Here is a 115,343-nt window from a genome sequence, read left to right as displayed (position 1 = left end):
CAGGTCACTGATCTGGAAGCTGGAGGGACGGGCCGTCGCCATGAACACCCTCTCGCCGGGAGGGCCGCTGACCGACATGGGCGGCAGGCCCATGAAGGCGGAGCTGCGGGAGCACGAGGACCGCTGGTTCGGCATCACCGGCTCCGGGACCGCCCGCGTCGCGCTGGTCCTCCGGGACGGTACGACGGTGACCGCCGACACCAGGCCGGAACCGTGGCAGGCCGGCGACTTCCGGATGTTCGCCGGAACGCAACGGCGCACCGACGACATCTACGCCGAGGGCTTCGAGCTCGTCGGCTACGACAGGGACGGCGCGGAGCTCTGGCGCGAGGACCACGGCCCCACGCGCTAGAGGCACAGGGCAGCCGTACGGCAGGGCGGTCAACGGGGGCGGTCGTCCTGCCGTACTCGGTGCGAACCCGGCGAGATCCGGCAGGCGGGAAGCCGCGCCGACACCCACCCGAGAGGTCGAGGAACGGCACCAAAAAGAACCATAAGCCACCATGATTTCCGGGTTGCCGTGGAAAACAAGGTAAATTCCATCCTCAATGGACTTCCTGTGTCCAGGGCCCCGAAACGGCGGGAAGAAAAGCGGCGTAAACCTTTCCTGGGAATCCATGTGTCACCGTCGTGACCTGTCCCTACGCTGGGTGCGAGTGCTCTGTTTCGGGGGCGGGACACGGGAAGAGGAGCAAATGGGAGACCGTAAGGAAAGGCGCGATCCTCGCATTCTCGGGGTGATGCCTTCACGGCTGGACGGTGACGCTCATCGGGGCCGGAAGAAATGACGACCTCGCACCAGGACCGGCGGGCACTGCGTGACATGTTGCGGAAGTCGGGCGTGCTGACCCCCGACTGGGGGGCCGCCTTCGAGGTGGTTCCCCGGCATCTCTTCCTGCCCGAGGTGATGTGGCCCTCGACCGAGGAGGGGCACACGGCCGTCTCCAGGATCCACGACCCCGACGGGTGGTGGCACTGGGCCAACGCCGACGTGCCCATCGTCACCCAGTGGGACGACGGCACCCACCTCGGTCTTCGTCACGGCGTGCTGGCCACCAGCTCCAGTTCGATGCCGACCGCGGTGTTCTCCATGTTCGCCGAACTCCTGGTGTTCGAGGGCGCGAAGGTCCTGGAGATCGGCACCGGCACCGGCTGGTGCGCCGCCCTGCTGTCGGCCCGGCTGGGCGAGAGGAACGTGGTGTCGGTCGAGATCGACGAGGAGGTGGCCGACACCGCGCGCAGGTCACTGGCCGCCGCGGGCTGGCACCCCGAGATCGTCGTCGGGGACGGCCTGCTCGGCAGCCCGGAGCACGCGCCGTACGACCGGGTTCTCGTGACGGCGGGGGTGCGTGAGGTTCCACGCGCGTGGATCGAGCAGACCAGGCCGGGCGGGGTGCTGGTGATGCCGTGGGGCACCCACTACACCGGGCAGAACCCGCTGGTGCGGCTGGTCGTCAACGACGACGGCAGCGCGGGAGGGCGTTTCTCCAGCGCCGCGCGGTTCATGCATCTGCGGTCCCAGCGTGACCGCCGGGTCTCCCGGGCCGACTACGTCCCCGGCGACGAGTGGCCGGGGGACACCCGCCGGTCGTTCACCGACCTGCCGGTGGACGAGGTCATGGACGACTCCGGCTACGCGGTCTTCGACTTCGTGGCCGGCCTGCTGGTGCCCGGGTGCGTCCACGCCCACGGCCGCACCCGGTCCGGCAACCGGACCATGTGGCTGTACGGCCTGGACGGCCCGTCCTGGGCCGCGGTGTTCTTCGACGAGGAGTACTCACTGGAGTCGCGGGTCTTCCAGGGCGGGCCGCGCGACCTGTGGGACGAGGTCGAGGCCGCCCACCGGTGGTGGACGGAGCAGGGACGGCCGCGGCACGAGGAGTTCGGGCTGACGGTCACCGCGGACGGCCGCCAGGAGGTGTGGTTCCGGGAGCCCACAGTCCTCCTGCCCCGGTCCGAGGCCGCGCCGGCTGAGGCGGGCGGCTGACGGGACACCGATCCCGGTGTCCCGTCAGGGCGGGGCAGTCAGTAGTGGCTGTTCATGGCGGCGCGTACCTCGCCGAGGGTGGCGTCGGCCACGGCCCTGGTCCGCTCGTTGCCCTCGCGCAGCACCTTGCGGAGGTGGGCGCGGTCCCGGGCGTACTCGGCCCGGCGGGCCCTGATCGGCGCCAGATACTCGTTGACCGCCTCGGTCACGGTCCTCTTCAGCGCGGCGGCCCCCGCGGAACCGATCTCCTCGGCCACCCGCAGCGGAGAGCGGTCCAGGCACAGGGCCGCCAGCAGGACGAGGGAGGACACCTCGGGGCGGGCGACCGGGTCGTAGGTGATGTGCCGTTCGGCGTCGGTCTTGGCCCCCCTGATCAGGCGGGCGGTCGCGTCGGCGTCGGCGGACAGGGCGATGGCGTTGCCCCGGCTCTTGCTCATCTTGGTGCCGTCCGTCCCCAGCAGGAGCGGGGCGTTCGACAGCAGCGCCTCGGGCTGGGGGAACACCGCGGTGCCGTCGCCGTACCGGTCGTTGAAACGGCGGGCGACGGTCCGGGTGAGCTCCAGGTGGGGAAGCTGGTCCTGGCCGACCGGGACCAGGTTGGCCTTGCAGGAGAGGATGTCGGCGGCCTGGTGGACGGGATAGGTGAACATCAGGCCGTTGACGGACGACTGGCGCGAGTGGGCGATCTCGTCCTTGACCGTGGGGTTGCGGTTGAGCTCGGAGACGGAAACGAGGCTCAGGAAGGGCAGCATCAGCTGGTTGAGCGCGGGGACGGCGCTGTGGGTGAAGATCGTGCTGCGCGCCGGGTCGATGCCGATGGCGAGATAGTCCAGCACCAGTTCCTCGACGTACTCGGTCAGGTTGTCCGCCACGTCACGGTCGGTCAGGACCTGGTAGTCGGGGATGATCACGAACATCTCCACCCCGAGGTTCTGCAGCCGCACCCGGTTGTGCAGCGTGCCGAAGTAGTGCCCGAGGTGCAGCCGCCCGGTCGGACGGTCACCCGTCAGCACCCGGAACCGCCCGGGGTCCTTGAGGATCAACTCCTCCAGTACGGCGCTGCGGGCCTGCGCGGCGGACATGCCGAGGGTGTCGGGCGCGTCGGGCGTTCCAGGTGCTTCCGGCGTTTCTGGCGCTTCCGGCGTTGCGGTGGAAGGGGTCGTGGTCTGGATGGTGCTCATGAGGTCTCCTGGTGGGTCGGTCGAGCCGTCGGGACGACACGAGCCCTGGTCCAGGAACACGAAAGGGCCGTTCATCCGAACGGCCCGGTCATGCGCGAGAGGTGCCGCTCCTACGAGGAGCGCCACCAGCTCAGACATGAGGAAGAGTACACACCCCCATGATAACCACCGTCCGGGACCTAACCGTCTGACCGGTGGGGGAGGCGGTGGGCGGTGAGGCGGTGGGGGTTGGGCCAGTGGACGTCGTCGGCCCAGTTGGCCAGTTCGAACCAGCGGATCAGGCGGGCGCTCGGGTCGAGTTGTCCCCTGAGGACCCCGTGCCTGGCACAGGTGGGTTCGGCGTGGTGCCAGTTGTGCCAGCCCTCGCCGAGGGTCAGCATCGCCACCCAGCGGACGTTCGACGAGCGGTCCCTGGTCGCGAACGGACGGTCCCCGAAGGTGTGGGAGACGGAGTTCACCGACCACGTGACGTGGTGCACCACGGCGTAGCGGACCAGGCCGCCCCAGAACAGCGCGCTCAACGCCCCCTGCCATGACATCGACCACAGCCCTCCGACGACCGTGGGCAGCGCGAACGACAGCGCCACGACGGCCGGGTAGGCGGCGTCGAAACGCCGGACGTCGGGGTCGGCCAGCAGGTCGGGCACCCAGTGCGACCGGCTCGACCGGCGGCGCGCGGTGTAGAACCAGCCGACGTGGGCGTGGGCCATGCCGCGCAGCAACGCCAGGCCGCTCTCGCCGTACCGCCACGGGGAGTGCGGGTCGCCCTCGCGGTCGGCGTACTTGTGGTGACGGCGGTGCTCGGCGGCCCACAGCGTGACCGGCCCCTCGACGGCCAGGCCGCCGGCCAGCATCAGCGCGATCCGCAGCGGCCTGCGGCACCGGAAGGAGCGGTGGGTGAACAGCCGGTGGTAGCCGACGGCGATGCCGAAGATGTTGACGAAGTACATCACGACCGCGATGACCAGGTCGCGCGGCCCGACCCCCCACCCCCACGCGGCCGGTACGGCCAGCGCCAGGAGCACCGCGGGAAGCACCACGAGGACGACGAGGTAGGCGGCCCTGCGGCCGGTGGGGACCGTGACCGTCTCCGCCGTCCGCTGGTCGGGGCGTGAGTCGGGCGACGGGGCCACGTTTTCTCCCTGCGGTCGGATGGGGCTTATTGAACGTCCGTATTCCGGCGCCGTGGCAGTCGCCCGAAAGTGACATGATAATCACTTAGAGGCAGCAAAACACTCCATAGAGTAGCCATCGGTGAATCCCTCGCGACCCTCCTAAATTGTTGTGGCCACCCGATGTGACGACCCGTGTTCGCTCCGGCTTTCCAGGGGTCCGGAGAGACTCCGGAAAGCCCCGGGGAAATCCGGGGAGACCGGGGGAGAAGGGGCCAGGACATGGGCGCTGTCGACCAGACGACCACCGGTGACCACCTGAGGAGATACGACGAGACCCTGGCCGACGATCCGGTGTCCGCGCTCGCCCTCGTCCTGCGGTGGTTGCGCGCCGACTGGCGTGACTTCCTCGCGGAGCTGCGCGAGCACAGGCCGGTCCTCGTCACCCCGGCCTTCACGGTGGTGACGAGATACGCCGACGTCGTGGAGGTGCTCTCCAACGAGGAGGTCTTCACGGTGCGCTCCTTCGGGCCGCGCCTTGAGGCCGCGCTCGGCGCGCCCTTCATGCTCTCCAGGGACGCCACCCCGATGAACTGGCGTGACAAGGGGCTGATGCGGGTCATGCTCCCCCAGGCAGACGCGGCCCGGGTGCGCGACACGGCAGGGCGGCTGGCCGACGAGGCGCTGGACGCCGCCTGGCCCCAAGGCCGGGTCGAGGCGGTCCACGAGCTGTTCCGGCACGTCGCCCTCGGGGTCTGCGCCGAGTACTTCGGCCTGCCCGGCCCCGACCCGGCGACCCTGTCACGCTGGACGAGGGCCGTCATCGTGGACGGTTTCGCCAACTTCCAGGGCGACCCGGAGATCCAGGCGGCGGCCGTCGCGGCGGGCTCCGAGCTGACCGCCCACCTGCACGGCAGGCTCGCCGAGCGCAGGGCCGCGCTGCGGGCCGGGCTCGACCTGCCCGACGACGTCTTCACCAGGCTCGTCGGCACCGTGCTGCCCCCGGGCACCGGGTTCGACGACGAGCGGGTCGTGATCAACATGGCCGGGCTGCCCCTGGGGTTCGTCGAGAGCGGCCCCGGCGCCATGGTCGAGGCGGTCGAGCAGCTCATGCTGCGCCCCGAGGTGTACGGCCAGGCGGTCGAGGCGGCGGCGGAGCCGGACCCGGCGCGGTTCGACTCCTACGTCTGGGAGGCACTGCGGTTCAACCCGTTCTTCAAGCTGCTGGCCCGGGTGTGCGTGCGCGACCACGTCCTGGCCGCGGGCACGCCGCGCCGTACGGTGATCCCGGCGGGGACGTTCGTGCTGGCCGCGCCCGCCTCGGCGATGTTCGACGCCGACGTGGTCGAGGCGCCGGAGGAGTTCCGTACCGACCGGCCCGCCCACCACCGGCTGTTCTTCGGTCACGGCCACCATGCCTGCCTCGGCGTGACCCCCGCGAAGGTGATCATCTGCGAGGCCGTACGGCGGCTGCTGCTGCGGCCGGGGGTGCGGCGGCTGCCGGGGCCGGAGGGGGAGGTCGTCCGCGCGCACGGCATCTTCCCGGACAGGTTCGTGCTGGCCTTGGGAGACGCCGGATGAGAGCGCGTGGCATCGCCACCGACGGGGCCTCGAACCGGTTACGCTTCCTCGCCCTGACCAGGGGGCGCGCCCTGTGGGAGGCGGCCCAGGCCGTGCCTCCCGTGCAACGTCGCCTCAACGCCACGCTGATCGACCACGCGATCCGCGAGATGCCGCCCCGGCCAGAGCCGCTCAGCGCCATGGCCGACTACACCTCGTGGACCTCGCTGACCGACCGCACCTACAGCGGCAGGCACCTGCCGCCGGTCACGGCCGACGACAGCCGCAGGCCGTCCCCCGAGCGGGCCGCCGACCTGTTCGCCCGGGGCGGCGCCATGATCCCCTGCCCCCGTTCGACCGTGCTGTTCGCCTACTTCGCCCAGTGGTTCACCGACGGCTTCCTGCGCGGCGACAGCAACGTGCCGCGTGACCCGCGCAGGAACACCTCCAACCACCACATCGACCTCAACCAGCTCTACGGCCTGACCCCGGAGGCGACCGCGGTGTTACGGTCCTTCGAGGGCGGGCGGCTGAAGAGCCAGATCATCGAGGACGGGGAGTTCCCGCCGTACCTGTGCGAGGGCGGCGAGATCAAGCCGGAGTTCGCCCCGCTGAAGGTGGTCCGCCTCGCGGAGGTCGACGCCGCACGGCGTGACACCCTGTTCGCCGTCGGCAGCGACCGGGGCAACATCCAGGTCGGGTTCACGATGCTCACGGTGCTGTTCCTGCGCGAGCACAACAGGGTGGCCGCCCTGCTGGCCGAGCAGAACCCGCGCTGGGACGACGAACGGCTGTTCCAGACGACCAGGAACATCCTCATCGTGCTGCTCATCAAGCTGGTCGTCGAGGAGTACGTCAACCACATCACGCCCTACCACTTCCGCTTCACCCTCGACTCCCGGCTGTCGGCGAGACTGGCCCACGCGCCCTGGCAGCGGGAGAACTGGGCCTCGGTCGAGTTCAACCTCGTCTACCGCTGGCACGGGCTCATCCCCTCCCGGCTCTCGGTCGGTGACGCCGACCTCCCGCTGGCACGGACCCTGTTCGGCGCCGAGCTGATCCCCGGCCCCGGGATCGGCAGGCTCTTTGAGGACGCCTCCCGGCAGCGCGCGGGCCGGATCGGCCTGTTCAACACCGATCCCGGCCTGCGGGAGGTGGACGTGGCCAGCGTCGCCGAGTCACGCGCCCTCGGCCTGGCCCCCTACAACGCCTACCGAGAACACTGCCGGTTCCCCAGGGTGCGGAGGTTCGAGCAGATCACCGGCGACCGGCGGGTCGTCGAGGCGCTGCGCGAGCTGTACGGCGGTGTCGACGACGTCGACCTGTACGTCGGGTTGTTCGCCGAGGAGCACGCCTCCTCGGAGGCCATCCTGCCGCCGTTGCTGACGAAGATCATCGCCATCGACGCCTTCTCCCAGGCGCTCACCAATCCGCTGCTGGCGCCGAGGGTGTTCAACGCCGCGACCTTCTCCCCGCTCGGCCTGCGGATCATCGCGACCACCGGGACGCTGTCCGACGTGCTCAACCGCAACATCCCGGAGGAACCACGCCCCCGCTACGTCAGCATGGGCCGTGAGGTGGGGAGATGAGCGGGCGGAGCCGCGACCACGCCGCACTGCTGCGGGCCGCGGCCTGCGAACTCGTGGACATCGGCGTCACGATCCACGAGGTGTCGACGCACGCCACGACCGCGCTCACCGAGAGCGCCGCGCCGGGCGCCGTGGTCCGCGCACCCGCCGTCGCCTACCGGGCGGAACGCGCGCTGCTGCGCGCCGTCACCAACGTTCAGGGGCTTGGCTACGCCTTCACGGGCGGGCCGCTCGGAAGTCTGGCCGCCAGGCTCGGTGTGCTGGGCGGCGCGGAGAGCCTCACCGTCCGCGTCCTGGCCACCTCACTGCGGCTGCGCATCGCGGCCGCCGCCGTCGAGCATCCCGAACTGCGCGACGACCCCATGCTGACCAGGCTCGTCGAGGCCGCGGCGGCGGACCGCGACCTTGAGGCGGTGCGCGCGCTGCGGGCCCTGTTCAAGGACCGCGGCGCGGTGCGCACGCTCAGCACGCTCGCGCCGATCTTCGGTGAGGTGCTCGCCCTGCGGGCCCTGCTGGACGAGAACCCGTTCAACGACGAGGCCGCCTGGCTGATCGCGACGGGACGGGGCTTCGCGTCCGCCGACCCGATCACCGGCCTCGGCAACAGGGCCGTCGCGGTCCTCGACACCGGCGAGGGAGCCGCCCGCCGCGTCGACCTGGCCACCGTCGAGTCCGTACGGCTGAGCCAGCGGGGCTCGCTGCTCGGCTTCCTGCGCAACATCGGCCTGCTCGGCACGACGGGCCGGGTGCTCATCCAGAGCGTCGAGGACGACGAGGGGACGACGCGTCACGTCGTCCAGGCGCCCGGCATGCGGGTCGGACTGCCGGACGACAACTCGCCGCAGGACCTGCTCGGCGCCTTCAGCAGCGCCGTACTCGACAGCAGTCCCTACAGCCGGGCCCTGATCAGAGCGGTGGAGGACTACGGCGTGCCGCGCGGTGAGGAACTGGCGCTCATCGGGCACAGCGCGGGCGGCGCGGCCGTCATGAACCTCGTCCAGGACGCCGCGTTCTGCGCCCGTCACACCGTCACCCACGTCGTGTCCGTCGGCGCGCCCATCGACTTCAAACGGCCCGCCGACCCACGTGTCCGGGTCGCCAGCGTCACCAACCAGCACGACATCATCCCCACCCTCGACGGGCAGGGCGCGGGCACGTGCTTCGACCTGCACCCCGACTGGTACGTCATCGACTACTTCGACCCGACCCACCTCTTCCCGCGCTGCCACAGCATGGAGCACTACATCGCGAACCTGGCCGACGACCTGCCCGAGGCGCGGGAGCGGATCGACGCCGAACTGGCCCCCTACCGGGGGCGGGTCGTGCGGTCGCAGGCCTACCAGCTGTTCGACCGGGCTCCCCGCCCGGAGGGGTTCCCGTTCCTGACCGTGCCCACCTACCTGGCCGAGACGCGGGACGGGTCGGTCGAACTGCCGGTCAGATGCCAGGACGGCGGCTCCCTGACCGCCTACTTCGCCGCGGACCCGGCCGCCACGGCCGCCCTGCTCGTGAGCACCGGGCTCGGGCCCGCCGTACGGGTCGGGGGGCGTGCCCTGGTCGCGGTGCACGCCTCGTGGAACCGGCGGACCAGCCTGGGTGAGTACCATGAGGCCCATCTGGGGGTCGTGGTGCCCGACCCGTGGCGTTCGCGGTCGATCCGGGTCTGGCCCGACCTGCCGCGTGGCGCCGACCGGCGGCGTTCGGGCAGCTTCCTGGCCGGTTCCGTGGTGGACACCGCCGTCGTCCGCGCGGTCGCGCCCCGGCTGTGGGGCGGCGAGCCGTACGTCATGCCGGTCGAGTTCGACCTGACCGGCGGGGCGGTGCGGGTCACGGTGGGGGAGCTCACCGACCGGGTCCTCACCCTGACCGGCTCCCTCGGCCCGTGGGTGCCCGCGAGCGACCGCGACCTGGTCGCCTACGCGCGCCACGAGGGGGCGACGTTGCGCTCGTGCGTGCGGACCCGGGGCCTCGGCCGGGTGCACCTCGCCCCCCGGGTACGGCTGGTCGTCGGGCGCTCGGCCAACCCGCTGACGGGGCGGCTGCGTGAGCTGGGGCTCGACGGCGCCCGTCCGTTGCTGTGCCTGTCCACGATCACCAGGCGGACGCTCCAGGAGGCGTGCGTCCCGGTGCGGACGGTCTGACCGCCCTGAAACCGGAGAGCCGGAGGCGGCCCGATCGCCCCGGGACCGGAGAACCGGAGGAACGAATGCCTTCTTCCCCCGACAAACCGGATGCGCCGCAGCGGATCGCCGCGCGGGTCGAACTGCTGCGCTCCGACGTCCGAAGACTCGCCGACTGCGCCGAGCGCCTGCGCAGGATCGAGGCGGAGCTTGAGGAGGGCGGTGCGGCACCACCGTGGCTGCGCGAGTCGGTACGGGCCCACCTCGACGCGTGCGCGGTGGCCGCGGCCGACCTGACGGAGGCGGAGGCCAGACTGAGTCGCTACGCCGAACGACTCGGCGGCTGACCGCCCGAGGCGGCGGTGGGGGCCCGGTAGGCGGTGAAGGCCGGGCGCGGGGCGAGGTGTTTGGTACGGCGTGGCGGTGGGGGTTCGGCCTGGCGGGAAACGTCTGGCGCGGTGGGAGGTGTCTGGTACGGCGGTGAAGGCCGGGCGTGGCGTTTGGTACGGCGCCCGGCGCCGGGGGAGAGACGCCGGGCGCCGGGGTCAGGACGCCTCGTGGATGGCCTGGGCCGCCTTGAGCCCGGACTCCAGGGCTCCTTCGATCCAGGCGTGCCACAGCGAGCAGTGCTCACCGGCGAAGTGCACGCGACCCTCGGGGGCGATGATCGCGTCGTGCAGACTCGTCTGCTGGTGCGGCTCGAACAGGGCGAAGGCCCCCGCCGCGTAGGGGTCGTCGTACCAGGCGTGCGTCACGCCGAACTCGATGTGGTCGTGGATCTCGGGGTGGATCTTGGCGACGTCCTCAAGCGCCTGCTCGACCCGCTTCTGCGGCGACATCGCGCCCCACCTCAGGGCGTCCTGCCCCCAGGTGTAGCTGGCCAGCAGGACCGAACGCTCCTCGTCGCGGGCGTTGTGCGAGGGGTAGCAGATGCGGCGGATCGGCAGGTCGGTGACCGTGGTGCCGCCGACGATGCCGTCCGTCCGCTCCCAGAACGGCCGCCGCACCTGGAAGAGGATCTTGGTGGAGGCGTTGTAGTTCAGTTCGCGGATGGCGCGCTGCTTGCGGCGCGAGAAGGCGGGCCTGACCTCCACGTCACGCAGCACCGAGAACGGGATCGTGCAGATGGCGTAGTCGCCGGTGAGCGTCGTCCTGCCGGAGGCCGTCCTGACGTGCAGGGTGACCGAGTGGTCGTCCTGCTCGATGGCGGTGACCTCGTGGCCGAACCGGATGTGGTTCCTCAGCTCCCGGTAGAAGGCCGTCGGCAGCAGGTCCGTGCCGCCCTCGATCTCCTGCATGTCCTCGAACGCCCGGCCGATGATCTCGCGGAACTGCTCGATGATCGCCGCGTTCAGGTTGGACTCCCTGAAGCTCATGACGCCGTACAGCTCGATGGCGCCCTCGGAGAAACCGCGCTCGCGCAGGAACCCGCGGATGGAGTAGCGGTCGTACTCGGCGCAGATGCGGTCGAGCGCGGCCTCGCCCTCCTGGGCGTACAGGTCGTGGATCTCCTGGGTGGCGGTGCGCCACAGGTCCTCGTAGGTGCGGCCACGCTCGTGCTCGGCGAGCTCGAAGTCGATGATGCCGGGGTTCTCGTTCAGCTCCCTGACGGTGGTCCTGACGCCCTGGATGTAGGCGAGGGTGTTCGGATTTCCCATCACGAAGGGCCGTAGGGTGAGCCCGAACCGCTCGCAGTAGGCCAGGGTGAGGTCGTGCACGCGCGGGATGCGCATCGCTCCGGCCTCGGCGTACAGACCGGGGGCGAAGTCCCGCAGGGTGAGGACCCGTCCGCCGACCCGCTGCTGGGCCTCCAGGACGACGGGCTCGTGCCCCTGGCGCATCAGCTCGTAGGCGGCGACGAGGCCGGCCATCCCGCCGCCGATGACCAGCACCCGCTTGCGCGGCGTGCCGCCTGAGGTCAGGCCGTGCTCGGCGGTCGCGACCAGGGCGGCGGGGACTCGCAGCTCGTGACTCGGTCTCGGGGCTCCCGCCTCGATCAGCTCTTCGGGCGTCGCCGTACCCAGGACCGGCGGTTTGTTGGTGTTCAGAGCTTCACACCCCCTATGTTCACGTAAAGCGACAGTAATATCGCTGCCAGTAATCTCACCTGCTGGGGAGAACGTCAAGACCACCCGGAACATCCATCACGCGAAGGAGCAACGGAGTCATCTCCAAATGAGAGCCGTACGGCTTGGCGGGCGGAACGTATCCCTCGGAGGCGTTCGCGGTGAGGCTGGACGGTGTCGTCCGTGGAGCGTGAGGAGTCCTGAACATGAGGGTCTATGTGTCCATCGACATGGAGGGCGTCGCCGGGATCGCGACCATGGACCAGGTGGTCAGGGGCGGACACGGCTACCCCGCCGCGCAGCGCCTGATGACCGCCGAGGCCAACGCCGCCATCGCGGGCGCCTTCGACGCCGGTGCGGAGAGCGTCCTGGTCAACGACAGCCACGGCACCATGGACAACCTCATCCACGAGGATCTCGACCCCAGGGCCAGGCTCATCTTCGGCTCCCCCAAACTCGACTGCATGGCCGAGGGGATCAGCGAGGAACACGACGTGGCGCTCTTCCTCGGCTACCACGCGGCGGCCGGTGAACCGGGCGTGCTCGCGCACACCTACTCCTCGTACTTCACCGAGGTCCGCCTCAACGGTCTCGTCGTCTCCGAGGCCGAGGTCAACGCGCTGCGGGCCGCCGCGGTCGGTGTGCCGGTCGGGCTCGTCACCGGTGACGACGTCATCTGCGCCACCATCAGGGACCGGCTGCCCGGCGCGCGGACCGTCGAGGTGAAGGCCGCGCACGGCTACTTCGCCGCGGACAGCCTCTCGCCGACCGTGGCGCGCGAGCGCATCAGGGCGGCCGCGGCCGAGACGGTCGAGAAGGCCGGGGAACTGCCGACCATCCAGGTGCCCGACGAACTACACCTGGAGATCGACATGCCGAGCGCGGCGGCGGCGGAACAGGGCGCGATGATCCCCGGGATGACCCGCACCGGCGACCGTACGGTCGCCGGCGGCCTGTCCAGCCCCCGGGAGGTGCTGGGGGTCGTCAACGTCTGCTACCAACTCGCCGCGGCCACGGCGAGGGCGCGCTCGATCTTGTTCGATAGGTGACTTTTGCGCTGCCTGGCGGCGTCGCGGGCTTGGGCACCTGCCTTTTTGCGCCGCCTGGCGGCGTCGCGGGCTTGGGCGCTTTCGGGTCGGCGCTTTCCCTCGTCACTCCGTCGCTGCGCTCCTGCGTTCCTCAGTCCAAGCACCGACGCGCCCAAGCCGGACACTCCTCACACACGGCACCGGTACCCCAAACCCAAGCCCCTCCCTCATCGACGAGTCCAGCCAGGTTCTCTTGTGATGTGAGTTTGGCGTTCCGCCGTTTCAGAGTGGGCTGTGCTGATTCCATGTCGAGCCACGCACGCTCTCGGTAGGCTCCCCGCGTCCCAGCGGAGACCAGGGAGGCCGATGTGGCGCAGGAGATTGAGGTCAAGTACCGCGTGCGTGACCTCGTGGCCTTGGAGGAGGCGTTGGCCCGGCGCGGAGTGATTCTCTCTCCTCCGGTACGGCAGGACGACCAGGCGTATGCCGAGAACGGCTGGACCTACGAGCAGAGCAAGATCGGCGTGACGTTCGCCCGGTTGCGCACCCAGCACGGACGACACCTGTTCACGATCAAACGACCACTGGACAACGCGATGGCCTGCCTTGAGCACGAGACCGAGGTGGCCGATCGGGAGCAGATGCACCACGCCATCGTCGCGATGGGTTTCCACCCCACCGTCCGCATCGTGAAGACCCGTAGGAGCGCAACGCTCAACGGGGTGGCGATCTGCGTGGACGAGGTCGAGCACGCCGGAGTGTTCGTCGAGTTCGAACGTACGGCGAACGACCAGGAACCCGGCACCGCCGTACAGGATGAGCTGGACGCCTTCGCTCGTTCCCTCGGCATCGAGTTGGAACGTACGAGGGACACCTACGACTCGTTGGTACGTGCCGCCCTGGCCCTGACTTAGAACAGCTGGTGAGAAGGCCCCGGTTCTCTTCGGAGGCCGGGGCCGTACTCGTTTTATGTGGCTGTCGGTTCGGACCAACCATGTATGCCGATGCCAGTGCCGGTGCGGTAGAGCCTGACCCCGGCGGCGGTGTACGGCACGGTGTTACTCGGCAGGACGTCAGCGGGCACCCATTCGACCTTGGCGCACTTGTTCGGTTCGGCGTTGACCACCTCCCCGTCCCAGGCATCCGTGGCGAAGAAGAACCCGACCCGTGGCCGACCTTCGGGAGACAGGTGGTGGACCACGGTGGCGGGCCGTAGATGGCCAGGGTCGATGGTGACGCCGACCTCCTCGCGGGCTTCACGGATCGCGCAGTCGACGACTGTCTCACCGGGGTCGAGATGGCCGGAGGGTAGGCAGTACAGCCCGTCGGCGTACCCAGTGCCCTGCCGAAGGGACAGCAGAACATGACCGTCGCGTTCGAGGATCACATGAACATCCACGGTGACCTGCTGGCGCTGCGTCGTCATGGCGGCAGGAGCCTTTCCCGAGGCGGGTCTGACGCCCGTGACAATAGCTCAAGGATGTGGCCGGTGAGAGTCGCAGCGGCGTCTTGCGATGATTGGTGCCCTGTGTCGATTCGGTGGAAAACGTATCCATCGACAGCCAAGGTGTCGGCAAGGTCCTCGTACAGGGCGACTTCGGCGGTGCTGGAGCCTTCGTGCTCGAATCGTGAGTGCGCTCCTCTCACGCTGAGTCGCTCCTCCAGAACGGCGGAAGCGGCTGTGACCAGAACTGCCAGACCAGGCCGGTCGGCCAGGGCGTTGAGGTGGCGGATGTAATCCAGCGGGACGCCGTCGCGACTCTGGAGAACATAGGAGGAGGGCACGTATCGGTCGCACACCACCACCTCGCCTCTGGCCAGTGCCGGCCGAATCTCGGTCTCAAGGTGGTGGTAGCGGTCGGCGGCCACCAGGCAGGCCAGCGCAGGGCCGGAAAATGTCGCTGTCTGCCGACGGGCGATCTCGCCGAGAGGCCCGCCGGACGGCTCGCGGGTGGCCAGCGCGGAGACGCCCACAGCCGCGAGTTGCTCAGCGACCAACTGGGTCAAGGTGGACTTTCCGGCCCCGCCGGGGCCGTCGAGGGTGACGAACAAGCTCATGCAACCCTCCGAGAGTGCTGGGCGCGTGCGAGATCGGCCAGATGACGGTGAATCTCCTCCTCGGTGGCCTCCCCGAACTGGAGCCGCGAGGAGAAGTTGAACTCGTCCCGGCCGCGCAGAGCCGCGTCTTCGGCGCCGAGGTCCACGGGCGCGTAGTCGAGGAGTTGCTCGGTGGCGTAGCGGCCGGTGGCCATCAACCGCTCCCACTCAGGGGTGCCAGGGTAGGGGCGAAACTGAAACACCGACGCACGGAACGCTCCGGCCTGACCGTCGGTGAGATCCCACAGTCTGTGGATCAGGCCGACGGTCTCGGCCAGCTCGACACGGGTCTCGGTGGGGAAACCGAGAATGAAGTAGCCCTTCACCTTGATGCCGCGGATGGTGAGACGGCGGACAACGTTGAGGACCATCTCCTGAGTAATGCGCTTGTCGATGTGGGCCAGCATCCGTTCCGAGCCGGATTCGATGCCAAGGGCGACCTCGCGCAGCCCACACGCGGCGAGCAGATCGAGTGTCTTGTCCGGTGCACGGTGGAGCACGTTGATACGGCCAGTGGCGTCCCAGACCGCCCATTCGCTCACCTTCTCGGCGGCGAACGCGGCCGTCATCTGGTCGATCACACGGCGGGCGCCGAGGAACAGGTCGTCAACGAACCGGAACGCCGTCACGCCCTGACCATCACGGAGCTGGTGCATCTCGCCGAGGATTCCGTACGGCTCGCGTACTCGGATCGTCACATCCGGGTTAGCGCTGACCGCCGCGCCGCAGAACGAGCAGTCGTAGGGGCAGCCACGCGCCCCGACCATGTTCGCCTCGATTCGGCCGTCCTCGGCCCGGTAGGGGTCCTGGGCAAGATAAGCACGGTCGATGAACGGCAGCGTGTTGATGTCCGGTGCCAGGTGACGGCTGGTACCAGGGCGGCCGCCAGTGACCGGAGTGCCCAGGACCGGATCACACCACATGACTCCGGGTAGGCCGGTCCGGTTACGGTGGTCGGCCAGCAGCTCCACAACGCGAGTCTCGGCCTCGCCGATGACCAGGGCGTCGCAACGGGCCATCCGGGGATCGGCGAGGATTCGCTGCGGCATGGCTTTGGCATGGTGACCCCCCACCATGATGCGGATGTGCGGGTCGAGGGCGGCGGCGATGGTCGCGCTGATCTCGTAGGTGGGGGCTAACAGGTTGAATCCGACCCAGCGAGGCGCAGCCTGGTTGATCAGGCTGACGGTGTCAGCGATCGGCAGGCCCGCTGCCTCGGCGTCCAGAACGCCGACCGTGAAGCCTTGAGAGGCGGCGTAGGTGGCGATGTAGGCCATGCCCAGCACGGGCAAGGTGTAGTCGTTGACGCGGGGCCGGAGGGAGTAGTCCCGCAGCGGAGCGTTGACGAGCAGCAGGTCAAGTTGCGCAGGTGTGGTTCCTAAGTCAGTGGTGCGTGCTCCCTTGATCAACTTGTGCATGGTGATCTCCCCAGGCGAGTGTGAGGACAGTGAGTACGGACAGGTGCGGTCCGGCCAGACGCCGCCAGGTAGCAGCGAAGCCGGGCTCGTCGGTCGGCCACGCGGTGGCTGGATCAGCCAGCGCCGCCCAGGTGCGGACGGCCAGGTCGGCGTACGGGTACAGGGAGAAGTCGCCGGTCGCATCGGCGACAGCAGCCCCGGCGGTCCACGGCCCGATGCGCGGCACCGACTGCAAGGCTTTAACCAGGGCATCAGGGGCAAGCTGCGCCCATTCTGCGTGGTGGGTCAGGTAGGCGGAGGCTGCGGCCTGAAGTGGTCGGTGCTTGAAGGCCATGCCGAGTTCGGCGAAGTCCTCGGCACTGAGAGCGAGCGTCTGTTCCGGAGTCGGGATCAGCCAGGTACTTCCAGCAGCTTCACCTGCGGCGGCCCGAAACGCACGATGCATTTTGCGTGCCTGCCCAGCCCGGATGACCTGTCGGACGATGGCGGTTGCCAATGCCTCCCACAGATCGGGGTTGCGCACCCGCTCGACGCGACCGAGTCGGTGCAGGGAGGTGGCGAGTCCGACCGGTACCCGTCTGTCCAGCAGAGATACCGGGTCGTAGGAGTCGATGACGGGCGCGGAACCGTCTCCGCAGATCAGAGTGGCAATACGCTCGGATGAGCCGGTGAACGTCCACGTCCCTGTTGAGGTACGCAGCGCCCTGATCGGTGTACCGGTGTCAAGGTCCCAGGCGGGGTGGTCCAGCATGAGCCAGGTCATGACGTGGCCTTTCGGCTCGACGATCAACGATGTTCGCGCCACCGTACGCAGCCTCCGGTGCCGACGCGGGAAAACAGAAGAGTTGCTTCGGACATTCACGGCGGATCGCGCCCTTGATATGAGCATCACGTGTTCGTTCTCATGCGCCAACGGCTCCTGACCCGTGTAGCAGTGCGCGGACTTCGGACTCCAGGTAGCGGCGTTGTCTGCTGGGTGTGCGGACGGACGGGACCTTTCCGGTCAACGCCCAGCGGTTGACGGTCTTGGGGTCCACCCCGAAGATGCGGGCGACCTCGCCGGGGGTGAGGAGGCGGTCGGTGGCTCCGGTTTCGGTGCTGAAGGTGCCGTCGGGGCTGATGATGCTGGTCATGGGGATCCTTATGGCGTCAGGTGCGGATGATGTGGGTGATCCCGTCCTGGAGGCCCAGGGCTTGGGCCAGGCGGTGGACGGTGGTGCGGGCGAGGACGTCACGTGCTCCGGCGGCGTGCTGGGCCGGGGTGACCGGCTGGTAGCGGTAGGCCCACCACCGGGGCAGGCCCGGCATGTCCCGGGCCTCGTACCTCCAGCCGCGATGGATGGTGCCGAGCAGTTCGATCAGCCGCCGCTCATTCTCGGGATCGTGGCCGGTCGCGAACGGTCCCTTCGTAGCCGGGCGGCGATCACCGGCCATGCGGGAACAGCCCGCATCGCGATCCACGGGACCGGCTCGACCCCGACCGGGACGGCCATGTCAGGAACCCTCCCGGCTCTCCGGAGGCGCCACGGGCGGTTTCAAGGACTCTCTCGGGGGTCGAGGTTCGATCTCGGTGCCCGGGAGGCCGGGGAGAGCTGTGGAAAGCAGGTCGAGCAATACGCTCAGCGGGTTCTTCACGGGACTCCTGTCCGTGACGGATGGCGACGGATGGCTTGGAGGGCGCCCGGCCGGCGAGGTTGCCTGGCCGGGCGCCCGAAGGGGCCGGTCACTCCGTTGTGACCGGCGCCGACGACCCCGCTTCCCCGATGCGTTCCGGAGCCGCCGAGGGGGTGCGGCCCAGGCCCCTCATGCCTGGGCCGCACGTTCACGAGGTACGGCGGGCAGGGGCGGGATGAGGGCCCCGCCCGTCGTACCGGCTTGTCAGGCCGCGTTCCGGCGATGGCGCCGGGGGCGGTACGGCGCGACGGCGGGCACCTGGGAGTGGTTACCGCCGCGCCGGGTCGAGTGAAGGGGAAGCGCCCGCCAGGCGAGGGCCGTCTCCGCCTCGCGCATCCGCTCCTGAAGCCCTTCGGGGCTGACGTCGGAGATGATCAGCGGTTCGGGCGTCGGCCAGATCGCGATGGCGTAGAAGCGGCGCTGTCCAAGGCTGTAGAGCACGCTCCACCACTGGCAGGAACGGTCCAGTCGTTCCGCTTCGGAACGGGCCGGGCCGTCCCACAGGCGCCGGTACACCCTCGTGAACGGCTGCCCGTCGCGGTGCCGTCCGCAGCGGCGAGACCGCCTGATCACAACGCCACCTGCCCGGCGGCCTGACGGGCGATCTCCTCATGGCGGGTGATGACGGCCTGGATGTCGTCGAAGGTGTCAGCGTCCAGGTCCGGTTCGGCACCGGCCCGCCGCGCCTCGACGGGGAAGGGCTTCTGCCGGAAGGCCCAGAACCGGCCCGCGTCACTGATGAGCAGGCGCCAGCCCGGGATGGTCGGTGAAGGCCCAGCGGCCTTACCATCGTTCACGATCGCACCTCTTTTGCGATCAGGGACCCCGTACGGCCTGCCAGCCTGCGGGGTTCCGCTTTACACGGCCCTTGCTGGTGCCATAGTTGAAGTCGCTGGGAGTGTGGGGCAAGACACACTGCGTTGCATCGGCGCAGGTGCAACGCGTGCAACGGATCGCGAGGGCGAACGTGACCGGACAATCGACTCCGAACACCTCGACGGGCTGGCAGGAGTTCGGCCGTGCCCTGCGGATCCGGCGAGAACATCACGGACTGAGCCTGCGTGACCTCGCTGAGCAGATCCGGTGGAACTACTCCCTGATCAGCAAATGGGAGCAGGGAAAGAACCGCCCGCCCGTCGAGGCCGTCAAGGCCCTCGACGCCGAACTCGGCGCCGGAGGTGAACTCATGGCGCAAGCGCTTCACGCGGCGATGACTGACGCCGATCAGGCGCGGAAGGGTACCGTCGAGGCAAAGGCCTCAACGCGGGATGAGGATGAAGACATGGAGCGCAGACGACTTATGCGGGACGCCGCTGTCGTCGCCGTCGGCGGCGCGGTGGCGCCCGCGCTGGCCGCGCTGACGGACGCCTGGAAGGTATCCCAACCCTCCATCTCCGGGGCGAGCGTGTCACAGGCGATGATCGACGACTGGGAAGACGCCGCCGACGTACACGCCAAAGCCGCCCGCGTCGAATCGCCCGCCGTCGTCCTTGCCGCCCTCGCTGCCGACTTCGCCGAGATGGCTCCCCATCTCGCTCGCAATCAGCCCGATGCGGTACGGCGAGACCTCGCCCACGCCGCTGCCCGGCACACCGCCTTGATCGCCGGTAAGTGGACCGACATGGGCAATCGCAGGCAGGCCCATCGGTGGTGGAGCACAACCCGGACGCTTATCGACGAATCCGGTGATCGGTTGCTTGCCTCCTGGTTGCGAAGCCGCGAGGCGATCCACAGGCGCAGCGATCCGGCCGAGGATCTCGCCGAGGTCCTCAAGCTCTCTCAGGAGGCTCGTCGGCTGGCCGGTTCGCAGCCAAGCGCTCCGCTTGTGGCGGCCTTAACCACTGAGGCGAAGACGCTGGCGGCAATGGGTTCTCACGCGGACGCGATCAACACGCTGCAAGAAGCTGAGAGGGCGTTTGACCAGCTCCCGGCAGCGTCTGGCGCTTTTCGCAGCCTCAGCGAGCGTGGGCTGTGGTTCGATCGAAGCCTGATCTACACCCTCGCAAGTGATGTGAGGAACGCTACCCAGGCGCAGGATGCCGCCGAAGCCCTGTATCCGGTGAACGATCAAACCTCGCCTCGAATTCGATTGCACCGTGTCGCGCTGCACGCCCGAACTGATCCAGAGAACGCCGCGCAGGAAGCTCTCCGGATCGTTGACGGCCTTCCTTCCGGACGCTGGATGACCCGCTATACGACGGACACGCATCTCGTTCTCGGCGCCCTGCCGGAGCATGCTCGAACTCTGCCCGTTGCCCGCGAACTGCGCGCGCTGACAGTCAACCGGTCGGCCTGAGCTGCAATCAGACGACGGTCCTGCCTCTTTGCTCCGCCTGGCGGCGTCGCGGGCTGCGCCTTTTGCTCCGCCTGCGGCGGCGCGGGCTTGGGCGCCCTGAGTCGGTGTCTTCCCTCGTCGTTCGTCCGCTTCGCTCCCTCACTCCTCAGTCCAGACACCGACGCGCCCAAGCCGACACTCCTCACACCTGGCGTCGGTAAAGCACAAGCCGACACCCCTCACGCACGGCACCGGGAAAGCTCCGGCGCCGGGCGTCTGAGATTTAGGACAGGCGGCCCACGTGGGCCAGGGCCTGCTTGAGGAGGGTGCCGTGGCCGCCCTGCATCTCCTGTTGGACCAGGGGGGAGGCCGCCTCCTCCGGGGTGAACCAGACCAGGTCCAGGGCGTCCTGCCTTGGGCGGCAGTCCCCGGCCACCGGGACGACGTAGGCGAGGGAGACCGCGTGCTGCCGGGGGTCGTGGTAGGGCGTGACACCCGGCGTCGGGAAGTACTCGGCGATCGTGAAGGGCTGCGGTGAGGCGGGTACGCGCGGCAGCGCCACCGGGCCGAGGTCCTTCTCCAGGTGGCGCATGAGCGCGTCGCGGACCCGTTCGTGCAGGAGCACACGACCGGAGACGAGGGCACGGCTGACCGTGCCGTCGGCGCCGATGCGCAGCAGCAGGCCGACGTGCGTGACCACCCCCGTGTCGTCCACCCGGACGGGGACGGCGTCGACGTAGAGGATTGGCATCCGGGCGCGAGCGGCCTCAAGCTCGTCGGGAGAGAGCCATCCGGGCGCGGTATCGGTCATTTCGGTCATTGGTCGATCGTACTTCGCGGTCAGCGCGTGGACACGCAGGCACCCTGGGGCGTGGCGAACCGGATATGCCCAGGTCATGTGGGATATGTCCGAGACTGGTAGGGCGTACGGGATGTGTCCAAGGGGGTACGGCTGATGCGCAGGAGGCGTTCGGAGGGGGTTCAGGGGTGTCCCTGGGCTTCGGTAAGCCCGGCCAGCCATCGTCTCGCCTCGGGGCCGCTGGCGAGGAGGTCGGAGGCCTGTGCTCCGTGTCCGGTCACCAGCAGGCAGAAGTCCTCGGCGGCGCCGACGATCTTCTGCGGGGACTCGGCGGGGCCGTAGTCCCACAGGGCTCCCGAGGGGGCGGTGAGGAACACGTGCAGGTCGGGGCCGGGCGGGGTCCAGCCGGTGGGGCGGTAGCGGGCGCTTTCGGGCAGCAGCCCGAACTCGATCGCGTGCCTGACCCGGTCCGTCCGCTTCCTGCTCAGCCCGAGCGCGTCCGCGATGTCCTGGTCGTGGCGGAACAGCTCGGTCATCGCGGCGCCCGCGAGCGCGGCGGCCTCCAGCGGGCCGCCCAGCCATGGCACCGCACGGTCCGGCGGGAGGGCGGCCAGGATGGCGGCGGTGTTCTCGCGTTCGGTGTGCCAGCGGGGGAACAGCGCCCCCGGCGGTTCGAGCAGGTAGCCGGACAGCGACGCGCGCAGCCTCGCCTCCAGGTCGAACCTGGGCTGCGTGGTCAGCGCGGTGAACGCCACCGGGTCCGAGGCCGCCAGGCCGATCAGCCGGTAGAGGGCGGCGAGGTGGGCGATCTGGTGCCCGACCGTCCAGCCGGGTACGGCGGTCGGCGTCGCCCACCCGTCGGCGTCGAGATCGACGACCGTCCGGTCGAGCTCCTCGGCCTCGGCGTGCAGGTCATCGGTCACGTCCCTCAGGTCGCTCATGACGGGGTCCTCATCGGTTCTGGGGGTCGGGGAAGGTTGTCGCGGTGATCCAGAACCCTCATCGGTTCCGGGAGCGGGCATCCGGCAGGCTCCTGGTGGCGGCCGCCGACGGCCTTCGGCATGGCTTTCGGTGGGGTTTTCAGCGGAGCTTACGACATGGCTTTCGGCGGGGAACGGGGTCAGGGGACGATCTCCATCTGCGCCATCATTCCGCCGACCGAGTGTTCGAGCATGTGGCAGTGGTAGAGGTATCGGCCGAGGAAGTCGCCGAAGGTGACCTGGATTCTGACCGAGGCGCCCGCGGGCACCAGGACGGTGTCCTTCAGCCCCGACTCGCCGGGCAGCGGCGGGGCGCCGTCGCGGTCCAGGATCCTGAACTGCACCAGGTGCAGGTGAAGGTTGTGGTCGAGGGACACGTCGGTGTCGAGGTTGGTGATGCGCCAGATCTCCGTGCTTCCTCGTTTGACGCGGGCGTCCACCCGGTTGGGGTCGAAGACCTGGTCATTGATGTAGGCGGCACCGCGGACCATGTCCACCTTGAGGGTGATCTCCCGGTCCGTCCGTCCGCTGCCGAGGGCGGGCAGCGGCGGCAGGGGGCGCAGCACGTCGGGTACCCGGCTGTCGTCCGCCACCCTGGTGACCACGTCGAAGCGCAGGACCGGGCCGCTGACGTCGTTCAGCACGACCTGTTCGCCGACCCTGCGGGGGCCGAAGTCGATGACCACCTCGGCCCGTTCGCCGGGGGAGAGCACCACGACCTCCCGCCGCACCGGCGCGGGTAACAGGCCACCGTCCGAGCCGATCTGCGTCATCGTCATGTCACGGTCGAGGCTCAGGTGGAAGGTCCGGAAGTTGGACACGTTGAGCAGCCGGAACCGGTACCTGCGCGCCGCCACCGGGAAGTACGGCCGCGGCCGTCCGTTGGCCAGCAGCGTCGTGCGGTTCGGCGTGTCCTCGGGGGCGTAGATCAGGGAGCCGTCGGGGGCGAAGTGGGCGTCGGTGAGCATGATCGGCACGTCGTGGTCCCTGGAGGGCAGCCGCAGGCGCCTCTCGTCCCGGCCCTCGACCAGGTAGAAGCCGTGCATGCCCCGGTAGACGTGTTCGGCCTCCATGTGGTGGGTGTGGTCGTGGTACCAGAGCGTCGCCCCCGGCTGGGCGTTCGGGTACTCGTAGAACCGTGACCGGCCGGGTTCGATGAGGTCCATCGGATAACCGTCGCTGTCGGCCGCGACGTGCCCGCCGTGCAGGTGGGTGTTGACGGCCCGGTCGAGGCCGTTGCGGTAACGCACGACGACCCGCCGCCCCTGCCTGACGCGCAGGGTCGGGCCGACGAAGGCGCCGCCGTACCCGAGGACCTCGGTGCGCACGCCGGGCAGCATCTCCACCCGGGAGGCGCGGATGTCCTGGTGGTAGACGTCCACGTCGCGGTAGGAGGCGACCGGGGTGAGCACGCGGGGCACGGGCATCCGCACCCGGAACGGGGCCGGGTCCGAGCCCCGGGTGGGCGTCGCGCCGTGGGTCATGTGCGTCCGCCGGTGGGTGCCGAGGCCCGCGTCGGCCATGGCGGGGGAGGCCTCCTGCCTGGGCAGCAGCAGTGTCCCGCCGACCATGCCGCCGAGCGTGAGGCCTCCGGCCGTCAGCAGGCGTCGTCTGTTCAGCATCTTCTCCCCAATCGGGTCATACCGGTTCCACCCGGGCGTCTCACGGATTGCTGTGGGCCGTCGCACCGGGGGCGATGTCGTCGCGGAACAGCCCGGTGGGATCGACCCTGGCCCTGACCCGGTCGACGGCCTCGACCCGCTCGGGGCTCAGGTGGCGCTGGGGCTGGGAGAGGCTCTCCACGAACGAGGGCGCGGTCAGGCCGGTGTCCCACGGCCGTAGTACGGCCCGCGTCCGCGCGCAGTGGCCGACGAGGGCCTCCGGGGTGAGGTCGCCGAAGGGCACACCCCCGCCCATGTAGGCGAAGCTCGCGTCGAGGCGGTCGAGCGCCCCGCCCTCCCGTTCCGGTACGGCCAGCGCTCCGCCGAGCTGGCGCAGTTCGGCGTTGGTCAGCGGCGACCCCGGCCCGGCGACCCGCAGGAACTCCCCGGCCGCCTCCTCGGGCAGGTCGTCCAGCAGCATGTGGTCGCCGAAGATGGGGAACGGCTCGGTGGGGTCCATGTGGGTCAGCGTCACCTGGCGGGGCGGGGCCGTACCCCAGGTGTCGAGGATCGGCGGGGCGAGCGCGCGCAGCGGGCCGAGGAGGTCCTCGGCGACCGCCTCGTCCCCGGGTCCGCCGAGCACGACGCCGTCGACGCAGAGCACGCTCCGCCCGCGCAACGGCTCCGGGACCTCGGGCAGCGGCGGCAGGTTCATCAGCCGCAGCGTCGTGGTCGCCTCACGCGGCGCCTTGCGCGTCCAGTCCAGCCACAGCGGCAGCAGCCGTTCGGCGTGTACGGCGGGCCAGTACGCGGCGCCGGTGACCACCCGTTCCAGGGGGAACAGGTCGAACTCGACGGCGGTGACGACGCCGAACCCGCCCCCGCCGCCGCGCAGCGCCCACAGCAGCTCGGGATCGGAGGAGGCGTCGGCCCTGCGCGGTTCGCCGTCCGCGGTGACCAGTTCGACCGCCCTGACGGAGTTGGCGGCCAGCCCGGTGTGCCGTCCGTAGAGGCTCACCCCGCCGCGCAGCAGGTAGCCGACGACGCCGACGAGCGGGGAGGAGCCGTGCGGGGCGGCCAGGCCGTACGGCTCGGCGGCCTCGACGACCTGACCCCAGCGCGTCCCCGCGGGCACCCGGGCGACGCGGGCCGCGGAGTCGATCTCGACGCCGCCGGACAGTTCGGTCCTGAGCAGCAGCGCCTCGCCCATCGGGCGGGCGGTGGCCGAGCCGTGGCCGGTCGAGTGCACCCGGACCCGCAGGTTCTCCGCAACGGCGTGGGCGAGCGCGGCCCTGATCCCCGCGACGTCGCGCACCGTCGCCGCGACGGCGGGTTCGGCGGGCGCGGCCAGGTTGAAGACCCGCGTCGCCTCCGCGTAGCCCGCCTCGCCCCGGCGAGCGAGGCGGGCCTCAGGAGCGGTCATGGCGCGGTGAAGTGGACGCGGGTGAACTCGCGGTTCGCCACGGTCGGCAGGAAGACCGCGAACCCGGCGTGGCTGTGCAGCATGGACATGTCCCGCCACACCCGTTCGAGGCGTTCGCCCTGGCGGACCGAGCTGGACCCGGCCGTCGGGAACAGGTAGCTCTCCACCGCCGTCCAGCACAGCCGGATCGTGTGGCGGCAGATCGTGGTGATCCGCAGGTCCTGTTCCCTGGTGAACGCCTCGGGGCCGAGCGCGCACAGTTCCTGCCACTGCCTGATCGCGCCCTGCACCCCGGCCTCGGCCGCGGCGATCATGCCGGCGGCCTCGGCGTACCAGAACTGGTAGTCGGGGTCCTCGGCGCGGCCGACGACGGGCGGCAGCAGCGTTTTCCTCGACCGCATCAGCTCGCCGTAGACGTCGAGGGCGCCCTGGGCGATGCCGACGGCCAGCGACGCGATCTCCAGGACCATGTAGCTGAGCGGGCCGCCGCCGTACTGGGGGTTGCCGTGCAGCTCACGGCCCGGGGTCCCGCCGGCGACGGTCGCCTCGCTCAGGTGTGTGCCGGGCAGCGCGAAGGAGGCCGGGATGCGGCCGTTCTCCATGGTGACGCTGTGCGACCCGCTGCCCTTGAGGCCGAGCTGCCGCCCCCAGTCGTCGACGAGGCGCCACTGGTCACGCGGGGCGATGAACAGCATGGGCGCGGGTGGCCCGTCGCCGGTCTGGGCCAGGGCGTGGCCGATGAAGTGCGTCGCGTACGGCGCGCCCGAGCAGTAGTTCCAGGTGCCGTTGAGCACCCACCCCCCGTCGGCGGCCGGTACGGCGGAGCCGCTGGGCACGATCGTCGCCGGGCAGACGAAGTCGCCGTCCCGGAAGATCTCGGCCTGCGCCTCCTCGCCGAAGAGCGTGGCGGCGGCGATGGCGTGGGTGGCGCCCAGGCAGTACATCCAGGCCGTCGAGGGGCAGCCACGGGCGAGCGTCGTCACCACCCGCATGAAGGTGTCGATCCCGAACTCGTAGCCGCCGTAGCGGCGGGGCACCAGGATGCGGTGGAAACCGGCCCTGGCGAACTCCTCGTGCGTCCGCCGGGAGTAGTGGGTGCGCTGCTCGGTCTCCGCCTGGAGGCCGACCAGCGTGGGCGCGATCGCCTCGGCCCTGGCCAGCACCTCGTTCGGGGTGAGGCCGGGCTCGGGCGGAGCCGGGAAGCCCTGTCCCGGGGCGTTCGTGACGGCCGTCATCGCTGATCGGCTCCTTCCGTTCTGGGGTCTCGGTCCGGGGGCGGCGGGTCCTGGGGTCTCGGCCCTGGGGCGGTGAGTTCCGGGGTAGCGGGTTCTGGGGCGGTGGGCTCTGGCGGTGTCCCGGTCCTGGGGCTTCGGGTTCCGGGGCGTCGGTTCCTTCCGGGTCAGTCCCGGGGGAGCGGGGCGTCCGGGGCGGCGACGGCCTCGGTGAGCAGGCGGCCGTACTCGGCGACCAGGCCCGCGATCGTGTCGTGGTCGTACAGGGCGTTCTTGTACTGGACGCTGCCCACGATCTCGCCGGTCGGGTGGAGGTTCAGGGTCCACAGCGCGCCGTCGGGCACGTCGGAGCCGACGGACTGGTCGAGCAGGCGCAGCCGTACCTCCGTGTACTCCAGGTCGCCGATCACCTCGCCGTCGAGCACGAACGGGAACGGGAAGACCTGGAAGACCCAGGGCGCCCGGTCGGCCTCCATTGCGGGCCGCATCAGTTCGGGCGCCTGCCCGAAGATCCGCAGGGTCGGGATGTCGTGCGAGTACCCCTCAAGGCAGGTCGTCCTGGTCCGTTCGACGACCTGGCGGAAGGTACGGCAGGCCGCCAGGTCGGTCCGCAGCGGCAGGAAGTTGAAGCAGGAGCCGACCATGTCCCCGAACCCGTCCCGTTCCCGGCCCCGGCCGGGGGTGAAGGTGGGCACGGTGATGTCCGTACGGCCGGTCTCCCGGTGTTCGAGCAGGTAGAAGGCGGACAGCAGCACCATGAAGAGCGTGCCGCGCACCGCCCTGGCCAGGGCCGTCGCCCGGGAGATCGTCTCGGCGCCGATCAGGAAACGATGCACCGACGTCTCCTGCCCGGCCTCGGCCGACCGGGGCCGGTCGGTGCGCACCGTGAAGATCTCCGCTCCGCGCAGGTTCTCCCGCCAGTAGGCGTGGTCGGCCTCCGCGCCCCCCTCCTGCGCGGAGGCCAGCTGCCAGCGCGCGTACTCCCGGTAGGGGCGCGTCTCGGGCAGCGCGGCGGGGACGCCCTCGCGCCGCGCCGCGTAGTACCGGGCGACGTCCCTGATGATCAGCCGCATGGACCACCCGTCGGTCGCCGTGTGGTGCGTGATGATCACCAGGATCGCGTCCTGGTCGTCGAACCGGCCCAGTACGGCCCGCAGGTGCGGCAGCGTCCCCGACTCGATCGTGGACGCCTCGACCTCGTCGAGCAGGTCGTCGACCACCGCGTCCCGCCGTTCGGGGGCGGTTCCCGACAGGTCCCTGACCTCCAGCTCGACCGGGCAGGGCGGCAGGATCTCCTGGTGGCGGGAGCCGTCCTTCCTGACGATGAGGGTGCGCAGCGCCTCGTGCCTGACGACGACGTCGGCGAGGGCGCCCCGCAGGGTCTCCTCGTCCACGCCGCCGCGTACCCGCCAGCCGTGGACGAGGTGGTAGCGCGGGCCGAACGGGCCGCAGTCGTCCCCCTGGTCGAAGACGCAGACGAACTCCTGGTTGAGGGAGAGCGGCGCGATGGTTCCGGTGACGGTGTCCGAAGTGGTCATGGCGTCCTCACCGCAGCGGGCGGGCGAAGGCCCGCACGTCCTCGACGAACAGTCCCGGCTGCTCCATGGCCGCGAAGTGCCCGCCCCGGTCGAACTCCGACCAGTGCGACAGCGTCGGCAGCACCCGTTCGGCGAACGAGCGCACCGGAAGCACCACGTCGGAGGGGAAGACCGCGACCCCGACGGGGGCCCGTAACGGCCAGGGGCCGCCCCAGGTCCGCAGGAAGTCGGCGGTCAGGTGGTTGGACTCGTAGTAGAGCTGGGCACTCGACCCGGCGGAGGCGGTCAGCCAGTAGATCGAGGCGATGGTCAGCAGGTGGTCGCGTTCGACGGCGTCCTCGGGCGACTTCGCCGAGTCGGTCCACTCCTTGTACTTCTCCACGATCCAGGCGAGCTGCCCGGCGGGGGAGTCGGTCAGCGCGTACGCCAGCGTCTGCGGCCTGGTGGACTGGATGAACCGCCAGCCCGCCCCGTCCTGCTCGAAACGCGCCGCGAAGTCGAGCCGCGCCAGGTCGGACTCGCTCAGCTCGCCCCACTCGGCCGGGTCCTGCGGCGGGAACGCGGCGAACATGTTGACGTGGACACCCAGCACGTGGTCCGGGTCGGCCAGCCCGACCTCCAGGGAGATCGGCATGCCCCAGTCGCCGCCCTGCGTGAGGTAACGGTCGTAGCCCAGGCGCCGCATCAGCTCCGCCCACGCCCGCGCGACCCTGCGGGTCGACCACCCCGGCTCGCCCGGGTGGCCGGAGAAGCCGTACCCCGGGATGGAGGGGACCACGACGTGGAAGGCGTCGGCCGGGTCGCCGCCGTGGCTCGCCGGGTCGGTCAGCGGCCCGACCACGTCGAGGAACTCGGCGTAGGAACCGGGCCAGCCGTGCGTGATGACCAGCGGTACGGCCGTGCTCCGCGGGGAGCGGGCGTGCAGGAAGTGCACGTCGACGCCGTCGATCTCGGTGACGAACTGGGGGAAGCGGTTCAGGCGATCCTGCGCCGCCCGCCAGTCGAAACCGGTGCGCCAGTACTCGGCCAGCTCCCTGAGGTAGTCCGGGGGAACACCGCGTTCCCACCCGGCGCTCGGCGGTTCACCGGGCCAGCGGGTCCCGGCCAGTCTCCGGTTCAGGTCGTCGATGTCCGCCTGGGGGAACTCGACTCGGAAGGGACGCATCGAAGGGCCTTTCGGTCGGTGCGGAGGGGCTGGAGTCATGGTTTCCGTGCGCGGCCGGGGGCCGCCGTGACCCGCGCAGCACCCGGACGACGTGGCGGGGCAGCATGAGGGAGGCGGGCGGGTCGACGAGCCCGGCGACCCTGATGAAGGCGTTGGCGAGGGTGGGGTCGTTGACGGCGGCGTCCTGGAGCCTGGCCACGTACGCGTTGACGAACCTGACCTTCGCCGAGCGCTTCCCCCGCACCCCGGCGTAGCCCAGGTCCGACCCGGCGGCCAGTTCCCACGGGGAGTCGATCTCCCGGGAGAGGTCCCTGAAGAACGCCCTGGCGTCCGGTTCCGTCCCCCGCTCCAGGTGGCGCCGCAGGACGAGGGACCCCAGCGCGGAGACCGTCATGCCCTGGGCGTAGACCGGGTTGAACGTGCACACCGCGTCGCCCATGACGAGCAGGCCGGAGGGGAAGTCGGCCAGCCGTTCGTAGTGCCGCCGCACGCTGGCCGGATACTTGAACGTCACCGGGTCGTCGAGCGGTTCGGCGTCCTTGATCGACTCGTGGATGTCCGGGATGGGCAGGGACCTGGCGAAGTCGAGGAAGCCGTCGGGGTCGGTCGGCGGGTGGTCGCCGAGGATGCCGGTGAGCGAGAGCTCGACCAGGCCCTCGCCTCCGGAGATGGGGAAGAAGAACGCCCCGCGCGGGGTCCGCGGGGTGGCGGCCGGGATGATCGCCAGGTCGCCGCCGAACGGGTCGGCGCGCAGCCGGTAGTGCCTGGTCGTGTAGGCCAGGTCTATCTTGATGCGCTCCTCCTCGGGGCGTCCGTAGCCCAGCTCCTCAAGCCACAGCGGGGTGCGCGACCCCCGGCCCGTGGTGTCGAGCACCAGGTCGGCGTCGAGGGTCTCCGCCGGGGCGCCGCCGTCGTGCCGCTGCACCCGCGCGCCGGTCACCCGGCTCCGGTCGGCCGTCGTCTCAAGGCCGAGGACGTCGTGGCCCTCGACGAAGCGCACGTTGGGGATGGCCTGGACCCGCAGGCGCACCTGGTTCTCCAGCACCGGCCTGGTCGCGGGGACGCACCCCAGCCCCGAGTGGGACGGGGCGATCCGCCGGCCGTTGAACAGCCAGCGGATGTCGCCGTTGAAGTCGCCGGGCCGTACGCCCGCCGCGACCAGGTTCCCGGTGAGGCCGGGGAAGTGCTCCTCCAGGATCTGGTGACCCCTGGCGACCAGGCCGTGGGCGTGCCGCCCGTGCGGGACGCCCGGCCGGTAGGTGGCCACCCCGGTCAGCCGGTCACGATCGACGAGCAGCACCTCGGTGAACCGTTCGGAGAGCACCCGGGCGGCCAGCAGGCCCGCCATGCTCCCGCCGAGCACCACCGCGCGGGTTCCCGCTCCATCGGCCATCAGGGGTTCACCTCACAAGTTCGACTCCGTGGCCTGGGTACGGCCGGGCACGCGGAAGGGACAACCGAAATGGATTTCCCAGTGGATTCCCGTGCGCCCTCTCCGCCACTGCATGGTCGCACCGGGGACACGGGTGAGACATCTTCTGAATTGCTCCGGGTCATCGCTTTCCAGGTGTCGCCGACGAACATGGCAATACGGGAGATGCGTTTTCCGGGGAGCGGACGTGAAACTCCCATTGGCGCCTTCAGCCGCGATCTTTCTCTCCCCCGGACGACGTTTTCGGCCCTGGGCGGGGCCGCCTAGGAAAAGGTGGAAAAGCAGTGACGAAGAAATCCGAAGGGACCCTGGTCGACGGGCTGGAGGACAGGGAGGGGGGCCTCGCGCGACGTTCCCCGTGGCCGTGGTGGCGCAGCCCGTGGCTGTACGGGCTCGGCGCGCTCGTCGTGTTCAACCTGATCTACGCGCTGCCGCGCTACCTGAGCTTCGACCCGGTCCTGTCGCGCACCCGTATCGACCCGGGCTTCGCCCTGCACTACCCGGTGGTCGTGGCGCACGTCGTCGCGGGCAACGTGGCGCTGGTGACGGTCTTCGTCCAGTTGCTGCCGTGGGTACGGCGTCACCGTCCCGGCCTGCACCGGATCTCCGGGCGGGTCTACGTCTTCGCCGGGGCGCTGCCGGCCTCGCTGCTGTCGCTGGTGCTGCTGCCGTACTCGACCGCGCCGATGGGCAAGCTGGGGCTGGCGACGATGGCGGTGCTGTGGATCGCGACGTCGCTGGCCGGGCTGCGGGCCGCGCGGCAGCGCCGTTACGTGGACCACCGGCGCTGGATGGTCTACAGCTTCGCGCTGGCCATGGGCACCTCGTGGGGCCGGGTGATCAGCCAGTTCGCCATCCCGGGCAACGGCATCGACGTGGCGGTCTTCTTCGACATCTCCTCGTGGATGGGCTGGGTGGTCAGCCTCGTCGCGGCCTACCTGTGGCTTGAGCGGACCACCCCCAGGAGGCGTGTCCCCGCCGGACGGTAGGGCCGTCCGCGTCAGGGGTCCTCACGGGAGATCTCCCGTGAGGACCCCTTCGGCGGTTCAGAGGTAGACCGTGTTGGGCTCAAGGCCGCACAGGACCCGGCCGTACAGTTCGAGGTTGGTGTTGGGGTGCATGATGGCGTGCAGGTTGAGGGTCTGCACGTCACGCTCGATGCGCTGGATCGGGACCGAGGTGTAGACGGAGGAGCCGCCGCTGGCGGTGTTGAGGATGTCCACCGCCTCCTTGGCCCGCCGGCAGACCGCCCCCAGGTCGAGCCGGACACGGGCCCGCTCCTCAAGCGTCCACGGCTCGCCGGTCGGCCCCTTGGTGTCCACCAGGCGGGCCGCGCGGAAGGCGTGGAACTCGGCCTCGTCGATCTTCGTGACGGCCTCGGCGACCTGGAGGTGGGTGAGCGGGGCGTCCTTCTGGCTGTCGTAGTTCGTGTAGCTGATCTTCCGGCCGGGCAGGCGCTCGAAGAAGGCGTCCCTGGCGGCCCTGGCCAGGCCCAGCGCCGTGGCGCCGACGGTGGTGCAGGCGGTCGGCATGAACGGCGCGCGGAAGATCGGGGAGTCGGCGTTCAGCTTCGAGGAGATCCGGCCCTGGAGCACCGGCCCCATGGCCAGCACCCGCTCCTGGGGGATGAACAGGTCATGGGCGACGGTGGTGACGCTGCCCGAGCCGCGCAACCCCGAGGTGTGCCAGTCGTCGATGATCCGCAGGTCGGGCAGCGGGATCGCGACCATGATCGGTTCGTAGCCGCCGTCGGCGGTGGCCAGGACCGCGGCGTTGGTGTTCCAGTGGCTCTGCTGCGAGCCGGTGTTGAACGACCACTTGCCGTTGAGCACCACACCGTCCTCGACGGGTACGGCGACCGCCGTCGGGCTCAGGATGCCGCTGACCCGGACGTCGGGGGTCGAGAAGACCTCGTCCTGCACCTCGTCGGGGAACAGCCCGACCATCCAGGTGCTGATCGCCCAGACCGCGACGGTCCAGGAGTGCGAGCCGTCCCCCCTGGCCAGTTCGGCGAGCACCTCGACCACGGTGCCCATGTCGGACTCGTAGCCGCCGTACCTGGTGGGGACGCGCATCTTCAGGATGCCCGCCTCGGTCAGCGCCTCGATCGACTCCTCGGGCAGACGCCTGTTCTCCTCGGCCCACAGGGCGTTCTTCTGGAGCAGGGGCACCAGTTCGGACGCCCGGCGGACGAGCTCCTCCCTCGACGGCGCCTCGGTGATTTCCATCGGTCCTCCTCGGGAAAAATGCGGCAGGTTTCGGTGCACGTTGACCCTGACAGTCGCATTCACCGTGACGCATCTCCCTGATTGCCCACCTCCCACACCGTTCGCACGAGAGAACAAACGCCGCAACCAGGAAGATGCCTTTTCGGGGAACGGCCCGCATCATTGGCTTCGAGTTTGTTTTCCCCGCGATTCCGGCCATCCCGGGAAAACCTCTGCCACGGGGTCGCGCGCGGAATCATCCGCCAAGGGACCACCCAGAGATGAGGGAGCACGCCGGATGAGGATCGTCATCGACGCGTGGCTGCACTACTACAAGACCCCGCGTTTCCTGGACAGCACCAGGGACGCGATCAGAGGCTTCAACGAGGCGCACCCCGGCTACGAGGTCAGGCTGCACGAGCACGACTACGTGCGGATGCCCCTGGAGATCGCCCGCGCGGTCGAACGGGGCGTCATCCCCACTCTTGGCCAGTACTACTCGACGTCGAGCCAGGTCGCCTTCGACATGGTGCGCAACGACGGCTCACCGCTGTACACCTCGGTCGCCGACGCCATCGGAGGCCGTACGGAGATCCTCGGGGAGCCGGTCGTCGACCACGACGTGCTCTCCCACGCCCGCCACTACTTCACCGCCCCCGACGGGCGCACCGGCCTGTCCCCGCTGTCCTCGACGACCCTGCTGTACGCCAACATGACGCTCCTTGAGGCGGCGGGCATCACCGAGGTGCCGCGGACCTGGGCGGGGATCGACGCCGCCTGCCGGGCCCTGGCCAAGCTGCCCGACCCGCCCGCGCACGCGATCACCTGGTGCAACCACGGCTGGATGTTCATGCAGGCCGTCGCCGCGCAGGGCGGCCACCTCGTCAACCGGGACAACGGCAGGGCGGGCGTCGCCGACACCGCCCACCTCGACTCCGAGGAGATGATGGCCTTCGTCGACTGGTGGCGGCGCCTGCACCGGGACGGCCACTACCACTACACCGGCACCCGGATGGACTGGGTCGGCAGCTTCGGGGTGTTCGCCGAACAGCAGGTGGCCTTCATGTTCACCTCCTCGGTCGACGCGCCCCGGCTGGTGCAGGTCGGAAAGGACCGGGGGTTCGTCGTCAGGGCGAGCCGCCTGCCGTACAACGACGACGTGCCCTACGTGGGCAACGTGCTCGGCGGGGACGGGATCTTCCTGGCCGACGGCCTCGACGAGGAGGTCAGGGACGGCGCGCTGGCCTTCCTGCAGTACCTCAACAACCCGGCCAACGCGATCGACAGGCACCGGCGCACCAACTACATGCCGATCACCTACTCCGCGGTCGAACTCCTCCAGGAGCAGGGCTGGTTCGAGGAGAACCCGCACCGGAAGGTGGCCGTCGACCAGCTCGAAGGCTCGGACGACTCGCCCGCGGCACTGGGCGCCCTGGTGGGGGAGCTGCCCAGGCTCCAGGACGTGATGACCTACGCCATGCACGACGTACTGCTGTCCGGCGCCGACCCGGTCGCCCGTTTCGCCCAGGCCAACGCCGAGGGGCAGCGGCTCATCGACGACTACAACGCGCACCGGGGACCGGGCAGGGACCCCGGCAGCTACCGCGTGCACTGACTTCTGACGACCGGAGGGAACACCGTGAGGTTCGGCTTGGGACTGCCGCAGAGCAGCGGCTTCGACCTGCGCTTCGACGTCGCGAGGATCGCGAGGGGAGCGGAGAGCGCCGGTTACTCCAGCCTCTGGGTCTACGAGCGGGTGCTCTTCCCGCTCGAACCGGCCGAGGGCATGAACGGCGTGCCGGGGCTGCCGTGGATCGACCACTACCGGGAGTGCGCGGACGCGCTGACCGTCCTCACCCTCGCCGCCGCGGTGACCGACACCGTACGGCTCGGCACCGGCGTCCTGGTGGCACCGCTGTACCGTTCGCTGCACCTGGCGCGGGCGCTGGCGACGCTGGACCGGGCCAGCGGGGGGCGGGTGGTCGCCGGGTTCGGCAGCGGCTGGTCCTCCGACGAGTACCGGGGGATGGAGGCCGACTTCGCGGCGCGGGGCCGTACCCTCGACGAGACCCTCGACGCCTGCCGCGCCTTCTGGGGGCGCGACCCGGTCTCGCACCGGGACTCACGGCTCAGCGTCGAGGGCGCCCTGGTCGCCCCGAAACCGGCCGGGCGGATCCCGGTGCTGCTGGGCGGCCGTTCCGTCAGGGCCGTGGAGCGGGCCGCCCGCAAGGCCGACGGGTGGCTTCCCTCGGGGCTGCCCGCGCCCGTGGTCGCCGAGCTGTGGGACAGGATCAGGCAGCGGGCCGTGGAACACGGCAGGGACGCCGCCGCGCTGGAGCTCGTCCCCAGGGCCGCCGTCGTGCTGTCCGAGACGCCCGCCCCCGCCGGGCGCAGGCCGTTCCAGGGGTCGATCGGGCAGGTGGTCGAGGACGTGGCGGCGTTGGCGGAGGCCGGGGCGACCGAGATCCTGCTCGACCTGGTGCCCTCGGCGAAGGGCGGGGAGGAACTGCTCGACCGGGCCCTTGAGGTGTTCGAGGCGGTGACGGACGCCGGGTTCTGAGCCTTTTTCGGGCCGGGTTTCGGGGTTTTCGCCCTGGGGCCCGGCTTTTTTGTGATTCATGCGGCGCCGGATGTCAAGGATCGGTCCACGGCTCCGACCCAGGGGTAGAGGGGCCCACAGGGGGCCGCACTGAGGAGGAGACATGTCCGCACAGAGCTTCGCCGGCATTCTGCTGGGTACGGCTGACGCCGAGCGGCTTCGCGAGTGGTACGTCCAGGCGTTCAACCCCAGGACCGAGGGACCCGCCCTGTTCTTCGGCGACGTCGCCCTGTTCTGCGACCAGCGTGAAGACGTCGCGGAGAAGAACTCAGAACCCGGCAGGCACATTCTCAACTTCAACGTCGAGAACGCCGTGGAGACCGCCGAGCGGCTCAACGGGCTGGGGGTGACGTGGCTGTCCGAGCTGAGCGAGAACGACCACGGGTGGATCGGCACGCTGGTCGACCCCGACGGCAACTACGTCCAGATCATGCAGCAGAAGTAACGCGGCGGACGTGGACCTCGGGCGGGCGGGCCATGCGCGCCCGGCCCGAGGTCCCGCCGGCGGAGGCCCACCTCCGTGACGGCGGTTTTACGGCGGCTCAGCTCTGTGACGGTACGGCGCGCCTGGGCCTGCGACGGCCTCCCCACGGCAGCCCGGAGGTCCGGTCGAGCCACCACTGGGCGATGCCGAGGTGCACGATGAAGGGCAGCCAGCCGATCAGCTCGAAGCACAGGTTCATGTTGGCGCCGGGGATGCTCGACACGTAGATCGCGATGGGCCTGCTGTAGATGTTCGTCAGCGACAGCGCGAAGCTGTAGGTCATCCAGCGGCGGTGTTCGGCCCACCGGTGCTTGCGTCCCATCCGGTAGCCGACGAGCGTGATGACCAGCCACAGGGCGGCCGTGATGTACAGGCCCGAGCTGCCGGGTTGTACGCCGCCGTCGCGGTCGTTGCGGATGCGCATCAGGACGATGGCGACGATCGAGGTGGGGACGGCGCCCGCGAAGACGAACAGCCGCCCGCTGATCCGGTGCACGGCCGGGTACCGTCTGCGGACCAACGGCCACACCTGCAGGCAGGCCGTGGCCATCGCGACGCTGGCGGTCACGATGTGGGTGACGACCAGCACGTAGTGCAGGGGGATGCTCTGGACCAGGTGCACGGTCGCGGTGCGCGGGTCCAGCCTGATGTAGGGGCCCCAGATGTAGGTCAGGAACACCCCGACCAGGATGACCAGCGGGATCATCCACGGCCTTCGCCACCACCGGGGCCTGGGCGAGATCCGCCTCGCCCGTTCGGTCAGCCTCCGGTCGAGCTCGGCCATCTCGTCCGGCGCGTCGCGGACGTCGAATGCCTTCTCCGGTGATTGCGTCACAGTCGACTCCCTCTCTGGAAGATCTCGGCGGGGGACGCGGACGGCGTTTTTCGGCCGGGGCGTGAATCCCTCCGAGGCCGTTCACGAATGCGCGCCGAAAAACGCCTCATAGGCGTTCGAACACGGCGTGGGAATGTCGCGCCTCGATGGTCCCACCGGGATCGGGACGGCGTTTCTCTGAAAATGCGGAGTTGTGTTCTCAGGAAACAGGTCGATTTCCGGGTCAGGGGCGGCGCAGGGTGGCCGCCGTCAGGGCCGCCAGGCAGACGAAGACGACGACGCCGATGACACCGACGGTGTTGAGCCCGGCGGTGAAGGCCTCCCGCGCGACGGCCAGCAGCCGGGCCGCGGGTTCCGCGGGCAGCCCCGAGGCCACCGAGACGGCCCCGGCGAGGGTCTCCCCGGCCTGTCCCGCCTGGTCACCGAGCCCGGCGGGCAGTGCGCCCGCGATGTGCGAGCGGTAGACGGCGGCGCCGACCGTGCCCATGAGGGCCATGCCGAGCGTCCCGCCGAAGTGCAGGCTGGTCTCGGAGATCGAGGCGGCCGAACCCGCCCGCCCTGGCGGCACGGAGCCGACGACCAGGCCCGTCCCCAGCGAGACCAGCGGGCCGTCGCCGAGCGCGATGACCGCGATGCCGAGTACGGCCAGGGCCAGCCCGCCGGGGCCACCGGAGCCGCCGGTCAGGGCGACGAGCGCGAACCCGGCGGCGGACAGCGCCAGGCCGCCCGCGATGGCCGTCCCCGGCCGCATCCTGCGGACCAGGGCGGGTGAGAGCACGGCTCCCGCGGCCAGCGCCAGGCCCATGGGCGCGTACCACAGGGCCGCCGTCGCCGGGGACAGGCCGAGCACCGACTGGAGGTACTGGCTGACCAGCAGCCCCGTCCCGGCGATCATCGCGCCGCCGAGCAGCATCGTCACCAGGACGACGCCGAAGGAGCGTTCGGCGAACAGCCGCAGGTCGAGCAGGGGACGCTCAAGGCTGAGCTGGCGCCGTACGAAGACGAACCCGAGGAGCAGGCCGGCGGCGAGCGCGGCGAGGGGTACGGCGGGCGCGGTGCCGTCGCCGACGGCCAGCTCCTTGACCCCGTAGACCAGGGGCAGCACGGTCGCCAGCGACAGGGCGACGCTGACGAGGTCGAGGCGCCCGGCGTCCGGGTTGCGGTACTCGGGCAGCAGGAGCGGCGCCAGCACCAGCAGCAGCGCCATGACGGGGACGCCGAGCAGGAAGACCGAACCCCACCAGAAGTGTTCGAGCAGGACGCCGCCGATGACGGGGCCGAGCGCGGCGCCGCCGAACTGGCAGGCGGCCCACAGCGAGATGGCCAGGCCACGCTGCCCGGCGTCGGCGAACATGTTGCTGATCAGAGCCAGGGTCGAGGGCATGAGGGTCGCGCCCGCGACGCCGAGCAGGGCTCGGGCGGCGATGAGCATGCCGGGGCTGCCGGAGTAGGCGGCCAGTACGGAGGCCAGGCCGAAGGCGGCACCGCCGATGAGCAGCAGTCTCCTGCGGCCGACGCGGTCGCCGAGGGTGCCCATGGTGATGAGGAACCCGGCCAGGAGGAAGCCGTACACGTCGGCGATCCACAGCTGTTCGACACTGCTGGTCCCCAGGTCGGCGCTGAGGTGGGGCACCGCGAGGAACAGGACACCGATGTCCAGCGCGACCAGCAGGGTGGGCAGGGCCAGCACCGCGAGCCCGGTCCACTCCCTGCGTCCGGCCCTGGGCGGCGCCTCCTTCGTCGTCTCGTCATGCATGGGGGCTTGTCACTCCTCGTCCGGTCGGATGGCGGTTGGTGAGGACGGTGCCGAAGGCACCCCTCATGGACAGATCGGAGCCGGTTCGAGGATCTCGACGCCCTCCTTCGAGAGATTTGCCGGGTTTCGCGGCTGGATGACAAGAACGGGACGTCCGCTCCGACATGTCTACGGAACCGGCGCGAACGCTAGGAGCGAAGACGTGAAGTACCTGCTGGCGGTCTACGAGAACCCCGGCGTCTGGAACGACCTGCCGGAACGGGTCCGTGCCGACGTGCACGAGGGCCGTCACCGGTTCGTCGAGGAGATCGGCGCCAGCGGGGAACTCCTCGGCAGGATCACGCTCGGGGACCTCTCGCACGGCGCCGTCGTCCAGGTCCGTGACGGACTGACCTGGGTCACCGGCGGCCTGCACGCCGAACGCGCCGACCACCTCGTCGGCTGCTACGTCGTGGAGTGCGAGAGCAGGGAACGCGCGCACGCCATCGCCGCGATGATCCCGGACACGGGAATCGAGGGACTGGGCATAGAGGTCCGGCCGATCGCCTTCTCGGTGGGCGCGGGTGTCTGAGAAACGCCTTTCCGCACCGCGCCAGAGCATCGGGAAAGGCGTGTTTCCGCTTCGGCGGGAGGTCTTTTCACGGGGGTCGGAAATCTTGGACGCGAGGCCGGGAGAACCCGGTCCCGTGGCCGGGAAAGGAATCGCGAACATCGAGGAAGGGCCCGTTTCCCGGGTCCTCGACCGGAGGTGGAACCGTGAACGTCCCTGAACTGCTGACGGGAAAGGTGGTCCTGGTCGCCGGAGTCGGCCCCGGCCTCGGGCGGGAGCTGGCCGTACGGTGCGCCCGCGCGGGAGCGGACCTGGTGCTGGCCGCGCGCACCGCGTCCCGCCTTGAGGTGGTGGCCGACGAGGTCAAGCAACTCGGCCGCCGGGCGCTGGTCGTACCGGCCGACCTGACCGACGAGGCGGAGACCGAGAGCCTGGTGCTGGCGGCGCTTGAGACCTACGGGCGGGTGGACACGCTCATCCACAACGCCTTCGCCGCGCCGCGGCACCTGACGATGGTCGAGGTCGGCCTCGACGAGGTCCGCGAGGGGTTCGAGATCAACGTCTACGCGGCGTTGCGGCTGGTCAGGCTGCTCGCGCCGACGCTGGTCGAGAACCGGGGCTCCGTCGTGATGGTCAACTCCTCGGTCCTGCGGCACTCCATCGAGCGCTGCGGCTCCTACAAGATGGCCAAGGCCGGGCTGCTCGCGCTCGCCCAGATGCTCTCCACCGAACTCGGCCCGCAGGGGGTGCGCGTCAACAGCGTCGCCCCGGGGCCGATCCTGATCGACACGGTGAAGGCGTTCGTCGAGGAGATCGCCACCGCCCGCGGTGTCCCCCCGACGACGGTCTACGACGAGATGACGAGCTCGATCGACCGCCGCAGGCTCCAGGAGCCCGAGGAGGTGGCCGACGCGGTGATCTTCCTGGCCTCCGACATGGCCCGTGCGATCACCGGGCACTGCCTCGACGTCAACGGTGGCGAGTACCACAGCTGACCCTCCCGAACTCGTCGGCGCCGGGATGTCAAAACCCCGCTCCCGGCTCCGACCTCTCCATGGAAGACATCGAAAGCCCAATCGGAGGAGCGATTCATATGTCGAAGTTCATGCTGATCATGCACACCAGCCCCGCGGTCATGGAGAAGCTGTCCGAGGCCGAACTCAACGAGATCATGAGCGGTCACGGCACCTTCCAGGAGACGATCAAGGAGACCGGGGAGTTCGTCTCGACGCACGCGCTCGGTGACACGTCCAACAGCGCGGTGGTCAGCGTCGCCGACGGCACCACCGTCGTCAAGGAAGGCCCGGCCGTGGTGAGTGAGCTGGGCATCGGCGGTTACTACATCGTCGAGTGCGAGAGCAAGGACCGCGCCTACGAGGTCGCCGCGCTGATCCCGGACGCGAAGATCGACGGCCTGGCCGTCGAGGTCCGCCCGATCCTGTTCTCCGCAGGCGCCAACCTCTGAGCACCTGTCCGTGACCCGTTCCCACCCGGCTCGGGGCGGGTGGGAACGGGCTCACCTTCTGTCGGTGAAGCCGGTGCGGTAGGCCCATACGACCGCCTGGGTGCGGTCGCGCGCGCGTAGTTTGTGCAGGATGTGTTTGATGTGGGTCTTCACGGTCTCCAGGGAGACGTGCATCGACCGGGCGATCTCGATGTTCGACAGGCCCTCGGCGAGGGCGCGCAGTACGTCGGCCTCGCGTTCGGTCAGCTGAGCCGCGAGGGCGGCGTCCCGGCCGCCGGTGCCGCGCCGGGCGGCGAGCGTCTCAAGCAGCCTGCGGGTCACCGAGGGCGCGACGAGCGCGTCCCCGCCCGCGACCGTGCGGATGCCCTCGACCACCTGCTCCGGGGTCGCCCGTTTGAGCAGGAAGCCGTCGGCCCCCGCCGCGATGGCGTCGTCCACGATCTCGTCGAGGTCGAAGGTGGTGAGCACCAGCACCCGGGGCCTCGGCCGGGGCCAGGAGGTGATCTCCCGGGTGGCGCGGACACCGTCGTGGCCGGGCATCCGCACGTCCATCAGCACGACGTCCGGCCTGCTCGCCCTGACCCCGTGTACGGCCTGCGTCCCGTTGGCCGCCTCTCCCACGACGACGATGTCCTTCTCGGCGCCGAGCAGGGCTCGCAGACCACCCCTGACCAGCGCGTCGTCGTCGGCGAGGAACACCTTGATCATGGCCGCGCCACCGGCAGGACCACCCGGACGCCGAAGCCGCCCGCGACGGGGCCCGCCTCCAGGTCGCCGCCCTCAAGCCGGGCCCGTTCCCGCATGCTGACCAGGCCGCGTCCCGGCACCGGCTCGGGGAAGCCGTCCCCCTCGTTGGTCACCTCAAGCAGCACCCGGTCCCCGGTCTGCGTCAGGTCGATCCGGATACGCCCACGGGAGGTGTGCCGCAGCGCGTTGGTCACCGCCTCCTGGGTGATCCGGTAGACCGCCCGCGCCCCGCTGGCCGGGAGCTCGACCTCGCCGGTGTTGAGTTCGACCTCCCGCCCGGCGGCGCGCACCCGCCCGGCGAGGTCGGCGAGGTCGGCCGTCGTGGGGTCGACGTTCGTGTGCCCCGAGCCGTCGGCGGCCGGGTCGAGGACGCGTAACAGACGGTCGAGTTCGTCGAGCGCGCCCCGGCCGAGGGTCTCGATGTGCCCGAGCGCCTCGTGGCCGAAGTCCGGGTTCTCCGCGAAGACCCGCCTGCCGACCCCGGCCTGCATGACCATCACGTTGACGGCGTGGCCGAGGGCGTCGTGCAGTTCCCCGGCCAGCCGGGCGCGTTCCTGGAGCAGGACCCGTTCGGCGAGCGCCACCCGCTCCCGCGCCTCACTCATGGCCCGCGCCTCGGCCGCCGCGGCGTACGCGCGGCGGCTCAGCGCGGCGTCACCCCCGATGGTCGAGATCAGGAAGCACATGGTGATCCCCGACAGTTCGAGCGGGCTCACCTGGCCACGGTCGAACACCACGTACCCGAGGACCGCCAGCCCGCCGGACAGGGCGGCCACCAGCCTGTGCGGCCAGTCGCGGTACAGGGAGAAGCAGGTGAACAGCGCGATCCAGGCGGGCCACTGCACGACGGTCACCGCGTATCCCGCCGCCTCGTTGACGATCAGCAGCGCCGAGACGACGGCGACCACCGGCAGCGGGAAGACCTGGCGCCACAGCAGGGCCAGCGAGGCGGCCGTGATCAGGGCGAGCCCGGGAAGGTCGGCCTCCCGGTAGGGCGGCCCCGCGGCGGCCAGCAGGCTCGCGACGGCGGACCCGGCGGCCAGTGCTCCCGCCAGCCAGCGGTCGGCCCCGGCGGGCCGGGTACGGCGGAAGCCGCCGGTCAAACGCATGGCCCCATCTTTCCCCGAACACGGGCAAACGGGTCAACCGGTCTCCCTCTGATGAGGGAGACGCACTTCCCTCGGCAGGGGGGCGACCGCCGTACCGGGGCGAACCTACGTTGTGGACGGCCGTTATGGACGGTCGATCGACGATGGGGGCGTTCATGAGAAGAACAGTCGGACTGTGGTGGGTCGTCCTCACCGCGGTGGGAATCGCGGTGTACGCGCCGCTGCCGTACCTGACGGACACGCTGCGGCACCTCGCGCGGAGCGACGTCGGGATCGCGGCCACCTACGTCGATCAGCCGGGCTGGGCGCAGGCGGCCCTGTACGTGCACATCTGCTTCGGCGGCCTGGCGCTGCTGGTCTCACCCACCCAGTTCGTCGTACGGCTGCGCACCCGCTTTCCCGGGTTCCACCGGCTCTGCGGGCGGGTCGTGATCGTCGCCATGATCGTGGCCGGGGTGGCGGGACTGGTGATGGCTCCGGCCAACATGGCCGGTCCGGTGGGAACGGCGGGCTTCGGGACGCTGGCCGTACTGTGGACGACCTTCGCCGTGGCTGCCTACCGGGCGATCAGGCGCGGTGACGTCGCCGCGCACCGCCGCTGGGCGACACGGGCGTTCGCGCTGACGTACGCCGCGGTGATGCTCAGGGCGTGGCCGCTTGTCCTCGTTCCGCTCCAGACCGCGTTCGGCGTGGACGAGGTCACCGCCTTCGACCGCTCCTACCTGGCCGACTCCTTCCTGAGCTGGGTGCCGAACCTGCTGTTCGCCGAGGTCCTGCTGCGGCGGAGCCGCGGACGCCGGGCCGTTCCTCAGGGGGCCGGTTCCTCGCGGGCCAGCCTGCGGATGACGGCCTCGGCCAGTTCGGCGGCGGAGACCACGCTGTCCAGGTCGACGTTGTCGGGGACGTCGGAGTCGAGGTGGTAGTGGGTGATGAGCTTGTCGTGGTCGAGCGAGACGATCGTGGCGACGGGGTACCCGTGCCGCCGGGGGACCTCGCTGTCGGTGCTGTTGCGCGAACGCAGTCCCCGCAGGAGCGGCACCCCGATGTCGCGCGCGCACTCCGCGACGAACCGGCGGAACGGCTCGGGGTAGTCGCGCATCAGCACGGGCCCCTCACCTTCGAGCAGGGCGAGCCTTCCCGAGCCGACGCTTTCGAGGTTGACGAAGCAGGTGCCGGGGCCGAGGTCGGGGAAGTGCCTGCGGGCGAACCCGCGGATGCCCTCCTGCAGGGCCTCCTCGGCACCGGCGGACAGCAGGACGACCCGCAGCCCGGAGACCGGCTCCCGCTGGAGCGCCCGCGCGACGCAGACCAGCGCGGCCACCCCGGAGAGGTTGTCGTTGGCCCCCGGTACGGCGGGCCTGCGGCCGATGTCGGCAAGGAACGCCAGGTTGGCCGCCGTGATCGCCGTTCCCAGGCCGCCGAGCCTGCGGTCGCCGCTCGCGGCGCCAACGGCGACCAGGGCCGGTCCCAGGATGACCGGCCACCAGGTCGGCGGGTTCTCCTTGGCGGCGGCGATGACGGCGGGGAAGTGGCGGGCGACCCAGCGGAGCACCCGCTGGTCGAAGATCACTCCCGACGGGGCGGCGTCGTGGTGGGCGAGGACGACCACCGTCCGGGTCGCCGTCGGGTCGCCGCCGTACGCCACGACGTTGTGGGCGCGCCGGTGGGGGAGCGCGACCCGGCGGAACCAGCGGGAGCCTCCCGCGACGTCGTCGGCGATGGCCGCCGACGCCGCCGCCGCGACCACCGCGGCGCCCCAGCGGGCCGCCGCCCTCCGCGCGCCGCCGTACGAGCCACCGCTGTACGAGCCACCGCCGTGTGAAGGGACGCCGTACCGGGAGAGGAGTCCCGCGGCGAGTCCGGCGGCGCTGAGCAGGCCGATCGGCAGCGCGTAGGAGCTCGTCGCGCGCACCGGCTCGACACCGGCCCGATAGCCGAGGCCGCGCAGCCGTTCCGCGAGCGCGGCGGCCACCCGCCTCTCCCCGGGCGAGGTGGGAAGCCGGGCGATTCCGGCGTAGGCGCGGATCACCTCGTCGCAGGTCCGCCGTCGCCACCCGTCCGGTAACCGGTCAGCCGTCATGGCCCGTCTCACCCGTCTCTAGTTGTGCCACGTCAGGAGGTACTCCTGGAACCTCACATGGCGGAACTGGTAGACGGCGCCCACCCGGCGCAGGAGACCGCGCCGGTGGGTGTCGTCCAGGAAGTCCATGAACCGCCACGGCACCCTGCCCAGCAGGGCGAGCCACGCCTTCGCCACCGCGTAGCGGCCCCACACCGACGTCGTCAGCCCCATGAGGTGGTCGGCGAGCGCGTATCCGAGCCCGAAGACGGTCGCCGGGAGCACGGCAGCCCGGACGCCGTAGGCGAACGTGTAGGCGATGCCCGTGGTGACGCCGATCGTGGTGAACAGCGTGAGGCTGCGGGCGAGGGCCGCGAGCCGTTCGGCGCGCCGGGTCGAGCGCGGGCTCAGCGCGAGGGTGACGTCGGTCGACACGTCCAGCCAGATGTTCAGCCCGTCGATCACCCCGAACGCGAGGCCGACCAGGATGCCGACGAGCACGCCGAACCACGACGCCGAGATCGCCCAGGCCGTCACCCCGACCCCGACGCCGGTGACACACCCGATGGCGACGTGGCGGACGAACGCCACGGCTCCCCGGCGGGAGGCGAACCTGACCTCGCTCGGCTCGGACCGGGTCGAGATGGTCAGGTATCCGTCGGCGAGGCCGACCGCGAGGCCGAGGCCGACCCCCTCGGCGACCGCCCGGTACAGGCCGCCCGTCTGGTAGACCACGAACCCCTGGACCAGCCCCGTCACCATGCCCAGGACGCGGCCCGCGCCCAGCGCCAGCCTCCGTTCGAGGGGCGTCTTCTCGTTCAGGCCGATGAGGGGGGTGAGGAGGCCGCCCCGCGTCCCGGACTCCCGCAGCCCGCGCAGCCAGGCGTTCATCGGCCCCTTCAGGATCCCCTCAAGGCTCCACCGTTCGGTACGGCGGTCGCCCGCCAGGAGGAGCACGGCGACGGCGAAGACGACGGCGGCGACGGGGCCGAAGACGAAGCCCACGACACACGCCCCGACGACGGCGGCCGGGGCGTGCACGACGGCCGCGGGGGCCGCGGTCTCCAGGTGCCACCACGCGATGTCCGGCCGGTCCCTGCCGCTCAGGTTGCGGGCCAGGAAGGTCAGCCAGACCTGGACGTCGCCGGCCTGCGGGCCACGCCGTTCGTCGGGGTAGGCGGCCCGGACGAGCTCGCCGAGCAGGTGCTCCTCGACCAGGCCGGCCGTGGCGAGACGCGGCTGGAGCAGGACCGCCGCGTCCCCCGGCCGGTCACCGTAGATCGCGCGCGCCAGCGTCACCATGAGCGGCGTGCGCAGCGCCGTGGCGACCGGCCCGTCGGGGTTGTCCCGCATCTCGGCGAACACCGGGTCCCAGCGGCGCACGCGGGGCCTGGCCGTCGCCCCCCTGAGGTACTCCTCGACCCTCGCGCAGCCGAGGGGCTGCAGCACGACGGCCGCCCCACGGGTGACGGCGTCGCCGGCCAGTACGGCGGCGCGGTACTCGTTCGTCCTGCTCGTCAGGACGATCTGGCGGTCCCGTCCCAGCCAGCCGTTGACGTCGGTGATCGCCTGGGGCCGGGTGGGCTCGGCGAGTTCGTCCAGGCCGTCCAGGATCGGCAGGACCAGGTTGTCGTGCAACAGGCGCCTGGCGAGCTCCCGCGCGTCCCGGTGCCGGGGTGAGCCGAGCTGGTAGTTCGTCGCCAGCTGGTCGGCCAGCCACTCCTCCAGCGGGATCTCGGCCGGGTTCCACCTGTTCAGCGGGATCAGGACCGGGACGGGCCGCCCGGGCACGCGGCGTTCCAGCAGTTCGAGCAGGAGGGTCAGGGCCAGGACCGACTTGCCGGAGCCGAGCGGCCCGAGGATCACCAGCCGTCCGCCGGGCAGGCTCTCGAAGAAGTCGGCGACCTGGGCGAGGTCGCCGTCCAGGGGCACGTCGGCGCGGGCGGCCCGCGCGTCCCCGGCCCTGGCGGCGGGCAGCGCGTAGATGGGGTCGGTGAGCTCCTCCTCCTTGGTCCAGCTGACGTTCAGCGGCCAGGGGTCGTTGAGCCTGCGCAGGGCCGCCTCCGCCTCCCACTGCTCACGCACCGCCACGGCCAGCTGGTCGGCGACCTTGAGCAGCGCGTCCGCCTCGGACTTCGGCGAGGAGCCACCGGCCCGAGGCCCGAAGAAGCGTTCGAGCTGCGACAGGAGCAGGCCGGCCGCCGCCGTGAGCACTCCCAGGACGGCGCCCCACCCGGCCGCCTGGTCCTGCCTGACGAAGAAGATCAACACTGAGATGAGGACGGCGGACCCGCACACCAGGGAGAAGACCGCTATGAAGATCCTTCTGGCCCACGATCGCCTTTTGGGGACCATTCCCACTCCTTGGCCGGCCCCGTACGGAATCTGCCGACAATGGAATCAGGTGGCCAACCCTGATTCAAGGAGTTTTTCCCGTTCTGTCCTGGCCGGTCGTGGATTTGTGGCGGCCTTCCCGGGCGTGCTGGGGGTTTCGCCTGGTCGGCGGGCGGGGTGGGTGTCTTTCCGCGGTGTCGCCGGGCCTGTGCGGGTTTCCACGTCCGGGGATTCGAGGCGTCCCCTCCGGTGAGTGTCATTTTTCCCGATAATCCGGAAATATCGGGTTTTGTGGGAATGGTGGGGCTTCTACTTCTCGTGGACCGTCAGAACCCCGGCGAGGTCGATGTCGCTTGAGCGACCGCCGAAACCGGACTCCGAGATCAGCCGGGCCCCGAGGACGGCGCTCCAGAAGGTGCGCGCCTCGACGGCGGCGGGACGGTCGATGACCCAGCCGTGGCGGTCGAGCACCACGGTGAGATAGCGCTCCGCCAGCCGGAACAGCAGGGTGAGGTTGTGCTGCGCCACCGGCCGCAGCTCGGGCCTGAGCCGCGTCGTCGACATCGCCTGCACGGCGACCGGTACGGCGGGCAGCGCCAGCGCGGTGCGGGCCATCGCCTCACGGAACGCCCTGGGCGTGCGCTGCCGGTGCCCGACCGGCTCCAGCCGTTCGGCGTCGCGGAGCAGCATCAGGAACGCCGCGTGGACGAACAGGGCGTCCTTGGACCCGAAGTAGTAGGTGATCTGGTTCGGGTGCGCGCCGGCCGCCGCCGCGATCTCGGCCACGCTCACCGAGCCGAAGGGGTGCTCGGCGAAGAGCGCCACGGCCTGGTCGAGAAGCTGCGCGCGGGTGCGTCGGCCCCGGCTCCGGGGAGGGTCGCTCGTGGGCATGCTGTATTTGTATGCGATACAACTATGCCGGAGCAAGCCGGAACATCGAGGGGATCAGCATGAGCGTTCAGGACGTCGTCGTCACCGGTCTCGGGGCGACCACGCCTCTCGGTGGGGACGTCGACTCACTGTGGGAGGGGCTCCTCGCCGGGCGCTCCGGCATCCGGCGGATCGACGACCTCGTGGCGCCCTTCGCCCACGCCGACGACCTGCCGGTGCGGATCGCCGCCCCGATGGCCGTCTCCCCCGACGAGGTGCTGCCCCGCGTCACGGCCCGGCGGATGGACCGCTGCCAGCAGGCCGTACTCGTCGCCGCGCGGCAGGCCTGGGCCGACGCCGCCATGCCCGAGGTCGATCCCGACCGTCTCGCGGTGGTGGTCGGCACCGGCATCGCGGGCATCGGCACCCTCCTGGAGCAGGACGACCTGATAGAGGAGAAGGGGCCCCAGCGGATCGCCCCGCTCGCCGTCCCCATGCTGATGCCGAACGGCCCGGCCGCCTGGATCAGCCTGGAGTACGGCGCCAGAGCCGGCGTGTACACACCCGTCTCCGCGTGCGCGTCGGGTGCCGAGGCCCTCGCGTTCGCCGCCAGGCTCATCCGGTCCGGCGAGGCCGACGTCGTCATCGCCGGTGGCACGGAGGCCGCCATCACGCCGTTGACCATCGCCGGTTTCGCCCAGGTTCGCACGCTGTCGAAGCGCAACGACGCCCCCGAGCGCGCCTCACGGCCGTTCGACGTCGACCGTGACGGCTTCGTGCTCGGCGAGGGCGCCGGTGTCATGGTCCTGGAGCGGGCGGACTTCGCGGCCGCGCGGGGCGCCCGCCCGATCGGCCGGTTGGCGGGCTTCGGCATCACCTCGGACGCCCATCACATCACCGGCCCCGACCCGACGGGCGCGGGCCAGACCCAGGCGATCCTCAGGGCCGTCTCCTCCGCCGGGCTCCGGCCGGAGGACGTCGACCACGTCAACTGCCACGCGACGTCCACCGTCGTGGGAGACGTGGGCGAGGCGGCCGCGATCCAGCGGGCGCTCGGGAACGACGTCGTCCTCACCGCGCCCAAGTCCAGTCTCGGCCACCTCGTCGGCGCGGCCGGTGCGGTCGAGGCCATCGTCACCCTGCTGTCGGTCGCCAACAGCGTCATCCCACCCACCCTCAACCTCGACAGCAAGGACCCCGAGGTCGAGCTTGAGGTCGTCAGCGGTGAGCCCCGCAAGCAGCACCTCGGCGCGGCGGTGTGCAACTCCTTCGGGTTCGGCGGCCAGAACGTCTCCCTGCTCTTCACCGCTCCCTGACCGGTCAGCGGACCCCGGCGCGCTGGGAGGCGGCGGCGTCGGGGCGCAGGTCGGCCAGGGTCAGCGGGTGCGCCGGGGGATCGGTCAGCAGCGCCGTACGGACGAGGCCCAGATCGGGGCCGTTGTGCAGGAGTTCGCCGGGCTCCATCAGCCGCCAGCCGGGGTTGTCGTCCATCCGCTCGCTGGCCACGACGAGCGCGGGCGCCCGCGACAGGTCGCCGGAGTGCACCCGGATGCGCCCGCCGGTTCCCGTGTGGTCGAGGTGCCGGTCGCCGTGCCTGCCGCCGGGGGCGCGTTCGAGCACGTACAGCTCGTGGGTGTCCGGGTAGCGCAGCGCCCACAGCCCGCCGGGGGTGGCGAGGACGAGGTTGAGCGCGTACAGCGGCAGGTGTCCGGCGATCCACCGCACGGCCCGGCCGAGCCCGGCGGCCACGTCCCCGCCGCTCGCCCTGATCTCCTTGGTGACCAGGGCGAACACCCGTTCCGAGTCGGTCTCCCCCTTGACCAGTGAGCGCGCGTCGCCGAGGTGCTCGTCGAGCAGGTCGAGGCCCTCGACGACCCCGTTGTGCGCGAACAGCCGTCCGTCCTGCTCGAAGGGGTGGGTGTTGCGGACGTCGAGGCCGCCGGTCGAGGCGAACCTGATGTGGGCCACGAAGGTGGCCGAGCGCACGGTCCTGGCCTCCTCGGCGAAGCGCCGGTCGGCGTAGGCGGCGACGGGCTCCTTGCGCACCCGCGGCTCGCCGTTCTCCTCGAAGTAGCCGAGACCGGTGCCGTCGGGGTCGCGGTGCCCCTGGACGCTGAGGCTGTCGGGGGCGTCGAGCAGCCAGAACGTGGCGCGGGCCCGTTGCGGCGCGCTGGTCATCCCGAACAGACGGCACATCCCGCCCCCCTTCTCTCAGGAGACCTTCCCCGGGCGTGGCAGATCTTGCCCGGTCGGCGGTGAAAGTCCAGGTGGGGAAGTGCCCTGGGTGGCGCAATCCGACCGTTATGCCATTTTCCCTACTCATTTAATAGGCTTTTCCTGTGAGACAGTCCGACGGCCGCGTGAGAGCGGCAACGGTGGCGTCCCGGAGCAGGGCCGACCGGGCCAGACAGGTGGCCGACCTGCTGCGGCGGGAGATCGTGCACGGCGGGTACGGCGCCGGGCGGCTCCCGCTCGAAGCCGCGCTCGCCCGCGAGTTCGGGACCTCGCGCAACGCCATCCGCGAGGCCCTGGACCTGCTGCGCGGTGAGGGGCTCGTCGAACGCTGCCCCGGCGTCGGCACCACGGTCGCCGCCGAGAAGTACCCCCACGACCTGCACCGGCTCCTCGGCCTCGCCGAGACCCTCCACGAGCACGGCCGGGTCACCAACGAGGTCCGCACGATGAGCCTCATCGCCCCGCCCGCCGCCGTCGGACGCAGGCTCGGCCTCGCCGCCGGGGAGCAGGTCGTCTACCTCGAACGGCTGCGCAGCCTCAACGGCCTGCCGCTCTCCCTCGACCTGACCTACCTCGTCCGCGACGTCGGCGAACCGCTGTTCGACGCCGACCTCGAAGGCAACGACATCTTCGTGCTGCTCGAACGCGTCACCGGCCAGCCCCTCGGTACGGCGGAGCTGACCATGGAGGCCGTCAACGCCGACGCCCACACCGCCGCCGTGCTCGACGCCCCACGCGGAGCCGCCCTGCTCATGATCGAGCGGCTCACCCACCTGTCGGACGGACGCCCCGTCGACCTGGAGTACGTCCGCTTCCGCGGGGACCGCCTGACCATGCGCGGCCACCTGCACCGCGGCCGGGAGGAGGACACATGCCCCTGATCAACCAGCGCGTCGAGGTCCCGGTGACCATCGACGAATCCCTGTGCATCGACGGCTGCACGCTCTGCGTCGAGGCCTGCCCGCTGGACTCCCTCGCCATCAGCGACGAGACCGGCAAGGCCTACATGTACGTCGACGAGTGCTGGTACTGCGGCCCCTGCGCCGCCCGCTGTCCCGTGGACGCGGTCACCATCAACATCCCCTACCTGCTGCGCTGAAGGACCCGACCGTCAGATGAGACCTCTCCGTACGGCGGCGCTGGCCGCCCTGACGCTCCTGCTCTCCGGCTGCTCGGTCGCCGGTGCCGGCGGCTCCGACGGCTCCTCCGGGGACGGGAAGATCCACCTCGTCGTCGGCTACCAGTCGAAGACGATCAACACCGTGACCGCCGGGACGCTGCTGCGCTCGCTCGGCTACCTGGAGAAGCGGCTCGGCGACCGTTACACCGTCGAGTGGCAGGACCACGACACCGGCGCCCCCATCACCGCCAAGATGGTGGCCGGGAAGATCGACATCGGCTCGATGGGCGACTACCCGCTGCTGATCAACGCCTCCCGCACCCAGCAGACCCCCTCGGCCCGCACCGAACTGGTCTCCATCACCGGCTACAACCTGCGCGGCGCGCTCAACATGGTCGTCGTCGCCAAGGACTCGCCCGCCAGGACGCTGGCCGACCTCAAGGGAAGGAAGATCTCCGCGAGTGTCGGCTCCGCCGGGCACGGCACCCTGGTCCAGGCGCTGGAGAAGGCGGGCATCGACCCGGCGACCGGCGTGGAGACCGTCAACCAGCAACCCCCGGTCGGCGCCTCGGCGCTGGAGTCCGGCGGAGTCCAGGGCTACGCCCAGTTCGTCGCCTGGCCCGGCCTGCTGGTCTTCCAGGACAAGGCGCGCCTGCTCTACGACGGCGCCGCCCTGGACGTGCCGACCTTCCACGGCGTCGTGCTGCGCCAGGCCTACGCCAAGGAGTACCCCGAGGTCGTGGACGCCTTCCTCAAGGCACAGCTCGACGCCACCCGCTACCTGCACGAACACCCGCTCCAGGCCGCGCTGACCGTGGCCGGCCAGACGGGACTTCCCCCCGAGGTCGTCTACCTCTACAACGGCCCCAACGGCGTCTCCACCTTCGACGCCACCCTGAAGCCGCAGCTCAAGGCCGCCCACGAGCACGACGTGCCCTACCTCAGGCGCATCGGCGACGGCTTCTCCGGGGTGGACGTCACGACGTTCGTCAACGACACCTACCTCCGCAGGGCGTACGGCCCGGCCTACGAGACCGACCTCGCCTCGACCGTCAACCCCGCCGCGATCACCGGAACCGACCCCGTCTGCGACGTCCCCGTCAAGGACCCGGCGACCGCCTCCGAGCTGTGGCTGTCCGGCCAGGACACCACCCGGCCCGCCGCGACCCCCACCTGCCTGCTGCGGCAGATCGCCGGGGCGGGCACCGCGAAGGTCCGCGCCGCCTACGTCCCCGACACGGCCACCGGAACCCGCTGGTTCGCCGACCGGGCCGTCTGGGTCAGGGACCCCGACGGTGGAAAGAACGCCGAGTTCCTGCCCTTCACCACCGAGGACGGCGCCAGGGCCTACCGCGACGCCCACCCCGGCACCGAGGCCGTCACCTACGACGACGCCCTCAAGGCCGTCCTCAAGGCGTCCCGGTGACCGGCCCCGCGCGTCAGAGCGTCCAGGACCGCCCGGTGACCCGCCCCGCCGTACGGCGCGGGCGCCCCCAGGGCCACCCGGCCGTGCGGTGGGCGACCAGGATCGGCTGCCTGCTGGTGGCGACCGGGCTCTGGCAGGCGCTCACCGCGACCGACGCCCGACTGTGGCTGAGGTTCGACCGGCTGCCGGGGCCCGGTGAGGTCGCCGCGCGTTTCGCCACCCAGCTCACGACCCGGCTGTACTACCTCGACCTGCTGCAGAGCCTCATCCGCATCCTCACCGGCTTCGCGCTGGCCGCCGTCGCCGGGATCACCGTCGGTGTGCTGATCGCCCGCTCCCGCCGCGCGGGCGACGTGCTGCTGCCGCTCCTTGAGGCCGTACGGCCCATCCCCGCCATCGCCCTGGTGCCCATCGCGATCCTGCTGTTCCCCACCGACGAGCAGGGCATCGTGTTCATCACCTTCACCGCCGCCTTCTTCCCCGTCATGGTCAGCACCCGGCACGCCGTACGGGCGCTGCCCACGCTGTGGGAGGACGCGGTCAGGACGCTCGGCGGGAGCCGTCGCCACGTGCTGTGGAACGTCGTGCTGCCCGGCACCCTGCCCGGCGTCTTCGGCGGCCTCTCGGTCGGCATGGGGGTGGCGTGGATCTGCGTGATCTCCGCGGAGATGATCTCCGGCGAGTTCGGGGTCGGCTACCGGACCTGGCACGCCTACACGATCGTCGACTACCCCGGGGTGATCGTCGGGATGGTCACCATCGGCGCCCTGGGCTGGCTGACCTCCTCCGTCGTCGAACTGGTCGGCAGACGCGTCACCCGCTGGCTGCCGCGTGGGGAAGGGAGCGGGACGTGACACTCACCAGCGGGATCACCGTGGGGGCGGGCCGTACCGGGCTTTCGTTCCGGCTCGACGGGGCCGGGTTCGGCTACGGCGGGACGGCCGTGCTGCGCGACGTCGCCCTCGACGTCGCGCCCGGCGAGGTCATGGTGGTCGTCGGGGCCTCGGGCTCGGGCAAGTCCACGCTGCTGCGGGCCCTCGCGGGGCTGCTGCCCGCCTGGGAGGGACGTGTCCTGGCCGGGGACGAACCGGTCACCGGCCCCGGCGCCGAGCGCGCCATGGTCTTCCAGGACGACGGCCTGCTGCCGTGGCGCACCGTACGGCGCAACGTCGAACTGCCGCTGGCCATCAGGGGAGTCCCCCGGCGGGAACGCGCGCGGGCCGCCACCGAGTGGATCGACCGGGTCGGCCTGGCCGAGGCCGCGCAGCGGCTGCCCAGGGAGCTGTCCGGCGGCATGCGCCAGCGGGTGCAACTGGCCCGCGCCCTGGTCGGCGCGCCGCGCGCGGTGCTGATGGACGAACCCTTCGGCGCCCTGGACGCCCAGACCAGGGCCGACATGCAACGCCTGCTGCTGGACGTGCTGCGCGACACCTCGGCGACGGTCGTCTTCGTCACCCACGACGTGGACGAGGCGCTGCTGCTGGCCGACCGCGTCGCGGTGCTCGGCCGTACCGGGGTCAAGACCGTCCTGGAGACGCGGGGCGGGCCCAGGGCGGCCCTGCGCGAACGCATCCTGAAGGAGCTGTAGTGGAGATTCCCCCGGTCACGGACCGTCTCGAACTGGTGTGCGAGGTGCTCGTCGTCGGCGGCGGCACCGCGGGCACGATGGCCGCGATCACCGCGGCCGAGCGCGGCGCCCGGGTGCTGCTGCTGGAGAAGGCCCACGTACGGCACAGCGGCGCCCTGGCCATGGGCATGGACGGGGTCAACAACGCCGTCATCCCCGGCAAGGCGACCCCCGAGGACTACGTCGCCGAGATCACCAGGGCCAACGACGGCATCGTCAACCAGCGGACCGTCCACCAGACCGCGACCCGTGGCCACGACATGGTCCGCAGGCTCGAAGGCTACGGCGTGAAGTTCGAGAAGGACGAGTACGGCGACTACGCCGTCCGCCGGGTGCACCGTTCGGGCAGCTACGTGCTGCCCATGCCCGAGGGCAAGGACGTCAAGAAGGTCCTCTACCGGGTGCTGCGCCGCCGCGACATCAGGGAGAGGGTCAGGATCGAGAACCGGGTCATGCCCGTGCGCGTCCTGACCGAGGGCGGCAGGGCGGTCGGCGTCGCCGGGTTCGACACCCGCAGCGGGAGGTTCGTCGTCGTACGGGCCGGGGCGGTCATCCTGGCCACCGGCGCCTGCGGGCGGCTCGGCCTGCCCGCCAGCGGCTACCTCTACGGCACCTACGAGAACCCGGCCAACGCCGGGGACGGCTACGCCATGGCCTACCACGCCGGGGCCGAGCTGAGCGGCATCGAGTGCTTCCAGATCAACCCGTTGATCAAGGACTACAACGGCCCCGCCTGCGCGTATGTGGCCAACCCGTTCGGTGGGTACCAGGTGAACGGGAAGGGCGACCGGTTCGTCGACTCCGACTACTGGTCGGGGCAGATGATGGCCGAGGTCGCCTCCGAGATCGACTCCGCCCGCGGCCCCATCTACCTCAAACTCACCCATCTGCCCGAAGAGAGCGTCTCGGCCCTTGAGACCATCCTGCACTCGACGGAACGACCGACCCGGGGCACCTTCCACGCCGGGCGGGGCCACGACTACCGCACCCACGACGTGGAGATGCACATCTCCGAGATCGGCCTGTGCGGCGGCCACTCCGCCTCCGGCGTCTGGGTGGACGAGAACGGCGCCACCACCGTCCCCGGCCTGTACGCCGCCGGAGACCTGGCGTGCGTCCCGCACAACTACATGATCGGCGCCTTCGTCTTCGGCGACCTCGCCGGGGCGCACGCCGCCGCCGGCCAGCGGGTCCCCGCGACGCTCCCCGAGGACCAGGTCGCCGCCGCGCACGAACTCGTCTACCGGCCGCTGCGCAACCCCGAGGGGCCGCCGCAGCCGCAGGTGGAGTACAAACTGCGCCGCTTCGTCAACGACTACGTCGCCCCGCCCAAGACCGGCGCCAAGCTGGAGATCGCGCTTGAGTCCTTCGAGCGGATGCGCCAGGAGATCGCCGCGATGGGCGCGCACACCCCGCACGAGCTGATGCGCTGCGTCGAGGTGGACTTCATCCGCGACTGCGCCGAGATGGCCGCCCGTTCCTCCCTGGTGCGCACCGAGAGCCGCTGGGGCCTCTACCACGACCGCGCCGACCTGCCGGAACGCGACGACGAGGGCTGGCTGTTCCACCTGAACCTGCGCCGCCGGTCCGACGGCGCCATGGAGTTCGTCAAGCGTCCCGTCGAGCCGTACATCGTGCCCGTCGAGGAGTTCCAGCCGGTCCAGGCCGAGCCCGTGCTCATCGGCGCCCACACCAGCGCCCCGGTGCGCACGGCCGTGGAGACCCGCTCGGCCGGGACCGCCGTCGGCCGCTCGCCCCGCATCCTGGAACTGCACCGGCTCGCCGAGGAGCAGCCACCGGTCGAACGGCTCACCCCCTACCTCGCCGACCCCGACCCCAAGGTGCGCCGGGCGGCCATCGCGGTGCTCACCGAGACCGTGCCCGACGGCGCCGGTCAGGCGCTGGTCGCCGCCCTGGCCGACGACCACGGCATGGTACGGCGGGCCGCCGCCAACGGCCTGCGGGAACTCGTCGAGGTGCTGCCCGCCGACGCCGCGCTCGGCGCGGGCCTGACCGCCCGGACGGACAGCCAGGACGCCATGGTCAGGGCGAGCGCGCTGGACGTGCTGCGCGCCCTGCGGCTGGGAGACGCCGAGGTCTTCGCGGCGGGCATCCGGGACGCCGACCACCGGGTGCGCATCGAGGCGATCCGCGGCCTGGTCTCCCTCGACGCGTCCGGCCTGGTGGCCGAGGCGGCCGGAGACGCCTCCCGGGAGGTCCGTGTCCGGGTGGCCACGGGGCTGGGCACGATCGGCAAGCCGTCCGCCGCCCTGGAGACGCTCGCCGACGACCCCGACCCGCTCGTCAGGGCCGCCGCCCTCGAATCGTCCGGCGCCACCGGCTCCCCGCTGACGGCGGCGGCCGTACGGGGGCTGGGGGACGCGGCCTGGCAGGTGCGGGTGGGTGCGGCCCGCTGCCTGGGCGCGTCCGACCCCGAGGTCGCGGTGCCCCTCCTCACCGAGGCCGCGACCGACCCCAACCTCGACGTGCGCAAGGCCGTCGTCCTCGCGCTGACCCCCTGGAGCGCGCGGCCGGAGGTGACCGAGGCGCTGCGGGCCGTACTGTCCGACCCGGACGCCGACGTCCGCGCCTACGCCCGCCGGGCCCTGCCCGCGTGATCTCCCGGGAGGGTCAGGCCTCGTCGCCGAGACGGGCGTAGGCGCGGGACAGCCGGGTGAGGTAGGCGACCTCGTCCTTCATGAGCGTCATGGTCGGCGCGTTCACCCTTCCTGACGCCCGCTCCGGCTTCAGGTGGCCGTCCTCCGCGTCCGCACCGCTTTCCCCGGCGGAGAACGCGCGCAGGGCACGGGAGATCGACCGGGCACGGGCCACGGTGTCGGACAGGGACCCCTGATCAAGGCCCGGGTCCCGGTAGGGCTCCAGGATGAGCAGCCCGTCATGGATCTCGATCACCCTGCGGTACAGCCGGTACCCGGCGGCGTTGCCGAGCGTGTGGGAGGCCTGACTCCGCAGGTACGGCATCGCGTCCGTCAACGCCAGCCACAGGGGGTGCAGGCGGCGCAGCGCCCGCCGCTGGGCCACCGCCCGCAACGGCGCCGTCAACCGGGGCCCCCACACGCTGATCGTCGGTCCGGCGAGGAAGAGGACGACCGTGCCGAAGCCGAGGTACGTCGCCGCGTAGGTGGTCGCCCCGAGCGGGAGCGGCAGGTGCAGGTAGCTCGTCACGACGGTGGCCCCCAGGTAGAGGCAGTACGCCATGCCGAAGACGCCACCCGCGAGGAGAAGCTCCATCCCCACCCGGAGATACCGCCGCCGGGTGTACTTCCTGTACCGCCCGGCCGCGCGCAGCGTGGCGACCAGCACGATGGCGATGTAGCCGATGAAGACCGTGTAGCAGCCGACGACCAGGGGATTTCCCCCGTAGACGGCGAGGAAGCTCGCGCCCACGTCGTCCCGGGTGCCGGAGCCGATGAGCAGCACGCCCATGGTGGAGGTCGCGCAGAGCACCCAGAACGCGCGGACGCGGGGGCGTGGCGAGGGGCCGCCCGGACGGTGTGTGAGGTAGGAGACCACCGTCCAGAACGCCGCGACCGAGTACAGGATGAGGCTGAACGCCATCCAGCGCCCGAGACCGTCGACACCGGTCAGGGCGTCGATCCTGGGACGGAGGGACGGGGACTGCGCCAGAGCTCCCAGGCTGACCGTCACCATGTGCACAAGGGAGGCGATGTCGGTGGCGGAGCGGCGGCGGGAGACCAGGTGGCGGGTCATCGGGATGACGATCGCCCAGATGATGACGATCTCCACCCAGTAGATGAAGAGGAAGTCAATCACGTGGACGTCCCGTCTGGGTGCCCCAGGTGCGTTCGATGTTCCTGATCACGTCGGCGATCTCGGGAGGCGGCTCCGCCGCGGAGACGAGATTGAGGTCGGGGGAGAGCACGCGGGGAGCGAGGACGAGGTCGGCGAACACCTCCGCCTCGTCCTCGGCGGGAGTGCCGTAACCGTTACGGCAGAGCACGCTTCTGATCATCTCGGGATCCAGGTCGGGCATGAGCACGTTGTGGAGGACTTCACCGCGCCACCCGCTGTCCTGGTGGCCGAGCAGGAGGTGCCCGAGCTCGTGCAGGATGATGTGGCACTGGTGCAACGGGGAGCCGCTGCGGGCGTAGCACAGGAAATCGGCCGTCTTCGACTTTATGTAGAGCCCGCACGGCATGCTGCGGGCCGCCGATATGGGGACCAGAAAAATCTGGCGCCCCTGCCGTTCCCCGACACGGCTGACGAACAGATCAAGATCGAAGGGGTCGGGAATGATGTCGCCGTCCTCAAGCTCCTCGATCAGAAGCTCACAGGACGTGCGCTGTGTCCTCTTCAACGATGGCCGTCCGACACGTGGGTTTCCCTGGCTTCTGAGCGTTTCCAGAACACCGTATCGTGTTTTTTCGCCTGGCGATATCGCACCGGGGTCTCCTTGAATGTCACAAAAGAAGAGGACGGTGGATTCGCATTTCTCGCCTCCTACGTGCCTGATTCCTCTTCCGGGGTCCTCTGGGCGGTGGGCGGCGCCGCCGGGGCCGGGCTGATGGCCGCCTCAAGGCCGCGGATCGCCTCGATGATCCGGCTGATCCGCTCCCGTCCCTCGTCCGAGGGGTCCAGCAGGCGTCCGACCAGCCACTGGACCTGGTTGTCCCGCATGGTGCGCAGGAGTTTCAGCTGTTCGTCGATGCGGCGAACCTGGGCGTCGACCCGGGCCTCGTCTCCCGATTCGAGCATGCCGGGTTCGTAGAGATAGATCGGGTCGACACCGAAGAAGTTCGCCAGTGCGACGACCTTGTCGAGACTCAGATTTCCCGGCCTGTGGCCCTCACGGATCATCTGCAGATATTGCCGGGAAACGCGGATACGGCCCCCGGTCTGTTGCCGAATGGCTTCCGCGACCTCTCCGTAGGAGAACTCACGCCGGGCGGGATTCGGATCCGTTGCCCGCTCGGGGTGGAGGCGCAACTGGAACAGGGTGTCCAGTTTCTCCGCCAGGCTGGCTGGTTTTTGGGGCGTAGGCATACTTCTCCGAGGCCGGTGGTGGCGTGTCAACCAATATACAAAGGGATCGCTTCGATCGCGTCCACGGAAGCGGTGCACGGGTTCTCCCCGGTCACGAGTGCTACGACGGAGATATGAGGACGGCCGCCGCGTGCCCCTCCGTGGTCGCGGGGTTACCTCTCACCGGGCTTGTCCACCGTGGTCGCAGAGCGGGCCGGTGTCAACTGTTGTCTCGATATACAGCAATCAAGGCTGCTTCAGTTGACAATCACAGGGTGGGAAAGTCACAGTGACCATGGCTGGTCATGGACATCGTTCGGAAGGGAAAGGGAAAGCGGAGCCACGCGCGGTCGTCGACCGTCCCGCTCCGGTCCGTGAGTCCCGGGCATGGCCTGGACCGGCCGGAACACCGTCGCGGATCTGTTTCCAGCACCACGACCCGGGCGGAGACGGAACACGGCCGGGGCGTTCATGGAGGACTCGTTGACCACCTCAACGCAAGGATGGGGAGAACGCGCCGCCGGGCGTGACCTGGCCGGGGCGGCCGTGCTCGGCGAGGACTACCGGTCCCGGCTATCAGAGGTCGGAGTGGTCTCCGTCACCTTGTTGCTTCCCTCGGACTCACCACGGATCCTCGGGGAGGACCCGCAGCACGTACGGCTGCTCGCGGAGCTGGACACCGTACCGCCCCCGTTGGTCGCGCACCGGTGGAGCATGCGCGTCGTAGACGGGATGCACCGGCTGCGGGCGGCGACGCTGCGGGGGGAGGGAACCGTACAGGTGCGGTTCTTCGACGGCGACGACCACGAGGCCTTCGTGATCGCCGTCAGGGAGAACACCACCCACGGCCTCCCGCTCTCCGCCGACGACCGCGCCAGGGCGGCCGGCCGGATCGTCCGGTCGTATCCTCACTGGTCCGACCGGGCGATCTCCAGGATCGTGGGGCTGTCCGCCCGGGTGGTGCGCGACATCCGCCGTGCCGCGTCTCCCGAAGGCGCCCAACCGGCGGTACGGCTGGGACAGGACGGCCGGGTCCGTCCCCTGGACAGCTCCGCTGGCCGGACCCGCGCGGCTGAGCTGATCATGAAGGAGCCGAGCGCCTCGCTCCGGCGGATCGCACAGCAGGCGGGGATCTCGCCGGGCACGGTACAGGACGTCCGCGACCGTCTACGGCGTGGGGAGGGCCCGCTGCCCAGTTCCGCACGGCCCATGAAAACACGGCCCGAACCGGAGCCACAGTCACAGCGGAAGCCGGAAAGTCCTCCCCTCAGGAGCGTCCCGTCCAAACCGGGGTACGGCTGGCGCCGGGCGTCGCCGCTCGGTGCCCTGATCAACGACCCGTCGTTCCGGTCCGTCGAGCGCGGCCGGATCCTGCTGCGGCTGCTCAGCGCGGGCACCCTGCTCGCGGCGTCGGGGGAGGACCTGCTCGACGCGGTCCCCGAGCACTGCGTCGGCCTGGTCAGCCAGGCCGCCAAGGCGAACGCCGCCGCCTGGATGGCCTTCGCCACCGACCTCGAACGAAGAACGACGCGGTCCAAGGCGAGGGCGAAGGGGTGACGGGTGGCGGCTCCGTACGGTCTGGACGGCGCGGGGGCGCGTCCCGGTTCCGTAGGGTGAGGTCGAGTCGTACGCGATGATCCGCCACCCGTCACCGCCGGGTACGACGCCCGTCCCCCTCGCGACGCGGCCGTGGCTCCCCTTCGAAGTCGGCCAGGACCTCGAAGGGCGAAACGCCGCTAGCGCGAAACCGACATCAACGCCCTCCTCAACGCCTCATCTTGATCGTCGTCTTTCGTCGGTGCGTGCCTGTCGGTGGAGCGGTGGCCGTCGGCCTGGGTACCGTCCGCCGCCCTGGAGACGCTCGCCGACGACCCCGACCTCGACGTGCGCAAGGTCGTGGAGCGCGCGGCCGGAGGTGACCGAGGCGCTGCGGGCCGTACTGTCCGACTCGGACGCCGACGTCCGCTGGGGCCCTGACCGCCTGACCGCTCCCCGGGCCCTCGGCGAAGGGCTCGGACGGGGTGCTCCGGCTGCCTCCCGGACGGAGCGGGGATCTGAGACCCGGGGCCCACGTGGGGAATTCGCCGGGTTTCGACGACGGCCGGGCCCGGGAAATGCGAGGCGTTCTCGGCGCATAGAACTTCTCGGCCTTTCCTGAGGTGGCGGGCACGGTCCCTTCGGGTCGTGCGGCATTGTTCGGGTGTCAACAGGGCGGGGATCGGGCGGTATTTTCCCGGCCGGGCGTCGTGTCGATTCGCGAACGGGACGGAAGTCCCTTTCACGGAGGGGGTGGGAGCATCGTCGCCGCCGTCCGTGTGAATAAGCGGTTGACGGGAGGACCGAAGCGGCAGAGGTCGCGATTACCTGTCTGACAATAGTTGACAGTCACTCTTGAGGGTGACATATTGTTTTGCGATATCAACAGGGTGAATGTTTTACCAGGTCAATCTGTTCCGGTCGGCCCGTGTGGTCTTCATGTCTCGGGGAGTGGGGGGTCGTCTTTCGCAGCCCTGGGGCGCTGAAAGAGGGAACGGTCCGTGTCGGACCGAAACGGGTTCCGGGCGGGGCGTTAACGGTCGTGTCGATATTCGTTCAGAACGTGTTCTTCCTCCGCCCGTCGTGCCGGAGGTTTCCGGGGTGCGCCGCTGACGGGGCCGGGTCGCCGTCTCCGTCGACCGGTCGGCGCCTCTGTGGCGGTATTCCGTGAGAAGAGTGCGGCCGTCGGCGATTTATCGGCCGTGACGCCCGCGGAAACGAGATATCGGTAAAGCGGTGGTGGGGCATTCCTTCTTTCGGGGCGCGCGACACCGGAACGCGTGATCGGCGTGTCGGACGACCTGGTCCAGGAACGGAGAAAGGGCACCCTTCGCCGAGGGAGAAGAGAATTGGCTGTTCAGGCCGGAGAGACGGCGTCGTCAGACGGCGCCCACACGAGAGAGGGCTATCAGCCCGAGCTTTCCGCGGTTGAGACGGTCCCCGTCGGTTCGCTGCTTCCCGCTGACTCCCCACGGCGCCTCGGGGAGAACGCCCAGCACATACGCATGCTCTCCGGTACGGAGGACACGTTGCCTCCGGTGATCGTGCACCGGGAGACCATGCGGATCATCGACGGAATGCACCGGCTACAGGCGGCGGTCGTACGCGGTGAGGAGACCATTCGTGTGCGGTTCTTCGAAGGCGACGAACACGACGCCTTCGTGGTGGCCGTCAAGGAGAACACGGCCCACGGCCTCCCGCTCTCCACGGGGGACCGCGTCGCGGCGGCGGCCCGTATCCTCCGCTCGCACCCGCACTGGTCGGACAGGGCGATAGCCAGGATCTCGGGCCTGTCCGCGCGGAAGGTGGCGGACATCCGCCGCACCGTACTCCCGCAGGACGCGCAGCCGAAGGCCCGGCTGGGGCGTGACGGCCGGACACGCCCGCTGGACGGCTCCGCCGGCCGGATGCGCGCCGCCGAACTGATCGTCAAGGAGCCGCAGGCCTCCCTGCGGAGGATCGCGCAGCAGGTGGGGATCTCACCGGGCACGGTGCGGGACGTCCGCGACCGGCTGCGACGTGGGGAGGACCCCCTGCCGAGGGCACTGCGCCCGCGGGCGCCGGAGAGGACGCCGCCCGGGTCGCGCCGGCCTTCGGCGTCCGAACCCGGGCGCGACCAGCGCCGGAGGTCGCCCCTGAACATCCTGATGAAGGACCCCTCCCTCCGGTCCGCGGAACGCGGCCGGCACCTCCTCCGCCTGCTCAGCGCCAACGCCGCGCTCGCCCAGTCCTCGGAGTGGCTGGTCGGCGTCGTCCCGGAGTACTGCGTCGGCCTGGTCTGCCAGGTGGCCATGGAGAACGCCGCCGTGTGGGAGAGGTTCGCCGAGAACCTTCAGCGGCGGACGGTGCGGCGGCCCGGCCCCCGGGAAAGCTGACCGGGCTCGTGCCGGTCCCGGGGGGCGTGTACGGGCTCCCGTAGGACGGCGCCCTCGATTGTGCCTTCTGCGGTGTCCCCAACGGTGCCCTCGGTGGCGTCCCCGGTGGTGCTCTCGGCGGCGCGGCCCGCGCGGTGCCGGCGAACCGCGTCGCGGTTGGCGCACCGCTGGGAGCAGTAACGCTGCCGCCCGGTACGGGAGGTGTCGGCGAAGACCGTGACGCACTCGGCCACGGCGCACCGCCGGAGCCGGTGCATTCCCCGCCCGACCAGATGCAGTGCGGTGCCCACGGAGATGAGCGCGAACAGCACGGCGCCGAGCGACCGCTGGTCGTCGCGGTAGTGCAGGTGCCAGCCGCTGCCCGCGTGGTCGGTCAGCCGTGGGTAGGCGGCGGACCCGGCCAGCATGCGGTTGACCAGTTCGGCGCGTTCGTGCTCGTCGTCGGCGTCGACGACCTTCTCCCACTCGTCGAGTACGGCATGGACGCGGTCCACGTCCTGCGGGGTGACCGGGTGTTCCAGCACGAGTCCGGCGGCCTCGCAGCGGTCCGCGAGCTCCTCGGCGGTCGCCGGGCGCCGGTTGGCCAGATCCGCGGCGAGGTTCACGGCGTCTCCGCCGTAAGGGTTGAGGTGCATAAGACCATTACATCACCCTTGTCCGTATGACACATCACACCGGCGTGCGCCAGGCGTCCCAGGACGACATCGCCGAACTCGTCCGCCTGCGGGCGCTGCTGTTCGGAGACCTCGGCGGAGACTTCTTCAACCCCTCGTCGGCGGGCGACGAATGGCGGACGGCCCTCGCCACGGTCCTGAAGGAGAAACTGACGCGGGACGACGCGCGCATCCTCGTCGTGGACGGCCACGAAGGCCTCGCCGCCTGCGGCATCGGCACCGTCGAGCAGTGGTTTCCCGGCCCGCACTCGCGCAACGGCCGCATCGGACACGTGATCGGCGTCGTCACCGATCCGGCGTATCGCCGACGTGGCCACAGCCGCGCGATCATGCGGGGCCTGCTCGACTGGTTCAGGGAGAGCGACGCCGTCCGGGTCGACCTGTACGGCTCCCGCGAGGGCGAGCCGCTCTACCGGGAACTCGGCTTCTTCGACCATCCCGACCCCGCGCTGTGCTGGCGCCCGTGAGGGAGCGGTACCGGTGGGTCGTCCTCGGCGTCGCCACCTTCACCCAGGCCGCCTCCGGATTCTTCGTGCAGGGCATCGGGGCGATGGGCGTCCACCTGCAACGCGACCTCGGCCTGAGCACGGCCCAGCTCGGCCTGCTGCTCTCGGCGGCGCAACTGGCCCCCCTGGTCGGGCTGCTGGTCGCCGGGGAGCTGCTGGACCGCCACGACGAGCGCTGGGTCGTCGGGGCGGGCGCCTGCGTCGTCGCCGTGAGCCTGGGGGTGGGTGGCACGACGCGGACGTATGAGTCCCTGCTCCTCGTCCTGCTGGCCGTCGGCGCCGGATACAGCACCGTCCAGCCCGGTGGCAGCAAGTCGGTGGCGTCCTGGTTCGACACGTCCCAGCGGGGGCTGGCGATGGGAATCCGCCAGGCGGGCCTGCCGCTGGGGGGTGCGCTCGCCGCGGCCACGCTGCCCGCCCTCGCCGCCGAACTCGGCCTGCGGGCGGCGCTCACGGCCGGTGCGCTCGTCGCGCTGCTGGGCGCCGTCGCCTTCGTGGCCCTCTACCGCAGGCCGCCCGCGCGGCCTCTCCCCGGCTCTCCGGGCGGCTCGCTCGGATCGCGGTCACGGACGCTCCGCGAACCGGCCATGGTGAGGACCGTTGTTTCCGGGATGAGCCTGGTCTCGGTGCACAGCGGGATCGGCGTCCTGACCGCGCTGTACCTCCACGAGGTGACGGCCCTCGAAGCGGGCCCGGCGGCCCTGGTCCTGGTGGCGGTCCAGGGGGCGGGGGTCGCCGGTCGCGTCTGCCTGGCGGCCTGGAGCGACCGAGGCCGATCCGGACGTCACACTTGTGTCCTGACCTGCGTGGCCGCCGTGACCGTGGGGATGTCGGCGCTGGCCACCCCGGTGGGGCGTTCGCCCGTGGCGGCCTGCCTGGTGTTCGTCTGGCTCGGCTTCTTCGGAATCGGCTGGTACGGCCCATGGGTCGCCCACGTGGCCGAATCGGCGCCCCCGGGCAGGACGGGCTTCGCCCTCGGCGCGGCCATGGCCGCCAACCAGATCGCCGTCGTCCTGGCGCCGCCCGCCCTCGGCCTGGTCAAGGACCTGACCGGCGGCTTCACGGCGCCCTGGCTGCTGCTGTCCGCGCTGACCGCCGTCACCCTGCCGGCCACGGCCTCCGGACGCCACCGGCCCCGACGGTACGGCCCGGCGGAAGCCGTACGAGAGCAGGACACGAACGAGGTCTCGGGTCACTGACGGTCTTTCTGGCGGCCGGAACCGGCGGATCCGGCCGGTGGTGAGCGCATGCCGGAGCGAGGAGGCCCGACGCGTCACCGCACGCGTTCCAGGCGCATGGCCGGGACCGACTCGGCGACGGCGACGCCGGGCGCGACCTCCGTACATCAGCCGGCCCCTTGCCCGGCCTTCTCGGTCTTCCCGGCCTTCTCGGGGGCCAGCAGGTCGCGCAGCCGGGTGCACTCACGGACGAAACGGCTCCTGCCGCCCCGCGCCGCGTGGGACGAGACCTCCGGGATCTCACCCTTGGCCCCGGTCCAGGACGCCACGTCGGCGGTGAGGGCCACCAGCTCGGAGTGGACGACGGTCGGCCGTTCCCCCTTGCCCGGCAACAGCATCGGCGTCATGGTCCTGAGGATCTCCCAGACCTGCCTGTGCGCGCCCTGGTGGACGGCCTCGGTGAGGGCGGCCAGCACCGGACGGGTCTCGAACCAGGCGCGGCGGATCAGATACGCCAGCTGACGGCCGACCGCCGCACCGGGCAGATCCCCCCTGGCCGCCATCCGCAGCAACGCCTGTACGGCCTCCGGGCGTTCGGCGGCCAGGAAGTAGGCCAGGACGAGCGCGGTCGCCTCCCCGGCGGGGCCGTCCGCCTGGGTCAGGGTCACGAGATGCGGCGGGTACACCCCCGGACGGTCCCACTGGTAGAGCAGGTGGGGCAGGTAGTTGACGGCGACGACCTCCCGGTGCGACGGCAGGATCGCGGGCCACCACTCCATGGCCTGGCCGTACCCCTCCCGGTACCACCGCGACGGCTCGCCGAGCAGTTCGTCGACGAGGTCGTGCCCGGTCGGCTCGGCGCGCAGCACCGGTATCAGCCGGATGTTCGGGGAGCGCGTCAGCTCGTCGTCGTCGAAGACGCGCTCACGCGCGTTCCTGACGTATCCCCACTTCACGCCCGTCTCGGGGTCGGACAGGCCGCCCCCGGCCAACCAAGTGGCGACGGCCTCCGCCGCCCGCGACCCGACCCGCGCGGCACGCTCCGCCGCCTCGGCGTGGCGCCCCCTCGGCAGCCGCAGCAACGCCTGCCACAGGTCGGCGGGCAGCGGTTCGACCCCCGCCGCCGCGCAGACCTCCAGCCGTTCGACCAGCACGTCGGGTGCGAGATGCCCGGTCATCGACGTGGGCGTCGCCAGCAGAACGGGCGGCAGCGCGCCCTTCCGCAGCGCGTCGTACAGCTCAGCGAACCGGCGCAGCAGGAACATGTGCGGCCCCGAGACGTTCCGGGGGTCGGGCAACCGGTTCCGCGTGCGGTACTTCGCTGGGAGAAGGCTCAGGCCGAAGCGCGGTTCGGCCCGGTCCGGCGAGGGCATGAGCAGCCTCTGCGCGAAGACCCCGAGCTCCGCGACCCGGCGGAAGATCTCATCCCGCCAGTCCCTGGGCAGGAACTCGTCCTCGTCGGCGGCGGCGTGCGTCACCGAGAAGCCCGTACCGGCCAGGGGATCGACCGGTGCGGCCTCCGGCACCCCGGGGTCGCTCCCGGAGGCGACGACCTCCCTGGCGAGGGCGGTGATCCAGGAGGAGGCGTCGAGCCACGGTCCCGTCCCGTCGTCCAGGCGGGAGAAGGCCGCCAGCCGCTCGCGCAGGGCCGTACGGTCACCCCCGGCCTGCCTGACGAAGGCGGCCAGCCACCGCTCGCACCCCACCCAGCCGCCGTGGGGGTCGTCCAGCGAGGGGGCGGGGAAGGGGCCGGGCTCCTCGACGACGGGCAACGCCGCGGGGGCGAACGCTTCGGGTGTCTCCGCCCCCGCGATCTCGCCACCGAACACCGCCGCCACCTGCGCGCCGAGGTCGGCGGGCAGCGACGGAACGGCGTCGGTGATCGTCGCGGCCCCGGCCCCGAACGCGGCGGCGCGCTTGACGGCGATCCGGGCCGCGCGCCGCTGCACCTGGTAGGAGGTGTGCGCGAACGCCGTGGCCAGCGCCGACGCCGTCTCCCCGGCCAGCTCGGGCGCCCGCCGTACCTCCTCGTCGAGCCAGCGCAGGCCCGCGTCGGCCAGCTTCACCTCGGGCCGGAAGACCAGCGCGTCGATCGCCTCGGCGACGTCGGCCGCGTCGTGCGGGCCGGTACGGCGGACCTGGGCGAGCGCCAGCGTGGCGACCGCGCTGGGAGCGGTGGGCAACAGCCGCAGGTAGTCACGCGCCCGGGCGGCGGCCTCGTGCGGCTCCGGCGCGAGGAGTTCGTGCAACCGTACGAAGAACCGCAGGTCGACGGCGTCGCCACCCCGCAGGAAACGGCTCAGACAGCCGTCGAGGAACTCCTCACGTGAGACCTTCCCGGCCTTGAGGAGCCACTGGATCCGGGCGAGCCACAGGGTGGGGGCGGGGGTCAGCCGCTCCTCTCGCAGGGCGCGGCCCACCCCCTCCGCCTCGAAGATCCGGGGAAGCAGCATGTCCGTCAGCGGGTCGTCCTCAACCGTCCCGGCGGAGAGCCAGGCGAGCACGAGCGGGTCGTGCCTGGGCGGCTCGACGCCACACGTCCGCAGCAGCGCCAGCGCCAGCGGGATGACGTGGTCGTCCGCCGTACGAATCTTCCTGGCGAGCCGGACCGCCACGTCGGCCTGCCAGGCAGCGGGACGGGTGGCCAGCGTGCGGACCAGCTCTGCCGGGGGCGGCGCCGCCGCCCATCGAGGGGCGAACTCGCGGCGGGCCAGCCAGGCGACCGCCGCGGCGGGGCCCGAGATCGTGCCCGCGCCGACGATCCGCAGCGGCGTCCCGAACTCGGCGAGCCCGTCGCGCCCCGCCGAACGGGCGGCCGTCTGCGCGGAGGACCGCAACCAGGAGGGCCAGTCGTCCTCCGCGCCGTAGTCGGCCAGGAGGCGGGCCCGCCAGTCCTCACGGGTCTTCCGCTCGGCGTTCTCCCGCAGCTCCGCCAGGAGCTCCGGCAGCCGACGAGCCACTTCGACCCGCTCGGCCTCGGTCAGTACGGCCACGCGGTCCGTCAGCGCCTTGACCCTGCGCGCGACGACGAGGTCGCGTACCTCCTGCCAGGCGGTCACCGGGCCCCCTCCACGACGATCCTGGTGGTCCGCGCACACCCGGAGAAACCACGTCGGTGAGTCGGCGTGCGGCGCGTTCCCGACGGTTCGGTCTCCCACGCGCTCGACACGACGCAGCCGGAGGCCGGCCGTTCCGGACGACCCTCAACCGGCTTGGGAGGCGCGGCGTAGCCGTACGCCCACGTCGCACTTGTCATGCGCGGGACATTAGGGATCGTCACCGACAAAACACGTGCGCACGTGGAAGCCGTCACCCAAGGGCCCTCCTGCGCGCACGCGGGTGAGGCGTCGTGCGGCCCGGCCTCCTGGGACACCCGCAGGGTCCTCCCGCGCACGCGGGTTACGACGCCGAACGGGACGCCTGAGCCCCGCCCGCGCGGACGCGGGCGGGGCCGTTGTCAGGTCCTATCGGGACGGTTCCCCGGCGGAGGCCACGCCCGGCACCGGGGCGTAGCCCGCGGTCCGGGTGGTGAAGGTCCCCCGGCCCCGGGTCCGGCCGCGCAGCCGGGTCGCGTATCCGAACACCTCGGCCAGCGGAACGGTCGCGGTGATCACCACCGTGTCCGTCCTCGCGCTCGTGTCCAGGATCCGGCCACGCCGTGCCGCCAGGTCGCCGAGCACCCCGCCCGCGGTTTCACCGGGCACGACGACCGTGACCTCGACCACCGGTTCCAGCAGCACCATCCGGCAGGCGCGCAGGGCCTCCCGCAGCGCGAGCCGGCCCGCCGCCCGGAACGCGAGCTCGGAGGAGTCCTTGGGGTGGGTGGCCCCGTCGGTCAGCGTGACCCGCAGACCCGTCACCGGATGACCGCCGAGAGGGCCGTCTGCCAGGGCGTCCCGGCAACCGGCCTCCACCGCCCGGACGTACTCCCGGGGAACCCGTCCACCGGTGACGGTCGAGTGGAACTCGAAACCGGCCTCCAGGGGACCCACGTCGAGGACGACGTGGGCGAACTGACCGGCGCCCCCGTCCTGCTTGACGTGCCGGTACAGCAGCCCGGACACCCCCGAGGCGACCGTCTCCCGGTGGGCGACCTGCGGCCGGCCCACACCGACCTCCAGCCCGTTGGCGCGACGGATCTTCTCGACCGCGACCTCCAGGTGCAGCTCGCCCATCCCGGAGAGCACCGTCTGACCGGTCTCGGCGTCGGTCCTGACGGTCAGCGAGGGATCCTCCTCGACCAGCCGCGCCAGAGCCGTCGCCAACCGGTCGGCGTCGCCGCCCCCGCGCGCCTCGACCGCGACGGAGACCACCGGGTCGGTCGCGGCCGGCGGTTCGAGGAGCAACGGAGCCGAGGGCGCGCACAGGGTGGTCCCGGTGCGGGACGTCTTCAGCCCGACCACCGCGACGATGTCCCCGGCCACCGCCCGGTCCACCTCGGTGTGCCGGTCGGCCCGCACCCGCAGGATCCGGCCGATCCGCTCGGTGCGTCCCGTTCCCGCGTCCAGCACCGTGTCCCCCTTCCGTACCGTTCCCGAGTACACACGCACATACGTCAGCCGCCCGGTGGCGGTCGCGTTCACCTTGAACACCAGAGCGGAGAACGGCGCCGCCGGGTCGGCGGCGCGCTCCTGCGGCGAGCCGTCCTGGACGCCGCGTACCGCGGGCACGTCCAGCGGGGAGGGCAGGTAGGCCACGGCGGCGTCCAGCAGCGGCTCGATCCCCCGGTCGCGGTAGGCCGATCCGCACACCACCACGACGCCCTCACCGGTACGGGTCAGGTCGCGCAGCACGGAGGTGAGGGTCCGCGCGGAGACCGCCGACTCCGCGCAGAACTCCTCCAGCGCCACGGGATGCAGTTCGGCCACCGTCTCCTCCAGCAGCCGGCGACGCCGGAGCGCCTCCTCCAGCAGGGGTTCCGGCACCGGACCCTCCGTGAACGCGCCGTCGTCGTCCCAGAGCAACGCCCGCATCCGCGGCAGGTCCACCACCCCGGTGAAGGTGTCCTCCCGCCCGATCGGCAGCTGGACCACCAGCGGGGTCCCGTGCAGCCGGGCGCGGATCGACTCGACGGCCGTGTCGAGGTCGGCCCCGGCGCGGTCCAGCTTGTTGACGAAGGCGATCCGCGGCACCCCGTGCCGGTCGGCCCGCCGCCACACCGCCTCGCTCTGCGGTTCGACTCCCGCGACGCCGTCGAAGACCGCGATCGCGCCGTCGAGCACCCGCAGCGAGCGCTCCACCTCGTCGGAGAAGTCGACGTGGCCCGGGGTGTCGAGCAGGTTGATCCGGTGACCGTCCCAGACGCAGCTCACCGCCGCGGCGAAGATGGTGATCCCGCGATCGCGCTCCTGGGGGTCGAAGTCGGTGACGGTCGTCCCGTCGTGCACCTCGCCACGTTTGTGGGTGGTGCCAGTGACGTACAGGATCCGTTCGGTGACGGTGGTCTTCCCGGCGTCGACGTGGGCGAGGATGCCCAGGTTGCGGACGTTGTTCAACTGGTCGGTACGCACGGCCTACGGCCCTTCTCGGGGTCCGGACAGGACAGCGCGATCGCCTGACGAAACGGCCCGGGACCGGGCCATGGGGAGTCCTCGTGCGGGGTGACCGCATCGGGAGAGACCCGGCCGGCGACTTCGGCGCCGGACAGGGATCAGATGGTCGTCAGGAGGTCATCCGGTGTCAGCCGCGCAGCGGACACCGGGACGACGAAGACACCAGGATCACCTCGTGTCGTGACGGGGGGACGATCGCAGCGGTGCTGTGTCGCACGACTGGCCCCTCTCTCGTCACAACGCCCGGTGCGCCGTTCGTGGCGAGTGTATTGAAGCCGGTTCAGACGGAAAACCGGTTTTTCCCAGTGGGGCGTAGAGCATCCCGGTCCCGCGTCCGGCGATGAGCTCGGGGAGTGTCCCCGACGGATGCCGTCAAACCCTCCAGCCGGGCCGTACCAGCCCAGCTTCGTAGGCGGTGATGACAAGCTGGATGGACCGTCGATCGCCGACGGAACGTCGGGAACGTCGCGTTGGAGACCCTCGGAGGCCCGTTGCAACCGATGTTCCTGCGACTCGAACAACGGTCCTCTTCTGGGGAAAGGCATCAGACGTCAGACGTTGGGATTTGATTTTCGGATATATGAATATGGGTGCACCGAAAACCGTATTCTTCTATTGTTGATGATCGTTATACATTTCTGGGGTATGCATTGATGTTCTTCCCCCGGAGGTTGTTTCATGTTCTTTCGCCCATCCGGTACGGCCGGTACGGCCGGTGCGGGCGCCTCGGCGCATGCGCAGTACCGGGCGAAGTTCGCTGAGGGGAGGACCCGGCGGCTGGCGCTGCGGGCGGGGCTCGTGCTGGTGAGCGCGATCGCGGTGTGGTGGCTGTGGAACTGGCCGACGGCCCTACTGGTCGCCGTTGTGGTCGGGACCGCGGACACGGTGTACCGCTGGCGTCGGCACGAGGCCGTACGAACCTGGCGCAAAGGGGCGATCGGCGAACGGCGTACCGCCAGGATGCTGCGTCCTCTGGGACGGCACGGATACACCGTGCTCCACGACCGGGCCCTGCCCAGCGGCCGGGCCAACGTCGACCATCTGGTGATCGGGAAGACGGGCGTCTTCGTGGTGGACACCAAGAACTGGCACCGGGGAAAGCGGCTGGTCCGGCGCGGACGGTCGGTCAGGGTCGGCGGCGCCTCCGGCGGGCAGATCGTCAGGCCCGTGCTCTACGAGGCGGGGCGGGTGGCCGACACCCTTACCCGGGAACTTGGGCGTCGCGTCATCGTCGTCCCCGTAGTGGCCGTCCACGGAGCCGACATGCCGTTGCTGCGGGTGGCGAAGGCGTCCGGCGTGCCGCTGCTGCGCGCCTCTCAGGTGCGTGGCTGGATCACCAGGCAACCGGCGACACTGAGCACGGCGGAAATCGCCGAAGTGAGCGCGACCGCCGAACGCCTGCTCCCGCCGTACACCACCTAATGTGAGCTACCGAGTCTGCTGTTCGGGCAGACTCGGTACCTGGCAGTCGCTGGTGAGAGGGCACCTTCCTCACCTGGACCTTGAGCCCTGGGGGTCGGATCGTGCCCACCAGTGGGTCAGGGGTCCCCACGCACGTGCCGACATACGCGTTCAACCTGGTCGGCTACTGGGCCGAGGCTGTGTCGACCGGGTTGGCCGTCTTGCGTCGACCTGCCCGATCCGTAAGTCGTCGCGATTGTCCGGGCGGAGGCGCAGCGCCAATCACGGTTAGGACGCATGTTGACGTCCTGATCGTGAGGGATCACCGTGAGGTGCATTAGGGGTAAAAATCCTGGTCAGGACGAGGCCGACGTCCGTGACGGAGCGGTCGGTGGAAGTGCGAACTTGGCCCTTTCTTTAGTTGATCTTTGCTGATATTTTTCTGTCCGAATTGCCACTTTTGGTAGCCCGTGTACCTTTGCGCGGGCTCCTCGGCATGCCTACAGAAAGAGCAACAGCTAGTGACACCAGACACGGGGCAGCGAGGCTTATCCCTCACACCCACACAAAGGCGACGACGAGGCTTCCTCGGCCGTGCCGCAGCCATCAGCATCACCACAACTTTGCTGATCAGCCTCGCCGCCGTACCCTCATGGGCGCAGGAACCGACACCTACACAGGCACCAGCGAAAACCAAGATTCCGCAACCCTCTGGCACCGGCTCAGGGGACAAGGTCCTCAATGCCGCCAAGAGCAAGGCGGCCAAGTCCGGCAAGCGGGTGGAGATCCCGGAACGCAACACCGAGACCACTACGCTGTATGCCAACCCCGACGGCAGAACGCTCCGGCTGGAGCTCAGTACCCAGCCGGTCCGCGTCAAGAACGCCGACGGCAAGGGCTTCACTCCGATCGACACCACCCTGGTGGAAGAGTCTGGAGCCATCAAGCCCAAGGCGATAGCGGGAAACCTCACTTTGTCCGCCGGCCAGGACAAGACTCTGCTGAAAAGCCGGCAGACCGACGCCACAGCGAAGATCACCACGCCGTCGGTGCTGGCGAAGCCCACCCTGAAGGGCAACACCGCAACCTACGCGGACGCCTATGGCAAGGGTCGTGACCTGCTGGTGGCCGCGAACCCGACCGGCTTCCAGCAGAGAATCGTCATCCGCGAACGGCCCACCGGCCCCCTCTCGTTCCGCGTCCCGGTGGACCTGCCTGCAGGGGTGTCGTTCAAGAAGGACACCGCGGGCCAGCCCACGATCGTCGGAGCAGATGGCAAGACGCTCACCGAGGTGCGGCCCACCCTGATTCAGGACGCCGAGGCCGCCGACGTCAACGCCCCACTCGATGCGGGAAAGACCGGCAAGGCCACCGTCGCGCTCGCCGCCGACGACGACAGGACGCTGGTGTTCACACCGGACGCCGCGTTCCTGGCCGACCCGGCGACGACGTATCCGGTAACGATGACCGCTGCCGCGTCTGACTGGTGGGAGAGCCACACTGGCAAGTGGGCTGACGGCGGCATGGACACCTGGATTAACGACGTTGACGCCCAGGACAGCTGGTATCAGTTGGGTCAGACTCAGATCGTGGTCGGCAAATCCTATGCCAGCGGCGTTGCCAAACGCTGGCGCGGCTACCTCCAGTTCCCGGACATTCCCGCCACGTTCGCGGGCAGCACTGTGGAAAACGCCGACCTGCACCTGTGGAACTACCAGTCCAATGACTGCGGGCAGTACGAAGGCTCAGGTATCACGGCACGGCGGATCACCTCAGACTGGGATGAGGTGGACCTGCAGTGGTACGAGCAGCCTTCGGTCACGAGCTTGGGCGCGGACACCGAGTATGGCGCCTACAGCGAGGACTGCTCCGGCATCGCCGGTAACCTGATCCACTCGCTCGACGACATCGTCCAGGAGTGGATCGACGGCTCCACCAACTACGGCATTCAGCTCACCTCCGGTGACGAGTCAGAAGTGAGGAACTGGCGACGCTACACCTCCGAAGACGCCGGTGGTTGCATGACCGGACCGCTGGAGAACTGTAAGTTCGAACTCCACCCGCCCATCCTCACCGTGGACGTCGAGCTTCCAGAGCCGCCGCTGTTGGACGACGTCTTCATGTTCACCGACACACAGTTGACGACCATGCCCGAGTATGAGGAAGCTCTTGCCATGTCGGGCTATGTGCCTGAGGAGCCTGAGCCGGTCACCATCACCGAGCAACTGGCCGACAAGATCGCCGGGCAGCGTGACGGTCAGGTCAACGCGGTTGGGACGGACGACCTTCCTCTCGCCGAGGTCGATCCCGGAGACGACACCGAAGGCACCACCCCACTGGTATCAGGTGTCGAGCCTGTTGACAGCGCTACGGAAGTACCGCTGGACGCGTCGATCAAGGTGACGTTCTCTGAGGCGGTCGCCGACGCCATCGTGACGATCAAGGACGCTGGCGGTACACAGGTCATGGGGACGTCGGTCTATGACAACACCCGCACAGTGTTGACCTTCACTCCCGCACAGGCATTGAAGCCGGGCACAACATACAGCGCTGAGGTATCAGAAGCCAGTAACTCATGGGAAATCCCCATCAACCCATATTCGTGGTCTTTCACCACACTCATCCAATCGGCGGGCCACTGGACCTTCGATGAAGGAGGCGGCCGAACGGCTGCGGACTCCTCGGGAAATCACCACGACGCGACGCTGAACGACACAGCGGCGTGGATTGCCGGCAAGAACGGGAACGCGATCTCCAACACGCCGGCGCAGGCGCGGATCGCTGCCTCCCGGGCTGCGGCCAAGCAGGGTAAGGCCGTTGAGGTCGCTGATGAGACGACCGCGACCAGCGTCACCTACGCCCAACCCGACGGAAAGACGTTCAAGACCGAGGTCACCGCTGGTCCGGTACGGACCCGGCAGGGCGGCGGATGGGTGCCGATCGACACCACTCTTGCCGAGCAGGGCGGCAAGCTGCGGGCCAAGGCCCTCGCCGAGGGCGCGATCCTGGAGGTCTCCGCCGGGGGCACGGATCCGTTCGTGAAAATGGCCGCCGATGGGAAGTCCTACGCGCTGCGCTGGCCGACCCCGCTGCCCAAACCGACCGTCAAGGGCAGCGTGGCCACCTACACCGACGCCGCAGGAGTGGGCGCCGACCTGGTGGTGACGGCGTTGCCGACCGGGTTCCGGCATGAGGTGGTACTACGGCAGCGGCCCGCCAAACCGCTGCAGTTGCGAATCGGCGTCGACGACGAGGGCCTGACCCTGACCAAGGGCAAGGGCGGCCGACTCCTGCTGAAAAGCAAGAACAAGCTGGTCGCCTCGACGGCACCCTCGGCCATGTGGGACGGCGGCGACAAGGGCCGCCTCGCATCCGCCAAGCGCGGCAAGACCGGCACGGACATGGTCACCAAGAACGGCCGCACGGAACTGGTGGTCAAGCCGGACCAGGCGTTCCTCACGGACACCGGAACCACCTACCCGGTGCGCGTGGCCGCGGCGGTCACCTTGCCGCTCGGCGCCGACGTCGAGGCCACCACCTACGACACGGTCGATTCACCCGCGTTTCCTGACAACCAGTACATGACCGCCGGCACCATGACGGGCGGGTTCAAGGCGCGGACGCACCTGCGGTTCGACACCACGAGCCTGCAGGGCAGCACGGTGACCGCAGCCACGCTGTCGATGAACACCATCGACGCTCACAACTGCGGTTCCGCTCTCACCAACGGCATCCAGGTCGCCCGCCTGACCAGCGCCTGGGACCCGGACAACCTGTACTGGGCCAACAAGCCCGCCCTCACCACCGAGGACGCCTCCACCAACTTCAAGGGCGTCAACCAGGACTGCGAACCCTGGCCCGACAGCATGGACTGGAACGTCACCGGCATCGCCCAGGACTGGGCCGCCGGCGCCGCCAACCACGGCCTGGTGCTCAAGTCGCCCGGCGAGACGAACATCAACAACTACCGGATGTTCACCGCCTCCGAGGACACCGACTTCACCATCCCGCCGACGCTGACGGTCACCACCAGCGGCCCCGCGTCCGCCCCCACCGCCACCAATCCGGCCGTCACCCCGGCCCAGGTGAGCGGCGGCACCACCACGGTCACTTCACTCACCCCGCAGCTGTCGGCCACCGTCACCGACACCGCGACCGGTACCCTGACCGGCCAGTTCGAGGTCGAACACGACCCGGCCGCCCCCGCCGGGCAGGGCAGCGGGCAGATCTGGACCGGCGCCTCGCAGGCGGTCACGTCCGGTGGGCAGGCCACCGTCAGCGTCCCCGCCGGGAAGCTGACCGACGGGTGGAAGATCCGCTGGCGGGTCCGCGCGGCCAACACGACCGCCTCGACCACTTCGGCGTGGTCGACCTGGCAGACGGCCACGGTCGACGTGCCCAACCCGACGGTCGGCGCCTTCCAGGTCACCCCATCCCAGACGGTGAACGGCGCCATCACGGCCACCAGTCTGACCCCTGCCCTGCACACCACGGTCACCGACCCGGCCGCCCAGCCGGTTCGGGCGGAGTTCGAGCTCGAGCACGACCCGGCCGCCACTGGGCAGGGGACCGGCCAGATCTGGACCGGCGCCGTGAACGACGTCGCCTCCGGCGCCCAAGCCTCGGCCACCGTCCCTGACGGGAAGCTGGCCGACGGGTGGAAGGTGCGCTGGCGGGTCCGGGCAGTCAACACCGCCACCACCGTCGGCTCGCCCTGGTCGGACTGGCAGGGATTGGCCGTGGACGTGCCGGACCCGGTCTCCGAACCGACCGTGGGCGCGCTCCAGGTCACCCCGTCCGAACAGGTGGACGGCGCCACCGTCACCCCCACCCGCACCCCGGCGCTGCTGGTCCAGGTGAGCGACCCGGCTGGCAAGCCGCTGCGGGCCGAGGCCGAGATCGAGCACGACCCGACCGCCCCCTCCGGGCAGGGCACCGGCCAGATCTGGACCGGCAGCGCCGACAACGTTCCGGCTGGCACCCAGGCGACCATCGCCGTCCCGACGGACACGCTGACTGACGGATGGAAGATCCGCTGGCGGGCCCGCGCGGTCTCATCTACCGCCGCATCCGCCTGGTCGGACTGGCAGTCCTTCACCGTCGGCCTGCCCAAGCCCACCATCGCGGGCGTGACAATCACTCCGTCGAAGGTGGTGGACGGCGTGACGGTGACCACCAGTCTGACCCCTGCCCTGCACACCACGGTCACCGACCCGGCCGCCCAGCCGGTTCGGGCGGAGTTCGAGCTCGAGCACGACCCGGCCGCCACTGGGCAGGGGACCGGCCAGATCTGGACCGGCGCCGTGAACGACGTCGCCTCCGGCGCCCAAGCCTCGGCCACCGTCCCTGACGGGAAGCTGGCCGACGGGTGGAAGGTGCGCTGGCGGGTCCGGGCAGTCAACACCGCCACCACCGTCGGCTCGCCCTGGTCGGACTGGCAGCAGATCACAGTCAACGTCATCCAGCCGGGTGAGGAACCTCTGGCGCAGACCTCCGGGCCGGTGATCCAGACCGACCAGAGCTTCACCGCCGCCGCCTGGCTGCGCTGGAGCGACAAGGACGGCGACTACACCGTCCTTGAGCAGAAAGGTACTCACCAGGCACCCTTCCGCCTCGGCAACACCTCCGACCACGGTTTGGTGTTCACCTTCACCAGCGCCGACGCCGCCAATGCGACAGTCGAGGGTGCGCTGTCCGACGTCGAACCGCCGGTCAACGAGTGGTTCCACCTGGCTGGCGTATACGACGCATCCGCGAAGACCGCGTCACTGTATCTCAATGGCGCCCTGATCAAGTCCGCGCCGATCAGTTTCTCCGCGTGGAATCCTGATACCGCAATGACACTTGGCACCAGCATGCGGGGCGATCTCGACGACGTCCAGGTCTACCAGCGGACCCTGGCTGCCAATGACGTAGCCGCCCTCATCGCAAGCACGAACGGGCAGACCGCCCAGAGCGTGAACTCTCCGAGCCGGCCCCTGCAGGCCGCCGCTCCCACCGCGAACAGCGCTGCACAATTCGATTACGACCATCTGAATTTGGAGGAGTGCCTCCAGACCCCCAAGCATCCGACCATTGACTATGCCCGCATCCAAGAACGCCCTTTCTCGTCCTGCTGGACAACCTGGGTCAGCATGGGAACGTACGAAGCGACCGAGGATGGCGACGGCCCGGACGGAAAGCGGTGGGTCAAGGCCAGCAATAAAGTCGGCAAGAGTAAGAGTGGCGGCAGGGCCGGCATACTGGCCTCCATTCTGGAGATAGCCGAGGAAGATACTCTGGACCACCCCAGCGAAATATTCTTCCAGTTCCGTGCCACCTGGGTGCTCAACAGCTACGTGGGGAATAAAGCGGGCACGGAGGTAGCCAACGCAGAAGGCAGCGGCCTGACGCCGCAGAACATGAAGCTCTTCGTGCGGCTGACCGATTTTGCTCTGTATTGGAACGGGAAAAGATATCCTCTGGATGAGAGGACCTCTGCGGAAATCCAAGGGCTCCAGCTGACATTCGAAGCGCAGACCGAATCGGATAATTTGACGCCTTGCCGGTCCGTCACCGGAAGCACTACGAAGACGATCAAGCAATGGGAGGAAACCAGTAGTGCCATGTTCCTGCTGGAAAGTAACCCCATCGTAGGAGGAAGTAACGCGATATGTACGATCAAGCCCATGCTCACTCGTTTTCATGACAATCGTTCAGACCTTCCTCTGTGGAGCTATGAAATAGTAGGAACGACAGGGAAGCGGCTCGGAGTAGCCCGGCATGGCTATGCACGGCTGCCGGGGGACCTCAGTACCCTGGCGGCCCCCTACTACCGGTGCGATCGCGATAAGGTGATAAATCACACCGGCGGATGCGTCAATGACAGGGCACACCGGGTCTTCGAAATGTCAGAAAGCAAGAACCCTGAATTTGCCGAAGTCACCAGGCACATCAAATCTGCCCTGTCCCCGAGTATCAACGGGTTGACGTCGCCCCCGCTTCGGCCAGGACACGACTGGTCAAAGCCGCAGTATCCACCCTCGAAGTACTGGAACGGATCCGAGCAGCCGAAGACGATCCCTGGAAACTGGGACGTCGCTTCCAGTCCGCCGCTGAACAAGCGCCCACAAGGCACCTCCGGCGTCAACAGGAAATTCTTCTCCAACATTGAAATGTACATGGACGTCGGAGCGGCCGAGCCAATGCACTGGAGCGAATCACCCAGCACCAATTACTGCAAGTACTACTTCAGAGACCAATATCCAAAAGCGGAGAACAGTGAAGGGATGCCATGGGCCGGCGGCAGGACGCGGGACTCTAGACTAGAGTGTGACGAGTATCCCTTCGCCTCGACCTACCAAGGGGCGGCCGGTAACGGAAAGGGAACTGGCCACTACTCCATCAGGGCTGTTAACGGCGGACACAACGAACGGCACGGCAACGCTCTGAAGAGTTTTTATGACAAATATCATGTCGCCACCCATCACGCCTTCTGGGTGAGCGTCGTGCCGTAGTCACCTTCGTCGGTATATCGAAGTGGGGGTGTTGGTCATGTACGGCCGATACCCCCACTGTCCGCAGACCAACCAACAAGAGGCCAATGATGCAGAAACCCGATCACGCCCTTCCTGAGGAAAGCCAGTGGGATCTACTGGTCGAATACGGAATGGAATCCTGGTTCAGCTGCCAATGGGTGGACACGGGAGACAGCAACGAGATCGCCCGACGGTTGGGCGTCGATCTCCGAGACGGCACTTTGTGTGATTTTCAGACAGCCATGCAGTCATACGAAGCCGACCCGGAAGAACTGATCGTCTGGGTGGGAGAGCACTCAGCCGGCTGGTCCACCATCCTCACCGTCAGCGGCGTGACGGTGCCGCCACGGCTGATAGAGGCGTTGAGCGCCGGAGGGCATCGCGTACTCGAAGCTTATTATGTGGAAGAGGCCGACCCCGGAAAACTGCTGTACACCTATGACAGGGAATACCTTGGAGCGGTATTCCCTCCTTCCTCCCCTGGGGGATGGATGGAGGTCCCTGAGTTCGAGGCGCACGCGAGCGGGCTGGAGCTCAGCGACGAAATCAGCGACGCTGAAACCTTTGACCGCTACATGTGCATGGTAGGACGGATCACCGGCCGGTTCATCGACCGTGCCTGGTTCGCGTCAACTCGAACCCTGTACCACGTTCCATGCGAAGCATGATGTCGATGAACGCGTGAACGAGTTTCTCCAGTACCTCAAGCGGCGCTTCGCTCTCCTGGAGGCGGTACCGGTAGGTCCTTCGTGTGCGGTTCCTTCTGCGGGACCGATCCGATCAGGCGATGAGCTCTGCGCCTGCCGGAAACTCCATCCGTGCGGTTCAAGCCGCACGTGAATATTCGTGAAGGACTCCGCCGACGCGGGCCACCAACTGCTCGTGGCCCGCGTCGGCAGGTTCGACGGTCAGCGCGGTGAGTTCGGCGACGCGCGTAGCCAGAAGGGCTCCAGGAGGCTTGATCCGGCGCACCAGCGGAACGCGGGCGGCGATCTCGGAGTTCATCACGCTGTTTCCTTCTATGGCCAGTCGACGACGAGCCGGCTGTGGGTCTTGTCGATGACGAAGCGTGGGTCGGCGGCCTTCAGCAGGTCGCGGCTGGTGCGACGGCCATGCGGAAGCCGGGGGCGGGCGCCTCGTTGCCGTGGTCGCGGCCCCACTCCTGGACCGCGGTCGCGACCTGCTCGGCGAGGGAAATAGCGGCCGGGCCATGGCCGATGACGCCGATCTCCCAGAACCGTCCCCGGTCGTCCTCGCCCTCACGGACGGTCAGGTACGTCTCGAAGGAGGCGCTCTTCCGTTTGGCGACGCCGAACTTCGGTATCGCCGCGCCGCCTTGGCGATTGCTTGTGCGGCTTGTGGACCGGCACTCGGAGAGAGTCAGTGGTCGACAGGATGGGCCCGTACGGTGGCCTTGTGGCCCTTCCTGCCGAAGATGTGGAGGATCTCGACGGAGTGGTCGCCGTTCGGGCCGAACCAATGCGGCTCGGACGTGTCGAACTCGGCGACCTCACCGGGACGAAGGATCAGCTCTCGCTCCCCGAGAACCAACAACAGTTCTCCCGCCAGGACGAACAGCCACTCGTAGCCGTCATGGGTGACAAGCCTGCGAGGGCAGGGCGCGATCACCTGTTTGAAGACCTTGAGGCGTCCCGGGTACTGGGTCAGCGGAATCAGGACGCTGCCCTCTCGGCGGCGCAGCGGGGTCAGGTGGACCCTCGGATCACCGGTCGCAGGGGCGGCGATGAGCTGGTCAAGCGCGACGCGGTGCGCTCGCGCGATCGGGATGAGCAGTTCGAGCGTCGGGCGCCGCTTGCCGGACTCGATTCTCGACAACCTGCTGACCGAGATACCGGTCGCCGCCGACAGCTCCTCCAGGGTCATGCCGCGATCGCGGCGCAGCGAGCGCAGTCGGGGCCCGATGGCGGCGAGCGTCTGCTCCAGTTCCGCATCCACCTCTCCAGTGTGTCGGGCGGTCGCAGCGATCCGGTTGTTTTTTGCGATTTCCGCAAATTTTCTGGCCGGTCGGCTCCCGGCGCCCGGACAGTGGGTGGCCTGACACCCACCGAAGGAGCGACATGGACGAGGAACCCCGACCTCCCGGACGCTGGAAGGTACTGGCGGTCTGCTGCCTGAGCCTGTTCCTTGTCGGTCTGGACACGACGATCGTCAACATCGGTCTCCCGGCGATCGGCGCGGGTCTGGATACCGGTACCCACGGCCTGGAATGGACAGTCGACGCCTACACACTCGTCCTGGCCAGCCTCTTGATCTCTTCGGGGGCACTGGCCGACCGCATCGGGCGCAGGCGGGTCTTCCGGCTCGGTCTTGTCGTGTTCGGCGCGGCGTCGGTGGCATGCGCGTTCGCCCCGACAATCGGCGTACTGGTCGCGGCACGGGTGGCGCAGGGCGTCGGCGGGTCGATGCTCAGCCCCGTGGCCCTCGCGATCGTCGTCAACGTGATCACTGACCCGAAGGAGCGGGCGCGGGCGATCGGCGTGTGGGCGGCCGTCTTCGGGGTGAGCATGGCGGCGGGTCCCGTCGTGGGCGGAGCGCTGGTGTCGGGTCTCGGCTGGAGGTCGATCTTCTGGATCAACCTGCCCGTGGTCGTCATGGCATTGGTGCTGACGGCCCTCTTCGTCCCCGAGTCGCGGGCGGAACGGCCACGTCGGCTCGACGTTCCGGGACAGGTGCTGCTGACCGTCGTGGTGGGTGGTTCCGTCGCCGTGCTGATCGAAGGCCCGCACATCGGGTGGACCTCACCCACCGTGATCGCCGGTTACCTCGTGGTCGCTGCCGGGACGGCCTCGCTCGGCCTGGTCGAGTCGCGAAGGACCGAGCCGCTGGTCGCCCCGGCCCTGTTCCGCAGGCCATCCTTCCTGGCCGCTGTGGTCGGCGCGGTGGCAGTGTTCGTAGCGCTCAGCGCGACCCTCCTGCTCACCACCCTCTACCTCCAGCACTCCCGCGGCCTGAGCCCCGTGGCCGCGGGCATCGTCACTCTCCCCATGGCCATCGCCGCGACCGTGTTCGCACCGCTGTCCGGGCTACTGGTCGGCCGGTCAGGCCCACGCCTGCCGCTGCTGCTCGCCGGTGGCTTCATCGTCGCGGGCGGCCTGTCCCTCGTGGGCATCGGCGACCACACGAACCTGTGGTCGCTGTCCCTCGCTTACCTGCTCGTCGGTGCCGGGTTCGGCTTCGCCAACGCCCCCATCACCAACACGGCCGTCAGCGGCCTCCCTCCCGCCCGTGCGGGCGTCGCCGGAGGCATCACCTCCACCGCCCGCCAGCTCGGCTCGGCCCTGGGCGTCGCCGCGGCGGGCACCTTCATCGCCCATGTTTCGCCGGCGCACTTGGCGGAAGCCTCACGTCCCGGTTGGGCGCTCGTCACCGCCTGCGGCCTCCTTGTCCTCCTGACGACTCTCGCCACCCCCAAGCCGTTGTCGCCCTGGCTAGGCCTCCGCCCTCCAGATCATCGAGACCGCGGGGAAGGGAAGGCACTCCGAGAGAACGCGCAACGAAAGGGTCGAACAACGCCGCAAGACGCTTGACCTGTCTGCGGGGGACCGAGGTCCGCATGTATGCCTCGGCCTGGAGGCGACCGCCGATCATCTCTGGATGGAAGGAAGGGATTTTGGCGCGTGCCGGGGGCTCGTTTTCCGGACGAGGTCCTGGAAACGATCACGCTGCCGGTGAGCGAGGTCGTCACAAAACGCGATCGTTCACGGTGACCCGGGTCGCGGACGGAGTGATCACGGTTGGTGTCGGGCTCGGGGCCGGCCTGGTTCACATCGAAGTGGTCGACGAAGGTTCGACGGCCGGCGTTCCTGTGATGCGGTCCGCCGTCGAAGACCGCCTCAGCGGGCGGGGCCTCAGCTGGGTGAACTCGATGTCCCGGCGATGGGGAACGGAGCACATCCGGCAGACGGGATGCGCGGTCTGGTTCCAGGTCGCTTCTGGCTGACTTCATGGACCGGTGCGGCGGTGCCCGTTCCCAACGCCGCCGCAGAATGTGTACGGCTCGCGCATGAAAAAGGGGGAGGCAATTCCGCCTCCCCCTTTATTTAGATCACCTTATCGGTGATGGTATAGGGAACTTCTTTGGCGTCTGAGCCGTACCGCATGAAGCCTGTCTCGTCGACAAGGGGAGCTTCTTTGGCGTTCGAGCCGTACCGCATGAAGCCTGTCTTGTAGACAAGGGGAGCTTCTTTGGTGTTCGAGCTGTAGTACATGGAGCTTGCATTGATGACAATGGAAGCTTCTGTGGTGCTCGGGCTGTGGTTCATAGGGCCCATAGCAGTGACAACGATAAACGTTGCCAAGCTTATGATCACTTACCGTCCTTAGATTATGTGAATAGAGTTTTACTCACCTCTTCTCATATCCTACCCCGATGGTCTCGGGGGAATGACAGGATTTGGATCCAAACGATTCGTTGCCATGTATGCCTGGGTGAGACTTGGGCGCCCAGGTGGGGAGGGTATGTTAGGTTCTGCGGTGCATGAATGGTGCCTAGGCTGATTGTAGCTTTTGGGTGTTTCGTGCTTTAGTGAGACTGAACAGAGGTCTCCTGCTGGTTGAGTCGCGCCCGAAGTGGTCCGGCTTCGACGACCCCTAGGCGTTCGTAGAGGCCAAGGGCGTGTCGCCAGTGCTCCTTCGAGCGTTCCTGCTCACCTGTCTGGGCGAACGCGGTGCCCAGCTCGTCGAGGGCGCATGCCTCTTCGTAGACGTCGCCGATCCGCTGCGCCAGTTCGAGTGATTTCTTGTAGAAGAAAATCGCTGTTTCGTTCCTGCTCGCCTTGAGGTGGGTTGTGCCGATTCCGCGAAGGGCTATGCAGTGTTGGTGCTGATTTGCTGTCTCAATTGATATGCTCATGGCCGTCTGATATTGGGCGAGTGCCTTGCTGTTCTTTCCCAGTCGCATGTAATAGCTGCCGATGTTGTTCAGAACTTCTGCCTCGTACCAGCGGTCACCGATTCTTCGGTGCCCCTCCAGGGATTTTTGGTAATACTCAAATGCCTCGGCATAGCGGCCCATGTACTGGTAGACGTAGGCCAGATTGTTGAGTCGGATGGCCGCGTTCCGCGGGTCCAGGTTCGGGTTGAGGGAGGCCGCCTTTTCATAGTGGCGCAGCGCCTCCTCGTAGTGGCCGAATCGCACCTCGACGTAACCGATATTGTTCATTGTGACCTGCTGGCCACGTAAGTCATGGTCTTCCTGGTACATGCCGAATGCTTCCCACATGCGTTCGGCGGCACGAGGGTAGTCGCCTCTATGCCAATGAATGACCGCGATGTTGTTGAGAGTGTTCGCCTGTCCGTTACGATCCCCGACTGTTCTGCGAATCTGGAGCGCCTGCTCGAAGTAGCCGAAGGCGACGTCGTATTCGGAGCGCTGCCAGTGCACCACGCCGCTCTGGTCGAGAAGTTCGCCGATCGCTCGTTGATTTCCGGCGGCTCTCTGGATCTCCATAGCCTCGGCCACGTGGAGAAGCGCCTCGTCGTATTGGCCGGTCTGGCATTGGGCCATACCAAGATCGGCCAGCGCGTAGGCCAGTCCTGAACGGTCGTTCAGCTCTCGGTAGATCGTCGTAGCCCGCTCGTGGAGGGCGGCGCCTTCGGCCCAACGGCTCAACAGGTCCAAATGGCGGCTGAGCACGTGTGCGAGCAGTGCCGCGTGTTTTGCCCATCCGTGGTGGACGATAAGGACCAGGTTGTCCAGCTCGGCTTCCATCCAGGTGGAGGCCTGGTCGGCGCTGTCGAATTCGACCACTTGAGACGGTGGGCAGGGAACCCCGAGCGGGTCGCGGGCGCGGTAGGGGTAGAGGAGACGGTCCGCCGCGTCCGCTGTGAGGAGGTAGTGGTCGAAGGCTCGGCCGAGGACTTCGGTGCGGGACGCCTCCGGTTCGCGGTCCGACAGCAGAAGGGCGTACTCACGGATGAGATCGTGGAATCGGTAACGGCCCTTGCGGGGTTCGTCGATCAGATGGTGATCGACGAATTCGTCGAGGATCTCCTCGGCCTCGGCGAGGCTCGTGTCCAACAGTGCCGACGCGCTCTCGGGGGTGAGGTCTGCGCCGGGGTGCAGGCCGAGCCGCCAGAACGCCTGCTTCAGGCGTTCGTCAAGAGCGTGAAAGGACAGTTCGAAGGCAGCGGTGATCTCGCGGTTCCCAGCCTTGATGGCTGGAAGTCTTCGTCGAGTCCTGCTGAGCAGTTCCGCGATGTCGGCCGCGTCCCAGGCGGCCCTGTTCTTGAGCCGACTGCCGACCAGTTGAATCGCCAGGGGAAGGTGACCGCAGAGCCGTACGACCGAGGCGACTCCTTCTTCCTGGAAGGCACGCCCTGGACCGGCGATGCGACGCAGGAGTACGGCGCCGTCCTCGGGCGGCAGGACGTTCAGCGAGAGGGAGTGGACGTCGTCGAGTCCGGCAAGCCGCCGCCTGCTGGTGATCACGACGAGGCTGCCGGGCGTCCCAGGAAGAAGGTCGCTGATCTGGTCGTGCCGGGCGGCGTTGTCGAGGAGGATGAGCACCTTGCGGCGGGCCAACTCGGCCCGCCACATCGCGGCCCGGCCGTCCAGACCGTTCGGCACGAGCTTGCCGGGAATGCCGAGATCTCGCAGGAGCCGGTCAAGGGCGGTCGCCGGGTCCATCGCGTCGTTCTGGGCGTCGTGGCCGTGCAGGTCGAGGTAGAGCTGCCCGTCCGGATAGTCGCCGGTGAGCCGGTGCGCCAGATGTACGGCCAGTGCCGTCTTACCGACCCCTGCCATGCCGTCGATCGCCAGCACGGTGACCGTGTCCCGCCGGGCCTGGAAACCGACGAGTTGGTCCAGCTCCGCGGTGCGGCCGGTGAAGGTCTGCTTGTCCCGGGGCAGGGTGTTCGGAGCAGCCTCTTTTCTGGGCGCGGGCAATAATGTGGGGTCGTTCTTGAGGACGCGCAGATGCAGTTCCTGTAACGCCGGGTTGGGTTCCGTGCCGAGTTCACGGAGTTCCTGGCGCGCCCGGTTGTAGGCGTTGAGCGCCTCCGTCGGCCTTCCTTCGTGGCAGAGCCTCCGCATGTGAAGCTCCACGAGCTTCTCGCGGAACGGAAATTTGTTGACCAGCTCAACGAGTTCCGCACTGTCTTCGGGTTTTTGGCCGTGCTGAATTTCGAGTTCGATGCGTTCGATCCTGCTGTCGAGCACTTCTCCTTCGATTTTCTCCCGGGTTTGTTCGGCCCATGGTCCCGTCAGGCCCGTCAGTGCCTCTCCCCGGTGCAGCGCGTCCGCCTCGCGGTAGAGGTGCAGGGCCTGTTCGGTCGTCTCGCTCTCCCTGGCCTGTGCGCGGAGTCTCAGGAACCGGTGGTAGTCGATGTTCTCCGGGTCGGTCTCAAGGAGGTAGGCCCCGGCATGTCGCCGCAGGTGAACGGTGCCGTTGAGGGAGCCTCTCAGCCGGGCGACGTGGCTGTACAGGCTGTCCTTGGCCTTGGGGGGCGGGCCGTCACCCCACACCTTGTGGACGAGCGACTCCACGGTTACCGGTCGTCCCGGAGTCATGAGGAGGATGGCCAAAACGAGACGTGTTTTGGCCTGTCCCAGGTCGTGGCGTTGCCCGCTGGACCATAACTCGACTGGACCGAGAATACGGAATTCCATTCGAGCCCCTTTTCCTAGGGCGTCAGCATCTACGTGAGATTTTTTCATCGAAATTGGAGCGGATCCAGGGCCGTGATGTCACTTCTGTATCTCACGTCATTCACAGCGAGGTCCTATGAGACGGCGCAGGGTTCCGACAAGGAGACCGCAAGGGGTTCCGCAAGGTTCGGGGGTGATGCTCCGGTTAGTGGGCTTTGCCCACTGCCGAAGGCCGGACGAATCCAAGAGGTGGGGCAGGAGAATGGTCGAATGGAACAGGGTGGCAGTTGGGCTCGATTCCCGTCGATGGGCGACGCGCAGAGTCCACAAGACGGTCCTGGTGGCCGTCCACACCGTGACCGCGGGGCAGCGGCTGCTGGACACGGCCCGTCTGCTGGAGTCGAACCTGGGGATCCAGGTCGTCTTCACCAAGGCTCCGGACATCTTCAACGCCGGGGTCGATGAGTTCATCAGCGGCCTGGGGGGCGCCTCCCTCCCCTGGGCGCAGGTCCCACACCAGGTGTTCGACCTCGCCCTGGCCGCGAGCCTTGGATCGATCCACGAGATCCACGCGCCGCTGGCCGTCATGCCGCACGGTGCGGGTTTCAACAAGCTGGTGCCCGCCAGGGATGGGGCCAGGGCGGAGGACCGCGCGCCGTACGGACTCGACGCTCAGCGGTTGATGCGCGACGGCGCCGTGCTGCCCGCGGCGATCATCCTGCCGCACGAGATCGAACTCGGGCGGCTGGCCCGCACGTGCCCGCAGGCGCTTCCCGTCGCGGCGGTCGTCGGCGACTCCTCCCACGACCTGCTGGTGGCCAGCCTGCCGCACCGCGACCTCTACCGGCAGGCGCTGAAGGTCGGTCCGGGTCAGAAGCTGGTCGTGGTCACCTCGACCTGGGGGCAGCAGTCGCTGTTCGGCAGGCACTCCGACCTGCTGCCGCGCCTGCTGGCCGAACTGCCGCGCGAGGAGTTCCGCGTCGTGGTGCTCTTCCACCCCAACGTCTGGTTCGGGCACGGCATCTGGCAGGTGCGGGCCTGGCTCGCCGACGAGCTGAGGAACGGGCTGAGCCTGATCCCGCCCGACGTCGACTGGCGCGCGGTCCTCGCCGCCGCCGACTGGATCATCGGCGACCACGGCTCGGTCACCCTGTACGGCGCCGTCACCGGTAAGCCCGTCATGCTGGCCGGGTTCCCGAACGCGGACGTCGACCCGGCCTCCGGTCTCGCCAAGCTGGCGGCCGTCGCCCCCCGGGTCTCCCGGCGTGGTTCGCTGCGTGCCCAGCTCGACCGGGCGGCCAAGGAGATGCGGCCCGACCGCTACCAGGCGGTCACCGAGCTGATCACCTCGGAGCCGGGCCGTTTCGACCAGAACATGCGCCGTCTCATCTACCGCTTACTGGGCTTACGACGGCCCGAGCACGTCCACGTGACCCCGGCGGTGCCGGCTCCCCGGCTCGCCGCGTGAGGAGAACGGCCATGACCAACAGGTTCGTCACAGCCCAGCTGTTCAGGGTGGGGCACCTGCCCACGGTCGAACGGCGCGGCGTTGCCATACCGCGCCAGGGGGCACCGGCACTCATGGTGACGTCGGTCCGTGAGACCCACGTCATGCTTCTCACCCCCGGCCGAGGAACTCCCAGGCACGGCATTCCCCGGGGCGCCCGGATCTTCGACGGCACGCACGTCGTCGCCCGTCTCGACGAGCGGGCGGACCAGGACTGGTACGAGGTGGCCGACGTGCTCGTGACCCCGCAGCCGGGAAGAGAGGTCCTCGGCCGCTACCCGGGCTGCGAGGTCGCGGTCGGCGCGCGTCCGCCCGGCTGCCTGGCCGCGCTGCGCGACGGACGGCTCGTCACGATCGCGGGAAGCACGAGTCCCGCGCTCTGCGGCTCCTTCCTGTACGGCTGGCGCGCCGCCGGGATGCCGCTCGACGCCCTGACCACGGACTCGGTGCTCTTCGGCCGGTACGTGGGACGGATCGAAGCACTTGAGACGACCGGACGGGCGTGTGTCCGTACGGGAGAGGAGGCGGCGTGACACGCCGGATCGTGGTCGCGGGCGCGGTCAGTCTCTACATGTCGGTGGGGGTGACGGAGTTCCCGGTACGGTACGCCTCCACCTCGTCTCCCCGGTGGATCGCCACCGGGGTCTCCGGGGCGGCCGGGCACATCGCGCAGATCCTCAGAACCCTGGGGGACGACGTCCGCTTGTGCACCGTCCTTGGCCGTGACCTGCCCGGCCTCGGCATAGCGGCCGAACTCGGCAGGAACGGCCTGCTCGGCCCCGGGATCGTCGAGGGGGCCGAGTCGTCGGTGGGGGTGGCGCTCGTCGGTCCGGACGGCCGCCGGATGGGGCTTCCCCATCTGACGCCGGTGAACACCGTCCCCTATCCCGTGAACCTGCTTGCGGCGAATGCCCACGGCGCCGACCTGCTGGTCCTGACGAACACGAAATTCGTCCGTGAGCTGGTCGAACCCGCCTCCCGGCTCGGCGTCCCCATCGCTGTGGATCTCCACCTCGTCTCCGACCTCGACGGGGAGTACAACCGGCCGTGGCTCGACGCGGCGACGGTCGTCTTCTGCAGTGACGAACGGCTGCCCGACCCGCCCGAGGTGTGGGTGCGGCGGCTGTTCGCCCGCTACCCGCGCTGCCGGTTGGCGGGGGTCGGTCTGGGCGCCCGGGGGGCGCTGCTGGCCACCAGGGAGGGAACGCTCGTCCGGGTGGAGGCGGTCGCGCCTCGTGGAGTCGTCAACACCACCGGGGCGGGCGACGCACTGTTCGCCACGTTCCTGCACTTCTGGTGTGAGGCGGAGGATCCGGTTCGGGCATTACGGCTGGCGGTGGTGCACGCGGGCTGGAAGGTCGGTGCTCCAGCGTCGGTCACCGCGTCACTGACCCTCGACGAACTGTCAGCCCTTGACGCCGCCCACACGCCCAACACTGTCGTCGGACGCTGGGACAGCTGAACTCGTCGCGCGCCGTACCGTTGCCTGTCTGGGCATCGGTACGGCGCGCTCTGTCTGGGTGGTTGACGTGGTGTGGTCACCTGGCCAGCCGGGACAGACGTTCCTGTAACTGTCTGCTCCGGCTGCCGCTCTGTGCCAGGACGCGCTGGGCCTCCTCGTAGAGGGTCCGCGCGTCCTGTTCACGGTGCTCCCGCAGGGCGAGGTCACCCAACGCCTGGAGGGCCTGCGCCTGGCCGATCGCCGAACCGATCCTCTTCATCTCCTCCAACTCCCGCTCGACCAGGGCCGTCCCAATCTCTCCTCCCCTGGCACTGCCGAGAAGAATGCGTGCCCTGGCCCGGTTGTGTGGGTCGTCCACCTCGGCAAGCAGGCCCTCGGCCTCCGCGAGGTGGTCAACGGCCTCGGCTGTCTTCCCCAGTTCGATCAGTGCCTCACTGAGGTCGCAGAGGAGAAGCGCGACCTTGCGCGACTCCTTCGCCGCTCGGTACTGGTTCAGTGACTCCTGGAGCAGTACGACGGCCTCCTCGATATGGCCTCGGTCCAGCTCGATCAGTCCCAGCCTGCGTGTACTGCCGGATATGCGATACCGGTTCTCCTCCCGGCGCCAGATCTCCAGCGCCGCATGGAAGTCGGCCGCGGCTTCGTCGAGTTCACCGAGGGCGCGGTGTGCCAGCCCGGTCCGGTTCAGCATCTTGGCCTCGGCCTCGGCGTCCGCGCAGGCCCGCGCCGCCTCAAGGCCCATCCTGTCGATCTCAAGGCGTTCGTCATGGCGGCCGCGGTAGAGGAACAGCGGCCACAGCGCGTCCACCAACTGCCATGCTGTGGGAAAAAGCCGCTGCTCCATGGCGACCTGGATGGCCGCCCTGAGGTTGGGGAGTTCGTCGTCGAGCCAGTCGAGTGCCTGTGCTCGGTCAGCGAAGGTGAGAGGTTCGGCGGGCTCGTTGACGACCGCGTCGAAGTTGACCTTGCGGTAGGGCATGACCAGTCGGTTCACGGTCGTGGCGGTGGACAGGAACCAGTCGACCGCCCGGTGCACGGTCCGCGCGCGGACCTCCTCGGACTCGTCCCGGTCGGCCATCTCCCGGGCGTGCAGCCGAATCAGGTCGTGGAAGCGGTAGTGGCCGCCGGGCGCGTCGTCGAGCAGGTTGGCATCGATCAGGATCTCCAGCAGTTCCCGCACGTGGGCACGCGGCATCGCGACCGTCGCGGCGGCCGACCAGCTGTCGAAGGTGGTGCCGGGGAAGAGGCCGAGCCGCCGGTAGATCCGCCTGATGTCGTCGGAGGAGAGCCCGTTGTAGGAAAGCGCCAATGCCGCCTGGACCTTCGTCTCGTCCTCGTCGCCGATCGACAACTCCGCCAACCTCCGTCGTTCGTGGGTAAGGGCCTGCACCATCTCGGACAGGGGCCAGCGAGGCCTGGTGGCAAGCCGGGCGGCGGCGACGCACAGGGCGAGCGGCAGCCGGGCGCACAACTCGACCAGCCGTTCGGCGGACTCCTGCTCGGCGCGTATCCGCTCGCCGCCGATGGTGCGTCCGAGGAGTTCGATCGAGGATCTCGGGCTGAGCTGCTCAAGCTGTACGGATCGGGCACCGCGCATCAGCAACCCCGCCAGGCGCCAACGGCTGGTGACGATCGTGACGCTCTCCGCCGAGGCGGGCAGCAGGGGGGTCACCTGTGCGACCGATATGGCGTTGTCCAGCATGACCACCAGGCGGCGTCCGCTCACCAGCGACTGGTAGAGCGCGGAACGTTCCGCCAGTCCGGCGGGGACGCGCTTGGGTTCGACGCCGAACGCGCGGATGAACCACCCCAGCACCTCGGTCGGCTGGATGGGTTTGTCGGTCGCGTGTCCCCGCAGGTCGGCGAAGAGCCCGCCGTCGGGGAAGGAGTCGTGTTCCCGGTGCGACCAGTGCAACGCCATCGCTGTCTTGCCGACGCCCGCCGGGCCGCTGACCACCGCGACCTTGGGAGCCCCTGTTCCGCCGGAGCCGGAACGGATGTCGTCCAGCAGGGCGAGCTCGTCATGGCGATTCACGATGGGATGCCCGGCCGGGAGCTGGTTGGGCTTGAGTAGCGGGGCCTCAGGGGAGGCGGCCTGGTGCAGATGGATTCCGCCGTGAACGTCGTGGGCCTGGAGGGCCGGCCCGAACACGGTCCCGCCCAACTTGTTGGAGTGTCCCTGGTCTGTGAGGTCCTCACCCATCGCCCTACTCGCGTCGTGAGCGGTAATTCATGCTCCTGGGATTTTTGGTTGCGTTTATATCTCTTTGCGGTTGGGGAAATCTGACCGGAACTTCCATTTTTATCGTTGCTCTTGAATTCGTCAAGCGGTCGAGATGGTTATTTCATTGGCCTATCTAAGAGTATTATGGTGATGACTTGTCGGGTGGTGCTGAGTGTGGTGGTTGTTCCAGGCCTTCCGTGTACATAGGGTCACCGTATGGCTAATGGGGAACGCGTCGTAAATCCACTGCCCGCTCTCTGGAGAGACGCTCTGGCCCGCTCCGGATGGCGCTCCGCCCCAGCCGTGTCCTGGAGCTTCGACTTCGGCGATCGATTCGGGGGCGGAGTTGTACGGATCGCTCCGACGACTTGGGGAACTTCAGGGAAAATGGAAGTGAGCAAATACGGTCACCTTGTTCGCGGGCGGTTCGTTCGACGTGAAAGGGCCAACGCCCGAGTTCCCGCAAGGGGAAACGTCGGAGGGCGGCTGCTCCCGTACGAACTGTGAGAGACGCACCATAAAGTCGTGATGTTTCACACTCGAACGTAGGTCCGAAGATTCGGATCGCGGCCCTCGACGGTGAAACCGCCATGTTGGCTGCGGACGGTGAAGAACACGGAGGCAGGCGGCTCCACAGCTCGGGCTGCGAGCCATGGGGCACCGGCCGACCGGGACAGGCCTGTCATACAGATTCCTGCCGACGCCGACAGGTCACGTGTGATCCACCGAATTTCGCCGTGGATGCAACGGTTTCGGGGGCGTTCTCATCTGGGGGGTGATGAGGACGACGGGAGGCGAAGGTAGTTGGAAGCAGATCCACGGTTCGCGGAGTTCGTCGCCGAGCGGGGGGACGCGCTGTTGCGCTACGGCTACGTGCTGGCCGGGAACCCACACGACGCGGCGGATCTGGTGCAGGAGGCGTTGCTGAAGCTCCGCGCCGCCTGGCCGCGCCTCCTGACGAAGGAGAATCCGGAGAGTTACGTGCGCACCATCATGGCCAGGCTGCACGTCGCCGTCTGGCGGCTGCGGCGCCGTGAGGTGCTCAGCTGGGAGCCGCCCGAGCACGGGTACCACGACAGGCTGCCCGACGGTGGGGAGCAGGCGATGTGGGAGGCGCTGGCCGTACTGCCGCGCAGACAGCGGGTGGTGCTGGTGCTGCGGTACTACGAGGGGCTCGACGACGCGGAGATCGCGGCGGCCCTGGGGATCTCCCGGGGGACCGTATGGAGCCAGGCGTCACGGGCGTTGGACAAGCTTCGCTCCGCCATGCGGACGGAAAGCCACGAAATTTCGGGAAATATCGGCGCAGTGCAGGGGAGTGGTGATGAACGATTTCGAAAGGAGTCTGCAGGAGACCCTGGGGCACGCGGCGGGAAACGCACCCCGGCTGGCCGGTACGGCGGCGGCCCGGCTGGAGACCGGATACCGGCGGCGCAGGCGGCGGCTGCAGGCGGCACTCGCGACGGCGGCCGTGGTCGCGGTCGCGGGAGGAGGCGTGGTCGGGCTGCGCGTGAGCGGTGACACGGGGGCCTCGTCGGCCAGCGCCACGGGCGGGAGGTCGTCCCAGGTGATGACCTCAACGAAGATCGAGGCCAAGCCGATCGAGCAGGTGTGGCCGCAGGCCGTGGTGAAGCTGCCGCTGAAGGCGCCGAACGGCCGGGACCTGCGGCCGATCACCCTGATCGACGACCAGACGCTGCTGGTCGCGGCGGACCGTGACTTCGAGCGGCCGGAGACGATCTACGCCTACCCCCTGGCCGGTGGGGAGCCGCGGAAGATCGCGGACGTGCCCGAGCCTCAGGGGGTGGTGCGGTTCTCCGGCGGCTTCAGCGTCGGCGACGGTCAGGTGGCCTGGTGGAACACGACGAAGGGCAAGACCCACATCTGGGCCGCGTCGTTGGACGGTGCGGGGGCCCGTCCCGTGGCCGACCAGGACATGGAGGGGTTCGACGGCTTCGGCGTGGCGAACGGCAAGGTCGTGTTCTCCCCGGTGAACGGCGGGGTGTTCACCGTTCCCCTGACCGGGGGGAAGGCGACGCGGATTCCGGCCGGAGACAAGCAGCACCTGCTGTCGTGGCCGTGGGCCGGTTCGCCGGGCGCCGGCGGCGGGCGGGACAAACCCCTCTTCACCCGGCTGGTCAACCTGGAGACCGGAAAGGTCGACTCGGCCGCCGTCGGAGGGAAGGACCGGGTGTACGCCTGCGGGGTGCGCTCCTGCATCGGCGTGACGGCTGACGAGGAGGGCTTCGTCCGGTTGCGTGACGGCTCACAGCAGAAGGACGTGCCCCTCGGTTACCAGATCCCCGAGCCGCTGAGGCAGGACCGTTTCCATCTGTGCAACATCAAGGAGGACGAGCAGGCGCTCGGGCTCTTCGACGTGAGCACCGGCACGATCGTCGACCTGGGCCTGCGCACGGCGGAGGTGGAGAACGGCGAGTTCCCCGTCACCGACCCGACGGGCCGGATCATGTCCTACCGGCTCAAGGGCGAACTCCACGTGGTCGTCCTGTCCAGGATTCCGTGACCGGTCACCAGGAACGTCCCCGTCGTAGCAGGTGGTCGCGGACCGCGACGGCCATGGGGTGAAGCCTTCCCGCCCTGGACACCAGGAACAGCGTGTTGATCGGCGGCAGCTCGGGCTCCAGCAGGGGGACGAGCAGGCCGCCGGTCAGCTCCGCCGTACACAGGTAACGGGGCAGGACGGTCACCCCCGCGCCCGCGACCACCGCGGCGAGGGCCCCGCGCAGGTCCGGGACGACCAGGGCGGGCACGCGCGTCAGGCGGGTCCCGAAGACGACCCGCCAGTAGCGGCGCAGGATCGGCAGGTTCTCCGCGTAGGCGACCAGGGGAGCCGCCTCAAGCCGGTCGAGGTCCCAGCCGGGGGCGCCGACCAGCACGAACTCCTCGTCGCACAGCGCCTCGGCCGTCAGGGCGCTTCCCCTGCGGGGCCGTACGGTGGAGACCACCAGGTCGAGCGTGCCCCCGGCGAGTGTGGTGAGCAGGTCGTCGGCGAGGCCGAGCGTCACCCGCAGCCGCAGCCCCCCGGCGACCATGGGGGCCAGCGCGGGCAGTGCCAGGACGGACATCAGCTCCGCGGGCCCACCGAGGTGTACGGCTCGCTCCGGCGTCTCGGTGACGTCGAGTTCCTCAAGCGCGTCGAGCGGCGCCGCGACGCGTCCGGCCAGTTCGTCGGCGGCGGGGGTCGGGGCCATGCCCCGGGGCAGCCGTTCGAACAACGGCTGCCCGAGTGCCCGTTCCAGCGCCCTGACCTGCGCGGTCACGGCGGGCTGCGACAGGCCGAGGTGCTCGGCGGCACGGGTGACCGACCCTGACCGGTGGACGGCCAGGAACGTACGCAGCAGGTCGAGTGAGATCAGATTTCTGATGGTAGTACCCGGAATGCGTTATTGGTCGTCCACGGGGAGATGGGTGACGATCATGGCATGCGTATCGCGATTGTCCTCACCAGCCATGGCGAACTGGGTGAAACCGGCAGGAGCACCGGTTTCTACGTGTCGGAGGCGGCGGAGCCGTGGGAGATCTTCACCGAGGCCGGGCACGAGGTCGAGGTGGTCAGCGTGGCCGGGGGTGTGCCGCCGCGTGACGGCGAGAACGCCGACGACCCGGTGCAGCGTCGTTTCCTCGACGTGCTCGGGGAGACCGCGCGGGTGGCGGACCTGGAGCCGGAGAGGTACGACGCCGTGTTCTTCGCGGGTGGTCACGGGGCCATGTGGGACTTCCCCGGCGACCCCGGGATCGGCCGGTTGACCCGGGGGGTCCACGAGCGGGGTGGTGTCGTCGCGGCCGTCTGCCACGGTCCGGCCGCGCTGGTCGACCTCGAACTGTCCGACGGGAAGCCGCTGGTCGCGGGCAGGCGGGTCGCGGCCTTCACCGGCAGCGAGGAGGAGGCGGTCGGGCTGACCGCGGTGGTGCCGTTCCCGCTGGCCGAGCGGCTGCGCGAGCAGGGGGCCGAGCACGTGCCCGCCGCCGACTTCGCCGCCCAGGTCGTCACGGACGGCCGCCTGGTCACCGGCCAGAACCCGGCCTCGGCCCGTGGCGTGGCCGAGGAGGTCGTACGGGTACTGGCCGGGGAGTGAACAGGCCCCTGAGCGTCCGAACGGGGGCCGGCGCCCGAACGGGGCGGAGAGCTTGAACGGGGCCGGATAGAGGCTGACGCGGGACGAAAGCCGGGAGGGGCCGGGCGGGGCGGGAGCCTGAGCGGGGGCCGGGCGAAGGCTGACGCGGGACGAAAGCCGGGATCCTGAGCGGGGGTGGGGCGAGCCGTGGTTCGAACCGGGGCCGGTTCGGTGGGGATGGTGGTGCCGGCCCCACCTTCCGGCCTTCCTGTCAGCCCCAACCCAGGTCGGTGGCGGACCGGATTACCCAGGTCCTGGGGTTTTCCTAGGGTTTCGGCATGAACTATTTCCCGGTTCCCCGCAGGCGTTTTCGGGCCGCGCGTGCTCTGCTGTGGATGCTCCTCGCGGTCAGCGCGACGGTCAACGTGGTCTCCAACATGGCCAACGGCGGTGAGGGCAGCACGCTCGGGCTCACCGCGGGGGTGGTCGCCGTCGTCTGCGCCGTGGCCCTGACCGTGCGCCACTTCAGGCCGCGTGCGTAGCCGTACGGTCAGCCCCGCTCGTCGGCGCGGGTTCCACGCGCAGGACGGCCTTGCCACGGATTCTCCGGTCCCGCAGGTCCGCCAGCACCGTGGCGGTGTCCGCCCAGTCCGTCTCACGTCCGATCTCGGGATGGAGCCGCCCGGTCGCGGTCAGCCTGACCAGAGTGGCCAGGTCGGTTCCATCGGCCACGTCGCTGTCGGCGTAGTGGAAGTGGTGCAACCGGGCGGACTCGGGCCCGGCGAAGAAGTCGAAGAAGCTGAAGGTGGCGGGTTGGCGGCTCGCCTGACCGAACCAGATGAAGGTCCCCCGTTTGGCCGTCTTCAACAGTGCCTTGGGAGCCGAGTCGCCGCCGACCGACTCCAGCACGACGTCGAACGGTCCCGTGGCCTCCGCCACGTCGTGCACGACGTCCGCCGCGCCGAGTTCGGTCAGCCGTAGCCCGCGTTCCGGCGAGGCACTGACAGCCGTCACCTCGGCGCCCGAGGCGGCGGCGAGTTCGACGAAGTAGTGACCGACACCGCCGGAGGCGCCGGTGATCAGAATTCTCTTCCCCAGGACGCCGCCGATCCGCCGCATCAGGCGCAGGGCGGTCAGTCCCGCCAGCGGCAGCGCCGCCGCGGTCACGGCTGTCATCGAGCCGGGCAGTACGGCGAGCGAGGAGGTGGGGACGGCCGCCTTCTCCGCCCACCCGGCGGACGCGGGGTGGGCGACCACCCGTTCTCCGACACCCGGTCCGGTCCCGTTGTCGGCTGCCCGCACGACCGTGCCCGCGATGTCCTTGCCCGGCCTCCAGCCTTCACGCGGTCTCGCCAGGAGAAAGAACTCCCCCCGGTTGACAGAGAACGCCTCAACCGCGACCAACGCCTCGTCGGGTTTCGGGCACGGGGCCGCCACGTCGTCGTACCGGACCAGGGAATCCAGGTCGCCGGTGGGCACCAGAGCCTTCATGTGAAACTTCTCCTTCTCCATCCGGCGAGCATTCGAAGTTCGGGAAACCCGCCGACCGGTCTCGGAGTCTAAAAACGGTTTCCCGCTCCCGGAAGTCGGCACTTCGAGGTGGCCAGGGCACCTGGAGGAAACCGAAAAGGCCGAGGCTATGATGTCGCCATGGCAGACAGCTCCTCTTCCCGCTGGAACATGCTGAAGTCCGCCTGCCCGACCCGGGAGATCCTCGACCGCATCGCCGACAAGTGGACGATGCTGGTGATTCTCTCGCTGGGAGAGGAGACCCTCCGCTTCACCCAGCTGCGGGCCAGGATCGAGGGCGTCTCCCAGAAAATGCTGACGCAGACCCTTCGTGGCATGGAGTCCGACGGTCTGATCCTGCGCACCGTCTACCCGACCGTCCCGGTGACGGTCGAATACTCGCTGACCCCCCTGGGCCACAGCCTCGCCAGGACGGTGGACGTGGTGCGTGAGTGGGCCTACGGCCACATCGGGGAGATCCTGCTCGCCCGTCAGGAGTACAACGACCGGGAAACGCCGCGGGTGGGCATCGGCTGAGAGCCGGACGGACCATTTGAATCCTCGGCGCGATTTCCGCGTTTCCGCTGAGACCCGTGAACGGGGCTGCCGGTCTCTGCTGCCCCTCCGACCCGACAGGAAAACGTCCGGCGACAAAGCCGTTGGACGGTCACCTGTTCGGAGGTAGGTCACCCGGTGGTGCCCATGGCACCTTTCGGTGCCGTCTTCCGCCCGCGGCCGGCCGTTCGGAAACTGGTGTCAGCTCCGAAATCCGGGGCCGACATCATTGGGAGTAACCATGCCGGTCGTCACTGTGCTTCAGGGTCCGCGGGACATCGAGCCGAAGCGCGAACTGGTCAGGAGGATCACCGACGCCTTCGTCGAGTCGTACGGCCTGCCGCCGGAGACCGTCCAGGTGTGGATCACCGAGGTTCCCGCGGACAGTTGGGGCGTCGCGGGCACGTTGGTGGTGGACGACAAGTAGGCCCACGGTCCGTACGGCGAGCCGGGCGTTCCGGGACACCGTCTCGATCGCCCGGCACGGCGCCGTCCCCTTCCGGGGAAGAGCCTTCCGCGGCAGGGGAAACGCGTAAGCCCGGACCGCTCTCACCGGCGCGTCGTGACCGCTTTCCCGGCGGGGGAATGTCGGTGGCCGGTGTGAGAATCGGCGCCGTGAGCGCAGGCGTGCGGCTGAGGGCCGTTGTGGAGTCCGATCTGGAGTTGTTCCTTGAGCACGAGCACGACCCCGAGACGGTCAGGCGCTCGATGTTCACCCCCAGGGAGCGTGAGGTCTTCATGCGCCACTGGCGGACGCGGGTCCTGGGCGATCCGACCGTCCTGGTGCGGACGGTCACCGTGGACGGCGAGCCCGCGGGAAACGTCGTCTCCTGGTGGGCGGAGGACAGGCGTTTCATCGGCTACGTTCTCGGCAGGCCGTTCTGGGGCCGGGGCGTCGGCACCGAGGCGCTGAGCCTGTTCCTGGCCCTTGAGAGGGTCCGCCCGCTCTACGCCGACCCGTCGGGCGGCAACACGGCCTCGGTGCGCCTGCTGGAGAGGTGCGGTTTCCGGCGCGTCGACACGGTCCGGTACGGCGAGCACGAGCACGTGCTGCTCGCGCTGCCCGAGGGGTGAGCGAAGGGCCAGGGCGACCCCTCGCTATATAGTGTGATATCCGGATATTTCATATCAATAAGCCTTTTTCGCTCTCTCGGGGGTCGTCGCCTGGCCGGGGGCGACGCAGGGGAACGGCACCCCGTGATTTCGCTCGCAGCCCTTGTCGTCGCAGGTCATGGGCCGAACCTCGCCCGCTCCCGTGGAAGCCGGGACGAAAAGGGCTTAATTCATACCGGTGAAAATGGCAAATATGGAGATCCGCATAGAAGCGATCTCTTTTTCCTCTGTGCGGAACCAACCTCACGGCCGGGGCGTTTCCTGAAATAATTCAGCGCGTTGTCGAGTGTCCCTCCGCCCGGCGGGCCGGAGGGCCGACAGGTCAGAGGTGCCGATGGATGCCCTGGTCCAGGTCTCAGGTGGCGACGAGATCACCGAGTTCACCGAACTACGCGGGTGGTTGTCCGCCGAACGCGCCCTGACAGGCGGGGTTCGCGTGGTGCGGCGTCCCCCGGCCGAGGGCGAACTGGGCGGGGTGCTCGACACGCTCGCCGTCGCACTCGGGTCGAGCGGTGCCGGGATGGCCCTGGTCAGGGCTCTGACCACATGGCTGCGGACCCGTCGCGCCGATGTGACCATCACGGTGACCTCTCCCTCGGGGACCGTGGAGCTCAACGCGCAGCGGGTCAGGGACACCGCCGTGCTGTCGCTGCTTGAGGAGATCCTGCGGGACGGCGAGGAGGAGATCCTTCGGGGCGGCGGCGAGGAGAAGACCCAGCGGGACGTCGATGAGGGGTGACATCCACGACCGTTCGGGCTCGCGGGCCGTTCTCATCGGTACCTCCGAATACTCCGACCGGCGCTTCCCCCAGCTTCCCGCGGTGGCCAACAGCCTGCGCGGCATGGCGGAGGTCCTGACCGATCCCGAACTGTGCGGCTGGTCCGAGGAACAGGTCGAGGTCTGGCGAGACCCCACCGACATGCGCAGGCTCGTGCAGAACCTACGACGTGTGGCCGAGGAGACCACCGGCGTGCTGCTGGTCTACTTCGCCGGGCACGGCACCATCACCCGGCGCGGGCAGCTGTGCATGATCCTCAAGGACACCGACTTCACCGACACCGACATCACCGGCCTGGAGTTCGAGCGGCTCAGGGAGGTCCTGATGGACAGCCCCGCCCGGACGAAGATCGTGATCCTGGACTGCTGTTACTCGGGCCGCGCCATCGAGGCCCTCTCCAGCACCGTCGTGGACAGCACCGACATCCACGGCGCCTACACCCTCACCGCCAGCGACCACACCGCCCACGTCGTCTCCCTCGACCAGCAGGCGGACACCCCGACCTCCTTCACCGCCGAGCTTCTCGACCTGGTCCGCACCGGAGTCTCCGGCGGTCCCGAGTGGCTGACGATGAACGACATCTACTCCCACCTGAGGCAACGGCTGCGTGGACGTGGGCTGCCCGCCCCCAACCAGCGGGGCACCGACACCGCGATCCACCACCCCTTCGTGCGCAACCAGGCCGCTGACAGGTCATCGTCCGTTCGGCCGGTCCCTCCCTCCAGGAAGGCCCCGCCTCTCAGGGTCGGGCGCCGTGCCGTCCTGGCCACGGGTGTCGGCGCGGCCGCGGTCGCCACGGTCTTCGGCGTCGCCGAGGTCGTCAGACGCTCCTACGGCGGTACGGCGGCCACACCACGTCCCACGAGCACACCGAGCCTGAGCGTGACCCCGACGGTCGGCAGGAGCGTCCTGACGGGTCACACGGGTGCGGTGAACTCCGTGGCGTTCAGCCCGGACGGGAGAACACTGGCCAGTGGAGGTGCCGACGGCGGCATCCGGCTGTGGAACCCGGAGAGCGGAGGGGCCGTTGCCGTACTGACAGGGCACGCGGGTGCGGTGAACGCGGTGGCGTTCAGCCCCGACTGGAGGACCCTGGCCAGCGGGGGAGCCGACGGCACCGTCCGGTTGTGGGACGTGGCGAACGAGACCACGACCGCCGTCCTGACCGGCCACACCGGCGCGGTGAACTCGGTGGCGTTCAACGTCAGGGGGAACATCCTGGCCAGCGGGGGAGCCGACCGTTCCGCCCGGCTGTGGACCGTGGCGAGCAGGCGCACCGCCGCGACCCTCACCGACCGTCCTGCGGTCGTGAACGCCGTGCGCTTCGGCACCGACGGAACCGTGCTGCTCACCGCCTACGGTGACAACCACGTGCGGTTCTGGAACGTGGGGACCCACGAGAAGATGGGCCTGCTGACGGTGAACGGGATCAGCTCGGTCAACACCCTGTCCGTGAACAGCAAGGGGGTCATCGCCCTCGGCAACAGTCCCGGCGACGTCACGCTGTGGAACGGGAACGGCGGGGGCCACGCGGAGGACCCTCCTCTGCGCACCGGTAACCCCGTCAACGCGGTGGCCTACCACCCCAGGGCGAGGACGCTGGCCGTCGGCACCGGCGACGGCAGGATCCAGCTGTGGGACACCAAGACCCACAAGCACAAGGGGCCGCCGCTCACCGGCCACACCGGTGGCGTCACCTCACTGGCGTTCAGCCCCGACGGCCACACCCTCGCCAGCGGCGGCCTCGACAGAACCATCCGGCTCTGGCGAACCGGCTGAGAAGCCACCCCGAACCCCACCGCCCCACCCGGATCGGCGACCAAGGCCGCCGGACCGCTCTGAGCCGTGACCAAGGCCGTGACCAAGGCCGTGACCAAAGCCGTGGTCGAAGCCGTCCCGGACCATGGCCGGAGCCGCCGTGGGAACCGGTGGGAACCCGAGAGAACCCGTGGGGTCACGGCCGGACGACGACCCCACGGGTTCCCGGCGGGCCTACCTCTCCGGGGAGGCCACGGCGATGTGCGGGCGGCCGGTCAGCGGGTGGGGGCCGACGTGCGCCCGCACGCCGAACACCTCCTCGATGAAGGCCGGGGTCAGCACGTCGAGCGGCCGGCCGTGTCCCACGACGCGGCCCCGCCTGAGCACCACGACCCGGTCGGCGTAGGCCGCCGCCTGGTCGAGGTCGTGCAGGGCGGCGAGCAGCGTCAGGCCGAGGGAACGGACCAGGTCCAGCAGGAGAAGCTGGGAGCCGACGTCCAGGTGGTTGGTCGGTTCGTCGAGGACCAGCAGCGGCGCCTCCTGGGCCAGCGCGCGGGCCAGGAAGACCCGCTGACGCTCACCCCCGGACAGCGTGGTCATCAGCCGGTCGGCGGCCCAGTCCATGCCGACCCGCCGCAGCGCGGTCGTGACCGCCTCGCGGTCGGCCGCCGTCTTCCTGCCGAGCGGTTTCCTGCGGCTGTGCCTGCCGACGGCGACGACCTCCTCGGCGGAGAACCCGTCGGCCGCCTGGCCGTGCTGGGGCAGTACCGCGCGGCGCCGGGCCGCCTGCCGGGGACGCATCCCCCACAGGTCCTCGCCGTCCAGCCGTACCACCCCGCCGGAGGGGCGCAGCGACCGGTAGACGGTGCGCAGCAGGGTCGACTTCCCCACTAATAGATTGGCACATATAAGCTGGTTTATAGGGGAGGAAAGACGATGCTTGAAACGACCGCAAGGGCAACCGTCGATTACTGCCGGATCTCTTTCGACAAGCGCGGAGCAGCCGAGGGGGTAGCGACCCAGCACCTTGAGAACGAGATCTCAGCAGAAGAGTTGGACCTAACCATCGCCAGGTCCTACGTAGACAACGACAAGTCGGCTTACTCCGGTGTGGAGCGCCCGCAGTACGCGCAGCTCTTGAAGGACATGAAAGCCGGAACGGTTGGCGTGATCATCATCCGTCACGCCGACCGGTTGCATAGGTCGGTAGACGAGGTATCAGCATTCATCAAGGTAGCCCGCGCGCACAAGGTGAAGTTGTACAGCGGCATGCGCGGAAGCTTCTACAACCTGGAGAAAGCAGCGGGGAGAAAGGACCTGATCAACGACACCGTAGATGCTGAGTACGAGAGCGAGCATCGAGGGGAAAGAGTATCGGACGCCCGGAAGCGCCAGGCCAGGAATGGAGTCTACGGCGGTGGAATACGCCCTTACGGATGGGGCGTTGATACGGGCCGCGTTCGGTCGGTGTGCGTCAATCCGCAGGCTCCAGTGTCAGAGCGCATCTACGAAGACCGCCCCGTGCTGGACATGACCCAGCACCGCCCCAACGAGGTAGCGGAGATCCGCCGATGGGCGAAAGACCTGCTGACAGGGGTGTCAATACGTCACATCCTCGCCGATCTGGCCGCACGGAAGGTCCCGACGGTAGCCCAGACCGACGGGCTCACCAGGCACCGGAACGGCAAAGAGGTCAAGCACAACGGGTGGAGTTCCAGCACGATTCATTATGTCCTTACCAACCCCCGCGTTGCTGGCCACACCGTGCATCAGGGCAAGATCATAAAGAGGAACGCGTACCCCGCGATCATTCCCGAAGACCAACGGCAAGCCCTTATTGATCTGCTCTCTGACCCTTCCCGCCGCACGATGAGAGGCAATACGCCCAAGTGGCTCGGGAGCCTCATCTACGAGTGCGGCATATGCAATAACGGGGCAGTCATGAGCGTGCGCTACATCCACGAGCGGCCCGCTTACACATGCCGAGACAAGAACCATATAGTTCATTGGGTGGAGAGAACCGACGCGTACATTACCAGCACGATCGTGGAACGACTCTCCCACGATGATGTGGTAGACCTCCTGCCGAAGGAAGAGGAGCAGACGGAGGGTCTTACGGAGCTACGCGAGGAACTCGTCATGCTTGACGCGAACCGCCGGAAGATTGCAGCGAGAAACGCTCTTGGGCAGATGGATGACGAGGAGTGGGAGTCGGCCCGAGAAGTGATCGAGAGGCGCACCGCCGAGATTTGGGAGAAGCTCCGAGGCAGCGCGGCAGAGAGCCCGCTAGAACCGTTCGTTTCCTCCAGTGATGTAAGGCGTACGTGGAAGGAAATGCATCTGGGCCGTCAGCGCGAGGTCTTGAAGTTGCTCATGAGAGTCAAGTTGCTGCCCATCGGCCGGGGGCGCCGACAGGTGGACATCCGGGACTACATCGTGATCACGCCTGCCATGCCCGACGCGCCGACCACGCAGGCCAGCCCCATCGCCGCTTAACCTCATGGCGCCCCCGCCGCTTAGGTGGGGGCGCCCAGTTCGTTCTACGGTCGCAGCAGTAGCGCCAGGCGTGCCCGCTGGCGCTCACTCAACTTGGGCCAGGTGGCCACCATCGCCCGAATCGAGGCGATCACTTCGTCAGCATCGGGAGGGAGGGCAGAGGACCGGCCAGCCGCATCATCACTTTTCGCACCCATGAATTACTCTCCGTAATCGTGAGGGGAATTGGCATGCCCCCGCATCGCGAGCCCCACCCACCCGCCCACACGACCGCGCAGGGCAAGGCACGCGACAAGACGCGGGCACGAGAATCAAGAAGAACACGAGAACCAAGAAGAAGAGGAGCCTTCGGCGCGACATTCAGCGCGCACAACGTCAACGAGGGGTTCAGGCACTGGGCGCAGCCCCGCCACCGCTATTCGAGCAGCCCCACCCGCGCCGCTTGACGGGCTTGCCGGTGCTCACGGGCCAGGCTCTCCGCAAGCGCCAGATCGCCGAGGGACGTGTGTCCGACTCCCACCATGCGCCACGACGAGACCACGACCGTCCCGGGGTCATCCGTGAACGCCCACGGATCACCCTCCGAGGGGGTTCCCGCCCGATGGGCGATGCGCCACGCCCGCCGCACCGCCCGCAACGCCGCGAAGGTCGTGCTGTACCGCTTGCTCTTACTGGTCACGTGCCCCCGGTACCCAAAGGCCGACGCATGACGAGCCAGCCGCAGGCCCACGCACGCCGGATGAGCGGCCAGCCGCGCAGCCGTCGCCGCCAACTCGCCCAGGTGCGCAGGCGGAGGTACGCGATGCCGACGACGACCCCCAGCGGAGCCCGCTTGCTCCCGGTCCCACAGCGCATCACGAGGAACCGCATCGTCCAGGGCGCCTATGGCCTTCGTCGAATACTTCGCCAGATACCCGGCGAGCTTCCTTCGGTCATCTCCGGTGCTGATCGCCCGTACGTCGAGCTGCGTGCCCCACTCGGCAACGCGCATTCGCCCGTCCGGGGAGGGCAGCGGAACGCCGACCACTCCCGCGGCTTCCTGGATCGCCTCCCCCAGCAGCGCGGCATCAGCCCAGGCCGGAGGGGGAAGCAACGCATCCGGATCATCGGGGCACACGCCGTCCAACCGAGCGATGACATGCAGGTGCACCAACCCGCGCCGTTGCCCCTCAGCCACTTTCGCGTACGACACCCGCAGCACACTCCGCACGGATCGCACAGTGACAGCCTGCCCCGACACCGCCGACGCCAGCCGAGCCAGCACCCGGTAAACGTAGATCGTGGTCCGCCGCCATAGCTCCCCTACGAAGGCGTTCCACAGCACCATCCCGACCAGGTCTGTGCACGCCAGGCATAGCGGACCGCCCAGGGTCCGGTCAGTGCGCCCGTGCCGCATCCCGCAGGAGCGCACCACGCCGTGCGGGCACCGCCGAACTTTGGCGCCTTCCCGCACCGGATGGCATACCCCGCCGTCCCGGTAGGTGTGCACCCGCCCGAACGAAGGAGCGGTCAGCGTCGCGAACACCGCCGGATGACCGCTGACCGTTTCCGAGACCGACGCCACAGCACCTTCCCGCCCGGTCAGGCCCGCCGCGAACACATGCCAGGCATCTTGCCGGTACGTCCGGGCGCACGGCGGGCACACGGTTTCCCGCCTGTCGCCGCAGGCCACCAACAGCACGCCGTCATCACCCGTCGAAGCGCGAACTTCACCGCTGGTACGGTCCGCCGCCATGGCCGACCCGACCAGCCGCACCGGCCGGATGCAATGCCCTGTCCTCTCTACCTGACCGGCCCAGAGCCGATATCCCGCAGGGTCGGAGACCCGCTCAATCATCTGCGTCAGAACTGATGTCATGCCGTCCACCTCACGACAAGAGAAGAGGAAGCGCGGCCCAGGGAAGCGTGTGGCCCCTGGCCGTTCGAAGAAGGCGCGTGCCCATCACGCCGTTGAGATCTCTCCGCCGGGTGCGCCGGCTGCCGCGCTACGCGCGCCCTGACGGGTGCCTTCGGCAGCGACCGGCCCACCCTCCCGACCGGGGCAAGGAGCGGAGGGCCGTGCCCCTCCCGAGGGAGGAAGGGGCACGGTCACCTACTTAGTCATGCTCGCCAGGACCACACGGCGAAGCTCGTCAACCCCATCGGGGGTATCGGGCTCAGCAGTACCCAGGCCACCTAGATCCGCCGGAGTCCACATCCACCGCTGCACCACCCGCCGCATCTCATCCTGCCCGGCAGGCCCGCGTAACCAAACGGTGAACAATCTGACAAGCTCTGTGTCTTCGATTTCGAGCGCCTCGTAGTCACGTGCCGCTACCCGAAATCGCACGGTGCCCCTTTCCGAACCTTTCTGTGTGTCCCCACTACCGCCCCCGGGAGGGAGCGACCATCTTTCGCTTTCTCGTTAGGTGGAACGATCAAGGTAGTCGGAAAAGCTACCTTTCGGGTTGACATCGGGTTGACGGCCGATCAACGGGGACAGTTGAGCGCCATTCGCCCACCGCCAACTCACCACTCCCCACCGAGATCGCCGCAGTGCGCACACCTCGATCACGCTAGGTGTGCTAGACCAAGACGCCGCCCACCGCGCAAGTTCGGGCCACGTCGTACGAACCCGGTCAGTCCACACGTCAGGACCAGCCCCAGGCGCAAGCCGCGCCACGATGATGTACTCCTCACGCGGCCACGGAAAGTCACGGGCAGCACGGACCCGGGCGCGATCCAGGTAGATCTGTGCACGCATCTCACGCCGCAGCAAGCCATAGATCACCCCCGCCAGCACCGCGAACACCAGGCCGATCACACCGGCCCCGGGAAGAAAAGGAGCGCTCATCAGGACCCGCCTATCTGACGATTGCGAAGCGCCGCCGCATACGCCGCCAGCCGCTCCAGATCTTTGGTGCCCAGATAATGAGAAAGCGTCCTTACCGGCGGCTCGCCTCCCGCCAGCAAGAGCCCCGCTCCCGGATAGGCGGGAAGTTTGGCGGCCGAATATCCGGCGGCCGACATGCCCGCCCCGAGGATCGTGTCGGAGGCGTCCCGGGTAGACACCCGGAAAGCCCACCGCGTATCGAAAAGGTCGCGGACGTGAGACGGCACCACGTCAGTACCCGGCTTCTGAGTGGTGGCGACGATGCGGATAGCCGCAGCCCTGCCGCGCGAGGCAACGTCATGAAGCAGACCGATGAAGGTCTCTCGGCGCTTGCGGTCTCCCCCCATGGTGAAGGTCGCCAGTTCGTCAATGCCGACCAGAAGCGGGGGGATACCGTGCACGCGGCCCAGCTTGCGTACGCCCAAGGTCCGCATGGAGTCATACCGGCTGTCCATCTGACCCTTGACCCAGGTCAACGCCGTAACCGCTTCCGCTGGAGTCCGGCGAACCCCACCATGGGCGACCGCTTCCCACAGGCCCAGTTCGACGCCACCCTTGCCGTCGATCAGCACCAGCGGAGGCCGGTCCTTATCGATCGCCGCCGCCGCAATGATCGTGTGGAGCGTCGAGCTTTTGCCCGACCCGACGCCACCACCGATGAGGAGGTTGATCATGCTGGTTCCTCCTCATCCCCGAGTTCGTGGTTGTCGTCGAACCAGCTCACGGTGAGAACGGCGCCGTCTTCCCCCACGGCCACAGGGAAGGGCTCCCACATACTGACGACTGGAGTCGTGCGCCAGGCATCCCGCCACGGCCACGCCAGCACGCCCCGAGACCCCAGCGGATCACGGCGCACGATCTCCACGGCGGCGAACCGGGCATTCTCCGGATCACGCCGGATACGGACATCCCGCACCTCTAAGTCAGCGGCGATGTGTTCACCGCGTTCTTCCAGGTCGGGCACCGCCAGGCCGCCCGGCATGCGTACCCGCACCCGTTCACCAGCCGCAAAGTCCACGACCTTCACGACGCGAGGGATACGACCGTTCGACGTGGCCAATCCCGCGAACCTGGTCGCCTTGTCCCACCGCCGCCGCACCCGCGCATGCCGGAACACCCGCAGAATCCATCGCCGCATCGGAGGCGGGCCGAGCAGCACGGCAGCCAGCAGGCCCACAGCGACCAGGGCGCCGGGCCAGCCACCGGCCGCCCGTCCCATCATGGCCAGCGTCAGCACCAGCAGGCCGAAGGCCCATTCCCTCCGGCTCAGCCACAGGGGGCGCAGGACATCGGCGACAAGACGCGATTGCCGGTCGTACGGTACCCGGACCGGCAGGTCGGGCCGTTCGATCCAGGGAGGCAGGCCGCCTACGGGCTCACTCGGCGGCCCCCACCCGTAGCGGGGATCGTGCCGCCCCATCTCAGCCTCCCGGCCGGTAGGTGTCCAGCAGGACCGCGCCCCGGAAGTCCGGCAGCGTCCACGGGTCCGGCTGCCGACCCTGTAGGCGTTCGGTGCCCTCGAAATGAGTGAATGCCTTGCGCGCTTCCGTGGCGTAGGCCGACGCCGCACGCGCCAGACGTTCCGCCGTCCGAAGGGCGTCCACCGGCGCAAGGTGGTCCATGGCGAAGACCGCCCGCTCACCGTGAACCATGGTGATGGTGAGTGCGGGCCAACTCCCGGGCAGGCTGTAGGCGCGTACCGCAGTGCAGGGGGACGGGGGGATGATCAGCATGTCAGCCCTCACCCCCCGGGGTCTGCGCACCCTCGATCGGGCTACGCCGCCTCGTCTGCGTCGGTGCCGTCTGCCCCGGAGGACCTGACGCCGACGCCGGACCGGGAGGAGCAGGAGGAGGAACGGGAGCTGAAGCCCCCGGCATCGCTGGCAGCCGAGGCCCGATCGGTTCGACACTCTCAGCCGACCACCAGCGCATCTCTCCCGCTTTGGCAAGCTGGTAGGCAAGCCCCTTCACCGCCACGAGCTGTCCGGCGGGAAGCTGCGGATCGTACGGCAAACTGATCTTGATGAGATACGAGTCCACCCCGTCCATGGCCATCAGGTGGACCGCGTGCAAGACGTCGCCATCGGCGTTCTTGCGGATCTCCTTCGTCCGGAAGTCGGTGACGACGACGCCGGGGATGGCGATGGCAAAGAGGATGGAACTGGTGTCGATGGGGAACTTCATGCCGGAATCACCTTTCGGCCAGTTGGCGCGCACGGATTAGCGCGCTAACTTCAACCTAAGACCTGACACATGAAGATGCGCAAATTCAGGGAGCCAAGATCTTTCCCTCACCAGAGGAGGCCAGAGCCGTGCCCGAGACCCCCGGGACCCACGGACCAGCCCAGCCACCGCCCCACCGATGGGCCGAAATCGCCGACGACCTACGCCAGAAGATCACTGATGGGTTCTACGGCCCCGGCAGCCTTTTGCCCTCATACCCCGAGATCACGAAGGCGTACGAGGTATCCACCACCACCGCCCGCCGCGCGCTTAGCCAGCTCGTCACGGAAGGACTGGCCGAGGCCAAACAGGGACGCGGGACCATCGTGACCCGTCCTCAGCCCCGGCTCACCCTGCCAGCGAGACAGTGCCGGCCCGCAGACACCCCAGCCGATCCCTACGCGAGGCTGACACGAACAGAGATCAGCACTGGCCCCCAGGTGCCACCGCCCGATGTCGCGAACATGTTGGGAGTAGACCCAGACCACCCGCTCTACTGTCAACAGGTGTCCCTGGCCGACGACTTCGGACCCGTCGAGATGCGGGCAACGTACACCCCCACGCCGGGATACGACACCGGCGCGGTTCAGTACGTCACTGAGACCACCACGCCCACTCTGACGACCGAAGGGCGCCCAGCACTCACCAGGGATGCTGTGCTGTACGACGGCACCCGTACCCCCATCGCCGTCATCAGGTCCGTGCTGCACAGCAGGGTGCGCCTCAGTGACTACTACGAAATGCCTTGAACAAGGAGGGCTACTGATAGAAGGTGCCTACGGCTTGTCCACGTCCACACCACATGGGGCGCCGCCGTACGACTGCCGCCGGAGCGCATGAAAAAGCGAAAGCCCTTCCCCAACGCGCCGGGGAAGAGCTTTCGCGGCTTCAACCGCTACTTCTCGCTACTGCCTCTGGCCGGTCCCCCGACAGAAGGTGCAATTCTCCACCTTCTCGATGATGGTGACGGAACCGTCAGGGTTCTTCACTCGCTCACGCTTCGTGACCGTACCCGAACCTCTACAAGTCCGACAATCTGCCATGTGACTCCTGCCTTCTTCGCTCTGGAGAGCTGGCAACGACCACCTGCACCTTGCAGTACGGGCAGACGATGTCTAGGGGATGTCCGAACACTTGCTCGGTAACGATGTATCCGCTTGCAGCGCGACGAGATGCCCTTTTATCCCATTGCTGCACTTCGCTGGCCCGAGCGTCCGGGTCTAAGAACAGATGTACTATTTTCCCGCCATGCTGACGCACAACTTCTCCCGCGCGATGTCAGGTGCTTTGAGTCATAAGGTAGATCTTGGCTCTAGACCCGGGGAGAGGTTCTGCGGACTCAGCTACTTCCTCATGGAGGAGGAGGCGGCGGAGGTGGGTATTGGTGGACGTTAGAGGAACAGATCCTCGAATACTGCCCCCTGGGGCCGTACTCGATGATGATCCCTTTGTCCTGGCACAAATTGCAGAGATACGCCATCGCGGTTAGGCCGCCCCGGACTGCGTGGGGATGGCGAAGTCAACGACAGCCGCCGCGTGCTTACTGCCCACCCCGACGATCTGGACCGTCTTCACGGTCAATCCCTTGAAGTAGACCCGATCCGACTGGTACGGCATGGGAGTGAGGACGGTCGGGGTAGCATTGCCGACTTCGGTTGCGGCGTCCAGCAGGTTCACCTCCTCCAGCGCTCGTGCGGCGGCGACGTCGTTCTTGCGCCGAGGCCCGCCTCCCGGGTGGGAGGTCGGGACGGCGTTCCAGCCGCCCAACATCACCACTCTTTCGACCTTGGTCTTTTCGGCGAGCGCTTCGGCCTCGATCTCGCGCAGTCTCGGCGAGTCCGGAGCCGCCTGGGTGACGACGCCTCGAAAGTCGTGGTCGCCCATACGGAGGTCCAGGCAGACCACCCCGTGCCAGAAAGGAGCCCCCACTTCGTGGTCCTGCCCGACGACGCGGACGGCTTCGCTGACGAAACCTACAAGGTGGTGCCCATCATGGGCGCTCGGCACGAGGTAGCCCCTCATGTTGAGGGTCTCCTCTGCCGTGTGGAATACCTGGCCCCCGTAGGGGAACGGGGCGTTCGCCTTCTCCCAGCCCTTTGCCCCCTGCACGCCGAGGAAGTCCGGCTTGAGGTCGGCGATCTGGGTCAGCATCTCGGCGAGCTTCCCACCGGTTGGGCCGGGGTAGCCGAGGTTGAGCGTGATAGCTCTCATTGCTCTCCTACTTCTTCTGGTCCGCTGAGGGATTCCCCTCGGAGGGGTTCGGCTGGGGCTTGGGGGGCAATATCGTGGGCTTACAGCGGCAGAGGTGGCCAATACCACAATTGCGGCAATGCATAACGACTCCCTTCATGTAGTTGTGGGCATGAAAAACCCGGCAGAGGTCATGAGATGGATGAACCCAGAGAATTTCTCTGGGCCGACCCCTGCCGGGGGCTCAAGGTCGGCGGCGGAGCCACCGAGGGGGCGTTCCGATCGCAATCAGCGCGATTCCGCCGACTGCGGCAACAAAGAACGATTCGTATGACGCACAGACCGGGCCCGAATATGGTCGGCTCCGTAGATGGTGGAGGGGTGGTGCCCCCGGCAGGAGGAAACCCAGAACTGCGGGAGGCCCAAGAGGCCAGGGCCTGGGCGAGGCGCGTCTTCCCCGAGCTGACGAAACGTACCTGCTGACACCCCTGCCGGGGGTGCTTTAGGAGACCGCTCGAAGCCGTTGCTTCCGGCGAGCAATCATGATCTCTTCAGCGGACGGCGCGTCGTCTCCGAGAGGGATGGCGGCCCAGACGACGCGCTCCGCGTCGATGGAGATGTGAGTACCCCATCGCAGACCGCAGAGGTCTTCAACGAGGACCAAGCCCCGACCCTGGGCGCCCATCAGGGGACTTGAGCGATTCACGTGAGGACCCGACAGCATCGAGCCCGGGTCGCGGACCTCGACGATAAGGACATCCCTACCGGTTATGAGACTGACCGTTATCTCCGAGTTTGAGTCGCCCAGGCTCGAATGAACCACTGCGTTGGTCACCAACTCGGAGAGCACGAGAAGGATGTCATCCCTTTTCGGACTGTTCTCGATAGGGTCCAGGGTCCGGACCTGAGCCCTAGCCTTTGGGACGCTCTCAACCGCCTTCTTCAAGAGGAAGGTCCCTAATGGATTTTCTGTCCATACCATCTCGGTATCACCCGCTCTGACTACCTTGCCCGACTTTGGCATGAGTCAAGGTCGAGCTTCGGAGAGATTCCCGCTGTTCCCGGCCGTGTGGCTGGGCACTGCTAAGAATGCCCTCGAAGGGCTGTCGTTTGGGAGTGGATCTAGTGCACACCTATTCGACAGATGTGCCTCCGGCGTATGTTTAATAGGTCGCATTCGGTAACAAGGAGCCCCCATGCCTGCACCGAAGAAGTTAGACCCCAACCCGAAGACTCCCCGCATGGCCCTTGGCCTGGCGCTTCGTCGTTTTCGGGAGGCTTCGGGTCTCACCCAAGAGCAGTTAGCCGAAAGAATTTCATATTCGCATTCACAGGTGAGCCAAGTGGAGCGCGGAGGGCGCTCCCCCTCGCTGCACTTCGTTGAGGAGTGCTCCCGGGTCTTGGGGGCTAGAGAGGAGTTGCTGGCCCTCTACGCGGAACTGGAGACAGAGAGCGCACCGAGCTGGTTCCGTAACTGGGTAGAAGTCGAGCGGGTCGCCGTCTCCATCCGCTCCTGGGAACCCCAGATTGTCCCGGGCCTGCTCCAGACCGAGGACTACGCGCGGGCAACGATCCTGGGCGAGCCGAACACCTCGGCCAAGGTCGCCGAGAAGGCACTAGAGATCAGGATGTCCAGGCAGGACGTGTTCCAGAGGGAGCAGCCGCTCCTGTTCTGGAGCGTGCTGGACGAATGCGCTTTGCTCAGGCCGGTAGGGGGCAGAGATGTGTTCCGCAGGCAGCTTGAGCACCTGCTTGAAATGCTGGAGTTTCCCCACGTCGGCATCCAGATCGCTCCCCTTGCGCAGGGCTCGCCGACCGGCGTTCTTGGGGGATTTGCGTTGGCGCTTATCCCCGGCGCGAGAGAGACTGTCTACCTGGAGTCTGCTGGCGCGAGTGGTCAGGTGACTGACCAGCCCGACACCGTGCAGTTAGCCAGCATCAGGTACGAGACCCTTAGAGCTGACGCTCTCTCTCGCGGGGAGTCCAGGCGCTGCATAAAGGAGATGATCCAGAAATGGACCTGAACGAGGAACTGAGGACCGCCGCCTGGCGCAAGGCGACGAAGTCCGGCCCCAACCAGGGCAATTGCCTGGAAGTAGCCCCCTTGTCCGGAGGCCGTGTCGGCATCCGGGACACCGAAGCCCCCGACCAGGCCCCCTACGTCGTGCGTGCTGCTGTCTGGGACGCCTTCATCGACGGTGCCAAACAGGGCGAGTTCGACTTCTAGAAGCTGTTCGGGGTTCGGACCATGTGGTCGGAGCGTGTGACGAACTTCCCTACTACATCAAGGCAGGGGCGACGCCTACGGCGCCGCCCCTGCTGCTTTCTGCCTAGTCGCGCACTTCGCGCAGGCGCTCAACCCCGATCAGGAAGATCACCGTAACTGCAATGATAGTGTCCGCCCACTCTATGTAATGGACGATGGCGATGAAGTTCGTCCAGACCAACCAACCAGCTTCGAGCAGGACGGTCACGATCGGCGCCCACCTTCGCCGTGTCGGCCCCATCACGGGGATACTCCCCAGGATGAGCACCGGAAGGTAAAAGGCCACCAGCAAGAGCGGCAGCATCGCCAGCGGCATTCCCATCGTGACCAGGATGCTCGTCGTGATGAACGCATTGAGTGCACCTAAGAGGACCTGACCAACCAGAAGTCCCCATATCACTACGTCCATGATGACCGGCGCGGGCCACTTCAGCCGAACCACTGGCGCGCTTCCCGTCCGGTCAGCGAGCCGATGACGACGAGCGCCAGGGCGACAGCTATGAGCGCGGGAATGTCACCGCTCAGGACAGACGGAATCCGCAGCGCAGCGAGGATGGACTCCACGCCGATGCAAGTCCATTTGACCCATGGGCGTGGGTCCTCTAAGGCAGCCGCCAGCCACCCGAGCGCGCCTGTTTGCGCCACGCCAAAGAGGAAGATCACCAGTAGTCCGCCAGCGCTTCCGGCACGTGCCCCCGTCATTCCGATAAGCGCCAGCATGGCCAGCAGGCCCAGCACGCAAAGCGCCGTCTGAACCCACATCAGACCCCGGGCGCGACGAACGGCCGGTGGCATGCTCAGCATTTCAGACATGGGTAACCCGTCTTTCCCGTTGAGTGGCCCCTTTCCCGGGGCCGGGTAAGGCGAGCATAAGAACAGGTCTGTTCCGGAGTCACGAAAAGTGGCCTCACGGGTTTTCCGCCGCTGATCAGAGCCGCTTTGCGACCGGCCCCACCGCTACGCGGCCCCTACGGGGCGCCTTCGGCGTGGCGCCGGCTGCACGCTCCCACCTGCAAAAACACTCAAGAGAAGCGGAAGAGAAGAGGTTTTACCCTGCCCACCACCCACCCCCCGCACCCACCCCGTACCGGCCCCAAAAATGAGAGGAGGGAACAGGGGAAAGGGGAGAGGGGAGAGGCAAAGGAAGAGGAGGAAAACAGAGGAGGAGGGGAAGGGAGAAGGGACGCTTCGCGCCCAGGGGAGGGGGCCTTTCCCCCTCCCCTGACCCCACCACGCGAAACGCGCCGATGGCGAATGCCGT

The 115,343-nt window shown here is 69.1% G+C and carries 98 protein-coding genes (1 of these 98 running past the window's edge); 47 read left to right on the top strand and 51 right to left on the bottom strand.

Annotated features, from left to right (window positions below; genetic code table 11):
* Both ABZ463_RS27165 and ABZ463_RS27160 read left to right on the top strand, forming a co-directional pair.
* Positions 1-352, top strand: partial view of a hypothetical protein gene (locus ABZ463_RS27165; protein WP_362780309.1) — the 3' portion only. 785 nt of this gene lie to the left of the window's left edge; only the last 352 of its 1,137 coding nucleotides appear in the window; the start codon falls outside the window, past its left edge; the stop codon is at positions 350-352.
* A 432-nt stretch (positions 353-784) separates the two neighbouring features.
* Positions 785-1,987 carry a methyltransferase domain-containing protein gene (locus tag ABZ463_RS27160; protein ID WP_362780307.1) on the top strand — a complete coding sequence of 401 codons (1,203 nt, stop codon included), beginning with the start codon at positions 785-787 and terminating at the stop codon, positions 1,985-1,987.
* A gap of 38 nt (positions 1,988-2,025) precedes the next feature.
* Here the strand turns inward: ABZ463_RS27160 and trpS are convergent, their stop codons facing one another.
* Both trpS and ABZ463_RS27150 read right to left on the bottom strand, forming a co-directional pair.
* Complete coding sequence (trpS, locus tag ABZ463_RS27155; protein WP_362780393.1) at positions 2,026-3,069, bottom strand: tryptophan--tRNA ligase; 1,044 nt, start codon at positions 3,067-3,069, stop codon at positions 2,026-2,028.
* A gap of 278 nt (positions 3,070-3,347) precedes the next feature.
* Positions 3,348-4,301, bottom strand: coding sequence for an acyl-CoA desaturase (locus ABZ463_RS27150; protein ID WP_362780305.1), 954 nt, complete (start codon positions 4,299-4,301; stop codon positions 3,348-3,350).
* 261 nt (positions 4,302-4,562) lie between these two features.
* On the opposite strand from ABZ463_RS27150, the gene ABZ463_RS27145 reads away from it, so the two are divergent.
* From ABZ463_RS27145 to ABZ463_RS27130, 4 genes are all read left to right on the top strand, one after another.
* The gene (locus ABZ463_RS27145) at positions 4,563-5,861 is read left to right on the top strand and encodes a cytochrome P450 (protein WP_362780302.1); all 1,299 of its coding nucleotides are present in this window, start codon (positions 4,563-4,565) and stop codon (positions 5,859-5,861) included.
* Entirely contained in the window at positions 5,858-7,429 is a 1,572-nt protein-coding gene (locus ABZ463_RS27140) for a peroxidase family protein (protein ID WP_362780300.1), read from the top strand. Before ABZ463_RS27145 ends, ABZ463_RS27140 begins: the two co-directional genes overlap by 4 nt.
* Positions 7,426-9,570: a hypothetical protein gene (locus tag ABZ463_RS27135; protein ID WP_362780297.1), complete on the top strand. Its 2,145-nt coding sequence runs from the start codon at positions 7,426-7,428 to the stop codon at positions 9,568-9,570. The genes ABZ463_RS27140 and ABZ463_RS27135 overlap by 4 nt, the downstream gene beginning before the upstream one ends.
* A 65-nt stretch (positions 9,571-9,635) precedes the next feature.
* Positions 9,636-9,896 carry a hypothetical protein gene (locus ABZ463_RS27130; protein ID WP_352014471.1) on the top strand — a complete coding sequence of 87 codons (261 nt, stop codon included), beginning with the start codon at positions 9,636-9,638 and terminating at the stop codon, positions 9,894-9,896.
* A 198-nt stretch (positions 9,897-10,094) separates the two neighbouring features.
* On the opposite strand, the gene ABZ463_RS27125 is transcribed toward ABZ463_RS27130, so the two are convergent.
* Entirely contained in the window at positions 10,095-11,681 is a 1,587-nt protein-coding gene (locus ABZ463_RS27125; protein WP_352014470.1) for an FAD-dependent oxidoreductase, read from the bottom strand.
* A 140-nt stretch (positions 11,682-11,821) separates the two neighbouring features.
* Here ABZ463_RS27125 and ABZ463_RS27120 point away from each other — a divergent pair, with 140 nt between their 5' ends.
* Together ABZ463_RS27120 and cyaB are read left to right on the top strand one after the other, a co-directional pair.
* Positions 11,822-12,664: a M55 family metallopeptidase gene (locus ABZ463_RS27120; RefSeq protein WP_352014469.1), complete on the top strand. Its 843-nt coding sequence runs from the start codon at positions 11,822-11,824 to the stop codon at positions 12,662-12,664.
* Between the two features lie 347 nt (positions 12,665-13,011).
* On the top strand, positions 13,012-13,557 hold the full coding sequence (gene cyaB / locus ABZ463_RS27115) for a class IV adenylate cyclase (protein ID WP_352014468.1): 546 nt from the start codon (positions 13,012-13,014) through the stop codon (positions 13,555-13,557).
* Between the two features lie 53 nt (positions 13,558-13,610).
* Here cyaB and ABZ463_RS27110 read toward each other — a convergent pair whose 3' ends face one another.
* From ABZ463_RS27110 to ABZ463_RS27075, 8 genes are all read right to left on the bottom strand, one after another.
* Positions 13,611-14,069 (bottom strand): NUDIX domain-containing protein, encoded by a 459-nt coding sequence (locus ABZ463_RS27110; protein WP_352014467.1) that lies wholly within the window; start codon positions 14,067-14,069, stop codon positions 13,611-13,613.
* The gene (gene tmk / locus ABZ463_RS27105; RefSeq protein WP_352014466.1) at positions 14,066-14,701 is read right to left on the bottom strand and encodes a dTMP kinase; all 636 of its coding nucleotides are present in this window, start codon (positions 14,699-14,701) and stop codon (positions 14,066-14,068) included. The genes ABZ463_RS27110 and tmk overlap by 4 nt, the downstream gene beginning before the upstream one ends.
* Complete coding sequence (locus tag ABZ463_RS27100) at positions 14,698-16,158, bottom strand: radical SAM protein (protein WP_362780293.1); 1,461 nt, start codon at positions 16,156-16,158, stop codon at positions 14,698-14,700. The genes tmk and ABZ463_RS27100 overlap by 4 nt, the downstream gene beginning before the upstream one ends.
* Positions 16,124-16,963 (bottom strand): hypothetical protein, encoded by an 840-nt coding sequence (locus tag ABZ463_RS27095; RefSeq protein WP_352014464.1) that lies wholly within the window; start codon positions 16,961-16,963, stop codon positions 16,124-16,126. Before ABZ463_RS27095 ends, ABZ463_RS27100 begins: the two co-directional genes overlap by 35 nt.
* A 97-nt stretch (positions 16,964-17,060) precedes the next feature.
* Positions 17,061-17,291, bottom strand: coding sequence for a helix-turn-helix domain-containing protein (locus tag ABZ463_RS27090; protein ID WP_352014463.1), 231 nt, complete (start codon positions 17,289-17,291; stop codon positions 17,061-17,063).
* Positions 17,292-17,307: 16 nt separating this feature from the next.
* Complete coding sequence (locus tag ABZ463_RS27085; protein ID WP_362780290.1) at positions 17,308-17,592, bottom strand: hypothetical protein; 285 nt, start codon at positions 17,590-17,592, stop codon at positions 17,308-17,310.
* 444 nt (positions 17,593-18,036) lie between these two features.
* Positions 18,037-18,405, bottom strand: coding sequence for a hypothetical protein (locus tag ABZ463_RS27080; protein ID WP_352014461.1), 369 nt, complete (start codon positions 18,403-18,405; stop codon positions 18,037-18,039).
* Positions 18,402-18,629, bottom strand: coding sequence for a hypothetical protein (locus tag ABZ463_RS27075; RefSeq protein ID WP_352014460.1), 228 nt, complete (start codon positions 18,627-18,629; stop codon positions 18,402-18,404). Before ABZ463_RS27075 ends, ABZ463_RS27080 begins: the two co-directional genes overlap by 4 nt.
* 146 nt (positions 18,630-18,775) lie before the next feature.
* On the opposite strand from ABZ463_RS27075, the gene ABZ463_RS27070 reads away from it, so the two are divergent.
* Positions 18,776-20,128 carry a helix-turn-helix transcriptional regulator gene (locus tag ABZ463_RS27070; protein WP_362780286.1) on the top strand — a complete coding sequence of 451 codons (1,353 nt, stop codon included), beginning with the start codon at positions 18,776-18,778 and terminating at the stop codon, positions 20,126-20,128.
* A gap of 262 nt (positions 20,129-20,390) precedes the next feature.
* On the opposite strand, the gene ABZ463_RS27065 is transcribed toward ABZ463_RS27070, so the two are convergent.
* The 8 genes from ABZ463_RS27065 to ABZ463_RS27030 all read right to left on the bottom strand — a co-directional run bounded on the left by ABZ463_RS27065 (position 20,391) and on the right by ABZ463_RS27030 (position 30,238).
* The gene (locus ABZ463_RS27065; RefSeq protein WP_352014458.1) at positions 20,391-20,927 is read right to left on the bottom strand and encodes an NUDIX hydrolase family protein; all 537 of its coding nucleotides are present in this window, start codon (positions 20,925-20,927) and stop codon (positions 20,391-20,393) included.
* A 161-nt stretch (positions 20,928-21,088) separates the two neighbouring features.
* Positions 21,089-21,847, bottom strand: a complete 759-nt coding sequence (locus tag ABZ463_RS27060) for a maleylpyruvate isomerase family mycothiol-dependent enzyme (protein WP_362780283.1) — start codon at positions 21,845-21,847, stop codon at positions 21,089-21,091.
* A gap of 179 nt (positions 21,848-22,026) precedes the next feature.
* A complete protein-coding gene (locus ABZ463_RS27055) occupies positions 22,027-23,508 on the bottom strand; it encodes a multicopper oxidase family protein (RefSeq protein ID WP_362780281.1) in 1,482 nt (493 codons plus the stop codon).
* Positions 23,509-23,548: 40 nt separating this feature from the next.
* The gene (locus tag ABZ463_RS27050) at positions 23,549-24,910 is read right to left on the bottom strand and encodes an FAD-dependent oxidoreductase (protein ID WP_362780279.1); all 1,362 of its coding nucleotides are present in this window, start codon (positions 24,908-24,910) and stop codon (positions 23,549-23,551) included.
* Complete coding sequence (locus tag ABZ463_RS27045; protein WP_352014454.1) at positions 24,907-26,145, bottom strand: acyl-CoA dehydrogenase family protein; 1,239 nt, start codon at positions 26,143-26,145, stop codon at positions 24,907-24,909. The genes ABZ463_RS27050 and ABZ463_RS27045 overlap by 4 nt, the downstream gene beginning before the upstream one ends.
* Before the next feature lie 164 nt (positions 26,146-26,309).
* Positions 26,310-27,680, bottom strand: a complete 1,371-nt coding sequence (locus tag ABZ463_RS27040) for a condensation domain-containing protein (protein ID WP_362780276.1) — start codon at positions 27,678-27,680, stop codon at positions 26,310-26,312.
* 7 nt (positions 27,681-27,687) lie between these two features.
* Positions 27,688-28,845 carry an epoxide hydrolase family protein gene (locus ABZ463_RS27035; RefSeq protein ID WP_352014452.1) on the bottom strand — a complete coding sequence of 386 codons (1,158 nt, stop codon included), beginning with the start codon at positions 28,843-28,845 and terminating at the stop codon, positions 27,688-27,690.
* Positions 28,763-30,238, bottom strand: a complete 1,476-nt coding sequence (locus tag ABZ463_RS27030) for an FAD-binding monooxygenase (RefSeq protein ID WP_362780273.1) — start codon at positions 30,236-30,238, stop codon at positions 28,763-28,765. The genes ABZ463_RS27035 and ABZ463_RS27030 overlap by 83 nt, the downstream gene beginning before the upstream one ends.
* A 323-nt stretch (positions 30,239-30,561) precedes the next feature.
* On the opposite strand from ABZ463_RS27030, the gene ABZ463_RS27025 reads away from it, so the two are divergent.
* Positions 30,562-31,266 (top strand): DUF2306 domain-containing protein, encoded by a 705-nt coding sequence (locus tag ABZ463_RS27025; protein ID WP_352014450.1) that lies wholly within the window; start codon positions 30,562-30,564, stop codon positions 31,264-31,266.
* Positions 31,267-31,323: 57 nt separating this feature from the next.
* Here the strand turns inward: ABZ463_RS27025 and ABZ463_RS27020 are convergent, their stop codons facing one another.
* The gene (locus ABZ463_RS27020) at positions 31,324-32,505 is read right to left on the bottom strand and encodes an acyl-CoA dehydrogenase family protein (protein ID WP_352014449.1); all 1,182 of its coding nucleotides are present in this window, start codon (positions 32,503-32,505) and stop codon (positions 31,324-31,326) included.
* Positions 32,506-32,782: 277 nt separating this feature from the next.
* On the opposite strand from ABZ463_RS27020, the gene ABZ463_RS27015 reads away from it, so the two are divergent.
* From ABZ463_RS27015 to ABZ463_RS27005, 3 genes are all read left to right on the top strand, one after another.
* Positions 32,783-34,099 (top strand): extracellular solute-binding protein, encoded by a 1,317-nt coding sequence (locus ABZ463_RS27015; protein ID WP_352014448.1) that lies wholly within the window; start codon positions 32,783-32,785, stop codon positions 34,097-34,099.
* A gap of 24 nt (positions 34,100-34,123) precedes the next feature.
* The gene (locus tag ABZ463_RS27010; RefSeq protein WP_362780270.1) at positions 34,124-35,044 is read left to right on the top strand and encodes a TIGR03619 family F420-dependent LLM class oxidoreductase; all 921 of its coding nucleotides are present in this window, start codon (positions 34,124-34,126) and stop codon (positions 35,042-35,044) included.
* Between the two features lie 142 nt (positions 35,045-35,186).
* The gene (locus ABZ463_RS27005; RefSeq protein WP_352014446.1) at positions 35,187-35,528 is read left to right on the top strand and encodes a VOC family protein; all 342 of its coding nucleotides are present in this window, start codon (positions 35,187-35,189) and stop codon (positions 35,526-35,528) included.
* Between the two features lie 97 nt (positions 35,529-35,625).
* Here ABZ463_RS27005 and ABZ463_RS27000 read toward each other — a convergent pair whose 3' ends face one another.
* Together ABZ463_RS27000 and ABZ463_RS26995 are read right to left on the bottom strand one after the other, a co-directional pair.
* The gene (locus ABZ463_RS27000) at positions 35,626-36,402 is read right to left on the bottom strand and encodes a DUF2306 domain-containing protein (RefSeq protein ID WP_352014445.1); all 777 of its coding nucleotides are present in this window, start codon (positions 36,400-36,402) and stop codon (positions 35,626-35,628) included.
* A 223-nt stretch (positions 36,403-36,625) separates the two neighbouring features.
* Positions 36,626-38,158, bottom strand: coding sequence for an MFS transporter (locus ABZ463_RS26995; RefSeq protein ID WP_362780266.1), 1,533 nt, complete (start codon positions 38,156-38,158; stop codon positions 36,626-36,628).
* A 202-nt stretch (positions 38,159-38,360) separates the two neighbouring features.
* On the opposite strand from ABZ463_RS26995, the gene ABZ463_RS26990 reads away from it, so the two are divergent.
* The 3 genes from ABZ463_RS26990 (at position 38,361) to ABZ463_RS26980 (ending at position 40,173) form a co-directional block, all read left to right on the top strand.
* On the top strand, positions 38,361-38,729 hold the full coding sequence (locus tag ABZ463_RS26990) for a YciI family protein (RefSeq protein WP_362780264.1): 369 nt from the start codon (positions 38,361-38,363) through the stop codon (positions 38,727-38,729).
* Between the two features lie 185 nt (positions 38,730-38,914).
* Positions 38,915-39,703, top strand: coding sequence for an SDR family oxidoreductase (locus ABZ463_RS26985; RefSeq protein ID WP_362780261.1), 789 nt, complete (start codon positions 38,915-38,917; stop codon positions 39,701-39,703).
* Positions 39,704-39,801: 98 nt separating this feature from the next.
* Positions 39,802-40,173: a YciI family protein gene (locus ABZ463_RS26980; protein ID WP_352014441.1), complete on the top strand. Its 372-nt coding sequence runs from the start codon at positions 39,802-39,804 to the stop codon at positions 40,171-40,173.
* 51 nt (positions 40,174-40,224) lie between these two features.
* On the opposite strand, the gene ABZ463_RS26975 is transcribed toward ABZ463_RS26980, so the two are convergent.
* Both ABZ463_RS26975 and ABZ463_RS26970 read right to left on the bottom strand, forming a co-directional pair.
* A complete protein-coding gene (locus ABZ463_RS26975) occupies positions 40,225-40,881 on the bottom strand; it encodes a response regulator transcription factor (RefSeq protein ID WP_362780259.1) in 657 nt (218 codons plus the stop codon).
* A complete protein-coding gene (locus ABZ463_RS26970) occupies positions 40,878-42,029 on the bottom strand; it encodes a histidine kinase (protein WP_362780256.1) in 1,152 nt (383 codons plus the stop codon). Before ABZ463_RS26970 ends, ABZ463_RS26975 begins: the two co-directional genes overlap by 4 nt.
* Positions 42,030-42,184: 155 nt before the next feature.
* On the opposite strand from ABZ463_RS26970, the gene ABZ463_RS26965 reads away from it, so the two are divergent.
* Complete coding sequence (locus ABZ463_RS26965) at positions 42,185-42,952, top strand: DUF2306 domain-containing protein (RefSeq protein ID WP_362780253.1); 768 nt, start codon at positions 42,185-42,187, stop codon at positions 42,950-42,952.
* On the opposite strand, the gene ABZ463_RS26960 is transcribed toward ABZ463_RS26965, so the two are convergent.
* From ABZ463_RS26960 to ABZ463_RS26950, 3 genes are all read right to left on the bottom strand, one after another.
* The gene (locus tag ABZ463_RS26960) at positions 42,838-44,109 is read right to left on the bottom strand and encodes a M28 family peptidase (RefSeq protein WP_362780250.1); all 1,272 of its coding nucleotides are present in this window, start codon (positions 44,107-44,109) and stop codon (positions 42,838-42,840) included. The two genes, ABZ463_RS26965 and ABZ463_RS26960, sit on opposite strands and share 115 nt — an antisense overlap.
* Before the next feature lie 18 nt (positions 44,110-44,127).
* On the bottom strand, positions 44,128-46,443 hold the full coding sequence (locus ABZ463_RS26955) for an NACHT domain-containing protein (protein ID WP_362780247.1): 2,316 nt from the start codon (positions 46,441-46,443) through the stop codon (positions 44,128-44,130).
* A gap of 288 nt (positions 46,444-46,731) precedes the next feature.
* Positions 46,732-47,313, bottom strand: coding sequence for a TetR/AcrR family transcriptional regulator C-terminal domain-containing protein (locus ABZ463_RS26950; RefSeq protein ID WP_362780244.1), 582 nt, complete (start codon positions 47,311-47,313; stop codon positions 46,732-46,734).
* Positions 47,314-47,372: 59 nt separating this feature from the next.
* Between ABZ463_RS26950 and ABZ463_RS26945 the strand changes: the two genes are divergently transcribed.
* On the top strand, positions 47,373-48,608 hold the full coding sequence (locus tag ABZ463_RS26945; protein ID WP_352014434.1) for a beta-ketoacyl-ACP synthase II: 1,236 nt from the start codon (positions 47,373-47,375) through the stop codon (positions 48,606-48,608).
* Between the two features lie 4 nt (positions 48,609-48,612).
* On the opposite strand, the gene ABZ463_RS26940 is transcribed toward ABZ463_RS26945, so the two are convergent.
* Complete coding sequence (locus tag ABZ463_RS26940) at positions 48,613-49,488, bottom strand: class II glutamine amidotransferase (protein WP_362780241.1); 876 nt, start codon at positions 49,486-49,488, stop codon at positions 48,613-48,615.
* Positions 49,489-49,652: 164 nt separating this feature from the next.
* On the opposite strand from ABZ463_RS26940, the gene ABZ463_RS26935 reads away from it, so the two are divergent.
* Genes ABZ463_RS26935 through ABZ463_RS26910 form a run of 6 tightly spaced genes read left to right on the top strand, consistent with a single transcriptional unit; the run spans position 49,653 to position 56,318 of the window.
* Complete coding sequence (locus ABZ463_RS26935) at positions 49,653-50,408, top strand: GntR family transcriptional regulator (RefSeq protein ID WP_352014432.1); 756 nt, start codon at positions 49,653-49,655, stop codon at positions 50,406-50,408.
* The gene (locus ABZ463_RS26930) at positions 50,399-50,626 is read left to right on the top strand and encodes a 4Fe-4S dicluster domain-containing protein (RefSeq protein ID WP_352014431.1); all 228 of its coding nucleotides are present in this window, start codon (positions 50,399-50,401) and stop codon (positions 50,624-50,626) included. Before ABZ463_RS26935 ends, ABZ463_RS26930 begins: the two co-directional genes overlap by 10 nt.
* 16 nt (positions 50,627-50,642) lie before the next feature.
* On the top strand, positions 50,643-52,073 hold the full coding sequence (locus tag ABZ463_RS26925; RefSeq protein WP_362780237.1) for an ABC transporter substrate-binding protein: 1,431 nt from the start codon (positions 50,643-50,645) through the stop codon (positions 52,071-52,073).
* A complete protein-coding gene (locus tag ABZ463_RS26920; RefSeq protein ID WP_362780235.1) occupies positions 52,070-52,927 on the top strand; it encodes an ABC transporter permease in 858 nt (285 codons plus the stop codon). Before ABZ463_RS26925 ends, ABZ463_RS26920 begins: the two co-directional genes overlap by 4 nt.
* Positions 52,924-53,661, top strand: a complete 738-nt coding sequence (locus ABZ463_RS26915; RefSeq protein ID WP_362780231.1) for an ABC transporter ATP-binding protein — start codon at positions 52,924-52,926, stop codon at positions 53,659-53,661. The genes ABZ463_RS26920 and ABZ463_RS26915 overlap by 4 nt, the downstream gene beginning before the upstream one ends.
* Positions 53,661-56,318 (top strand): fumarate reductase/succinate dehydrogenase flavoprotein subunit, encoded by a 2,658-nt coding sequence (locus ABZ463_RS26910; protein WP_362780229.1) that lies wholly within the window; start codon positions 53,661-53,663, stop codon positions 56,316-56,318. Before ABZ463_RS26915 ends, ABZ463_RS26910 begins: the two co-directional genes overlap by 1 nt.
* 13 nt (positions 56,319-56,331) lie before the next feature.
* Here ABZ463_RS26910 and ABZ463_RS26905 read toward each other — a convergent pair whose 3' ends face one another.
* The 3 genes from ABZ463_RS26905 to ABZ463_RS26895 form a co-directional block, all read right to left on the bottom strand.
* Complete coding sequence (locus ABZ463_RS26905) at positions 56,332-57,495, bottom strand: MAB_1171c family putative transporter (protein ID WP_362780226.1); 1,164 nt, start codon at positions 57,493-57,495, stop codon at positions 56,332-56,334.
* Positions 57,488-58,039, bottom strand: a complete 552-nt coding sequence (locus ABZ463_RS26900) for a hypothetical protein (protein ID WP_362780223.1) — start codon at positions 58,037-58,039, stop codon at positions 57,488-57,490. The genes ABZ463_RS26905 and ABZ463_RS26900 overlap by 8 nt, the downstream gene beginning before the upstream one ends.
* Before the next feature lie 143 nt (positions 58,040-58,182).
* The gene (locus ABZ463_RS26895) at positions 58,183-58,539 is read right to left on the bottom strand and encodes a hypothetical protein (RefSeq protein ID WP_362780220.1); all 357 of its coding nucleotides are present in this window, start codon (positions 58,537-58,539) and stop codon (positions 58,183-58,185) included.
* Between the two features lie 648 nt (positions 58,540-59,187).
* Here ABZ463_RS26895 and ABZ463_RS26890 point away from each other — a divergent pair.
* Complete coding sequence (locus tag ABZ463_RS26890) at positions 59,188-60,261, top strand: ParB N-terminal domain-containing protein (RefSeq protein ID WP_362780218.1); 1,074 nt, start codon at positions 59,188-59,190, stop codon at positions 60,259-60,261.
* Positions 60,262-61,745: 1,484 nt separating this feature from the next.
* On the top strand, positions 61,746-62,615 hold the full coding sequence (locus ABZ463_RS26885; protein ID WP_362780216.1) for a ParB N-terminal domain-containing protein: 870 nt from the start codon (positions 61,746-61,748) through the stop codon (positions 62,613-62,615).
* Here the strand turns inward: ABZ463_RS26885 and ABZ463_RS26880 are convergent.
* The gene (locus tag ABZ463_RS26880) at positions 62,573-63,250 is read right to left on the bottom strand and encodes a CGNR zinc finger domain-containing protein (RefSeq protein ID WP_362780214.1); all 678 of its coding nucleotides are present in this window, start codon (positions 63,248-63,250) and stop codon (positions 62,573-62,575) included. The two genes, ABZ463_RS26885 and ABZ463_RS26880, sit on opposite strands and share 43 nt — an antisense overlap.
* Positions 63,251-63,276: 26 nt before the next feature.
* Here ABZ463_RS26880 and ABZ463_RS26875 point away from each other — a divergent pair, with 26 nt between their 5' ends.
* Together ABZ463_RS26875 and ABZ463_RS26870 are read left to right on the top strand one after the other, a co-directional pair.
* The gene (locus ABZ463_RS26875; protein ID WP_362780212.1) at positions 63,277-63,756 is read left to right on the top strand and encodes a GNAT family N-acetyltransferase; all 480 of its coding nucleotides are present in this window, start codon (positions 63,277-63,279) and stop codon (positions 63,754-63,756) included.
* A complete protein-coding gene (locus ABZ463_RS26870; protein WP_362780209.1) occupies positions 63,753-64,994 on the top strand; it encodes an MFS transporter in 1,242 nt (413 codons plus the stop codon). Before ABZ463_RS26875 ends, ABZ463_RS26870 begins: the two co-directional genes overlap by 4 nt.
* Before the next feature lie 146 nt (positions 64,995-65,140).
* Here ABZ463_RS26870 and ABZ463_RS26865 read toward each other — a convergent pair whose 3' ends face one another.
* Together ABZ463_RS26865 and fusA are read right to left on the bottom strand one after the other, a co-directional pair.
* Complete coding sequence (locus ABZ463_RS26865; RefSeq protein ID WP_362780207.1) at positions 65,141-68,032, bottom strand: DUF6493 family protein; 2,892 nt, start codon at positions 68,030-68,032, stop codon at positions 65,141-65,143.
* A 405-nt stretch (positions 68,033-68,437) separates the two neighbouring features.
* A complete protein-coding gene (gene fusA / locus ABZ463_RS26860) occupies positions 68,438-70,483 on the bottom strand; it encodes an elongation factor G (protein ID WP_362780204.1) in 2,046 nt (681 codons plus the stop codon).
* 720 nt (positions 70,484-71,203) lie between these two features.
* Between fusA and ABZ463_RS26855 the strand changes: the two genes are divergently transcribed.
* From ABZ463_RS26855 to ABZ463_RS26845, 3 genes are all read left to right on the top strand, one after another.
* The gene (locus tag ABZ463_RS26855) at positions 71,204-71,947 is read left to right on the top strand and encodes a nuclease-related domain-containing protein (RefSeq protein WP_362780202.1); all 744 of its coding nucleotides are present in this window, start codon (positions 71,204-71,206) and stop codon (positions 71,945-71,947) included.
* A 602-nt stretch (positions 71,948-72,549) separates the two neighbouring features.
* Complete coding sequence (locus ABZ463_RS26850) at positions 72,550-79,422, top strand: DNRLRE domain-containing protein (RefSeq protein WP_362780200.1); 6,873 nt, start codon at positions 72,550-72,552, stop codon at positions 79,420-79,422.
* Between the two features lie 86 nt (positions 79,423-79,508).
* A complete protein-coding gene (locus ABZ463_RS26845) occupies positions 79,509-80,111 on the top strand; it encodes a hypothetical protein (RefSeq protein WP_362780197.1) in 603 nt (200 codons plus the stop codon).
* A gap of 157 nt (positions 80,112-80,268) precedes the next feature.
* Here the strand turns inward: ABZ463_RS26845 and ABZ463_RS26840 are convergent, their stop codons facing one another.
* Both ABZ463_RS26840 and ABZ463_RS26835 read right to left on the bottom strand, forming a co-directional pair.
* Positions 80,269-80,448 carry a hypothetical protein gene (locus tag ABZ463_RS26840; protein WP_362780194.1) on the bottom strand — a complete coding sequence of 60 codons (180 nt, stop codon included), beginning with the start codon at positions 80,446-80,448 and terminating at the stop codon, positions 80,269-80,271.
* Positions 80,449-80,823: 375 nt separating this feature from the next.
* The gene (locus tag ABZ463_RS26835; protein ID WP_362780192.1) at positions 80,824-81,399 is read right to left on the bottom strand and encodes a helix-turn-helix transcriptional regulator; all 576 of its coding nucleotides are present in this window, start codon (positions 81,397-81,399) and stop codon (positions 80,824-80,826) included.
* A 122-nt stretch (positions 81,400-81,521) separates the two neighbouring features.
* Here ABZ463_RS26835 and ABZ463_RS26830 point away from each other — a divergent pair, with 122 nt between their 5' ends.
* On the top strand, positions 81,522-82,991 hold the full coding sequence (locus tag ABZ463_RS26830; RefSeq protein WP_362780190.1) for an MFS transporter: 1,470 nt from the start codon (positions 81,522-81,524) through the stop codon (positions 82,989-82,991).
* Positions 82,992-83,504: 513 nt separating this feature from the next.
* On the opposite strand, the gene ABZ463_RS26825 is transcribed toward ABZ463_RS26830, so the two are convergent.
* Together ABZ463_RS26825 and ABZ463_RS26820 are read right to left on the bottom strand one after the other, a co-directional pair.
* Entirely contained in the window at positions 83,505-83,726 is a 222-nt protein-coding gene (locus ABZ463_RS26825; RefSeq protein ID WP_362780187.1) for a hypothetical protein, read from the bottom strand.
* Positions 83,727-83,986: 260 nt separating this feature from the next.
* Complete coding sequence (locus ABZ463_RS26820) at positions 83,987-87,073, bottom strand: tetratricopeptide repeat protein (protein WP_362780185.1); 3,087 nt, start codon at positions 87,071-87,073, stop codon at positions 83,987-83,989.
* A gap of 319 nt (positions 87,074-87,392) precedes the next feature.
* On the opposite strand from ABZ463_RS26820, the gene ABZ463_RS26815 reads away from it, so the two are divergent.
* Genes ABZ463_RS26815 through ABZ463_RS26805 form a run of 3 tightly spaced genes read left to right on the top strand, consistent with a single transcriptional unit; the run spans position 87,393 to position 90,021 of the window.
* Positions 87,393-88,520, top strand: a complete 1,128-nt coding sequence (locus tag ABZ463_RS26815) for a hypothetical protein (RefSeq protein WP_362780183.1) — start codon at positions 87,393-87,395, stop codon at positions 88,518-88,520.
* 11 nt (positions 88,521-88,531) lie between these two features.
* Entirely contained in the window at positions 88,532-89,092 is a 561-nt protein-coding gene (locus ABZ463_RS26810) for a hypothetical protein (protein WP_362780181.1), read from the top strand.
* On the top strand, positions 89,089-90,021 hold the full coding sequence (locus ABZ463_RS26805; RefSeq protein WP_362780178.1) for a carbohydrate kinase family protein: 933 nt from the start codon (positions 89,089-89,091) through the stop codon (positions 90,019-90,021). The genes ABZ463_RS26810 and ABZ463_RS26805 overlap by 4 nt, the downstream gene beginning before the upstream one ends.
* Positions 90,022-90,097: 76 nt before the next feature.
* On the opposite strand, the gene ABZ463_RS26800 is transcribed toward ABZ463_RS26805, so the two are convergent.
* Complete coding sequence (locus ABZ463_RS26800) at positions 90,098-92,056, bottom strand: tetratricopeptide repeat protein (RefSeq protein ID WP_362780175.1); 1,959 nt, start codon at positions 92,054-92,056, stop codon at positions 90,098-90,100.
* A gap of 993 nt (positions 92,057-93,049) precedes the next feature.
* Here ABZ463_RS26800 and ABZ463_RS26795 point away from each other — a divergent pair.
* On the top strand, positions 93,050-93,766 hold the full coding sequence (locus tag ABZ463_RS26795) for a SigE family RNA polymerase sigma factor (protein ID WP_362780172.1): 717 nt from the start codon (positions 93,050-93,052) through the stop codon (positions 93,764-93,766).
* Positions 93,767-94,773: 1,007 nt separating this feature from the next.
* On the opposite strand, the gene ABZ463_RS26790 is transcribed toward ABZ463_RS26795, so the two are convergent.
* Positions 94,774-95,619: a LysR family transcriptional regulator gene (locus tag ABZ463_RS26790; protein WP_362780390.1), complete on the bottom strand. Its 846-nt coding sequence runs from the start codon at positions 95,617-95,619 to the stop codon at positions 94,774-94,776.
* Between the two features lie 69 nt (positions 95,620-95,688).
* Between ABZ463_RS26790 and ABZ463_RS26785 the strand changes: the two genes are divergently transcribed.
* Positions 95,689-96,342 carry a type 1 glutamine amidotransferase domain-containing protein gene (locus tag ABZ463_RS26785; RefSeq protein WP_352014403.1) on the top strand — a complete coding sequence of 218 codons (654 nt, stop codon included), beginning with the start codon at positions 95,689-95,691 and terminating at the stop codon, positions 96,340-96,342.
* Positions 96,343-96,659: 317 nt separating this feature from the next.
* Positions 96,660-96,863, top strand: a complete 204-nt coding sequence (locus tag ABZ463_RS26780) for a hypothetical protein (RefSeq protein WP_362780169.1) — start codon at positions 96,660-96,662, stop codon at positions 96,861-96,863.
* Here the strand turns inward: ABZ463_RS26780 and ABZ463_RS26775 are convergent.
* Positions 96,847-97,812, bottom strand: a complete 966-nt coding sequence (locus tag ABZ463_RS26775) for a zinc-binding dehydrogenase (RefSeq protein ID WP_362780167.1) — start codon at positions 97,810-97,812, stop codon at positions 96,847-96,849. The genes ABZ463_RS26780 and ABZ463_RS26775 overlap by 17 nt on opposite strands.
* Positions 97,813-97,971: 159 nt before the next feature.
* Between ABZ463_RS26775 and ABZ463_RS26770 the strand changes: the two genes are divergently transcribed.
* The 5 genes from ABZ463_RS26770 (at position 97,972) to ABZ463_RS26750 (ending at position 102,056) form a co-directional block, all read left to right on the top strand.
* Complete coding sequence (locus tag ABZ463_RS26770; protein ID WP_352014400.1) at positions 97,972-98,367, top strand: helix-turn-helix domain-containing protein; 396 nt, start codon at positions 97,972-97,974, stop codon at positions 98,365-98,367.
* Positions 98,368-98,626: 259 nt separating this feature from the next.
* The gene (dmpI, locus tag ABZ463_RS26765; protein ID WP_352014399.1) at positions 98,627-98,812 is read left to right on the top strand and encodes a 4-oxalocrotonate tautomerase DmpI; all 186 of its coding nucleotides are present in this window, start codon (positions 98,627-98,629) and stop codon (positions 98,810-98,812) included.
* A 188-nt stretch (positions 98,813-99,000) separates the two neighbouring features.
* Complete coding sequence (locus ABZ463_RS26760) at positions 99,001-99,459, top strand: GNAT family N-acetyltransferase (protein ID WP_352014398.1); 459 nt, start codon at positions 99,001-99,003, stop codon at positions 99,457-99,459.
* Between the two features lie 373 nt (positions 99,460-99,832).
* Positions 99,833-100,237: a hypothetical protein gene (locus tag ABZ463_RS26755; protein WP_362780164.1), complete on the top strand. Its 405-nt coding sequence runs from the start codon at positions 99,833-99,835 to the stop codon at positions 100,235-100,237.
* Positions 100,227-102,056 (top strand): caspase family protein, encoded by a 1,830-nt coding sequence (locus ABZ463_RS26750; protein WP_362780161.1) that lies wholly within the window; start codon positions 100,227-100,229, stop codon positions 102,054-102,056. The genes ABZ463_RS26755 and ABZ463_RS26750 overlap by 11 nt, the downstream gene beginning before the upstream one ends.
* 213 nt (positions 102,057-102,269) lie before the next feature.
* On the opposite strand, the gene ABZ463_RS26745 is transcribed toward ABZ463_RS26750, so the two are convergent.
* On the bottom strand, positions 102,270-102,926 hold the full coding sequence (locus ABZ463_RS26745) for an ABC transporter ATP-binding protein (protein WP_362780159.1): 657 nt from the start codon (positions 102,924-102,926) through the stop codon (positions 102,270-102,272).
* 45 nt (positions 102,927-102,971) lie between these two features.
* Here ABZ463_RS26745 and ABZ463_RS26740 point away from each other — a divergent pair, with 45 nt between their 5' ends.
* Positions 102,972-104,531, top strand: coding sequence for a recombinase family protein (locus ABZ463_RS26740; RefSeq protein WP_362780157.1), 1,560 nt, complete (start codon positions 102,972-102,974; stop codon positions 104,529-104,531).
* Between the two features lie 415 nt (positions 104,532-104,946).
* Here the strand turns inward: ABZ463_RS26740 and ABZ463_RS26735 are convergent, their stop codons facing one another.
* The 5 genes from ABZ463_RS26735 to ABZ463_RS26715 form a co-directional block, all read right to left on the bottom strand.
* The gene (locus tag ABZ463_RS26735; protein WP_362780154.1) at positions 104,947-106,389 is read right to left on the bottom strand and encodes a replication initiator; all 1,443 of its coding nucleotides are present in this window, start codon (positions 106,387-106,389) and stop codon (positions 104,947-104,949) included.
* A 974-nt stretch (positions 106,390-107,363) separates the two neighbouring features.
* Positions 107,364-108,077, bottom strand: a complete 714-nt coding sequence (locus ABZ463_RS26730; protein ID WP_362780151.1) for an FtsK/SpoIIIE domain-containing protein — start codon at positions 108,075-108,077, stop codon at positions 107,364-107,366.
* A complete protein-coding gene (locus tag ABZ463_RS26725; RefSeq protein ID WP_362780148.1) occupies positions 108,074-108,823 on the bottom strand; it encodes a hypothetical protein in 750 nt (249 codons plus the stop codon). Before ABZ463_RS26725 ends, ABZ463_RS26730 begins: the two co-directional genes overlap by 4 nt.
* Before the next feature lies 1 nt (position 108,824).
* Complete coding sequence (locus tag ABZ463_RS26720; protein ID WP_362780145.1) at positions 108,825-109,136, bottom strand: hypothetical protein; 312 nt, start codon at positions 109,134-109,136, stop codon at positions 108,825-108,827.
* Between the two features lies 1 nt (position 109,137).
* Complete coding sequence (locus tag ABZ463_RS26715; protein WP_362780143.1) at positions 109,138-109,587, bottom strand: hypothetical protein; 450 nt, start codon at positions 109,585-109,587, stop codon at positions 109,138-109,140.
* Between the two features lie 128 nt (positions 109,588-109,715).
* Between ABZ463_RS26715 and ABZ463_RS26710 the strand changes: the two genes are divergently transcribed.
* Positions 109,716-110,375 (top strand): GntR family transcriptional regulator, encoded by a 660-nt coding sequence (locus ABZ463_RS26710; RefSeq protein WP_362780140.1) that lies wholly within the window; start codon positions 109,716-109,718, stop codon positions 110,373-110,375.
* A 736-nt stretch (positions 110,376-111,111) separates the two neighbouring features.
* On the opposite strand, the gene ABZ463_RS26705 is transcribed toward ABZ463_RS26710, so the two are convergent.
* Together ABZ463_RS26705 and ABZ463_RS26700 are read right to left on the bottom strand one after the other, a co-directional pair.
* A complete protein-coding gene (locus ABZ463_RS26705) occupies positions 111,112-111,837 on the bottom strand; it encodes a hypothetical protein (protein WP_362780138.1) in 726 nt (241 codons plus the stop codon).
* A 481-nt stretch (positions 111,838-112,318) separates the two neighbouring features.
* Positions 112,319-112,762: an ATP-binding protein gene (locus tag ABZ463_RS26700; protein ID WP_362780135.1), complete on the bottom strand. Its 444-nt coding sequence runs from the start codon at positions 112,760-112,762 to the stop codon at positions 112,319-112,321.
* A gap of 250 nt (positions 112,763-113,012) precedes the next feature.
* On the opposite strand from ABZ463_RS26700, the gene ABZ463_RS26695 reads away from it, so the two are divergent.
* Positions 113,013-113,840 carry a helix-turn-helix transcriptional regulator gene (locus ABZ463_RS26695; protein ID WP_362780132.1) on the top strand — a complete coding sequence of 276 codons (828 nt, stop codon included), beginning with the start codon at positions 113,013-113,015 and terminating at the stop codon, positions 113,838-113,840.
* Positions 113,831-114,043, top strand: a complete 213-nt coding sequence (locus ABZ463_RS26690; protein WP_362780129.1) for a DUF397 domain-containing protein — start codon at positions 113,831-113,833, stop codon at positions 114,041-114,043. Before ABZ463_RS26695 ends, ABZ463_RS26690 begins: the two co-directional genes overlap by 10 nt.
* Positions 114,044-114,146: 103 nt before the next feature.
* On the opposite strand, the gene ABZ463_RS26685 is transcribed toward ABZ463_RS26690, so the two are convergent.
* Both ABZ463_RS26685 and ABZ463_RS26680 read right to left on the bottom strand, forming a co-directional pair.
* Positions 114,147-114,524: a hypothetical protein gene (locus ABZ463_RS26685; protein WP_362780127.1), complete on the bottom strand. Its 378-nt coding sequence runs from the start codon at positions 114,522-114,524 to the stop codon at positions 114,147-114,149.
* Positions 114,512-114,895 carry a hypothetical protein gene (locus ABZ463_RS26680; RefSeq protein WP_362780124.1) on the bottom strand — a complete coding sequence of 128 codons (384 nt, stop codon included), beginning with the start codon at positions 114,893-114,895 and terminating at the stop codon, positions 114,512-114,514. The genes ABZ463_RS26685 and ABZ463_RS26680 overlap by 13 nt, the downstream gene beginning before the upstream one ends.
* Between the last annotated feature and the right edge of the window lie 448 nt (positions 114,896-115,343).

The organism is Streptosporangium sp. NPDC020145 (assembly GCF_040631275.1).
GTDB lineage: Bacteria > Actinomycetota > Actinomycetes > Streptosporangiales > Streptosporangiaceae > Streptosporangium.
Note: the sequence above shows the minus strand (reverse complement) of the source record. Positions and strands in the feature narration are given on the sequence as shown.

What these genes read in the sequence shown, in the direction of transcription:
- ABZ463_RS27160 (WP_362780307.1), top strand. Translation starts at nt 785, where the DNA reads ATGACGACCTCGCACCAGGACCGGCGGGCACTGCGTGACATGTTGCGG.
- trpS (WP_362780393.1), bottom strand. Translation starts at nt 3,069, where the DNA reads ATGTCCGCCGCGCAGGCCCGCAGCGCCGTACTGGAGGAGTTGATCCTC.
- ABZ463_RS27145 (WP_362780302.1), top strand. Translation starts at nt 4,563, where the DNA reads ATGGGCGCTGTCGACCAGACGACCACCGGTGACCACCTGAGGAGATAC.
- ABZ463_RS27140 (WP_362780300.1), top strand. Translation starts at nt 5,858, where the DNA reads ATGAGAGCGCGTGGCATCGCCACCGACGGGGCCTCGAACCGGTTACGC.
- ABZ463_RS27135 (WP_362780297.1), top strand. Translation starts at nt 7,426, where the DNA reads ATGAGCGGGCGGAGCCGCGACCACGCCGCACTGCTGCGGGCCGCGGCC.
- ABZ463_RS27130 (WP_352014471.1), top strand. Translation starts at nt 9,636, where the DNA reads ATGCCTTCTTCCCCCGACAAACCGGATGCGCCGCAGCGGATCGCCGCG.
- ABZ463_RS27120 (WP_352014469.1), top strand. Translation starts at nt 11,822, where the DNA reads ATGAGGGTCTATGTGTCCATCGACATGGAGGGCGTCGCCGGGATCGCG.
- ABZ463_RS27110 (WP_352014467.1), bottom strand. Translation starts at nt 14,069, where the DNA reads ATGACGACGCAGCGCCAGCAGGTCACCGTGGATGTTCATGTGATCCTC.
- tmk (WP_352014466.1), bottom strand. Translation starts at nt 14,701, where the DNA reads ATGAGCTTGTTCGTCACCCTCGACGGCCCCGGCGGGGCCGGAAAGTCC.
- ABZ463_RS27100 (WP_362780293.1), bottom strand. Translation starts at nt 16,158, where the DNA reads ATGCACAAGTTGATCAAGGGAGCACGCACCACTGACTTAGGAACCACA.
- ABZ463_RS27090 (WP_352014463.1), bottom strand. Translation starts at nt 17,291, where the DNA reads ATGACCAGCATCATCAGCCCCGACGGCACCTTCAGCACCGAAACCGGA.
- ABZ463_RS27085 (WP_362780290.1), bottom strand. Translation starts at nt 17,592, where the DNA reads ATGGCCGGTGATCGCCGCCCGGCTACGAAGGGACCGTTCGCGACCGGC.
- ABZ463_RS27065 (WP_352014458.1), bottom strand. Translation starts at nt 20,927, where the DNA reads ATGACCGAAATGACCGATACCGCGCCCGGATGGCTCTCTCCCGACGAG.
- ABZ463_RS27060 (WP_362780283.1), bottom strand. Translation starts at nt 21,847, where the DNA reads ATGAGCGACCTGAGGGACGTGACCGATGACCTGCACGCCGAGGCCGAG.
- ABZ463_RS27055 (WP_362780281.1), bottom strand. Translation starts at nt 23,508, where the DNA reads ATGCTGAACAGACGACGCCTGCTGACGGCCGGAGGCCTCACGCTCGGC.
- ABZ463_RS27050 (WP_362780279.1), bottom strand. Translation starts at nt 24,910, where the DNA reads ATGACCGCTCCTGAGGCCCGCCTCGCTCGCCGGGGCGAGGCGGGCTAC.
- ABZ463_RS27045 (WP_352014454.1), bottom strand. Translation starts at nt 26,145, where the DNA reads ATGACGGCCGTCACGAACGCCCCGGGACAGGGCTTCCCGGCTCCGCCC.
- ABZ463_RS27040 (WP_362780276.1), bottom strand. Translation starts at nt 27,680, where the DNA reads ATGACCACTTCGGACACCGTCACCGGAACCATCGCGCCGCTCTCCCTC.
- ABZ463_RS27035 (WP_352014452.1), bottom strand. Translation starts at nt 28,845, where the DNA reads ATGCGTCCCTTCCGAGTCGAGTTCCCCCAGGCGGACATCGACGACCTG.
- ABZ463_RS27030 (WP_362780273.1), bottom strand. Translation starts at nt 30,238, where the DNA reads ATGGCCGATGGAGCGGGAACCCGCGCGGTGGTGCTCGGCGGGAGCATG.
- ABZ463_RS27020 (WP_352014449.1), bottom strand. Translation starts at nt 32,505, where the DNA reads ATGGAAATCACCGAGGCGCCGTCGAGGGAGGAGCTCGTCCGCCGGGCG.
- ABZ463_RS27015 (WP_352014448.1), top strand. Translation starts at nt 32,783, where the DNA reads ATGAGGATCGTCATCGACGCGTGGCTGCACTACTACAAGACCCCGCGT.
- ABZ463_RS27005 (WP_352014446.1), top strand. Translation starts at nt 35,187, where the DNA reads ATGTCCGCACAGAGCTTCGCCGGCATTCTGCTGGGTACGGCTGACGCC.
- ABZ463_RS26995 (WP_362780266.1), bottom strand. Translation starts at nt 38,158, where the DNA reads ATGCATGACGAGACGACGAAGGAGGCGCCGCCCAGGGCCGGACGCAGG.
- ABZ463_RS26980 (WP_352014441.1), top strand. Translation starts at nt 39,802, where the DNA reads ATGTCGAAGTTCATGCTGATCATGCACACCAGCCCCGCGGTCATGGAG.
- ABZ463_RS26975 (WP_362780259.1), bottom strand. Translation starts at nt 40,881, where the DNA reads ATGATCAAGGTGTTCCTCGCCGACGACGACGCGCTGGTCAGGGGTGGT.
- ABZ463_RS26970 (WP_362780256.1), bottom strand. Translation starts at nt 42,029, where the DNA reads ATGCGTTTGACCGGCGGCTTCCGCCGTACCCGGCCCGCCGGGGCCGAC.
- ABZ463_RS26965 (WP_362780253.1), top strand. Translation starts at nt 42,185, where the DNA reads ATGAGAAGAACAGTCGGACTGTGGTGGGTCGTCCTCACCGCGGTGGGA.
- ABZ463_RS26960 (WP_362780250.1), bottom strand. Translation starts at nt 44,109, where the DNA reads ATGACGGCTGACCGGTTACCGGACGGGTGGCGACGGCGGACCTGCGAC.
- ABZ463_RS26955 (WP_362780247.1), bottom strand. Translation starts at nt 46,443, where the DNA reads ATGGTCCCCAAAAGGCGATCGTGGGCCAGAAGGATCTTCATAGCGGTC.
- ABZ463_RS26950 (WP_362780244.1), bottom strand. Translation starts at nt 47,313, where the DNA reads ATGCCCACGAGCGACCCTCCCCGGAGCCGGGGCCGACGCACCCGCGCG.
- ABZ463_RS26945 (WP_352014434.1), top strand. Translation starts at nt 47,373, where the DNA reads ATGAGCGTTCAGGACGTCGTCGTCACCGGTCTCGGGGCGACCACGCCT.
- ABZ463_RS26940 (WP_362780241.1), bottom strand. Translation starts at nt 49,488, where the DNA reads ATGTGCCGTCTGTTCGGGATGACCAGCGCGCCGCAACGGGCCCGCGCC.
- ABZ463_RS26930 (WP_352014431.1), top strand. Translation starts at nt 50,399, where the DNA reads ATGCCCCTGATCAACCAGCGCGTCGAGGTCCCGGTGACCATCGACGAA.
- ABZ463_RS26925 (WP_362780237.1), top strand. Translation starts at nt 50,643, where the DNA reads ATGAGACCTCTCCGTACGGCGGCGCTGGCCGCCCTGACGCTCCTGCTC.
- ABZ463_RS26895 (WP_362780220.1), bottom strand. Translation starts at nt 58,539, where the DNA reads ATGATCCGTGAGGGCCACAGGCCGGGAAATCTGAGTCTCGACAAGGTC.
- ABZ463_RS26885 (WP_362780216.1), top strand. Translation starts at nt 61,746, where the DNA reads ATGCTCTCCGGTACGGAGGACACGTTGCCTCCGGTGATCGTGCACCGG.
- ABZ463_RS26880 (WP_362780214.1), bottom strand. Translation starts at nt 63,250, where the DNA reads ATGCACCTCAACCCTTACGGCGGAGACGCCGTGAACCTCGCCGCGGAT.
- ABZ463_RS26875 (WP_362780212.1), top strand. Translation starts at nt 63,277, where the DNA reads ATGACACATCACACCGGCGTGCGCCAGGCGTCCCAGGACGACATCGCC.
- ABZ463_RS26855 (WP_362780202.1), top strand. Translation starts at nt 71,204, where the DNA reads ATGTTCTTTCGCCCATCCGGTACGGCCGGTACGGCCGGTGCGGGCGCC.
- ABZ463_RS26845 (WP_362780197.1), top strand. Translation starts at nt 79,509, where the DNA reads ATGATGCAGAAACCCGATCACGCCCTTCCTGAGGAAAGCCAGTGGGAT.
- ABZ463_RS26840 (WP_362780194.1), bottom strand. Translation starts at nt 80,448, where the DNA reads ATGAACTCCGAGATCGCCGCCCGCGTTCCGCTGGTGCGCCGGATCAAG.
- ABZ463_RS26830 (WP_362780190.1), top strand. Translation starts at nt 81,522, where the DNA reads ATGGACGAGGAACCCCGACCTCCCGGACGCTGGAAGGTACTGGCGGTC.
- ABZ463_RS26825 (WP_362780187.1), bottom strand. Translation starts at nt 83,726, where the DNA reads ATGAACCACAGCCCGAGCACCACAGAAGCTTCCATTGTCATCAATGCA.
- ABZ463_RS26820 (WP_362780185.1), bottom strand. Translation starts at nt 87,073, where the DNA reads ATGGAATTCCGTATTCTCGGTCCAGTCGAGTTATGGTCCAGCGGGCAA.
- ABZ463_RS26810 (WP_362780181.1), top strand. Translation starts at nt 88,532, where the DNA reads ATGACCAACAGGTTCGTCACAGCCCAGCTGTTCAGGGTGGGGCACCTG.
- ABZ463_RS26785 (WP_352014403.1), top strand. Translation starts at nt 95,689, where the DNA reads ATGCGTATCGCGATTGTCCTCACCAGCCATGGCGAACTGGGTGAAACC.
- ABZ463_RS26780 (WP_362780169.1), top strand. Translation starts at nt 96,660, where the DNA reads ATGAACTATTTCCCGGTTCCCCGCAGGCGTTTTCGGGCCGCGCGTGCT.
- ABZ463_RS26775 (WP_362780167.1), bottom strand. Translation starts at nt 97,812, where the DNA reads ATGAAGGCTCTGGTGCCCACCGGCGACCTGGATTCCCTGGTCCGGTAC.
- ABZ463_RS26770 (WP_352014400.1), top strand. Translation starts at nt 97,972, where the DNA reads ATGGCAGACAGCTCCTCTTCCCGCTGGAACATGCTGAAGTCCGCCTGC.
- dmpI (WP_352014399.1), top strand. Translation starts at nt 98,627, where the DNA reads ATGCCGGTCGTCACTGTGCTTCAGGGTCCGCGGGACATCGAGCCGAAG.
- ABZ463_RS26755 (WP_362780164.1), top strand. Translation starts at nt 99,833, where the DNA reads ATGGATGCCCTGGTCCAGGTCTCAGGTGGCGACGAGATCACCGAGTTC.
- ABZ463_RS26750 (WP_362780161.1), top strand. Translation starts at nt 100,227, where the DNA reads ATGAGGGGTGACATCCACGACCGTTCGGGCTCGCGGGCCGTTCTCATC.
- ABZ463_RS26740 (WP_362780157.1), top strand. Translation starts at nt 102,972, where the DNA reads ATGCTTGAAACGACCGCAAGGGCAACCGTCGATTACTGCCGGATCTCT.
- ABZ463_RS26735 (WP_362780154.1), bottom strand. Translation starts at nt 106,389, where the DNA reads ATGACATCAGTTCTGACGCAGATGATTGAGCGGGTCTCCGACCCTGCG.
- ABZ463_RS26730 (WP_362780151.1), bottom strand. Translation starts at nt 108,077, where the DNA reads ATGATCAACCTCCTCATCGGTGGTGGCGTCGGGTCGGGCAAAAGCTCG.
- ABZ463_RS26725 (WP_362780148.1), bottom strand. Translation starts at nt 108,823, where the DNA reads ATGGGGCGGCACGATCCCCGCTACGGGTGGGGGCCGCCGAGTGAGCCC.
- ABZ463_RS26720 (WP_362780145.1), bottom strand. Translation starts at nt 109,136, where the DNA reads ATGCTGATCATCCCCCCGTCCCCCTGCACTGCGGTACGCGCCTACAGC.
- ABZ463_RS26715 (WP_362780143.1), bottom strand. Translation starts at nt 109,587, where the DNA reads ATGAAGTTCCCCATCGACACCAGTTCCATCCTCTTTGCCATCGCCATC.
- ABZ463_RS26705 (WP_362780138.1), bottom strand. Translation starts at nt 111,837, where the DNA reads ATGAGAGCTATCACGCTCAACCTCGGCTACCCCGGCCCAACCGGTGGG.
- ABZ463_RS26695 (WP_362780132.1), top strand. Translation starts at nt 113,013, where the DNA reads ATGCCTGCACCGAAGAAGTTAGACCCCAACCCGAAGACTCCCCGCATG.
- ABZ463_RS26690 (WP_362780129.1), top strand. Translation starts at nt 113,831, where the DNA reads ATGGACCTGAACGAGGAACTGAGGACCGCCGCCTGGCGCAAGGCGACG.
- ABZ463_RS26680 (WP_362780124.1), bottom strand. Translation starts at nt 114,895, where the DNA reads ATGTCTGAAATGCTGAGCATGCCACCGGCCGTTCGTCGCGCCCGGGGT.